At 47.8% G+C, this 105,903-nt stretch carries 97 protein-coding genes, 10 tRNA genes, 6 pseudogenes and 1 riboswitch; of the genes and pseudogenes, 21 read left to right on the top strand and 92 right to left on the bottom strand.

Annotated features, from left to right (window positions below; genetic code table 11):
• Positions 1–286: 286 nt before the first annotated feature.
• From EDM59_RS21545 to EDM59_RS21520, 6 genes are all read right to left on the bottom strand, one after another.
• Complete coding sequence (locus EDM59_RS21545) at positions 287–1,072, bottom strand: 3-hydroxybutyrate dehydrogenase (protein WP_122925504.1); 786 nt, start codon at positions 1,070–1,072, stop codon at positions 287–289.
• Between the two features lie 46 nt (positions 1,073–1,118).
• Positions 1,119–2,504, bottom strand: coding sequence for a GntP family permease (locus EDM59_RS21540; protein WP_122925503.1), 1,386 nt, complete (start codon positions 2,502–2,504; stop codon positions 1,119–1,121).
• On the bottom strand, positions 2,494–2,700 hold the full coding sequence (locus EDM59_RS21535) for a hypothetical protein (RefSeq protein WP_122925502.1): 207 nt from the start codon (positions 2,698–2,700) through the stop codon (positions 2,494–2,496). The genes EDM59_RS21540 and EDM59_RS21535 overlap by 11 nt, the downstream gene beginning before the upstream one ends.
• A 344-nt stretch (positions 2,701–3,044) precedes the next feature.
• Positions 3,045–4,412, bottom strand: a complete 1,368-nt coding sequence (locus EDM59_RS21530) for a sigma-54 interaction domain-containing protein (protein ID WP_122925501.1) — start codon at positions 4,410–4,412, stop codon at positions 3,045–3,047.
• Positions 4,413–4,498: 86 nt separating this feature from the next.
• Positions 4,499–4,879, bottom strand: coding sequence for an MmcQ/YjbR family DNA-binding protein (locus tag EDM59_RS21525; protein ID WP_122925500.1), 381 nt, complete (start codon positions 4,877–4,879; stop codon positions 4,499–4,501).
• A 35-nt stretch (positions 4,880–4,914) separates the two neighbouring features.
• The gene (locus EDM59_RS21520) at positions 4,915–6,138 is read right to left on the bottom strand and encodes an MFS transporter (RefSeq protein ID WP_122925499.1); all 1,224 of its coding nucleotides are present in this window, start codon (positions 6,136–6,138) and stop codon (positions 4,915–4,917) included.
• A gap of 314 nt (positions 6,139–6,452) precedes the next feature.
• On the opposite strand from EDM59_RS21520, the gene EDM59_RS21515 reads away from it, so the two are divergent.
• The 4 genes from EDM59_RS21515 (at position 6,453) to EDM59_RS21500 (ending at position 10,755) form a co-directional block, all read left to right on the top strand.
• The gene (locus tag EDM59_RS21515) at positions 6,453–7,142 is read left to right on the top strand and encodes a response regulator transcription factor (RefSeq protein ID WP_122925498.1); all 690 of its coding nucleotides are present in this window, start codon (positions 6,453–6,455) and stop codon (positions 7,140–7,142) included.
• Positions 7,139–8,557 (top strand): sensor histidine kinase, encoded by a 1,419-nt coding sequence (locus EDM59_RS21510; protein ID WP_122925497.1) that lies wholly within the window; start codon positions 7,139–7,141, stop codon positions 8,555–8,557. Before EDM59_RS21515 ends, EDM59_RS21510 begins: the two co-directional genes overlap by 4 nt.
• A gap of 76 nt (positions 8,558–8,633) precedes the next feature.
• On the top strand, positions 8,634–9,716 hold the full coding sequence (locus EDM59_RS21505) for a TolB family protein (RefSeq protein ID WP_122925496.1): 1,083 nt from the start codon (positions 8,634–8,636) through the stop codon (positions 9,714–9,716).
• 19 nt (positions 9,717–9,735) lie between these two features.
• Entirely contained in the window at positions 9,736–10,755 is a 1,020-nt protein-coding gene (locus EDM59_RS21500) for an ATP-binding protein (protein WP_122925495.1), read from the top strand.
• Positions 10,756–10,805: 50 nt separating this feature from the next.
• Here EDM59_RS21500 and EDM59_RS21495 read toward each other — a convergent pair whose 3' ends face one another.
• The 4 genes from EDM59_RS21495 to EDM59_RS21480 form a co-directional block, all read right to left on the bottom strand.
• Positions 10,806–11,312: a DinB family protein gene (locus EDM59_RS21495; RefSeq protein WP_122925513.1), complete on the bottom strand. Its 507-nt coding sequence runs from the start codon at positions 11,310–11,312 to the stop codon at positions 10,806–10,808.
• Between the two features lie 77 nt (positions 11,313–11,389).
• Positions 11,390–12,355: a helix-turn-helix transcriptional regulator gene (locus tag EDM59_RS21490; protein ID WP_122925494.1), complete on the bottom strand. Its 966-nt coding sequence runs from the start codon at positions 12,353–12,355 to the stop codon at positions 11,390–11,392.
• Positions 12,356–12,480: 125 nt separating this feature from the next.
• A complete protein-coding gene (locus EDM59_RS21485; protein ID WP_122925493.1) occupies positions 12,481–14,742 on the bottom strand; it encodes a heavy metal translocating P-type ATPase in 2,262 nt (753 codons plus the stop codon).
• 197 nt (positions 14,743–14,939) lie between these two features.
• Entirely contained in the window at positions 14,940–15,245 is a 306-nt protein-coding gene (locus EDM59_RS21480; RefSeq protein ID WP_122925512.1) for a hypothetical protein, read from the bottom strand.
• Between the two features lie 169 nt (positions 15,246–15,414).
• Between EDM59_RS21480 and EDM59_RS21475 the strand changes: the two genes are divergently transcribed.
• Positions 15,415–15,804 (top strand): ArsR/SmtB family transcription factor, encoded by a 390-nt coding sequence (locus tag EDM59_RS21475; RefSeq protein ID WP_122925492.1) that lies wholly within the window; start codon positions 15,415–15,417, stop codon positions 15,802–15,804.
• Between the two features lie 346 nt (positions 15,805–16,150).
• Here EDM59_RS21475 and EDM59_RS21470 read toward each other — a convergent pair whose 3' ends face one another.
• From EDM59_RS21470 to EDM59_RS21455, 4 genes are read right to left on the bottom strand one after another with little or no spacing between them, the layout of a single operon-like run.
• Positions 16,151–18,508: a xanthine dehydrogenase family protein molybdopterin-binding subunit gene (locus EDM59_RS21470; protein WP_122925491.1), complete on the bottom strand. Its 2,358-nt coding sequence runs from the start codon at positions 18,506–18,508 to the stop codon at positions 16,151–16,153.
• 4 nt (positions 18,509–18,512) lie between these two features.
• Entirely contained in the window at positions 18,513–18,998 is a 486-nt protein-coding gene (locus EDM59_RS21465) for a (2Fe-2S)-binding protein (protein ID WP_122925490.1), read from the bottom strand.
• Entirely contained in the window at positions 18,995–19,873 is an 879-nt protein-coding gene (locus EDM59_RS21460) for an FAD binding domain-containing protein (protein ID WP_122925489.1), read from the bottom strand. The genes EDM59_RS21465 and EDM59_RS21460 overlap by 4 nt, the downstream gene beginning before the upstream one ends.
• Before the next feature lie 8 nt (positions 19,874–19,881).
• Positions 19,882–20,319: an SRPBCC family protein gene (locus EDM59_RS21455; protein ID WP_122925488.1), complete on the bottom strand. Its 438-nt coding sequence runs from the start codon at positions 20,317–20,319 to the stop codon at positions 19,882–19,884.
• Between the two features lie 124 nt (positions 20,320–20,443).
• Here EDM59_RS21455 and EDM59_RS21450 point away from each other — a divergent pair, with 124 nt between their 5' ends.
• Complete coding sequence (locus EDM59_RS21450) at positions 20,444–21,370, top strand: LysR family transcriptional regulator (protein ID WP_122925487.1); 927 nt, start codon at positions 20,444–20,446, stop codon at positions 21,368–21,370.
• 124 nt (positions 21,371–21,494) lie between these two features.
• Here the strand turns inward: EDM59_RS21450 and EDM59_RS21445 are convergent, their stop codons facing one another.
• The 9 genes and pseudogenes from EDM59_RS21445 to EDM59_RS21405 all read right to left on the bottom strand — a co-directional run bounded on the left by EDM59_RS21445 (position 21,495) and on the right by EDM59_RS21405 (position 29,821).
• A complete protein-coding gene (locus EDM59_RS21445) occupies positions 21,495–22,115 on the bottom strand; it encodes a nucleotidyltransferase family protein (protein ID WP_183192997.1) in 621 nt (206 codons plus the stop codon).
• Positions 22,108–23,157 carry an XdhC family protein gene (locus EDM59_RS21440; RefSeq protein ID WP_122925485.1) on the bottom strand — a complete coding sequence of 350 codons (1,050 nt, stop codon included), beginning with the start codon at positions 23,155–23,157 and terminating at the stop codon, positions 22,108–22,110. Before EDM59_RS21440 ends, EDM59_RS21445 begins: the two co-directional genes overlap by 8 nt.
• A gap of 46 nt (positions 23,158–23,203) precedes the next feature.
• Entirely contained in the window at positions 23,204–24,478 is a 1,275-nt protein-coding gene (locus EDM59_RS21435) for an MFS transporter (RefSeq protein ID WP_122925484.1), read from the bottom strand.
• A 359-nt stretch (positions 24,479–24,837) separates the two neighbouring features.
• A complete protein-coding gene (locus tag EDM59_RS21430) occupies positions 24,838–26,301 on the bottom strand; it encodes a hypothetical protein (protein ID WP_122925483.1) in 1,464 nt (487 codons plus the stop codon).
• Positions 26,302–26,790: 489 nt separating this feature from the next.
• Positions 26,791–27,210, bottom strand: a complete 420-nt coding sequence (locus EDM59_RS21425; protein WP_122925482.1) for a MarR family winged helix-turn-helix transcriptional regulator — start codon at positions 27,208–27,210, stop codon at positions 26,791–26,793.
• A gap of 229 nt (positions 27,211–27,439) precedes the next feature.
• A complete protein-coding gene (locus EDM59_RS21420) occupies positions 27,440–28,054 on the bottom strand; it encodes an alpha/beta hydrolase (RefSeq protein WP_122925481.1) in 615 nt (204 codons plus the stop codon).
• The gene (locus EDM59_RS21415) at positions 28,055–29,002 is read right to left on the bottom strand and encodes a ring-cleaving dioxygenase (protein WP_122925480.1); all 948 of its coding nucleotides are present in this window, start codon (positions 29,000–29,002) and stop codon (positions 28,055–28,057) included.
• 119 nt (positions 29,003–29,121) lie between these two features.
• Positions 29,122–29,211, bottom strand: a pseudogene (locus EDM59_RS21410) (NAD(P)H:quinone oxidoreductase, type IV); the annotation flags it as partial.
• Between the two features lie 154 nt (positions 29,212–29,365).
• Positions 29,366–29,821, bottom strand: coding sequence for a MarR family winged helix-turn-helix transcriptional regulator (locus EDM59_RS21405; RefSeq protein ID WP_246011170.1), 456 nt, complete (start codon positions 29,819–29,821; stop codon positions 29,366–29,368).
• Between the two features lie 251 nt (positions 29,822–30,072).
• Here EDM59_RS21405 and EDM59_RS21400 point away from each other — a divergent pair, with 251 nt between their 5' ends.
• Positions 30,073–30,504 carry a VOC family protein gene (locus EDM59_RS21400; protein ID WP_122925479.1) on the top strand — a complete coding sequence of 144 codons (432 nt, stop codon included), beginning with the start codon at positions 30,073–30,075 and terminating at the stop codon, positions 30,502–30,504.
• A gap of 83 nt (positions 30,505–30,587) precedes the next feature.
• Here the strand turns inward: EDM59_RS21400 and EDM59_RS31175 are convergent, their stop codons facing one another.
• From EDM59_RS31175 to EDM59_RS21385, 4 genes and pseudogenes are all read right to left on the bottom strand, one after another.
• Complete coding sequence (locus EDM59_RS31175; RefSeq protein WP_183192996.1) at positions 30,588–30,734, bottom strand: hypothetical protein; 147 nt, start codon at positions 30,732–30,734, stop codon at positions 30,588–30,590.
• Entirely contained in the window at positions 30,734–31,216 is a 483-nt protein-coding gene (locus EDM59_RS21395) for an acyl-CoA thioesterase (RefSeq protein ID WP_122925478.1), read from the bottom strand. Before EDM59_RS21395 ends, EDM59_RS31175 begins: the two co-directional genes overlap by 1 nt.
• A 36-nt stretch (positions 31,217–31,252) precedes the next feature.
• Positions 31,253–31,369, bottom strand: a pseudogene (locus tag EDM59_RS31795) (hypothetical protein); the annotation flags it as partial.
• A gap of 276 nt (positions 31,370–31,645) precedes the next feature.
• Positions 31,646–31,852: riboswitch (cobalamin riboswitch) on the bottom strand.
• Between the two features lie 82 nt (positions 31,853–31,934).
• Positions 31,935–34,118, bottom strand: a complete 2,184-nt coding sequence (locus tag EDM59_RS21385) for a heavy metal translocating P-type ATPase (protein WP_122925477.1) — start codon at positions 34,116–34,118, stop codon at positions 31,935–31,937.
• A gap of 165 nt (positions 34,119–34,283) precedes the next feature.
• On the opposite strand from EDM59_RS21385, the gene EDM59_RS21380 reads away from it, so the two are divergent.
• Positions 34,284–34,739, top strand: a complete 456-nt coding sequence (locus EDM59_RS21380) for a FixH family protein (protein WP_122925476.1) — start codon at positions 34,284–34,286, stop codon at positions 34,737–34,739.
• 10 nt (positions 34,740–34,749) lie between these two features.
• On the opposite strand, the gene EDM59_RS21375 is transcribed toward EDM59_RS21380, so the two are convergent.
• The 7 genes from EDM59_RS21375 to EDM59_RS21345 all read right to left on the bottom strand — a co-directional run bounded on the left by EDM59_RS21375 (position 34,750) and on the right by EDM59_RS21345 (position 40,809).
• On the bottom strand, positions 34,750–35,469 hold the full coding sequence (locus EDM59_RS21375; RefSeq protein ID WP_246011168.1) for a sulfite exporter TauE/SafE family protein: 720 nt from the start codon (positions 35,467–35,469) through the stop codon (positions 34,750–34,752).
• 120 nt (positions 35,470–35,589) lie between these two features.
• Complete coding sequence (locus EDM59_RS21370; RefSeq protein WP_122925474.1) at positions 35,590–36,066, bottom strand: GNAT family N-acetyltransferase; 477 nt, start codon at positions 36,064–36,066, stop codon at positions 35,590–35,592.
• Positions 36,067–36,189: 123 nt separating this feature from the next.
• Positions 36,190–37,122 carry a phosphotransferase gene (locus tag EDM59_RS21365; RefSeq protein WP_122925473.1) on the bottom strand — a complete coding sequence of 311 codons (933 nt, stop codon included), beginning with the start codon at positions 37,120–37,122 and terminating at the stop codon, positions 36,190–36,192.
• A gap of 48 nt (positions 37,123–37,170) precedes the next feature.
• Complete coding sequence (locus EDM59_RS21360; protein WP_122925472.1) at positions 37,171–37,809, bottom strand: O-methyltransferase; 639 nt, start codon at positions 37,807–37,809, stop codon at positions 37,171–37,173.
• A 283-nt stretch (positions 37,810–38,092) separates the two neighbouring features.
• Positions 38,093–38,716 carry an arylformamidase gene (gene kynB, locus EDM59_RS21355; RefSeq protein ID WP_122925471.1) on the bottom strand — a complete coding sequence of 208 codons (624 nt, stop codon included), beginning with the start codon at positions 38,714–38,716 and terminating at the stop codon, positions 38,093–38,095.
• Positions 38,717–38,730: 14 nt separating this feature from the next.
• The gene (gene kynA, locus EDM59_RS21350) at positions 38,731–39,591 is read right to left on the bottom strand and encodes a tryptophan 2,3-dioxygenase (RefSeq protein ID WP_122925470.1); all 861 of its coding nucleotides are present in this window, start codon (positions 39,589–39,591) and stop codon (positions 38,731–38,733) included.
• A 21-nt stretch (positions 39,592–39,612) separates the two neighbouring features.
• On the bottom strand, positions 39,613–40,809 hold the full coding sequence (locus EDM59_RS21345) for an aminotransferase-like domain-containing protein (RefSeq protein ID WP_122925469.1): 1,197 nt from the start codon (positions 40,807–40,809) through the stop codon (positions 39,613–39,615).
• A gap of 225 nt (positions 40,810–41,034) precedes the next feature.
• On the opposite strand from EDM59_RS21345, the gene EDM59_RS21340 reads away from it, so the two are divergent.
• On the top strand, positions 41,035–41,643 hold the full coding sequence (locus tag EDM59_RS21340; RefSeq protein ID WP_122925510.1) for a TetR/AcrR family transcriptional regulator: 609 nt from the start codon (positions 41,035–41,037) through the stop codon (positions 41,641–41,643).
• Between the two features lie 77 nt (positions 41,644–41,720).
• On the opposite strand, the gene EDM59_RS21335 is transcribed toward EDM59_RS21340, so the two are convergent.
• From EDM59_RS21335 to EDM59_RS21300, 8 genes are all read right to left on the bottom strand, one after another.
• Entirely contained in the window at positions 41,721–42,305 is a 585-nt protein-coding gene (locus EDM59_RS21335) for an SGNH/GDSL hydrolase family protein (protein WP_122925468.1), read from the bottom strand.
• A 36-nt stretch (positions 42,306–42,341) separates the two neighbouring features.
• Complete coding sequence (locus EDM59_RS21330; RefSeq protein WP_246011166.1) at positions 42,342–43,481, bottom strand: C45 family autoproteolytic acyltransferase/hydrolase; 1,140 nt, start codon at positions 43,479–43,481, stop codon at positions 42,342–42,344.
• 31 nt (positions 43,482–43,512) lie between these two features.
• The gene (locus EDM59_RS21325; RefSeq protein WP_122925466.1) at positions 43,513–44,499 is read right to left on the bottom strand and encodes an ABC transporter ATP-binding protein; all 987 of its coding nucleotides are present in this window, start codon (positions 44,497–44,499) and stop codon (positions 43,513–43,515) included.
• A 14-nt stretch (positions 44,500–44,513) separates the two neighbouring features.
• The gene (locus EDM59_RS21320; protein ID WP_122925465.1) at positions 44,514–45,476 is read right to left on the bottom strand and encodes an ABC transporter ATP-binding protein; all 963 of its coding nucleotides are present in this window, start codon (positions 45,474–45,476) and stop codon (positions 44,514–44,516) included.
• Positions 45,477–45,491: 15 nt separating this feature from the next.
• The gene (locus EDM59_RS21315) at positions 45,492–46,421 is read right to left on the bottom strand and encodes an ABC transporter permease (RefSeq protein ID WP_122925464.1); all 930 of its coding nucleotides are present in this window, start codon (positions 46,419–46,421) and stop codon (positions 45,492–45,494) included.
• A 12-nt stretch (positions 46,422–46,433) separates the two neighbouring features.
• Positions 46,434–47,393: an ABC transporter permease gene (locus EDM59_RS21310; RefSeq protein ID WP_425456013.1), complete on the bottom strand. Its 960-nt coding sequence runs from the start codon at positions 47,391–47,393 to the stop codon at positions 46,434–46,436.
• 30 nt (positions 47,394–47,423) lie between these two features.
• Positions 47,424–49,004 (bottom strand): ABC transporter substrate-binding protein, encoded by a 1,581-nt coding sequence (locus tag EDM59_RS21305; protein ID WP_122925463.1) that lies wholly within the window; start codon positions 49,002–49,004, stop codon positions 47,424–47,426.
• Between the two features lie 62 nt (positions 49,005–49,066).
• Positions 49,067–50,413: a M20/M25/M40 family metallo-hydrolase gene (locus EDM59_RS21300; RefSeq protein WP_122925462.1), complete on the bottom strand. Its 1,347-nt coding sequence runs from the start codon at positions 50,411–50,413 to the stop codon at positions 49,067–49,069.
• 214 nt (positions 50,414–50,627) lie between these two features.
• Between EDM59_RS21300 and EDM59_RS21295 the strand changes: the two genes are divergently transcribed.
• The 3 genes from EDM59_RS21295 (at position 50,628) to acnA (ending at position 55,306) form a co-directional block, all read left to right on the top strand.
• Positions 50,628–51,536: a LysR family transcriptional regulator gene (locus EDM59_RS21295; RefSeq protein ID WP_122925461.1), complete on the top strand. Its 909-nt coding sequence runs from the start codon at positions 50,628–50,630 to the stop codon at positions 51,534–51,536.
• A gap of 63 nt (positions 51,537–51,599) precedes the next feature.
• Complete coding sequence (locus tag EDM59_RS21290) at positions 51,600–52,487, top strand: LysR family transcriptional regulator (protein WP_122925460.1); 888 nt, start codon at positions 51,600–51,602, stop codon at positions 52,485–52,487.
• Positions 52,488–52,594: 107 nt separating this feature from the next.
• Positions 52,595–55,306: an aconitate hydratase AcnA gene (gene acnA / locus EDM59_RS21285; protein ID WP_122925509.1), complete on the top strand. Its 2,712-nt coding sequence runs from the start codon at positions 52,595–52,597 to the stop codon at positions 55,304–55,306.
• Positions 55,307–55,375: 69 nt separating this feature from the next.
• Here acnA and EDM59_RS21280 read toward each other — a convergent pair whose 3' ends face one another.
• Genes EDM59_RS21280 through EDM59_RS21270 form a run of 3 tightly spaced genes read right to left on the bottom strand, consistent with a single transcriptional unit; the run spans position 55,376 to position 57,003 of the window.
• Positions 55,376–55,714: a DUF3147 family protein gene (locus EDM59_RS21280; protein WP_122925459.1), complete on the bottom strand. Its 339-nt coding sequence runs from the start codon at positions 55,712–55,714 to the stop codon at positions 55,376–55,378.
• The gene (locus tag EDM59_RS21275) at positions 55,698–56,084 is read right to left on the bottom strand and encodes a MarR family winged helix-turn-helix transcriptional regulator (protein ID WP_425456014.1); all 387 of its coding nucleotides are present in this window, start codon (positions 56,082–56,084) and stop codon (positions 55,698–55,700) included. The genes EDM59_RS21280 and EDM59_RS21275 overlap by 17 nt, the downstream gene beginning before the upstream one ends.
• Positions 56,053–57,003: a helix-turn-helix transcriptional regulator gene (locus EDM59_RS21270; protein ID WP_122925457.1), complete on the bottom strand. Its 951-nt coding sequence runs from the start codon at positions 57,001–57,003 to the stop codon at positions 56,053–56,055. The genes EDM59_RS21275 and EDM59_RS21270 overlap by 32 nt, the downstream gene beginning before the upstream one ends.
• Positions 57,004–57,110: 107 nt before the next feature.
• Here EDM59_RS21270 and EDM59_RS21265 point away from each other — a divergent pair, with 107 nt between their 5' ends.
• Positions 57,111–58,304 carry an MFS transporter gene (locus EDM59_RS21265; RefSeq protein WP_122925456.1) on the top strand — a complete coding sequence of 398 codons (1,194 nt, stop codon included), beginning with the start codon at positions 57,111–57,113 and terminating at the stop codon, positions 58,302–58,304.
• Positions 58,305–58,399: 95 nt separating this feature from the next.
• Here the strand turns inward: EDM59_RS21265 and EDM59_RS21260 are convergent, their stop codons facing one another.
• The gene (locus EDM59_RS21260; protein WP_183192995.1) at positions 58,400–59,071 is read right to left on the bottom strand and encodes an aspartate/glutamate racemase family protein; all 672 of its coding nucleotides are present in this window, start codon (positions 59,069–59,071) and stop codon (positions 58,400–58,402) included.
• A gap of 27 nt (positions 59,072–59,098) precedes the next feature.
• Positions 59,099–60,163 (bottom strand): isocitrate/isopropylmalate dehydrogenase family protein, encoded by a 1,065-nt coding sequence (locus EDM59_RS21255; RefSeq protein ID WP_122925454.1) that lies wholly within the window; start codon positions 60,161–60,163, stop codon positions 59,099–59,101.
• Positions 60,164–60,401: 238 nt separating this feature from the next.
• Between EDM59_RS21255 and EDM59_RS21250 the strand changes: the two genes are divergently transcribed.
• Positions 60,402–61,028, top strand: coding sequence for an RraA family protein (locus EDM59_RS21250; RefSeq protein ID WP_122925453.1), 627 nt, complete (start codon positions 60,402–60,404; stop codon positions 61,026–61,028).
• Between the two features lie 152 nt (positions 61,029–61,180).
• Here EDM59_RS21250 and EDM59_RS21245 read toward each other — a convergent pair whose 3' ends face one another.
• The 3 genes from EDM59_RS21245 to EDM59_RS21235 all read right to left on the bottom strand — a co-directional run bounded on the left by EDM59_RS21245 (position 61,181) and on the right by EDM59_RS21235 (position 63,367).
• Positions 61,181–61,576: a (R)-mandelonitrile lyase gene (locus tag EDM59_RS21245; protein WP_122925452.1), complete on the bottom strand. Its 396-nt coding sequence runs from the start codon at positions 61,574–61,576 to the stop codon at positions 61,181–61,183.
• Between the two features lie 41 nt (positions 61,577–61,617).
• Positions 61,618–62,229 carry an SDR family NAD(P)-dependent oxidoreductase gene (locus EDM59_RS21240; protein ID WP_122925451.1) on the bottom strand — a complete coding sequence of 204 codons (612 nt, stop codon included), beginning with the start codon at positions 62,227–62,229 and terminating at the stop codon, positions 61,618–61,620.
• Positions 62,230–62,317: 88 nt separating this feature from the next.
• Positions 62,318–63,367, bottom strand: coding sequence for an NAD(P)-dependent alcohol dehydrogenase (locus EDM59_RS21235; protein WP_122925450.1), 1,050 nt, complete (start codon positions 63,365–63,367; stop codon positions 62,318–62,320).
• 223 nt (positions 63,368–63,590) lie between these two features.
• Between EDM59_RS21235 and EDM59_RS21230 the strand changes: the two genes are divergently transcribed.
• A complete protein-coding gene (locus EDM59_RS21230; RefSeq protein WP_122925449.1) occupies positions 63,591–64,148 on the top strand; it encodes a TetR/AcrR family transcriptional regulator in 558 nt (185 codons plus the stop codon).
• A 66-nt stretch (positions 64,149–64,214) separates the two neighbouring features.
• Here EDM59_RS21230 and EDM59_RS21225 read toward each other — a convergent pair whose 3' ends face one another.
• The 3 genes from EDM59_RS21225 to EDM59_RS21215 all read right to left on the bottom strand — a co-directional run bounded on the left by EDM59_RS21225 (position 64,215) and on the right by EDM59_RS21215 (position 66,891).
• Positions 64,215–65,462 carry a multidrug effflux MFS transporter gene (locus EDM59_RS21225; RefSeq protein WP_183192994.1) on the bottom strand — a complete coding sequence of 416 codons (1,248 nt, stop codon included), beginning with the start codon at positions 65,460–65,462 and terminating at the stop codon, positions 64,215–64,217.
• Between the two features lie 378 nt (positions 65,463–65,840).
• Positions 65,841–66,305 (bottom strand): SRPBCC family protein, encoded by a 465-nt coding sequence (locus EDM59_RS21220; RefSeq protein ID WP_122925448.1) that lies wholly within the window; start codon positions 66,303–66,305, stop codon positions 65,841–65,843.
• A complete protein-coding gene (locus EDM59_RS21215) occupies positions 66,295–66,891 on the bottom strand; it encodes a TetR/AcrR family transcriptional regulator (RefSeq protein ID WP_246011164.1) in 597 nt (198 codons plus the stop codon). The genes EDM59_RS21220 and EDM59_RS21215 overlap by 11 nt, the downstream gene beginning before the upstream one ends.
• Positions 66,892–67,125: 234 nt before the next feature.
• Between EDM59_RS21215 and EDM59_RS21210 the strand changes: the two genes are divergently transcribed.
• The gene (locus tag EDM59_RS21210) at positions 67,126–68,313 is read left to right on the top strand and encodes a cation:proton antiporter (protein WP_122925447.1); all 1,188 of its coding nucleotides are present in this window, start codon (positions 67,126–67,128) and stop codon (positions 68,311–68,313) included.
• Positions 68,314–68,624: 311 nt separating this feature from the next.
• On the opposite strand, the gene EDM59_RS21205 is transcribed toward EDM59_RS21210, so the two are convergent.
• The 5 genes and pseudogenes from EDM59_RS21205 to EDM59_RS31465 form a co-directional block, all read right to left on the bottom strand.
• Positions 68,625–69,626 (bottom strand): NADP-dependent oxidoreductase, encoded by a 1,002-nt coding sequence (locus tag EDM59_RS21205; protein ID WP_122925446.1) that lies wholly within the window; start codon positions 69,624–69,626, stop codon positions 68,625–68,627.
• A gap of 98 nt (positions 69,627–69,724) precedes the next feature.
• The gene (locus EDM59_RS21200; RefSeq protein ID WP_122925445.1) at positions 69,725–70,048 is read right to left on the bottom strand and encodes an ArsR/SmtB family transcription factor; all 324 of its coding nucleotides are present in this window, start codon (positions 70,046–70,048) and stop codon (positions 69,725–69,727) included.
• 102 nt (positions 70,049–70,150) lie between these two features.
• Positions 70,151–70,540, bottom strand: a complete 390-nt coding sequence (locus EDM59_RS21195; RefSeq protein ID WP_122925444.1) for a VOC family protein — start codon at positions 70,538–70,540, stop codon at positions 70,151–70,153.
• A gap of 94 nt (positions 70,541–70,634) precedes the next feature.
• Entirely contained in the window at positions 70,635–70,832 is a 198-nt protein-coding gene (locus EDM59_RS21190; protein WP_122925443.1) for an SDR family NAD(P)-dependent oxidoreductase, read from the bottom strand.
• 23 nt (positions 70,833–70,855) lie between these two features.
• Positions 70,856–71,115: pseudogene (locus tag EDM59_RS31465) on the bottom strand (MFS transporter); the annotation flags it as partial.
• Positions 71,116–71,122: 7 nt separating this feature from the next.
• Here EDM59_RS31465 and EDM59_RS21180 point away from each other — a divergent pair.
• A pseudogene (locus EDM59_RS21180) lies at positions 71,123–71,344 on the top strand (TetR-like C-terminal domain-containing protein); the annotation flags it as partial.
• 651 nt (positions 71,345–71,995) lie between these two features.
• On the opposite strand, the gene EDM59_RS21170 reads toward EDM59_RS21180, so the two are convergent.
• Positions 71,996–73,348: an MATE family efflux transporter gene (locus tag EDM59_RS21170; RefSeq protein WP_122925441.1), complete on the bottom strand. Its 1,353-nt coding sequence runs from the start codon at positions 73,346–73,348 to the stop codon at positions 71,996–71,998.
• A gap of 136 nt (positions 73,349–73,484) precedes the next feature.
• On the opposite strand from EDM59_RS21170, the gene EDM59_RS21165 reads away from it, so the two are divergent.
• Positions 73,485–74,165, top strand: a complete 681-nt coding sequence (locus EDM59_RS21165) for a TetR/AcrR family transcriptional regulator (protein ID WP_122925440.1) — start codon at positions 73,485–73,487, stop codon at positions 74,163–74,165.
• A 273-nt stretch (positions 74,166–74,438) separates the two neighbouring features.
• Here EDM59_RS21165 and EDM59_RS21160 read toward each other — a convergent pair whose 3' ends face one another.
• The 9 genes from EDM59_RS21160 to EDM59_RS21110 all read right to left on the bottom strand — a co-directional run bounded on the left by EDM59_RS21160 (position 74,439) and on the right by EDM59_RS21110 (position 87,279).
• A complete protein-coding gene (locus EDM59_RS21160) occupies positions 74,439–76,334 on the bottom strand; it encodes a TnsD family Tn7-like transposition protein (protein WP_183192992.1) in 1,896 nt (631 codons plus the stop codon).
• A gap of 1 nt (position 76,335) precedes the next feature.
• Positions 76,336–78,249 carry a TnsD family Tn7-like transposition protein gene (locus EDM59_RS21155; RefSeq protein ID WP_122925438.1) on the bottom strand — a complete coding sequence of 638 codons (1,914 nt, stop codon included), beginning with the start codon at positions 78,247–78,249 and terminating at the stop codon, positions 76,336–76,338.
• 1 nt (position 78,250) lies between these two features.
• Positions 78,251–79,978: an ATP-binding protein gene (locus EDM59_RS21150; protein ID WP_221176063.1), complete on the bottom strand. Its 1,728-nt coding sequence runs from the start codon at positions 79,976–79,978 to the stop codon at positions 78,251–78,253.
• A gap of 6 nt (positions 79,979–79,984) precedes the next feature.
• Positions 79,985–82,198 (bottom strand): Mu transposase C-terminal domain-containing protein, encoded by a 2,214-nt coding sequence (locus tag EDM59_RS21145; RefSeq protein ID WP_122925437.1) that lies wholly within the window; start codon positions 82,196–82,198, stop codon positions 79,985–79,987.
• Entirely contained in the window at positions 82,198–83,037 is an 840-nt protein-coding gene (locus EDM59_RS21140; RefSeq protein ID WP_183192991.1) for a TnsA endonuclease N-terminal domain-containing protein, read from the bottom strand. Before EDM59_RS21140 ends, EDM59_RS21145 begins: the two co-directional genes overlap by 1 nt.
• 522 nt (positions 83,038–83,559) lie before the next feature.
• Positions 83,560–84,051 carry a hypothetical protein gene (locus EDM59_RS21135; protein ID WP_148040849.1) on the bottom strand — a complete coding sequence of 164 codons (492 nt, stop codon included), beginning with the start codon at positions 84,049–84,051 and terminating at the stop codon, positions 83,560–83,562.
• 44 nt (positions 84,052–84,095) lie between these two features.
• Positions 84,096–84,437: a YolD-like family protein gene (locus EDM59_RS21130; protein ID WP_122925434.1), complete on the bottom strand. Its 342-nt coding sequence runs from the start codon at positions 84,435–84,437 to the stop codon at positions 84,096–84,098.
• 713 nt (positions 84,438–85,150) lie between these two features.
• The gene (locus EDM59_RS21115) at positions 85,151–85,372 is read right to left on the bottom strand and encodes a hypothetical protein (RefSeq protein ID WP_122925432.1); all 222 of its coding nucleotides are present in this window, start codon (positions 85,370–85,372) and stop codon (positions 85,151–85,153) included.
• Between the two features lie 362 nt (positions 85,373–85,734).
• Complete coding sequence (locus EDM59_RS21110; RefSeq protein ID WP_122925431.1) at positions 85,735–87,279, bottom strand: serine/threonine-protein kinase; 1,545 nt, start codon at positions 87,277–87,279, stop codon at positions 85,735–85,737.
• A gap of 798 nt (positions 87,280–88,077) precedes the next feature.
• Here EDM59_RS21110 and EDM59_RS21100 point away from each other — a divergent pair.
• A complete protein-coding gene (locus EDM59_RS21100) occupies positions 88,078–88,824 on the top strand; it encodes a hypothetical protein (protein ID WP_122925429.1) in 747 nt (248 codons plus the stop codon).
• An 83-nt stretch (positions 88,825–88,907) separates the two neighbouring features.
• Here the strand turns inward: EDM59_RS21100 and EDM59_RS31170 are convergent, their stop codons facing one another.
• Positions 88,908–89,336, bottom strand: a complete 429-nt coding sequence (locus tag EDM59_RS31170; protein ID WP_183192989.1) for a protein-tyrosine phosphatase family protein — start codon at positions 89,334–89,336, stop codon at positions 88,908–88,910.
• Positions 89,337–89,611 (bottom strand): annotated as a pseudogene (locus EDM59_RS31165) (FAD-dependent oxidoreductase); the annotation flags it as partial.
• 132 nt (positions 89,612–89,743) lie between these two features.
• Between EDM59_RS31165 and EDM59_RS31455 the strand changes: the two are divergent.
• Positions 89,744–89,839: pseudogene (locus tag EDM59_RS31455) on the top strand (undecaprenyl-diphosphatase); the annotation flags it as partial.
• 44 nt (positions 89,840–89,883) lie between these two features.
• On the opposite strand, the gene EDM59_RS21085 reads toward EDM59_RS31455, so the two are convergent.
• The 11 genes from EDM59_RS21085 to sigW all read right to left on the bottom strand — a co-directional run bounded on the left by EDM59_RS21085 (position 89,884) and on the right by sigW (position 103,187).
• Complete coding sequence (locus tag EDM59_RS21085) at positions 89,884–91,032, bottom strand: SAVED domain-containing protein (RefSeq protein ID WP_122925427.1); 1,149 nt, start codon at positions 91,030–91,032, stop codon at positions 89,884–89,886.
• The gene (locus tag EDM59_RS21080; RefSeq protein ID WP_246011162.1) at positions 91,013–91,522 is read right to left on the bottom strand and encodes a Mov34/MPN/PAD-1 family protein; all 510 of its coding nucleotides are present in this window, start codon (positions 91,520–91,522) and stop codon (positions 91,013–91,015) included. Before EDM59_RS21080 ends, EDM59_RS21085 begins: the two co-directional genes overlap by 20 nt.
• A gap of 7 nt (positions 91,523–91,529) precedes the next feature.
• Positions 91,530–93,359, bottom strand: coding sequence for a ThiF family adenylyltransferase (locus EDM59_RS21075; protein ID WP_122925426.1), 1,830 nt, complete (start codon positions 93,357–93,359; stop codon positions 91,530–91,532).
• A 17-nt stretch (positions 93,360–93,376) separates the two neighbouring features.
• The gene (locus EDM59_RS21070; protein WP_122925425.1) at positions 93,377–94,411 is read right to left on the bottom strand and encodes a nucleotidyltransferase domain-containing protein; all 1,035 of its coding nucleotides are present in this window, start codon (positions 94,409–94,411) and stop codon (positions 93,377–93,379) included.
• A gap of 612 nt (positions 94,412–95,023) precedes the next feature.
• Entirely contained in the window at positions 95,024–95,866 is an 843-nt protein-coding gene (locus EDM59_RS21065; RefSeq protein ID WP_122925424.1) for a hypothetical protein, read from the bottom strand.
• Between the two features lie 244 nt (positions 95,867–96,110).
• On the bottom strand, positions 96,111–97,943 hold the full coding sequence (glmS, locus tag EDM59_RS21060) for a glutamine--fructose-6-phosphate transaminase (isomerizing) (protein ID WP_122925423.1): 1,833 nt from the start codon (positions 97,941–97,943) through the stop codon (positions 96,111–96,113).
• Between the two features lie 486 nt (positions 97,944–98,429).
• Positions 98,430–99,776, bottom strand: a complete 1,347-nt coding sequence (gene glmM, locus EDM59_RS21050) for a phosphoglucosamine mutase (RefSeq protein WP_122925421.1) — start codon at positions 99,774–99,776, stop codon at positions 98,430–98,432.
• A gap of 43 nt (positions 99,777–99,819) precedes the next feature.
• Entirely contained in the window at positions 99,820–101,064 is a 1,245-nt protein-coding gene (locus EDM59_RS21045; RefSeq protein WP_092277488.1) for a CdaR family protein, read from the bottom strand.
• Complete coding sequence (cdaA, locus tag EDM59_RS21040) at positions 101,057–101,875, bottom strand: diadenylate cyclase CdaA (RefSeq protein WP_122925420.1); 819 nt, start codon at positions 101,873–101,875, stop codon at positions 101,057–101,059. The genes EDM59_RS21045 and cdaA overlap by 8 nt, the downstream gene beginning before the upstream one ends.
• Positions 101,876–101,982: 107 nt before the next feature.
• Entirely contained in the window at positions 101,983–102,606 is a 624-nt protein-coding gene (locus EDM59_RS21035; protein WP_092277482.1) for a zf-HC2 domain-containing protein, read from the bottom strand.
• A gap of 17 nt (positions 102,607–102,623) precedes the next feature.
• The gene (sigW, locus tag EDM59_RS21030; protein WP_092277479.1) at positions 102,624–103,187 is read right to left on the bottom strand and encodes an RNA polymerase sigma factor SigW; all 564 of its coding nucleotides are present in this window, start codon (positions 103,185–103,187) and stop codon (positions 102,624–102,626) included.
• A 178-nt stretch (positions 103,188–103,365) separates the two neighbouring features.
• On the opposite strand from sigW, the gene EDM59_RS21025 reads away from it, so the two are divergent.
• On the top strand, positions 103,366–103,518 hold the full coding sequence (locus EDM59_RS21025) for an aspartyl-phosphate phosphatase Spo0E family protein (RefSeq protein ID WP_122925419.1): 153 nt from the start codon (positions 103,366–103,368) through the stop codon (positions 103,516–103,518).
• A gap of 108 nt (positions 103,519–103,626) precedes the next feature.
• Here the strand turns inward: EDM59_RS21025 and rocF are convergent, their stop codons facing one another.
• From rocF to EDM59_RS20970, 11 genes are all read right to left on the bottom strand, one after another.
• Positions 103,627–104,523: an arginase gene (rocF, locus tag EDM59_RS21020; RefSeq protein WP_092277472.1), complete on the bottom strand. Its 897-nt coding sequence runs from the start codon at positions 104,521–104,523 to the stop codon at positions 103,627–103,629.
• A gap of 178 nt (positions 104,524–104,701) precedes the next feature.
• Positions 104,702–104,775 (bottom strand) — tRNA-Gly (locus tag EDM59_RS21015).
• A 9-nt stretch (positions 104,776–104,784) separates the two neighbouring features.
• Positions 104,785–104,861: transfer RNA gene (locus EDM59_RS21010), tRNA-Pro, on the bottom strand.
• A 47-nt stretch (positions 104,862–104,908) separates the two neighbouring features.
• Positions 104,909–104,982 (bottom strand) — tRNA-Arg (locus EDM59_RS21005).
• A gap of 20 nt (positions 104,983–105,002) precedes the next feature.
• A tRNA-Lys gene (locus EDM59_RS21000) sits at positions 105,003–105,078 on the bottom strand.
• A 7-nt stretch (positions 105,079–105,085) separates the two neighbouring features.
• Positions 105,086–105,160: transfer RNA gene (locus EDM59_RS20995), tRNA-Gln, on the bottom strand.
• Between the two features lie 20 nt (positions 105,161–105,180).
• Positions 105,181–105,265 (bottom strand) — tRNA-Tyr (locus EDM59_RS20990).
• A 171-nt stretch (positions 105,266–105,436) separates the two neighbouring features.
• Positions 105,437–105,512 (bottom strand) — tRNA-Val (locus EDM59_RS20985).
• A gap of 84 nt (positions 105,513–105,596) precedes the next feature.
• Positions 105,597–105,670: transfer RNA gene (locus tag EDM59_RS20980), tRNA-Glu, on the bottom strand.
• Between the two features lie 24 nt (positions 105,671–105,694).
• A tRNA-Thr gene (locus tag EDM59_RS20975) sits at positions 105,695–105,770 on the bottom strand.
• A gap of 4 nt (positions 105,771–105,774) precedes the next feature.
• Positions 105,775–105,850 (bottom strand) — tRNA-Asn (locus EDM59_RS20970).
• Positions 105,851–105,903: the final 53 nt, after the last annotated feature.

Raw genomic sequence — 105,903 nt, 5'->3', positions numbered from 1 at the left:
AAGAGCATTTTTTGTCGAACGCTTTATAACTTATCACGTTCGTTATTTACGAGTCAAGAAGTTTTTTATCGAAACCTGTTAGCTTTTCTCGTATTTTGTCATCGCTCATTGGCGACAAGGAATAATCTATCACATCCTAAAATCAATTACAATACCTTTTTCAAATGTTTTTTAAAAAGGATCCATATGATTATGAAAAGGCCCTCCCCCTCCCAATCGGAATATCGTTGTAAAAACAAGAAAAAGCCTCTAACCGAGGCTTTTTCGATTCAATCTCTTATCGCTCTTATTGCGCCGTATACCCGCCATCGATGACAACAGCCTGACCGGTCACGCCTTGCGCTTTTTTGCTTGCCAAAAACACTGCGTAGTCCGCCACTTCCTGCACGCTCAGCAAACGCTTCTGCGGTACCAATGGATAAATGACTTCTTCCATTACTTTTTCCAACGGCACATTTCGAGTCGTCGCCAGATCCGCCAATTGATTTTGCACCAGCGGGGTGTCCACATAGCCAGGGCAAATCGCATTAACCGTAATGCCATCTGCCGCACCTTCCAGCGCCGCTACCTTGGTTAGGCCGATCACGCCGTGCTTGGCGCTGTTATAGGCTGCTTTTCCCGCGAAGCCGATCAATCCGTTGATCGAAGCCATATTGAGGATGCGGCCATAGCCTTGCTGCTTCATAATCGGGAATACGTGCTTAATGGCTACGAACGGAGCTGTTAGCATAATGCTGATCATACGTTCAAATCTTGCCGTCGGGAAATCTTCGATCGGTGATACGAACTGCAGTCCAGCATTATTGACGAGAATGTCCAGTCTGCCGAAAGCTTCTACTGTCTTTTGAATGCTTTCGCGCACCTGATCTTCATTGGTGACGTCACATGCCAGACTAAGCACCTCGTGTCCTTCCCCCTGCAAACGGGTGGCAGCTGCTTCTGCTGCTTCCTGATTCAGGTCCAAAATCATCACTTTTGCGCCTTCTTCCGCAAAAGTACGAGCGATCTCCAGTCCAATCCCACTCGCTGCACCTGTAACCAATGCCACTTGTTGTTGTAATAGTTTCTCCATCTCTCTATCTCCTCTCCTGTTTCGTCTGGCTGCATTTCGTGCTGTGTTATCCGAAGATGGAAATGGCAAACGCCAGGATAAACACGGTAGCTGTCTTCAGTACGGTAATGGCAAAAATGTCTTTGTACGACTGGCGATGAGTCAAGCCTGTGATCGCCAAGAGAGTGATAACAGCACCGTTGTGCGGCAAGGTATCCATACCGCCGGAAGCCATCGATGCAATGCGGTGCAACAGCTCAGGGCTGATTCCCGCTGCATTCGCCAACTCCAGATACTGCTTGCCCGCAACCTCCAGTGCAATGGACATACCGCCGGAGGCAGAGCCCGTAACACCAGCCAAGACGTTCACGGCAACCGCTTCGGAAACGAGCGGGTAGCTGCTCGCTCCTGTAATCCAGCCTTGGATCAATTTGAAGCCAGGCAGCGTTTTGACAACGTTTCCAAATCCAACCTCAGAAGCCGTGTTGAAGATTGCCAGCAAAGAACCCATCGCAGCAGCAGTCAAACCGCTCGCCAATTTGGTTTTTACTTGGTTTACGTTGATCAACAGAGCAGCAATGATCCCCAAGCTCAAGGAAATGATCAGCGCCCAGGAAGACACCACGTTTTTCACTTTATCGATTTTAAAGGACTCTTTCAGCATGCCAGCATCGTACCAGGTCTCTACATTCCAGAAACCGCGGCTGAACAGGTAGTTTCCGATCAGCACGATCGCCAGTGGCAAGATAGCCAGCCAAATGTTCATGTACGTTTGATTCTTTTGCAATTCCGGTTCGTTGATATGACCGTCACCGTAGCCTTCGCCTGCTGCTGCCGCCTGCTTGCGTCTACGCTCCAGCCAGTACATACCACCTACAAATACCATGATGGCTCCAATGATACCCACGAGAGGAGCTGCATATGCATCTGTACCGAAATACGTGGTTGGGATAATGTTTTGAATCTGTGGAGTACCAGGCAAAGCATCCATGGTGTAAGTAAAAGCACCAAGAGCGATCGTACCTGGAATCAGGCGTTTCGGGATGTTTGCTTCACGGAAAATAGCTGCTGCAAATGGATACACCGCAAAAGCTACGACGAACAGCGAAACGCCGCCATACGTCAGGATGGAACATGCAAGCACGACGGCGAGCATGGCGCGGTTGGAGCCCAATGCTTTTACGATCGAGTGGGCAATCGAGGAAGCTGCTCCACTCAACTCCATCATCTTTCCGAAAATCGCGCCAAGCAGGAATATAGGGAAAAATGATTTCACATAGTTGGCCGCGTTCGTCATAAAGGTCTCGGTATAGCTAGGCAATAGCGCGATTCCGGACAATACGACCGCGAGCAACGTAAAAATAGGAGCAAAAACGATAACTGGGTAGCCGCGGTACGCAAAAAACATTAAGAGACCGAGCGCTAAAACAATAGATAATACTTCAATGATCATACGATTCTCCTTTCAAGTACGCCTTCTTGCTAGGTCCAGGCGTCTTTGTTTCCATATCGATAAGCCCCAGCCATTCCGTTGTCATTTCCAAGAATGGACTGGCCGGGAGTTGAAACAAAGGGTCGATGCAGCATGCCTCTTCATACCCTTTACCAACTTGCCCCGAATCATCCTGCTCGCCAGATTCACCAACCAATGATCCACTGCCCCCCTCTCTTGAGCAATGTTCCCTCGCGCACTGACGGCTGAAAGAAACCGCTTACAACTTGCAATTAGCTATATTGCACAGAACGTGCCAACCTTGGATAAAATTCAAAAAACACTGTCGCATCAAGACTTCAAGCCTTTCCCCTTGATCCCACAGCGCTCTGGACCAGCTGGTTTTTCCGGAAATTCGGAAAAATACTTCCGCCATTTCGGAACGCCTTGAAAGCGCTTTAAGGAAAGGGGGATGATCCATTCCGGAAATTCGGAATACATACAAAAAAACCTGTCCAAGCGGCAGTCGGCCACTTCCCAGGTTCATCTGTGAACGTTCTCTTATTGTTTCTCCAATCTGTACTTCTCCCACTTTTCGTAGAACGTCGACTTGCTGATACGCAATAGCTTCGCGGCTTCTTGCTTGTTACCTCCCGCTTCCTTCATCGCGTGCAGCAAAGCTTCCCGCTCCGCCTGCTCCAGCGTTTCCTTCAATGGGCGAACCACAGCAGGATTGGAAAGCTCCTCGGAAGGCGCTGGAAGCCAAATGTGCTCCTTTTTCAGCACATCATCCTCCATCAAATGAAGAGCGCGCTCCAGCACGTTTCGCAGCTCCCGCACATTCCCAGGCCAAGAATAGCTGCGCATGACAGCCCAAACATCATCATCGATCGACCGGACCGTCACTCCCGTAGACTCTACCAGCTGAGCGAGCAGGTTGGAGACAAGCTCGGGCAAATCCTCCAGCCTCTCGCGCAACGGCGGAATGGACAGGGACACGACATTCAGACGATAGTAGAGATCCGCACGAAACTTCCCTTCCTTGATACTGGCGAGCATGTCCTGGTTGGTAGAGGCGATCACCCGCACGTCGATTGGCGTCGTTCGCACGGAACCGACTTTCTCCACTTCCTTTTCCTGCAATACCCGCAGCAGCTTCGCCTGCAGAGGCAGCGGCATGTCGCCAATCTCATCAAGCAGGATCGTACCGTGGTTGGCCAGCTCGAATTTCCCTTTTTTGCCTCGCCGCACCGCTCCCGTAAATGCCCCTTCTTCATAACCAAACAATTCCGATTCCAGGAGGGTATCCGGGATCGCCGCACAGTTTACCCGAATAAACGGCCCCATCTTCCGTTTGCTCTCCGCGTGAATCGCATGGGCAAACAACTCCTTGCCGGTTCCGCTCTCTCCGGTAATAAGTACCGTCGAATCGCTTTTCGCTACCTTTTGCGAGAATTGCTTGAGCTCTTGCATCTTTTGGCTGTAACCGACGATCTGATCCACATGGTAGGTCGCTCCCATTCTCCGGCGCAGCTCTTTTTTATAGTAGGTCAACTCGTCTTTGAGCTGGTCGACCATCGCTGCCAGCGACGCCAGCTCCTTCACGTCCTGAAACAGCACCGTACCGAGGACAGCAAGCACCTTCCCCTCGTCCATGATCGGGATGCGGTGGGCGATCATGCTTTGCCCTTTAATATGCTGGATGTCTGCAATCTCAGCCACACCCTCTTGGCCGACGATGTGCATCCGCGTATTCTCGATGACATCTGTGACCGGCTTGCCGATGACATCCTGTACATTCAAGAACTCGCGATAACTCCTGTTCAAGAGGAGGATTTTGCCGTCCTTATCTGTGACGATCATAGGTTCGTGAGCGTTTTCAAAAACGACTTCCAAGAGCTTGCTCATCTGCTGGAGATTCCATTCCATAACGGCTCCTCCTTTCCAGGCAGTAATTCTCTCTCTTGAATTATAGCAGGCGCATCAAAGAGAAGAACGCTTTTTGACTGCTTTCATCAGGTAGCTTGTACAAGCTTGGCCAAACGCTTTGGTGCAGAACGCAGGTATCCCTCAATCAGATAACTCTCGATCGCGTTCCAATCGGTGACGTTCTCCCCGACAATCGAGACCCAGCCATGCTGTCCAATGTAGGGTGTTTTGTAAAAATGCTCCTGCGCAAGCAAATACTCCTGCGTCGTGGGAAGCGTCTTGATGGAGAGGGTAGGGCCATCGTCCCTGCCCTCCCCCATCATCACAAACGGCTTGTCGTTGACGCGAAAAGATATGTGTCCAAACGCGTCAACCTGTTCCGCAACCTCCGGCAGACGCATCGCCAGCTTACGCACTTTTTCAACGAGAGCCAGGCCTTCCTTTGACGTAATTTGCTGGTGTCCCATCCTTTGCACTCCTCCTGTTTGATTGGTTTGTCCTCTTACCCAATCTGTTCCTTGCTTTCTCCCTGCTTTCCTTCTTGCATGCGCGTCAGCGGCATAATAAACAGCGTGCCCACGATAAAGAGCAAGGAAGCCAGTACAAAGATCGACACCAGCGAGAAATGCTCTTTTGCCATTCCTGCCACACTCATCGTCACCACCATCGAGCCAGTGTACATCGGAATCAAAATACCGTTTACCCTCCCGATGAACGCACTCTCGGTATGCTTCAGGAGCAGGGTGTTGATCCCGATCTGAATACAGGGCAGAAGCAGCCCGCTAAACAGCTGCGCAGCTAAAGTCAGCCACAGGTGAGTAGAGAGTCCGGCTACGGCGAGTGCGATCGCATTTCCCAGCATCCCGATGATGAGCAGCTTTTGCGGGGCGACTGTTTTCGCAAAGCTCATAGTCAAGCCTCCCCCTGCAATCATCCCAATCCCTTGCAGCATGAGGAGCCATTGCAGACTTTCTTTTGGCAATCCCAAACGTTCCGTCACTAGAAAAATACTGAGCGGCTGCACGAGGCCAATCGCGAGTCCAGATGCCAGAAAGCACAACCCGATCAGCGTCAGCACGCGATTTTCCCGTACATAGCGCATCCCGCTTGCCATGTCAGCCCACAGGGTGGAAGGCTGCTTCGCTTTCTCTTCTACTGGGTCGGCCGGCAAAAAGAACAGGACCAGGGCCGAAAGCATGAACGCCAATGAGGTAACGACCATCGACATGACCATCCCAAAGGACTGGAAGACAAACGTGCCGAGGATCGGCCCCAGAACCATGAAGATCGCAAACAGCGTCTGGTACATCGACATCCCTGCTTGCAGCTGCTCGGCTGGCACATGCAGCTTGAACAGCTTCATCCCCGCCGGCTGGGAAAACTGTGACAAAATCGCAGAAATCAACGTCACGAAGAAGACCGCTTTCCATGTTCCATACATAAACGTCAGGAGCACCGCGATCACGGATATCGCGCTGATCAGATCACACCAGACCATGGTGCGTTTCGGTCTCCAACGGTCAACAAAGGTTCCGGCGAGAAACGAAAACAGAAAGATCGGCGCATACTCGGCAACCGAGATCATGGAAATCGCCAGAGGATCTCCCCCTGTATGATCCATGACGTAGAGCAAAATCGCGAAATTGCGTACCCATACCCCAATTTGCAAGAACAGGCCTGAAAGCAAGATGGCCCGCACGTAACGATTTTGAAAGAGTCCAGACATCAAAAAACCTCCTTATCCATTTTTTCTGGACAGGAGGCATCGCATACCATCACAAAAAGACATAGAAACCCGTTCAACGACACACGGGAGCTACCATCCATTTGCCAATATGCACATACTAATCCTATCCAGAAAAGCGCATCGTTTTTGATTTCGAATGCTTTTTTTGGAAATAGGAATTAGTACTTCATTGGCTTGATGGTCACCCTTTCGTGTTAGAATGCTCAAAGCATAACATACATAAAAACCCTGATCAAGAAATAATCACCAGAGCCTGTCTGTTTCTTTTTGGTAAAGATCGAGGAGGAAAACGCATGGAATTCAAGATTCTCGTCGCAGATGACGAGCAGTCCATCGCACAAGCCATCGCCTATGCCCTGCGGCGGGAAGGATTTATGGTAGAAACGGCGGCAGATGGAGAGGAAGCTTTAGAAAAAACCGAGACCTTTCAACCGCAGGTGCTCGTACTGGACGTCATGATGCCGAAGCTGACGGGATTCGACGTGTGTCGCAAACTGGGGAATCGCAGCGATTTGGGGGTCATCCTGCTGACGGTAAAAAACGACATCGTCGACAAGCTCATCGGCCTTGAGCTGGGAGCAGATGATTATATGACCAAGCCTTTCGACATGAGAGAAGTCGTGGCCCGCGTGAAAGCCTTGTGCCGCAGACTGGAAAAGAATGCAGCCCCTCCAGTGCCAGCAGCCATTTCCGTCGGTAGGCTCACGCTCCAGCTGGAACAGCGGACCGCCGTTCTGGATGGTCAAGCTCTCACTCTCACGCCGAAGGAATTTGATTTGCTGGCCTTGCTGCTCTCCCATCTAAAAAGAGTCTATACGCGAGAAGAGCTGCTCGATCAAGTATGGGGACTAGACTACGACGGCGGCACCCGAACGGTGGACATCCATATCCAGCGGCTGCGCGCCAAGCTAGGGAGTCATCACCAGCATTTGCTGCAAACCGTCTACGGAATCGGATACAAGGCTGTCGGTGAACCCGAATGAGAGTCAGTCTGAAATGGAAATTCACCTGGTTCCTCGCTGCTCTCTTGTTGTTTACCATCGCGATTCTCAGCAGCTTGGTCTTAAATGGAGTCGCCCACTATCAGCAGAAGCAGATGGAAGCGATGCTCGCCCGGCAGGTCCAGACCGCCCAAACGCAAGTCACGCAGCAATACGCAAGTGGAACTCAGGTATCTCCCCGCACGTTTCTGCATGTCGAAGGCCAGAAGCTGGCAGTAGAAGCAGGTGCGACGAGCGGCATGCGGGTAATCCTATACGACGCAGACGGTACGCTCGTAGGAGACTCGCTGCCCATGACCGGGCGAGCAGAGGTGCAGGATGCCCTGCAAGCTGCCCTGGACAACAAGATCGCTTATATAACGGAAGGAGACTCGCTGCAATACCTCGCTCCCGTTTTCGGGCCAGAAGGTCAGTTGGGTGTCATTCAGCTTCAAACCTCCTTGACTGCCCAGCACGCTTTTTATCAGCAGCTTCTTTGGCTCTTTCTATCCGTCGGGGCTGCTGTTCTGCTGATCAGTTTCCTTTTCGGCCTGTTTTACATGAATCGGCAAGCCCGCGCGATTGCTCAGTTAAAAACCGAAACGGACCGGATTCGCACAGGGAAGTATAGCAGCACTCCTGCTCTCGCTCGGCAGGATGAGCTGGGAGAGCTTGGCCAAGGCATATTTGAGATGAGTCAGGCTATCGAGTCGATCCTCCGCTCTCAAAAGCAGTTCATCAACAACATCAGTCACGAATTCAAAACACCACTGACTTCGATCAAAGCCTATGCCGATCTGCTGCACATGTACGGGGACGATCCCGCCATGATTCGAGAGTCCAGCGAAGCGATCCAAAAGGAGTCGTCCCGCTTATACGAGCTGGTAGAAACGGCTTTGCGGCTTGCGGCTTTGGAATCATACGAGTTTGCTCATCAACCGGAAAGGGTCGATGTCCATACGCTGCTCGAGGACCTGTGTGCTCGCTTGAACGGAAAGGCAAACCAGCAAGGCATCACCTTCCACACCCAGCTTCAGCCTGCATCCATCTGGGCAGACCGCGCGAGCATGGTACATATTTTGCTCAATCTGCTGGATAATGCTATCAAGTACAACACGCAGCACGGAACCGTGACTGCCATAACTCGGAGACATGGAAGCCAGGTAGAGGTCATCATCCGCGATACAGGAATCGGCATACCAGAGGAAGCGAAGCAGCGGATTTTCGAGCCATTCTACACCGTTCATGCAGATCGGGCACGTCAATCGGGTGGGACAGGTCTTGTGCTAGCACTGGTACATCAGCTGGTTGAAAAGCAGGACGGACAAATCCGAATCGAGGACGGACCGGATGGACGCGGGACGAGTGTCATGCTCCGATTCGACGCGTACTTTTCTGATGGATTGTTACAAGTTTGAAACATGTTGAAATCTTAGCGAGATCATCTGGGGTTACACTCAAGATAAGCACAAAAGGAAGGAGGCTATCGCTCTCATGGTGGCGCAAAAGCTTCCGACCCCATTGCACAGAGCTGTCCTAGCGGCTGCGACCTTTTTGGTATGCTCTTCGCTCGTATTGCTGACAGGCTGCGGTCCGCAGGGCGACAGGAAGCTGACGGTTTTGGACCCTCCTGTCCGCGATGAATCGGAAGCACTCTCTTTAGAACGAGTCGACCGAATCGATGGTCTGCTCACCTTTGACTGGATCTCCGAAGATGAGGTGCTGTCCAAAGCTGCGGAAGCTCCCCAGGGCTCCTTTGTGATTCGCCATTTGCAATCAGGCATAGCTCAGCCGACGAATCTGCAGGCCAAAGCAACGGCAGATGTCTCGTACGACCAAAAGCATCTATTTTTGCTCGATGATCTATCGGCCAGCATGGTGACGCTGGAAACAGACCAGATTCTCCCCCTAGCGATCGGAGATGACCACGTTTCCTGGATCATACGTGAAGCACACGGAGCTTGGGTGGACAACCAGACCTACCTGCTGCCGATTGTCAGAGGAAAAAATGAATATGGCGTAGCTTTTGTGAAAACAGACGGTACGGTGACCCCGCTTTCCCTTCTAAATGCGGAACAGCCGATCCTCAAGGCGTTTGCGAAGCAAGATCACCTGTATCTCCTCGATGCTGAGCAGAAACTGTGGATCGTGGAGAAAACGAATTTGGCTGCCCGCGTCCTGCGCGAACAAGTGGCTGATTTCGCCCTCTCCCCCGACGGTGACACGCTTGCTATCGCGGCTCGTACGGCCGCTGACGAAATCAGCTTGTTTTTCTCGTCACCGTTGGGAGAGGAGACGGGCACGCTTGTCGCAAAAGGACGGGTGCTTCAGCAGCTCTCGTGGTCGCCAGACAGACAGAGACTCGCCTTTACTGCATTCAGTCTCGGCCAAGGCATGAGCGGACTTTTCGTGATTGACGCCAAGACCGGCAGCACGCTGCCCCTCTCCACGCACTCCAATCTAGAAAGTCCGATTATCTGGAGCCCTACAGGACGTCAACTGTTCGTGAGTGAGAGCGATCGCTACTCCGAAGACGGAAGCGCCCATACTACGATCTTTCGTCTTACGTCCCAATAAAAATGGAGTGATGGATAGAATGAAACGCTACAAATGTACCCTAATTCCGCTCCTCGCCGCCTTTGCCCTTTTGACGGGCTGCGGGAGCCAAGACAAACAGCTGACGGTTCAACCTCCGCCTGCTTCATCAGGCAATGCCGCCACCCCTGCGAGCCCGGATCAGAATGGTTCCAAGGCGGATATCGAAGTCCTCCAGCAGCTGCAGGTGACCGTCAACCAAGCCAAGGAAGCGCGGGAGGTGACCGCTTTTCTCGATGAACATCTGAAGCAGGTAGATGCCAAAACGGCAGACCAGATGTTTTTGGCTCTGGAGTCTTTTTACGCGAGCCATGTTTCCGTTGTAAATGACAATTTTCGCAATCTGTTGCAGCAGCCGGGCGTGACGGATCAGCTGTACGCACTCGACTATCCGTACGACTTCAACAAAATCCAAAACGACGACAAGCTCAAGCAGTGGCTGCAAACCCAAACGGCAGGCAAGCTTACGCTCATGGCAACCTCCGACATGTCGTTGTACTGGCAAGTCGACTACCCTGCCCTGCAAGCAGCCTACGGGAATTTTTTATCGAACGACCTGAAAGAATACCTCGCGATTCAAGTGACAGAAGGAAACAAAGCATACACAGGCGACGGCGGGCTGCAGATTTCCCGTGAGGATTTGGGCAAGCGTTTGATGACAGCGGAAAACTATCTGACTGTATATCCTGCCGGGCTCAAGAAGTCCCAGATCCAGACACTCTACACCGATTATTTGAAAGCCTACTTGTCGGATTACCGATACGATGCCATCGACGAAAGCACGATGAAGCTTCTCCCGGCCGTAAAGAAAAACTATCAGAGCTTTGTGAAGACACGCCCGGACAGCAAAACGGCCGACATCGTGACAGCCTACGTCTCGCTTTTGCAGGAAAACCAGGATGTGATCTACGAGTTTGGCCAAAAAGGCGTCAGTATCATCGGGGACCCCAAGCCGAACATCGCCCAGTTTTGGGACAGTCTGCCTGAGCGAGTCAATCAAGCGTTCCAAGCAAAGAAGTAAGCCAGCAAAAAGCTCTGCCGCATTCAGGCAGAGCTTTTATCGTGTTCTCTCTAGAGATTTTGTTCAAATAGGAAGTAAATGTAGTCGTGAGAAGCTCCTGCATGACCCAGCTGGCGGAGCATGGCGGAAATGTTCCCCCGATGATAGGTTCCGTGGTTGACGACGTGCTGGACAATCTCACTGTAGGGAACATGAATGGTTCCCATGGCCGGGTGTGTGTAAGGAGCTTTTGCATCCAGATCGGTTTGCGCAAAAAAGTCTTTGAACTTCTCCCCGATCTCCATAAAGCCTTCGCGCAGTTCCTCTGGCCCTTTGCCCTCCAGCTGCTGCGACAGTGCACCGACGATCTTCCCGACGTTTTCGTAGCTTTCCCCTTTCATCGCAAGCAGCCACACATGATCCGTCCGAAGCATGTGCTGCAGTGTCTTTGTGATCGTCGGAAACACGCTAGGAATTTCCTGTTCACAGAGCTCTTGTGGCACTTCCCTCAAGCGTTGAAAGACCCTTTCATTCGCCCACAAATGGTAATCATAAAAACGGACAGCATCCTGTTTCATGCAAGCTTCCTCCATTCATTCTCCTTGGGATAGCTCAATCATATACTGGCTTCCCTGACAGCTTCAGTCAGTGAATATTAAGTGGATTGATAGTAATGCAATAAATCAGCTGCGATGGCAGCCAAACGGTCCTTTAAGAAGGACGGCTCCTGTACCCGAATCGCTTTCCCGAATGGCAACAGAATATGAGGGACATGCGTGTGGACGAGCTGTTCATCCAGTTGGAAATGAGCTTCCTCATTTGTCCGCTCCACCAGCGTCCTCCCGAGAAACCAGTGCCCGCACAAATCGTTCAGGGCTTGCTTTCTCCCGATAATTTTGATGGAAATCGGTTTTTCCTGTCGATCCGCGTCAGATAAAAGGCTAGATAGAAAATAGTGCCGCGCGGAGAACATCGCAGGTCGTTGAAATGTCGAATCCGTGCGCGTCATGTTTCCAATCCGATCGACACGAAAGCTGCGAATGTCACCGCGCAAATGACAAAAGGCGACGACGTACCAGGTGGCTTTCCAGTGAACGAGGCCGTATGGATCGATCTGCCTTGTCTGATATTCGGTCTGGAAGTTTTTCTGATAATCCACGATGAGGGTGTGCTCGTTGGCGACGGAGATCTCCAGCTCTTGCAGCATCGACGCCAGCAACGGATTGGCCGGTGGTAATATGACATCAAAGCCTCTGCTGTGGCGTTCGATGGCGCCTCGCTGTTCTTCGTTGGTGTACCTTTTCAGCTTGGTGATCGCCCGATCCAAATCTTCCCCAAACGGATACCCCGCTTCTTGGGCGAACACTGCGGCGTGAATCAGCGACTTTTGTTCATTCAAATCAAAGAGCAGAGGAGCATCCGTAAAGGGCTGGAGCAAGCTGTACCCGCCGTTATGGCCCGAGTCTGCGACGATGGGGACGCCGCTCGCACACAGAGCGTCAATGTAGCGGTAAACCGTTCGAATATTCATTTCCAATGCTTCTGCCAACTGCTTGGCAGTCAAACGTTTTCCAGTCTGCAGCAACCACAGAATAGACAGCATATTATCCGCTTTGGACATATTGTTCCCCTTTTTCCTATTGCTCGTATTATTTCCCTATTTTAACAATTCCAAGCCTTGGAAACCAACAAAAAACCCTCCCGCTCATTGCTGTGCGGAAGGGCCTCCCTTTGGTTCCTTTTCCTTTAGGATTTCATCCTGAGCAACCTCATGCTGTTCAAAATGACGATCAGCGCAGCTCCCGTATCGCTCAGCACTGCCAGCCACAAGGTCAGCCACCCTGGGAAAATTAAAACGAGTGCCAAGAGCTTGATGACGATCGAGAACCAAATGTTTTGTTGAATGATCTGCAATGCTTTGCGGCTGATGTTCACCGTATGGGGCAGCTTTTCCAGGTTATCTGCCATCAGCACAACATCAGCTGTTTCCATGGCAGCATCTGTACCCGCTCCGCCCATGGCAATACCCAAATCGGCGGTTGCAAGAGCAGGTGCATCATTGATCCCGTCTCCCACCATCGCAACTGTCTTGCCTTCCTGCTGCAGCTTTTGAATCGCCGCGACTTTATCCTCCGGCAAGAGCTCCGCAAAGTAACGACTGACGCCCGCTTGGCTCGCCACCTTTGCCGCCGTGCCTGCATTGTCTCCAGTCAGCATGATACTCTCTTGAATACCAGCAGCCTTCAGCTTGCTGATCGCCCCTACGGAGATATCGCGAATGGTATCTGATACGGCAATCAGCCCGAGAATGGACTGGCTGGTCCCGACCATCACGATGGTATTGCCTTCGTTTTGCAGGGACGCGATCTGCTCGCTCCACGCTGCCAGCGAGATGCCCATTTCTTCAAACAAGGCGGGTTTTCCTGCGTAATACGACTCCCCGCCAATCTTGGCTTCCGCCCCTTTTCCCACGATGACACCGAAGTCCTCCCCTGCTAACGGAGCGATCTTCCTTTCGCCTGCATACGTCAAGATCGCCTGTGCAATCGGATGTCGCGAGTGTTCCTCAATCGTACGGGCGATGGCTAACACTTCGTCCTCTTTGCCGGGAGCCGCGAGCATTTGTGAGACCTGCGGCTTGCCCTGTGTCAGTGTACCGGTCTTGTCAAAAGCAATCGCGTTGATCGCCCCGGCCTTTTCCAAAAAGGCACCGCCCTTGATCAAAACCCCGTTCCGCGCGGCATTCCCAATGGCGGACACGATCGCTACCGGCGTCGAGATGACCAGGGCACATGGGCACGCTACGACCAACAGCTCCAACCCTTTATAGAACCATTCGCCCCACGTTCCCCAACCGAACAACGGGGGAAACACGATCACCAAGAGTGCCAGCACCAGGACAATCGGGGTGTACCAAGCCGCAAATTTATCGACGAACGCTTGCGTCGGCGCTTTTTTCTCCTGCGCCTCCTCGACTAAGTGAATGATTTTTGCAATGGCGGTATCTTCAACCAGCCTCGTCACTTTGACTTCCAGCGAGCCGCTCTCGTTGACACTGCCCGCAAAGACGGTGTCACCTGGCTGTTTGTCGACTGGAATGGACTCCCCCGTAATCGGCGCCTGGTTGATACTGGATGTACCGAAAAGAATTTCACCGTCCAACGGCACTTTCTCACCTGGCTTAACGACGATGATGTCACCGACACCCACATCCTCCACAGGCAGCCTGACCATCGACTCTCCCTTTTTCACCCAAGCCTCTGCGGGCGCCAGATCCATCAAGGTGCGAATCGAATCACGCGTCTTCTCGATGGAGTTCGTTTGCAGCCAATTCCCGATGGCGAAAAGCCAGACGACCGTCGCTCCCTCCAGCCATTCTCCGATCAGAGCTGCCCCGATCGCTGCCACCGTCATGAGCACATTCATGTCCAACGAACCGCTTTTGATCGCGTAAAAGGCACTGCGAGCAGGTCGATAGCCACCGATGATCATGGACAAGGCATAACAAACAGTCAAAAGCAGCTCAGGCAAGCTCGTAAAGGAACCCAGGAAGCCTAGTGCGAGCAGCACGCCAGAAATGGCCGCAAGCCGCGTCCCCATGCTGTCCTTCGCTTCTGCCTTACTCGATTTGCCCCGAGCAAGGGGGCTGGCAGCATATCCCGCCTTGGACACCTCGCTTACAATCGCTTCATCAGATAGTCCCTCTTGCACAATCTGCATCTTGCCGGTAGAAAAATTGACAACGACATTCTGAACCGCTGCGAGTGATTTCATATGTTTTTCTAAGGATTTGGCACATGAACTGCAATCCATGCCTACAATACGGTATACAGCTGCCCGTGATAAATCCGCAACAGCCACAGCTTCCTCTGCCCCCATGACAGGCAGCAGCTTCATCTCGTGCGAATGGTGGCTGTCTGACCTATGTTCATGGCCAGCCGCGCTGTTCCCGGCGCTACAATGATGATGATCGTTGCAGCAGGCACCTTTATTTTTGTCCGCTGACATCTGCTCTCACCTATTTTCCAATCCCGTATTTTACTCGGATCCACTTATCATTCAAACGAATATTTAATTATTATACTATCCGAACCATTCCCGTGATTCAAGGATAGAATTTGATTTTTCCGCCTATTTCCCTCATGCATGCGAGCGTCCCGAAAAAAAACAAAGAGGCTTCCCTTTTAAAGAAGCCTCTGAACGGTTTATCGAGCTGTGTTTTCAGTTGGGTTCGGCAGGGTTTGCCAGCGCTCGCCACAATCCAGGCAAAGGCATTTGATCACTTTTCGCTTCTCCAGCGACAAACGAATGGCAAAGAGCACAAACGCACCCATCAACCCGAGAAACAGGAAAATGACTGGCGTCCCTTTCATAACAATCCCGATCCAGCCCAAGACCACCAGCACAAGAGCGTACAGAATCGTATAGAGCCGTCGATTGATGGACTCAGTAAAGTCGATTTTTTTAGAACCGCATTTCGGGCATTTCGGGCATTTCTGAGGTACGTTCATGATTTTTCCCAATTCCTTTCCCCGTCAAACGTGACAAGTAAACACGTCCATTTTACACCAAAAAATAAGGAGGAACTACCACGCCACCAAAATGTCGTTTTTCCTTCCCAGTTTTCATACGAATGACTATAATAGGAAGACATTGTAATGAGGCAAGAGGTGAAGTCGGGTGTCTCCAAAAGAACAGGACGATATTTGTGAGGTTCAATGCTTTGATGACGAAAAGGTGAATCGTTTAAAGCCGTTCGCAGCCGAATCATTGGGAGTTGCGAAGATTTTCAAGGCGCTGGCTGATGATACACGCGCGAAAATCATTCACATTTTGTCATTGGAAGACGAGCTCTGCGTCTGTGATATCGCCGCGATTATTGGCAGTTCGATCGCCAATACGTCTCACCATTTACGGCTGCTGCGTAATATGGGACTTGCCAAGTATCGGAAAGAAGGAAAGCTCGTTTTCTATTCCCTCGATGATGACCACGTGCGTCATCTCATCTCGGCAGGCGTCGAGCACGCCAAGGAGCAGCGGGTTCCCGTGCATTCCGAAAGCAACGGATAAGAAAACAACAGAACGTCTCATGAGAAAACTTGGTAAGAAAACCTCTATCGTGGCCAACTCAAGGAGGAGCGACCGCGTTTTAGCGAAAAGTTTTACCGAAGTGATGCCAGAAGCGGACGCTGAGGCACTTCGTCATGCGCTCCGGAATTCATAAGCATGACGCTTATAAATTCCTACACGTTAAAAAAAGCCATCGCTGCACAAACGGGAGTCAGTCCCCGCTGTGTGTCGATGGCTTCTTTATTGGGGTTTGATCATGGAAGCTGACGAGGCAAAAAAAGAGGCGCTCACTGGATTGATGCGCCCCTTTTTGTATCGTTGGTTTTGGCTTTATCGGATGTAGCGTTTACGCGTTTTGGCCATCCTGCAGCAGGCTGAACACACGGTTCGGGCTGATTGGCAGGCGGTCGATTTTGATGTTGAACGGAGACAGTGCGTCTACTACCGCATTCGCAATAGCTGCCGGCGAAGAAATCGCGCCGCTCTCCCCTACTCCTTTGACACCGAGCGGGTTGCGCGTGGAGTAGTATTCCTGCTCGCCTTGAATCGCTTTCGGCACTTCCATCGCGGTCGGCATCAGGTAGTCCATGTACGTACCTGTCAGCAGCTGACCGTTGTCATTGTAGACGATTTCCTCGTACAGAGCCGTGCCCAAACCTTGTGCGAAGCCGCCTTGCACCTGGCCTTCCACGATCATTGGATTGATGACGCGGCCGCTGTCGTGCACGATGTAGTAATTGTTGATTTTGACGAAGCAGGTCTCGATATCCACTTCCACCTCTGCGACGTGGAAGGAGGACGAGTACGTAACTGTCGGCGGCACAAAGTAATGGGTAGCTTCCAAGCCCGGCTCCATGCCTGGTGGTACCTTGCAGCGAGGACCTGGTGCTGCTGCCTCGTATACTTGCGCAAACGTCATTTTTTGCTCGGGATCCTTTTCCGAGTAAACGACGCCATCCTTCATCGTCAGTTCCTCTGCCGGGATGCCCATTACGTGTCCTGCCACCGCCAGCACTTTCGTACGCAGTTTTTCTGCAGCGAAGTGGGTAGCAGAACCTGCGTTTACCGCGCTGCGGCTCGCATACGTACCGGCACCGAAGCCCAGTAGTGCCGTATCTCCGCATTTGACGGTTACTTTGTCCAATCCGACATTCAGGACATCTCCTGCGACTTGCCCGAAGACAGTCTCATGGCTTTGTCCTTGCGGGGAAGAGCCTGTGTGAATCATCAGCTGTCCGAAAGCATCGATCGCCGCCTTAGCGCCCTCGAACGGTCCCACACCGGTTCCTTCTACGTTGGAGGAAATCCCGATCCCCACGTATCTGCCTTCTTTTCTCCACGCTTCCTGCTTCGCGCGGATATCTTTGTAGCCGGACATTTCCAGCGCCATTTGCATCGCTTCCGGATAGTCGCCGCTATCGTAGATCAGCTCGCCGCCATCTTTATAGTACATCCCTTGGCTATACGGCATTTCCTCGGCCGGAATGATATTTTTCATCATGACTTCTGCCGGATCCATATTCAGATGACGAGCAATCATGTCCACCATCCGGTCCATTGCCAAAACAACTTCCGGTCTTCCCGCACCGCGGTATGGCACGTTCGGGGTTTTGTGCGTCAACGCAATCTTGCATGTCAGGTCGAATACCGGGATTTTGTAAGCGCCACGGAAATGCGCCGCACTGTTGTACGCGCAGGTGAAAGCGAAGTAGTTGATCGCACCGACGTCCAGCACGAAATGATCGCGCAGGCCGAGAATGGTACCGTCGTTCATGAAGGCCACTTCAATATCGTGAATTTGGTCACGGGAATGGCGAGCCGCACTCATGCTTTCGATGCGGTCCTCGATCCAGCGAACAGGGCGTTTCAGCTCTCTCGCCAGGAAAGCCAGCATGACTTCCTCGGCATAGAGCCCCCCTTTTGGTCCAAAGCCACCGCCTACGTCAGGAGCCGTTACGCGGATATTTTGTTCCACGAGTCCCAGGATCTTCGCGACATAGTGACGTACCTCAAAAGGCATTTGGGTAGAGGACCAAATATGCAGCTGGTCGCCGCGGCTTTCGTAATCAGCCACGACACCACGCGTCTCGATCGGATTGGAGGAAACCCGTGGAGAAGTAAAGCGGCCGCTCAGTACGTGATCAGCCTTTTTCAATACGTCCTCAAAGTCTCCTACTGGCAAATGGAAGTACGCTTGCAGGTTGTTCTCCATGCTCTCCTGTACGAGCGGAGCTCCCTCTTCCAGTGCTTTGAACGGATCCACGACAGACGGGAGTGGTTCGTAATCGACTTTGATCAGGGCTGCCGCATCCTCTGCGACATAACGGTTTTTCGCTACCACACATGCAACGCTTTGTCCCACGTACATGACTTTTCCCTGCGCGAGAACCGGCTCTTCATTATTGAACATGAACGGTTTGATCTGGTCCTCGATATGCTTCGGCAGGCGACAGTGGGAGTCAATCTGGGTAAGCGGCTTTACTCTTCCTACCAGATCCGCCCCTGTGTAGACTGCGTACACACCTTCCAACGCCTTTGCCGCTTCTACGTCGATATTTTTGATCTTCGCATGCGCATGTGTGCTGCGCACGAAGGTCGCTTCCACCATTCCCGGCTTTTTGATATCGGCGACGAACATTCCTGTACCCGTGACCATGCGATAATCTTCTTTACGTCTCAAGCTTTGTCCAACTAGAGTTGCCATCGGTTCACTCTCCTTGTTTGGCAAGCGCTTGGGAAGCCTGCTCTACTGCTTTGACTATGTTTGCGTAGCCTGTGCAGCGGCACAGGTTACCGGAAATAGCTTCGCGAATCTCGTGCTCGTTCGGGTTCGGGTTTTCGTTTAGGAAATCGACGAGTGTCATCATGAAGCCTGGCGTGCAGAAACCGCATTGCAGAGCATGGTTGTCGGAGAATGCCTGTTGCAGCGGATGCAGGGTCCCATCTTCTTTTACCAAAAACTCAACAGTCTCGATACTGCTGCCATCTGCTTGAACCGCGAGCATCAGACAGGAGCGCGCAGCCTTTCCGTCTACCAATACCGTACATGCCCCACAGACACCGTGCTCACAGCCCAAATGCGTACCTGTCAGATTCAGATGATCGCGAATGAAGTCAGCCAAAAGCATGCGTGTCTCTACGGTTTCCGTCAGCTGCTTTCCGTTTACGGTAACGGTAATTTCTCTTGTGTTCATCCCTTTGTCCCTCCCGCCCGTTTCAAAGCTGTTTGCAGCGCACGCTTGGTCAATGCTTTTACCAAAGAGCGTCTGTACTCCACAGAACCGTGCAAATCGCTGTCCGGCTCTACTTGTTCACTTGCCAGCACACTGGCCTCTTCCAGAACCTCGTCTGTAGGCTCTTTGCCTATCAAGAATTCTTCTGCATCCTCCAATACGCAAGGTACCGGGTTTGCTCCACCAGCCGCGAGTCTGGCCAAGGTAATTTCGTTGTTTTCATCCAGGTCAATGACTGCCGCGATTTCAACCAAGGCAAAGTCACCGTGACGTCTTGATACTTCTGTAAATTCATAGCCCGCTGTTTCCGGAAGAATCGGGAAGCGCAGCTCTTTGATCATTTGGTCTGGCTGCAGGGAAGTCAGCAAATACGTGAGGAAAAACTCATCAGGTGTAACCGTTTCTTCACCGTCCGCATGGGCGATGACAATCTCTCCACGCAGTGCGGCAATCACACAGGGAAGCTCTGCAGACGGGTCCGCATGGGCGATACTTCCGCCAATCGTTCCTCTGTGGCGAATCTGGGGATGCCCGATCCAGCGAACCGCCTCAACCAAGAGGGGACACAGCTTTCGAACCAACTGCGAAAACTCCACGTCGCGATGCTTCGTAAGCGCACCGATCACGAGGTAGCCATCTTCTTCGCGAATATAGGAAAGATCCTCAACGCGACCGATATCAATCAAATACTTCGGTGTGGAAAGCCGCATGTTCAAAACCGGAATCAGGCTCTGGCCACCGGACATAATTTTTGCATCCTCGCCCAGATCAGCAAGGTATTGAAGCGCTTCCTCCAAACTCGACGGACGCAGGTATTCAAACGCGGCTGGTTTCATTTACGGTCCTACCTCCCCAGTTGTTTTTCGATTGCTTTGAAAAACTGCCCTGCCATAAACTTCGCGATTCCGCCGAGTACACGACCACCTACGCTGGCGATCATTCCGCCTACTTCTGCGTCACAATCCCAAGTCAGGGTACAGCCTTTATCGGTTTCTACCAGCTTGCAGTCCATTCTGGCTTTCACGTGCCCCGGTGAACCGCTTCCTTCTGCCAAGAGAACATAGTGGGAGCCTTCGACGATATCTTCGAGCTTTACTTGACCGATGTATTCACCTTTTACAGCAGCAACACCCAGCTTCAAAACGACATCGTACTCTCCGTTCTCCTTGAGCACCAAGCGCTCACAGCCAGGAATCGCCCCTTTTAAAATTTCTGGATTATGCAAAGCATCCCAAATATTCTGACTCGACTCTTTAAACTTCGTCTCGCCCGCTAAATTCATATCTTTCACTCCCCGCTGGCATCTTGTTGCCGTTTCCTACAGTTTATCCTTGATTTTATATAATTAAAAATACATAATCATTTATAAATCGATAGACAAATCGACATATGAAAGTGGGATGCGTATGGATCTGCTACAACTAAAATACTTTCAAGTCGTCGCTCGTCTGGAACATATGACGCGAGCCTCCGAGGAGCTTCATATTTCCCAGCCGTCCCTAAGTAAAATGATCAGCCGACTGGAGAAGCATCTCGGGGTCCCCCTGTTTGACCGCCATGGCAAGCAAATCCGTCTCAATCGCTTTGGGCAAGCCTTTCTCAAACGCGTCGAGCGTGTCTTCTCCGAGCTGGAGGAAGGGCAACAGGAGTTGGCTGACCTGACTGGATTGGAACGTGGACAAGTTTTTCTGGCAGCTGCTACGGGCCGCTTGCTTCCGGAGCTGCTCAGTGCTTTTCTCAAGCGTCATCCTCACGTCAATGTCAAGCTGTTGCAAGGCTCCACGCAAGAATGTCAAAATCTTTTGGAACGCGGAGAGGTCGACCTGGCGATTACTCATCCGCTCATTCAGGAAGAACGCATCCAAAGCGTTTCCTTGTTGACAGAAAATATGTTTCTTGCGGTTCCGCCTGACCACCGCCTCGCCAACGCAGACAAGGTATCCCTGAGCGAAGCCGCCACAGAAACCTTCATCGGTCTCACCAAGACGTACGAATTGACAGAAACGACAACCAACATGTGTCTGCAAGCCGGATTTACTCCGAATTTTGCCTTTGAGTGCAACGATGCAGAGGTCATCCTGCGCATGGTTAACAACGGACTGGGCGTCGCCCTCATTCCAGAGCATTGGTGGACCTACAACCAGCACTGGTGGACACAATCCCCGGAAAAACGGGAAGCCCAAGCACCTGTTTACTTGCCCATCGTCGATCACTACTCCAAGCGGGTCGTGGGGCTATCCTGGGTAAAAGCCCGTTATCTCACCATGGCTGCCCGCGAGCTGCGCGATTTTACCATCAGCTACTTTGAAGAGATGAACCAAGATTCCATGTAAATTTTTTCCTGAATACTCTTAATTTTTTTAATTCAAAAAGTTCGAAAGCGCTTTCCTTTGTAGAAACGGAAATAGGATTTACCCATGGGTATCAGCCTTTGGATAAATCCTATTTCTTTTCTATCTATTTCTGATGCAGCCGCGGGTCTATTTCCTGAATCCGTCGATAGTCATCGGGAGTATCTACATCGAGATTCCAGCTTGCACAATCAAAGCTGACCGTTTTCATGTGAGCCTTGTATTTGACGATCACATCTTTGCCGCCCTGATCCCCCGTCACCAAGCGAAGCTCCTCCATCAAAGTACCGTCAAAAAGCACGGGATGACCAGCGATGCCCGCGTAGAAGGCTCGCACGATCTTGGTTCCTTCTGCCCGACTGTCTTCGTAGGTACGGATCAAAGCTTGTACCACTTCGTCCGGCACATACGGCTGGTCTGCCAAAAATACGAGGACTGCATCAACGCGCCCACTAGCAGCAGCAATCCCTACTCGCAGAGAAGATGCCATTCCCGTCGCATACTCACGGTTGTCCAGCACCTCTACCTCTGGCAAATCACTTGTCAGCCGGCGCAATTCTTCCGTTTGTTCTCCGCCCACCAACAGAACCGGACTCAGATCATTCGCGATTGCCCTCTCAACACTGTGACGAAACAACGGTTTCCCCTGCAGAGGCAAAAACTGCTTGGCCTCCCCCATGCGCCGCGACAGTCCTGCCGCCAGTACAATCGCACCGATTTTAGGCATGGATCTTGCTCTTTCCATGCAGCGGAAGGGCTTGTCTGCTATTTCTTTCTGCCATCAGCTGTGACACGATACTCATCGCCACCTCATCCATCGTTTCTGCTCCCAGGTCGAGACCGATCGGGGCATGGATCGGACCGCTTGAAAGCTTGCGATCAATCTGTACCAGCATTTCTTCTGTCCGTGTCAGAGGACCCAGCACTCCGATAAATTTCGGATCACTGCGCAAAGCCAGATCCAGGGAAGCTTGATCACGCTCCAAATGATGATTCATGATCACCCACCAGCTGTCTGAAAGCGCCGCTGGGTCTACCTCTGTTGCTGACTGGACAATCTGACGTGCAGCAGGGAAAGCTTCCGGTGTATTAAAGCCGCTTCGCGGGTCCAAAACGGTGACCGAAAAGCCCATACGCGCCGCCATTTCAACAACAGGTCGTGCATCAAGCCCCGCACCCGCTACAACTAATCGCTCGCTCGGTTTTACCACATCGATATAAAAACGTCTGCCTTCGAAGACAAAGACTTCTGCACGTGTCTGGCGAGCAAAGCGCTGTCTGGCATGGCGAAAGACTTCTTCCGGCAGCAAGTCGCCTTCTCGCGCGACCATTTCGTTCTCTGTCAGCAGCGCACGTGACCCGTTGATAATTTCAATAATCAAGGAAACACTTTGCTCTCGCTGAAGCGCTTCGTCTACCTGCAACCAAAAGCGGTCTTGCGGATCCACAGGCAGGATGCCGATCTCCAGCGAGCCCTTACAGCCAATCCCCAGGCTCCACACTTCACTTTCGCTCAGGTCGTATCGCTGCAGACGAGGTTCTCCTGACTGCATGGCTTTTTCAGCCCAGCCGAACAGATCGCTTTCCAGACAGCCCCCACTTATCGTCCCAAAGATACGTCCATCCTCTGCCATCATTACCTTCGTACCTGGCAAGCGGTAAGCCGACCCTTGTACATTCATGAGCATAAGCAGTGCAGCCTTGTGACCTTCCTGCCAAGCCATCCTGATCTGATTCATCACTTCCCGAAACTCCTGTAAACGTGACATTTCGGCACCCTCCTTGTGAAATCCTCTTGTTGTACTTTCGAGTTGATTAGTAGCCTTTGCGCATCAGTACCAAGCACAGTACCAGTGAAATGACGATAAAGCTCATCAGCGCCAGGAAGCCCCCTGTATAGGAACCAGAAGCTTGGCTTACAGCACCAACTACGATTGGCCCGACAGCCGCCAGGGCATAGGAAACGCTACCAAAAATACCGCCAATACGTCCCATTACTCGCGGCGATGCCACTTTATGCAGCATCGTCATGGTCAGAGCAGCCGGCATCAGCAAAACGCTGATCAACAGAATGCTCAATAGCTGTGCGCCCATGACACTGCTGGTAAACATCGACAGCAACAAGAAAATAATAATCAGTGCACTTGCTCCGCCAACAAATACAGCGCGCTTCATGATTTTGTCAGACAAGAAACCCGAACCCATTTGAACGAGAATCGCCAAGCCATAGCCGGCAGCATTGACAAAAGCAGATTGTACGAAAGGAACTTGTTTGACTTCCGTCAGATAGCTGGGAAGGAATGTGGAAATTCCGAAGAATCCGATGGAAACACAGCCGTAAACCGCAACCAGCATCCAGAAGATAGGGTTTTTCAAAACCGCTTTTACTTCACTCGTGTCCGCAATCTCTTTCTTTACCGTGCTTGCGCCTTTTTCGATGTACTCTTTCTCAGCCGCATTGACGGCACGGTGTTCGCCCGGGCTGTTGCGGACCATCAGCCAGAACATGACCAGACAGAGAAGGGACACGGCACCAAGCGCATGATAGCTCTCTCTCCACCCATAATTTTGCGCGACGATCGCGATAATCGGCAAACCGATCACCGGACCCAAGGAGTTACCATTGAACCAAAGTGCCTGTGCTTTTGCTTGCTCGTTCGCAGGGAACCATTTGGCCGTCAACGTCAATGCGATGGGATACAGGACACCTTCACTCAAGCCAAGAATAGAACGGGACCAGAACAGAGCCGATACGGACTCAGCCATTCCCCCCAGAACCATTGCAACTACCCAGAAGAAAATACCGATGAGACCACTCTTACATGCACCAATACGGTCAACAACAAAACCCCAACCGAATTGCCCAATAGCGTAGGTAATCAAGAAAATACTGCTCAATGTACCTTTGATCGCGCCATCCTTAATGCCCAAATCCTGCAGGAAAGGCTTGTTCGCCAGCAAAATGTTGATGTTGGACTTGTCAATCATCGACACGGTGAACAAAATAAGTAGCGGCAAACCGATCTGAATCCATCTTGCTCTTGTCATTTTTCCAGTTGCTGCTTGCGCTGTAGTCCCCAGTTGGCTCAAATGAATACCCCCTATTGTTTTTCTTGCTACCCCCCCATTGTACGTTCGATTTTTTATTATTTTAAATATAAAAAGAATTATTAAATCATTCTTAAAAACTCATAAGCCAATAATGATGACCATCCGCGCCCGACTTTTTGCAAAAAAACCTTTTCAAAATCAGAGCTTTGGCAAAACACCCGCTCTTCTCCTTTGTCTGGCCTATCATAGTTTCTATGGAATATGAAAACGACTCTTTGGCACTCCATCAAGAGGAAGATGCTATAGCAACTAATTTGGGTAAAAAATGTATCTTTTCCTATATATAGGGTAAAGTTGCTATAGCAACTACGAATGCCTCCTCTCAAAAGTGAGGCTAACTACCAAATCACGAGTGCAACGATTGTGGAGAGAATCAAGCCCACCACGACGGGTAAAAAGTTTTTCCGCGCCAAGTCAAAGGCAGATACTCCGCAAAATCCGGATACAGCCACCAGCGAAGACCAAGCTACCAGTGTTCCGCCCCCTGTAAAGATCGTTCCTACCTGACCGATCGCCGCCAGAGTCGAAGCGTCCACTCCCGATCCTTGTGCCAATGCGCCAGAAAGTGATCCCGCTAAAGTCAGACCTGCAAATCCTGAGCCATCCAGCCCGGTAAGCATTCCTACAAACAAAATGCCGAATGCCGTTAAGAACGAGCTTTGTGGAACATAAGCTTGCGCACTCTGCACGAGGTCAAACAAAAATGCCGGTTTCGCAGCATCCTCTGCCAGCGACAAGATGCTTCCAGTGAAATCGCTGCTGCCCATGAAGAAAAATCCAGCAATCGGAATGACGGCCCCCATCACCCGAAATGCAACGACAAAGCCTTCTGTCAGATGGTCGCCGATTTTATCAAACGCTTTCATTCCTTTTGCCGCCAAAGTCGCCAGGATCAAAAGCATAACGGCTGTCCCGCAAATGAGAGCAGCTCCGTCCCCGCCAATCAAACCACCTTCGCGACCTTCGATAACCTTTGTGCTGATCATATAGCCTACGACGACGAGCATGGTCAGCGGAACGATGATAGCGAATGCCTTTCCCCACTTGGTTGCCACGCTTTTCGGAATCGCATCTTCCGCTGTTGCAGACATCTCACTGGCGGCCTGCCCTTGGGCACCTACGCCTTGCAAAATAGCGAGTTCCTGCTCTACTTCGACGCTGTTTGGTTTGCGGATCTGCTTGCGCATCACGACATATGCGATGGCAATGGACGTCAGCCCGGTGATCAGCGACAATACCAAGGATTTGTCTGCCACGAGAGCCGTATCAATCCCTGCCGCTGTAGCAGTCACCATAGGGACGACCTGCATGACATAGTCAGAGGCCAGTGCCATCCCCTGCCCTGCCAGCGCTACCGCCACCGCTGCCCCCATCACGGGCAATCCGGCACGAACCGCTGCCGGGACCAGCAAGGCACAGATCAATGGGACCGCTGGCGTCGGCCAGAAGAACAGCGAAATCACATACGTAATACCGACCAGAACAAAAAAGGCAACGTGACCGTTTACCATATACTTTTGAATCGGGGCAATCATCTGTTTGTCTGCGCCCAGATCCTTCAATGAGTTAAGCAAGGCAACCATAAAGGTCATGATCAGAAAAATATTGAACAGTTCTTTAGCCGCTACTAGATTCGCGTTAAAAACGGCGGTGAGTCCACCAACCATGCTCCCCTTATACATCCAGGCTACGAGCAGCGTACCGATTAAGGTGGGGATGACAACTCCTCGGCGGAAAATAATGGCCGCAATAATGACCAAGGTAACAAAGGCGAACATCCAATGTGCTGCAGTCAATGCCATAACTTGAACACCTTCTTTCACAGGATATTAACTCCGTCATCCGCAAATTTGCGATAACGGCTGAAAATTAGTTGCCATAGCAACCACTGCGCCTGGCTTGTGACTATCACGAAAGCTTACTACAACCGCTTACAGGCCACGCCTACTCCTCCCCCTTTTCATCTCGAATGTCATCTGAAAATAGCGATGCGTTTCTTTTGCCAGCTCAAAAGAACGTAGCTGCGCCCCCTTACTAACTGTGCTGCTATCTCGTTACACCTTCATTGTACTTTTGTTTTTTTATAATTTTAAATATAAAAACAATTATTACATCATGCTTATAGCCTCATAAGGCAATCCTGATGGGGTTGTCAGGGCGTTTTTTCTCACCAAAAGCCTTTTTGTAGCGCGATTTGGGACAAGTCGTACGTTCCGCCCTTTATTTGGGGTTTCATAGTTTCAGGGGAATATAAAAAATGATCCTCTTTCCGAAAGGATCATCCAGCAGGCTTACGTCGCGTTTTTATAAATCTTATGCAGGATCTTGCTCAGTGTCTCTTTCTCTTCTTCCGTCATGCCCTGTTGCAGCTGCTTGTTCACTTCCGCCAAATGTGGACGGACCCTCTCACACAATATTCTGCCTTTTTGCGAGATATGAACGCTCACATAACGACGGTCACTCGGACTCGTGACCCGAATGATAAATCCCTTTTTTTCCAGGCTGGAAACCATTCGGGCTACATTCGTTTTGTCTTTTTCGAGCTGCTGCGCAATCTCATTTTGTGTCAGTCCGTCCCGCTCGAGGAGCAATCGCAAAATCAGATGCTGCTCGGGGGCTATTTGATACGGCTCCATTTTCGTTCGCATGAGATTGGTTATTTTTACATCCAGGCGGCGAATAAACAATGCCATTGTCTCGTCAATTTTCATGAAATCACCCACGTCAGAAATTTGTTACAAGTGTAGATGCATTTCGGATAGCCGTCAATGCCAGCTCCAGTCGCTTACCTGCCTTTTTACACAAATGTTTAATCCAAAAAAGGAATGCGGCTCTATACCCCTTTTCCTCCCTGTTACCCGGCAAAACCTCACAAAAAACCAGCAGACCGGACGCCTGCTGGTTTTCTTCATGGGCATGTTTTCATTTTTATTTTCCTGTTTACCCGAGATCAAATACATCGCGGAACCACTCGGCCGAGGCGTTCACTTCCGCAGCAGTGAGCTGATGGCCGTAGTTTGTCCATTGCAGCGCGACCGGGGCACCCGCTCCCTTTAGCAAATGAGACAGCTCCTCCGTTTCCTGTGGGGAACAAATCGGGTCATTCGTACCTGCACCGATAAAGATCGGGACACCAGTCAGATCAGGCAAAGGGATTCCACGCCGCGGAACCATCGGGTGATAAAGAATCGCTCCCTTTAACGCATCTGCGTAATGGAAGAGAAGACTTCCTGCGATATTCGCTCCGTTGGAATAGCCGACAGCCACTAGATTGTCGCGGTCAAACTGGTATTCGAGCGCCGCTTGATCAAGAAAATCATTGAGCTCCTTGGTGCGAAAAATGAGATCCTCTTCGTCAAACACCCCTTCTGCAAGCCGTCGAAAGAAACGCGGCATGCCATTTTCCAGTACATTTCCCCGAACACTGAGCACAGAAGCTTCAGGAGCGATACGCTGCCCCAGCGGAAGCAAGTCGTTTTCGTCTCCGCCCGTGCCATGCAGGAGCAAAAGTGTAGGAGCATCGAGGTTGGTCCCTTGTTTAAACACATGTTTCATTTACTTGTCTCCCTCCAGCACACGTACGGTAATAGGCGTTAACCCCTGCTCGATCTGCGCACGGTAAGGCTCATACCATTCGGGCAGCATCAGTTTCTCCCCTAACTGTTCGAACGCTTCATCTCTTCCAAAGCCTGGAGGATCCGTAGCAATTTCAAAGAGAATCTCGCCGTATTCCCGGAAATAGAGTGCGTTAAAATATTGTCTGTCCACGATGTCTGTTGGATGCAGTCCATACGCTTCCACCTTTTCCCTCCAGCTGCGATGATCGGCATCGTCTTTTGCCCGCCAAGCGATGTGGTGAACCGTCCCCGCTCCGCCTGCTCCTCTTGGCACAGGCTGTGCATTTACATCAATGATGTTGCCCAGATCGCCTACCGAACGGAAACGGACGAGTCCGCCTTCCTCACCGACCTTTTCAAGCCCCAGCAGATTTTGCAGCACTTCCATCGTTTTTTCTGGCTGTACGCTATACAGGATCGCTCCCCCGAAGCCTTTGATCGCTTTCTCGGCAGGAATATTGCCAAACGACCACTTGCTTGGCGCACCTCCTTCGCGCTCAACCAGCTCGAGCTGCAGACCATCCTGATCGGCGAATTGCAGATATGTCTCTCCGAATCGCGTTACCTTGTTATAGGCTACTTCAAATTTGTTCAAACGAACCTCCCAGAAGTCCAGCGTTCCGACCGGAATCAAAAAGGTGGTATAGCCCACCTGTCCTCCCCCAATGCGGCCCTTGCGCGAGGCGGCATAAGGAAAGAAGGTAATAGCGGTTCCCGGACTCCCTGCCTCGTTTCCGAAATAGAGATGATATACTTCAGGCGCATCAAAGTTAATGGTTTTCTTCACCAGTCTCAGTCCGAGCAAACCTGCGTAGAAATCGACGTTCTCCTGTGCATGTCTTACAAAAGCCGTAATGTGGTGGATACCTGCTGTTTGCTGTTTCATTCTTGTTTCCTCCTCTGATTGCCGTTTGATCGGCTTTTATCCTTTGTTCATTTATCTTTAATTAGAGATTTCAAGGAAATGGAGAGCTATTATCCCCACATCCGAAGCTGTCAGCGGATCTATGGCTGTCCCGCCTTTACCCATTTGGCTGTGGTCACGGTTCGCTTTGCCTGATGTTTGACTGCGCCACTGACTGCCTCTGCCATTTTGACTGCCGGCTTTACGTTTGCCATCTTTATCCGCTCCTTATTCCCCTTTTTTCCTTGGCTATGACTTCGTTATCCTTCCCAATCGGGTACGAGATCACCGCACAAATATCCTTTATTCATATATCTTTAATTAGAGATATATCCTCAAAAAAATTTACTTCTTCAAATTGGCTGCTTTCAGACCCGTTTCTTTTAGCAGTTGGATCATTGTATCTTTTTGTTCGGCTGTCAGCCCTTTAAACAGCTTTTCAATAGCTGCACGGTGCTGAGGAAAAATTTCATCCATCAGCTGTTTTCCTGCTTTCGTGATGGAGGCGTAGATGACGCGGCGATCCTCCTGGCTGCTTTTCCGTTCCAGCAATTGTTTAGACTCCAGCTTATCAATCACATAGGTCATGCTACCACTTGCCAACAACACTTTTTTGCCAATATGCTGGATCGGCTGCTCGCCTTTATGATACAACAGCTCGAGCACCATGAATTCCGATGGATTCAGACCGTAGCGCTTCATATCGTCTGTCACGAAGTCGCTGATCGACCGATACGCTCTCGATAAGATCACGAACAGCTTCAGTGACAATTCGTCCGGGTGGCCGTCATCTTTTTTCACAGAACCAAATCCTTTTATAAAATATCTTTAATTCGAGATAATTGTATGATGAATATTTCCCTTTGTCAACCTAGTCGATTGAAAAACATTGTAAATGGCGATTCAAATCAACGCGTAAACGATCATAAATGGAATTTACCTATTCTCCAGTTGCAAACATACGTTCTGTTCGTTATAATCATATTGTGGCAGAAAATGGATGACCATCTCCTGTCCGCAACGAAAAAAACTCGCCGAGGAGCTGAATGTTCATGACCATGCGCTTGACTCCCTATTTGATGATGGATGGCAACGCCAAAGAAGCGATCGAGTTTTACCAGAAAGCACTCGAAGCACAAGTTCTTTTCCTGCAAACCTTTGGGGAAATGCCTGCAAATCCCGAGTATCCTCTGCCAGAAGCTGCACGGGATCGCGTTGGACATGCTACGATTAAAATCGGAGAATCCGAGCTGATGTTTTCGGATACATTCCCAGGACAGCCTGTTCAAATCGGCAACCAAGTCACCATTTGTCTCTCCACCGACTCAGCCGATAAGTCCAGGCAGCTGTTTGAAGCCCTGCAAGAAGGCGGCTCTGTCGTTATGCCTCTGCAAGAAACCCACTTCAGCCCTGGTTATGGCATCGTAACGGACAAGTTCGGCGTAAGCTTCCAAATCTACACGGAAGGTCAGCATCATATGTAATAGCAACGAAACCGAGTCTCCTAGATGGCAGACTCGGTTTTTCTGATTGCTTTCCTTCGTGCTATAGCCATACGCAAGAACGCTCAGACATGGCTGTCGATATCCGTCATCCCGCAGCACGAGCATGCTTGTCCCGTAACGATGTGTTCATCTTCTACGCTCCGTACGTCTTCTACATAGCCGCACCACTGACATGCGAAACGCTCGATCATCCTGTCATTTCGCTCCATCAATGTACCTTCTCTGCCCGGCGCTTTTTTCTTATATGATAGCGTTCTTCCGCATGCTCGTACTGGCTTTTTTCCTCATCGGTCTGGGGAATCACCTGTGGGACTGTCGTCGGTTTCCCTTCGTCATCCAAGGCGATAAAGGTTAAATAAGCTCTCGCTGTCAATCTGCGCTCAGCTGTCAGCAAATTCTCCGACTCTACCTTTACGAAGACTTCCATCGAGGTTTTGTGTACCCACGTCACGTAGGCTTCCAGATTGATCGCTTCACCGGTTTTGATCGGAGCCAAGAAGTCAAAGCTATCGCTTGATACGGTCACTACGGCTCGGCGGCAATGGCGCATGGCTGCTATGCAAGCAATCTTGTCTACGTGCGCCATCACTTTTCCCCCGAAAATCGTATGGAGATGATTCGTATCAGGCGGAAAGACCAGATCGGTCATGACGGTTCTGGATTCACTGACAGTTTTGGATGGATGGTCCATGCTGCTCCCCCTTACGTCTCGTTCTACTCTGCTGCTCTATTTCACTGCCGCCAGCTGGTTGCGCACCAGTTGAGTAGCCTCTACCATGTTTTTGAGCGAAGCGATGGTTTCTTCTTCGCCGCGTGTTTTTAATCCGCAGTCAGGATTGATCCATTACGGCCATCCACAAGTCCTACACCATGAGTCTTATCTTTCAGGAATCCATATATACCGGCAAACCGATCACTTCCGCGTAGTGTTTTACGGAGTCAAAAAAGTTGCTGCTCTTCATTCTGCTCACTCCATATCCCTCCAGCTTATTGATTTTGGACGAAATAGAAAAGGCATTCCCAACCCCTGATAGAAGGTTAGAAATGCCTAAATAAGCAGTGAAAATAAACGTAAGTCTGCCATAGCGATCCTAACACCTCCCTATCTCCCGTAGGTCATCTGGTGCCGTCGAAACAGGCAGGTCTCCTGACTCAAGGCTCATCGTCAGCAACCTGCCTTCCCAATCCATTTGGATCAGTGGCTATTTCGGAGTGCTGACTCCCCTCTTACAGTGGCGGGACCGTGTCGGATTTGCACCGAGCTTCCCTTTTCATCCTTGGCTACATGCGTGTTTGTATCCAAGGAACCTGTTTCCACTTATTCAGTTTTTCAAAATTCATAGCATACATGTCGGAAATCATGTATGGTTATTATCCTAATCGATTTTCTCTGAATACTCCAGTTGTTTTTACAATTTGCTCCGTCTCAGTCGCAGCGAGTTCAATACGACGGAGAGCGAGCTGAATGCCATCGCGATCCCCGCTACCCACGGAGCCAAAAAGCCAATCATCGTCGCTGGAATGGCGACCGTATTGTAAAAGAGCGCCCAAAACAGATTTTGGCGAATGTTTTTCATCGTCTGCTGGCTGAGAAGGAAGGAATGCACAATGCCCGTCAGTTCCCCGTGCATGATGAGCACGTCAGCTGAGTCCTTCGAGATATCCGCTCCTGTACCGAGCGCGATCCCAATGTGGGAAGCCATTAGCGCAGGAGCGTCATTGATCCCATCTCCGACCATTGCCACCGTCTTGCCCCTCTTTTGCAGCTCCTGAATAATCTGGACCTTTTCCCCTGGCAGCTTGCTGGCATAGACGCGACGTATCCCTGCTTGTCTGGCGATACTCCAAGCCGTATGCTCGTTGTCTCCCGTGATGATCATCACGTCTTTTCCAAGCTTTTTCAGCCGTTGCACGGCATGTACAGCATCCTCCTTCAGCGGATCGGACAGGGCAATATAGCCAGCTAGCCGATGGTCGATGGCCACCAGCATCACGATTTTCCCCTCTGTCGCGTGTCCATCCATTCGCTGTTGTACGGGGGTCACGTCAATGTTATGACTGTTCATGAGCTTGGCAGAGCCCACGATGACGGAATGCCCGTTTACACTCGCAATAATTCCGTATCCGGGCAAAGGTGTGAACGAGGTAGGAGCAGGTATGGACACGCCGCGATTTTTCATATACGTGACAATCGCCGCTGCGAGAGGATGCTCGGACGCCGTTTCTGCAGCTGCTACCAAGCGCATAAGCTCTTCCTTTGACCAGCCTAACGTATACATGTCGATCACTTCATGCTTTCCTTTTGTCAGCGTGCCTGTTTTGTCCAAAACGACCGTATCCACCCGCTGCAGTGTCTCCAAATACTTGCCTTGCTTGAATAAAATACCGAGCTGTGCCGCCCGCCCAGATGCTACCAGGATGGACATCGGCGTCGCCAAACCCAAGGCACACGGACAAGCGATGATGAGCACCGCGATGGCCTTCTCGAGCGACTCGCCAAATGCGTGCGACGTGAACACGTAGTACCAGGCCAAAAACGAGATCACGGCTATGCTGATGATGAGCGGCACAAAGATGTCCGTCATTTCGTCTGCCATGCGTTGGATGGGTGCTTTGGACATCTGGGCTTCCTCTACCGTCTTGATGACCTGCGTTAATGCGGTTTCGCTGCCTACCTTTGTCGTTTTCACTTTCAGCCAGCCGTTCTGGTTCAGCGTCGCCCCGATCACCGTTTGACCGCTCCATTTCTCCACCGGCAGGCTCTCTCCCGTAAAAATGGATTGGTCGACCGTGGATTGGCCTTCGATGACGAGGCCGTCCGTAGGAATACGTTCCCCTGGCTTGACGATGAAAATATCGCCGACAACGAGCTCGCTTATGGGCACAGTGGTAACACCTGTCGGGCGTAGCACATTCGCGACCTTCGGCTGTAAATGATGCAGCTGCCGAATGGCGTTTCTGCTACGATCCTTGGCCATGGCCTCCAAGTATTTGCCAAGCAGCAGAAAAGTAAAGATAACCGCACAGGTCTCGTAGTAAAGCGTGAGCTGATGGGTGGACGCTGGCGAGGCCGTAAACGTGAGGTAATGACTGTAAAAAAAGGCGGCCGACGTACTGAGGACGACCAGGACATCCATATTGGCGCTACGGTTCCGGATCGCACTCCAAGCGCCCGCGTAAAAGGGATAGCCGATCCATAGCTGAATGGGAAGCGCCAAGGCGAACTGAAAATAGGGATGTAAAAAGAGGGCAGGTACCCAAATAAACGAGGAAAACGAAAAATGAGACGCCATCCCCCACAAAAAAGGCACGGTGAGGACACTGGAAAACAGGAAGCGGCGAAACAGGTCGTCCTTTTCCGAGTGCGCCTCTCCCTCTTGCTCGGGCTGTGCCTGATAGCCCAGCTTTTCAATCCTCGCGATGATCGCATCGTTGTCAATTTGCTGATCATCATAGGAAACCCGCGCTTTGTTGGTCGCCAGGCTGACCTCTACCTCTATCACACCGTTCGTTTTCGTCAGTATTTTTTCGATCCGAGTCGCACAGGCAGCACAAGTCATTCCTGTGACCTGATAGATTTGCTTCGTGGTCATTCCTTGAACACCCCTTTGTTACGACCGCATGTCCCACTGTAATACGTATGCGTCGTCCAAGGGATTTAGAAATGAAACCAGGCAGATAAACTGCATGGAAGTGCCTTCTTTTGAATACGATTATGGTGCTTGCTGCTTGCAATACAGTGAGAAAGCGGTGATCGTTTGAAACGAGCTTCTGTCCTGTCCATGCTGTTCTTTTCTGCCCTGTTGCTCCTGTCGGCATGCTCTTCACATGCGGGTCACTTGGCTCAGGATACGCCATCATCCCCGCCATCCAGCTCCACTGCGTCATCGGATAGGCTGACCTTTGCGGAATTTTCTCTTTCCATCCAAGTCGCACTGGAGCCTGAAACGCCTAAAATCCTCAAGGAAAATGAACTGCGCATCGTACTTGCTGAAGCGGAGGCTGACCAGTGGAAAACCGCCAAAGTCTCGGTCACCTTGTCGATGCCGAGCATGGATCACGGAGAAGTACAGGTAGCGGCCGAATACATAGAGCCAGGGGCATTCGTTGCAAAGATCATCCCAACGATGATCGGAGAATGGAAAGCGGATATCACGCTGGAGGCAGACGGCAAGTCTTCCACAGTGTCTTACTTGTTTTCCGCCGAGCCTTGATCTCCCCCATCTACCATAGCCAAGGATTTACATGAGGCACCCAGCCGTTGATTACCAGACCGCGCATGATAGACACCACGCCGATATAGACTGCGAGCAGATTGGCGACGACCAAAATCCGGTTGCGCAGCGCTCTGGAAAGAACGACGGAGAACAGGCCGATCAGAAAAAGAGCCGGCAGTGTTCCGAGTCCAAAAAAGGCCAACGTAAGCGCACCTTCTCCCATGCTTCCTGAGGCAGCGGCTTTCATGTGCATCGTATAGGTCAGGCCGCAGGGTAAAAAGCCGAGCAGCAACCCGCTGAAAAAAATCGGGAGGACACCAGGGCGGGATTTTTGTTTGTCCAGCCACTTTTGTACGGGGGACAGCTGCAGGATGGACCATTGGCTAAGCGGCAGCGACACCTTTTTGATGACCCACAGCAGGATCAACAGTCCACCCAGCACGTTGGCGATCCCTTGGAGTCCTACTATCGTTCCCGCTGCATCTACAAACGAGCCGATCAATCCCATGAATGCGCCGACTCCCATATAGGTCAGGACCCGCCCGAGGTTGTACGCCATAACGGTATGCAGCATGGAGGAACGGGACTGCAGGGTCCATGCCGACATAATTCCTCCGCACATACCGATGCAATGAGGGGCGCTAAAGACTCCTGTCAGCGTCAAGAGCAGATAATCATGCAGGCCGAGGTGCATGTGGCGATCCCTACCTTTGCTCGATTGTGTCATCCTCTCTTTTAGTTACTTCAGTTGCTGCGCGATTATGACTAGGGGAACGATTCGAGTGCAGCTGTATAAAAAAAACGAACTGCCAGGGCACACCTGGCAGTTTATGATTTATGCAGAGCTTTATGATGGATACGAGCAAGGCAACGTTTTTCCCATACAAATGCTGTCTTCATTGTCCACGTACGGTTCATATCGATCGATCACTTCATAACCCAGCTTGCCGTACAACGAGACTGCTTCAGGCTGATTGGTGCCTGTCTCCAGAATCGCTCTTCCCTTCCCTTCCTCGACTGCCCATGCCTCGAGAGCCTGGAGTACCTTTTTGGCGACACCCTGCCCCCGTGCTTCCTCTTTCACGTACATTCTTTTGATTTCCACGATCCCTGGTTGGCCTGTATCACGAAAGCAGCCGCATCCCACTGGCTCGCCATCTACATAGGCGACAACGACCTTTGCATCCAATTTGATCACGTTAAACGGCAGATACGATTCTTGAGTATGGGGGTATCGTTGCCAAAGGTCCTGATCAAGCAATTCGATCAACAAGCGAAAATCAGGGTGGTCGGAAGAAGTTCTGGTCAAGCGAACCATGGCCATTCACAGCTCCTTGTCATGGAATCATGACTATCGATTTGCCGTCATTTCATTCGGCTCCTCACCATAGTAGCACGGAAAATTCCCACCGTTCAACCAGTTATGTCAGGGAACCTCACATTACATTTACCTGTCATGGGATTCCTCATCGGCAAGCGCCCGCGCGATCGTAGCCTTGGCCTCCTGGGCAAGCCGCTTATCTCCGTCATCTATGGCTTGCAGCCAAACCAGCATGGGTATGTAAATCGCCATCATACGCGCTAGTCGCTTCGTATCTTCGTCCACTTCCCCGTACTCCGCGAAGAACGTATGGCGTGCTTGCGGCGGCAGAAAGCTGTATCCGATACTCAAGTCCCCGGCAGCGTGACCCACGCTCATATCTCCCCAATCGATAATCCCTGACACATCCCCCTGCTCGTCTACCAGTACGTTTTTAAAATGCAGATCGCCATGTGAAAAAACATGACGCTCCCGAACCGGATCGGTAGACAGCCCATTGAAATAGTCCGCCAGAGCAGCTCGCTCTTTTTCCTCCATCTGGCTGCTCAGACGAGAGAGGCAGACTTGCATCTTTTCCTTTCGCGCAGGGATGTCCATCAGCTTCCGATGGTCTTCGGGGGCACCGTTTTCACGGGCGATCTGGACTGGAAAGGAGTGCAGCCTTCGCAAAAACTGCCCCAGCTTCTTAGCCGATTTCGCCCGCTGCTCATCCGCAAGCTTCTGGGGGAAGCTGCCTTTGACATACGAATACCCTAAAAAAGGCGGAGGATACTCGCTGGTTCCTTTTCCGTAGAAAAGCGGCTTCGGATACGGCAGGGTAAGTAAACCGTCCAGCTTTGGCAAAAGCTTTCCTTCCAAATGAATCAAATCCACTGCAAGCTCCCTTCGCGGAAATCGAAAGACGTACTTGCCGCCAACGAGAAAGACCGTATTGTCCCAGCCATGTCCCAGCCGTTGCAGAGCATAAGCGGATAGCTGGGGAAATTGGCTGTAGATGAGCTGCTGTGCGCTCTCTTCTGAAATATCCCAATCCGGGTCCCATGCATTCTTGTTTGCCACGTATATGCTCCTCCCTTTTCACCGCTACGACCTGATCGGGCAAGAGTCTTACTCCTTTACCTTTGAGACAGTCAAGCCATCGCCAATCGGAATCAACTGGGACTCCAGCTGAGGATGATTCGCCACTGTTTCATTGAACTTCCTCATGATTTCTGTATACCGCGTCGGCATCGCATTGTCAGCTGCTACACTGCCACCGGCAAGCACGTTATCCGCAACGATCAGAGCGCCCGGCTTTGCCAATCGAATGCACGCATGCAGGTAGTTTTCATAATTGTCTTTGTCCGCATCAATAAAGAAAAAATCAAATTGCCGCTTCTCGCTGACGAGCTGCTCCAGGCTTTGCAGTGCGGGTCCAGTCATATAGGTTACCTGCTGCCCAAAGCCAGCCTTTGACAGATTGCGGTTTGCCAGCTCTGCGTATTTTTCCTCCAGCTCCAACGACGTGAGTGTTCCCTCCCCGCCAAAGCCTCTGGCCAGGCATATCCCGCTATAGCCGCCGAGAGCTCCGATTTCCAGCACGTCTTTCGCCCCGGAAATGGAGATCAGCAACGTGAGAAGCTTTCCTGAAGAGGGAGACACCGAGATAGAAGGCATGCCGTTTTCTTTAATGGATGCAACGACTTCCTCCAAAAGAATATCTTGCTTGGAAAACACGGAGTCGATATAGCGATTCACTTGATCCATCCTGTTCCATCCCCTTCTCTCCATGATGGTAAGTCTCATACCCAATTTTATACATAACGCCCTTTTGGGGAAAACTCCCTTTTTGGACTCTCCCTAACAAAACGCCTGATTTTCCGCCGTTTGTAAGAAAATCAGGCGTTTCTTCTATCCATTTATGATTGTTTCGGCTTTTTGATGAACAGCAGCAAGGCAGAGCCAGCAGCTACAGCTTGTGTGGGCCTCGCCTTCGCCTGGACGAAAAAAGCACCGTGCCCAACGCACGATGCTTTTTCTCTCTATTCGCTTACAGCTCCCGCAGCACAGCTCGTACCGGGCTTCCATCCGCCTCGACGAGCGGCAGAGGCAGTGCGATTAATTCATAGTCTCCTGGCTGTACGTCTTCCAGAACGATGCCCTCCAAAATGTGAATGCCATGACGAGTAAGCTCATGGTGAGCAGGCAGCTCCTTGCTGTCGAGTACATCAACAGAAGGAAGATCCAGCCCGATCAGTCGGACGCCATACTGTGCGAGATAGGCAGCCAAGTCTGGCTCCAAATGGGGAATGGTTTGAGGAAACGCCTGTCGGTCTACCCATGCTCCAGTACGGATCAACAGGCGGGTTACCCCTTCCAACTCGACATCTTTCAAATCATCGATCCCAATCGATTGGCTGACAGAAACGTGAACGACACGCGCTGGCCCTACGTACAGCTCCGGGTCCAGGTCAATGACACGCTTTCCCTCATCATCGAAATGATAAGGAGCATCGATATGCGTTCCCGTATGAATGCTCATGACGATTTTGCCCACATTTACAGAACCACTGTCAGCTTTGGTCCATGCCAGCGAATACGAGAACGGCGTATCCCCTGGCCAACCCGCTACGTGGTTATCCAGTCTTTGCGAAATATCGATCAGTCGCTTCAAGGAAAGCCCCTCCCTTACAGTTGCGTGCGCAGACTCCACAGCTCAGGGAAGAAGCGATGATCCAACGCTCTCCTGAGATAGCCTACCCCCGAAGATCCACCTGTGCCAGGCTTTTGCCCGATGATGCGCTCTACGGTATTCATGTGATTAAAACGCCATTGCTGCTGCTGGCTCGCGATGTCCACCAGTTTTTCCGCCAGCTCATACAGGTCCCAGTACTTATTCACATCCCGATAAACGGCCAGCCATGCTTGCTCTACACTTTCGTTCGGCTGATACGCTTCCGCCCAATTGCGGTTCAGGGCAGCTTCATCCACCGGCAATCCCCGGTTTGCCATAGCGGCGATCGCAGCGTCGTAAATGCTTGGCGCATCCAAAAGCTGCTTCATCTTGCTGGACAGCTCCGCTTCGTGCTGATAGACAGAGAGGACGTGTTCATTTTTATGTCCGAGCATAAACTCGATCATGCGGTTTTGATAGGATTGAAAGCCGGAGGAGTATCCCAGCTTGTGACGGAACTGCATGTACTCCGCTGGTGTCAACGTAGAGAGCACATCCCATGACTTGATCAGCTGCTGCTGAATACGGGAAACGCGAGACAGCATTTTGAAAGCCGGTTCCAGCTGATCCTCCTGGATGCTCGCCATCGCAGCTGACAGCTCGTGAAGAATCTGCTTCATCCATAGCTCACTCACCTGATGGATGACGATAAACAGCATTTCATCATGATGATCGGACAGCCTTTTTTGACTTGTCAGCACACGATCCAGCTGCAAGTAATCCCCGTAAGTCATGTCCTTGCCGAAATCGGTATGAATGGTTTTCTCCAGCTCACTGCTGTTTTTCATTTGATTTTCCCCCGATTGTTTGGTCATCCGTACAGGTCTCTCCTTTTTCTAGCCCAATTTAACCGATTGTTTAAACGCTGCTGTCAAGCGCTCCATCCCGATCTTGATCTTTTCCGGATTCGGGTGCGTAAAGTTCAAACGAAGCGTATTCTCTTGAGGATTTTCTACAAAGAAAGGACCACCAGGAATGAACGCAACGCCGTGCTCCAGGACCTGCTTCAGCAGTTCTGTCGCATTGATGCTCTCGTGCACCTTCGCCCAGATAAACATCCCGCCCTTGGGCTCCACCCAGGAAACCAGATTCTCGTCCAAGGTATTTAAATAATCTCGCATAATGCTCATATGCTGATAGTAATTTTTGCTGAGCATCCGAATGTGCGCATCCAGGTCCATGTCACGCAGCAGATAGTACAGCGCTTGCTGGTCCAGAGGGCTCGACATGAGGTCTGCCGCTTCCTTGATCTGAGACATGTATTTGATGACAGCCTCAGGACCCGTCACCCACCCGATGCGCAGGGAGGGTACAACCGTCTTGGAAAAAGAGCTTGTATACACCACTTGTGTTTTCCGTTCGTCCATGGCAGCGATCGGCGTGTACTTTTCCTCCTCATGAAACTGGATGTCCCCGTACGGATCGTCTTCGAGAATCAGTGTATCGTACTTGTACGCCAGCTCCAGCAAAGCAGCTCTCCTCTCTTCGCTCCAGACTTTTCCGTCCGGATTGGAGAAGGTTGGGACAACATAGACGAATTTCGGCTGATGCTGCTTGAGTTTCTGCTCGAGGTCTTCCGGGTACATCCCGTCTTTGTCCCCTTCGACGGCAACCAATTTGGCCTCGTAGGATTCAAATGCCTGTGTCGCAGCCAGGAAGGTTGGGTTCTCCGTCAGCACGACATCGCCCGGTGACAGCATGACGCGGCTCAAGAGATCAATCGACTGCTGCGAACCAGTCGTCAGCAGGATATCCTCTGGCTTGGCCTGAATGCCCTTGGACTTGACTCGCTCACTGATCGCTCCACGCAGCGGCATGTAGCCTGTCGTCATTCCGTACTGCAGGCTTGCGTTGCCGGATGCGAATACTTTTTCGAAGGCCTGCTGGATTTGGGCGGTAGGGAAATAAGGCTCATGCGGGTTTCCTCCCGCAAAGGAGATAACATCGCTCCCCTTTCTTTGGATGATGCCTCCAATCTCGCGGATCGCCGAGGTTTTAAACATTTTGGTCCGGTCAGCAAAACGGTAGCTCATGAGTAGAATCCCCCTTCTATTATGTAAAAGTGTAAATAGTAAGAATATTGGTTTGAGTAGAAAAGTTGGAAATATGATGTGATGTCACTAATATAAAATATATGTGACATGGCGTCAAGTAATGTTGTCAAACGCCCTTGTTCGTCTTTGATTTCCGATCGTAATTAGGTAATATCAGTAATAGATGAGGAAAAATGATCGAAAAGAGGAAGGTACGTGACGAAGATCTCGGAACATATAGACGGTAGAAATCTACGCTCGATCAATACCCGCAAACGATTATTAGCCGCTGGATACGATATATTCATTGAATTCGGATTTCAAAAGGCAACGATCTCCCAAATCATCAAAAAGGCAAAAACCGGCTACGGCACAGCCTACATTCATTTCAGCGGCAAGGACGACCTATTGATCGTGCTGATGGATGATGTCATGAATCGCTTTTACGAGATTGCCAAAATGAGCTTCGAGCCGACATCCAAACAGGAAGCCATCGATATGATCACGATGCAAACCCGCTTATTTCTGGAGAACGCGATCCAGGAGCAGGCCATCATGCAGGTATTTATGGAGGCCATTCGCCATTCGGATAAAGTCCAGGAAAAGTGGATCGAAATCCGGGAAAGCTTCGTCGAGCAGATCGCCAAAGACGTCGCCTACGCTCAGAAGACTGGACTGGCTCGGACCGATCTGGATAACTATTTGGTCGCGAGGAATTGGTTTTCGCTTAACGAATCGCATTTATGGGATATCGTGAATCAGACAAACAAGCATTCTGTAGCTGAGATTACCCATAATATTACGGCGCTTTATACGGGTGGTCTCTATTATTAGAATGGTGAGGGGCGTATCCCCAGTCACACAAAAAAACAAAGAGCAGGCGCTGTAGCTGCCTGCTCTTATCATCCATTCTATGGAGCTTCCTTCCATGGCTGCATAATCCTTTTTATCTGTTGGCTGATCTCTTCCGCCAAGACCTCATACCCTAGCTCCCCAAAATGGAGTCCATCGTTTCTTTTCCCTCGCAATACCTCATGAAGATTCGGCAGTTCCATCATTCTCGTGAACAGATCGAGGTAATGGCTCCCTACCGCTTCGCTCACTTCCCGGACGGCATCGGCGTATTGCTGCATGACTTCATTTGTCCGATACTCCTGTAAACGCTCGTCGATTGGCGCAGGGCTGATCAGGATGACTCTGTTTGGCCCAATACGCGTGACCACTTCCGTGAGATTGGTTCTGAAGTCTGACAGCGGGACCTGCTTGTGAAAGGCCGCATCGTTCGCACCGAAAAACACCGTGACCAGATCGGGATCATGGCGCAAAACGTCACTCTCTACCCGCTCCCGTGCCTGAAACGTATTGTTGCCTGGCACGCCAGCATTTACAACTTCCCATTCCGCACCCAATTTTTGTTCCAGCAGGATCGACAACAAGGGACGGTCATGGCCTTCTGTCCTCGCCGTTAAACTGTCTCCAAAGCAGACGACTTTCATGGATAATGGGTCCCCTTTCCGCAGCCAGCAAAATGTCTAGTTTCGAGCAGAGAACGAATACTTTTTGTACTCGTACTGGTCAGGCGGCCCGATCGCGATCCACAAATGCCCTTTGGCAGGCTCCGCAATCACGGAGGCAAAGGTAATGATATCCGTCGCCCTCTCTCCTGGTGCCTGCATGCCCTCGTCTCCCTCGATTTGGCAAAGGCAATGCGGATAGCTTCCACGGTCACGCAAAATATCCTGCATCACTTCGGCATTCAGCTTGCCGCGGTTCGCTTCCAGCAGCTCCGTCATTCGGGAAATGCGGACGCGGGAATTCTCCAGCTCAATGCCTGTTAAGCGTTCCTCGTCCAGCAGCTGGGGACTAATGAAATGATTGGAGTGAGCCAGGATGCCATTTTTTGCCTCGATGCGGGAGATTCTGGACGGGATTGTTTCCACATCGACGATTCCGCCTTGTTTGTCCAGCATGATGAGGTTGCGCGAAGAGGCGCGATAGAGACTATCTACGAGCTCCACCGCTTCTGCTGCCGTGCTGCGTGTCAATGCCAGTTTCGTAAAGAAGTACCGGGGGAATCCTACTCGCCACCCCTCACACGTCAAGAAGTTGCCGAATGCCCCCACTCCTGCATCGTTAATCCCAATAAAGGAGATTTGACCCGCAGGTGTCAGCATGAGGGTCGCAGGCCCTTCATCGGGGATCGACTCGATCACGACACTCAGCTCACCGTAAAAAGCAGGCAGATCGGCATTTTGACCGATGAGCGGCGAGCCGTCTGCTGTCGCTTCTGCGGCTACCGCGAACGTCGTGCACTCAGTCTGATTGGTTTGAAAAATTTTATTCAGCTCGGCCCGAACCTGCAAAAGGTAAGCTTCTCCCAGAGAGATCCCTGCTCCTTCTGCCAAACCCTGAATTTCTTCGTCGAATTGCGGCGCATATTTGATCACATAGCTCCGATACTGCAGGGCAGCCTCTGTCACTTCTTCCCGTGTGGAAACATTGTATTTTCTACGTAGACGTTCGGTAGCCAGCTCCAGATTTTTCAGGACCAGCTCTCTGCACGCTTCTCCGTGCTGCCGGCCGATTTGACGATAGGTTCCCTGAAAACGATAGAACGGAAAGCTTTGAGTAGAACGGGTAGATAGGTTCCGAGACTTTGATTCGCTCATCATGGTTCTCTCCTTTGTTGATGAATGAAGACTATCATTCAGCTTCTATTGGGAAATGGCAGGCCGCTACCTGCCCCCCTCCGTATGCCATAAGCTCGGGTGACTTCGTCTCGCAGACAGGCTGGGCGTAGGGACAGCGCGTATGAAAGTGACAGCCAGACGGTGGAGCCGCCGGATTCGGTAAATCTCCCTGTAAAATGATCCGTTCCTTTCGCAGCAACGGGTCTGGAATCGGTACAGCAGATAGCAAAGCTTTGGTGTACGGATGCTTGGGGCTGGCAAACAGCGTGTCTCGATCCGCCAGCTCCACGATTCTCCCCAGGTACATCACGGCGATCCGATCACTGATATGCTTGACCGCCGGCAATCCATGGGCGATAAAAATGTACGTCAGGCCCAGCTCGTTTTGCAGCTTTCGGAGCAGATTCAATATTTGCGATTGAATCGATACATCCAATGCCGATACGGCTTCATCACAGACAATGATCTTTGGATTTAGAGCCAGGGCACGGGCAATTCCGATGCGTTGCCGCTGACCGCCACTGAACTCATGCGGATGCCGGGAGAGATGGTGCGTATCCAGCCCGACGAGCCGCAGCAGCTCCACTACCTTTTCTCTGCGCTCTTTTTTGCTGTACCGTTCAAAGATTTTCAAAGGTTCTCCCACAATATCCTCGACTCGCATGCGAGGATTCAAGGAGGAGTATGGGTCCTGAAAGATCATTTGCAAATTTCGCCGCGCCTGCTTCAGCTCGGACTTCCCCAGGGTCGAGACGTCCTTGCCCTGAAACCAGATCTCTCCTTCGGTTGGCTCCAAGAGCTGCAGGATCAGCTGTCCAACAGTCGATTTTCCGCAGCCCGACTCCCCCACGATTCCTAGCGTCTCGCCTTGTTGTACGGTAAAATCCAGACCGTCTACTGCTCGTACATAGCCGACTTCTGAGGAAAGCATCCCTTTTTTAAAGGGATAGTATTTTTTCAATCCTTTGACTTCCAATAACGGAGCCGTATCTAGCGCCATTGCCGATCACCTCCCTATGTATGCAAGCAGCGAACCAGATGATTGGCACGATACTCTTCCAGCTGCGGCTTGATCTGTGTGCATTCGACCGTCGCCTTCGGGCAGCGTGGGTGGAAAGCACAGCCCTTTGGCATCTCGAGTGGATTCGGAACAGAGCCGGTAATCGAGTCCAATTCCTCGAGCTGCTCATCCATTTTCGGCAGCGATTTCATGAGTCCCGTCGTGTACGGATGCTGTGGATTCGCGAATAAATCAAAAACCGAAGCATCCTCCACCACTTCTCCGGCGTACATCACGACGACCCGATCAGCCATCTCCGCCACCACTCCCAGGTCATGCGTGATGAGGATGACCCCTGTTTGATACACTTTGTTCAGCGATTTCATTAATTCCAAAATTTGTGCCTGTATCGTTACGTCCAGCGCTGTCGTCGGCTCGTCTGCGATGAGCAGAGCCGGGTTACACGCCAGTGCCATCGCGATCATGACCCGCTGCCGCATACCGCCAGACAGCTGATGCGGAAAATAGCCTACGACCCGCTCCGGATTGGGTATGCCCACTCTCTCCAGCATCGCGATGCTTTTTTGCCTCGCTTGCTTCTTATCCAGCCTTTCATGGATGCGAAATACTTCACCCAGTTGATTTTCGATGGTAAATACGGGGTTCAACGACGACATCGGCTCCTGAAAAATCATCGAGATCTTGTTCCCGCGCAGTTTCCTCATCTCTTTTTTGCCCAGCTTCAACAGATCCTGGCCTTCAAACAGAATCTCTCCGCCGACTACCTCTCCGGGAGACGCGACCAGCCTCATAATAGACAGCGAGGTCACGCTTTTTCCACAGCCGGATTCCCCTACGATCGCGAGCGTCTCCCCTCTGGATACGGAAAACGACACGCCATTCACAGACGGTACGACGCCATCTTCTGTTTTAAAATGTGTCTGCAGGTTGGTGACTTCCAACAATTTGTGCTGCACTCGTTTCCCCCCTCCCTATTTCGAGCCTTTTGCCTTCATTTTTGGATCGAGTACATCGCGGATCCAGTCTCCCAAAAAGATGATTCCCAGCACCGTAACGGTAATGGCTATGCCAGGAAAGGTAGCGACCCACCAGCTCGTCGCCAGATACTGCCTGCCATCACTGAGCATGCCTCCCCAGGAAACAGTCGGGGGCTGGACGCCTAGACCCAGAAAGCTGAGTGAGGCTTCCGAGATGATCGCTGCCGCGACGCTAATCGTAGAGACGACGATAAAGGACGAGGTCACATTCGGCAGGATATGCGTGAAAATAATGCGGGCATCACTAGCCCCGACTGTGCGGGAGGCTTTTACGAAGTCGCGCTCCTTCATACTGAGCACTTCTCCGCGGATGATGCGGGCGTACTTGACCCAGTTGGTGATCCCTAGTGTAAAGATCAGTGTTCCGAGGCTTGGCCCCATGACAAACAGGATGATCAGCATGAGCAGCATACTCGGTATGGCAAGAAAGGCATCGACGGTTCGCATGATGATGGCGTCGATCCATCCGCCGTAATAGCCGGAGACCAGCCCCAGCACGCCGCCGATCGCTCCTGCCAGCATGACCGCGAAAATACCTACGATCAGGGAAACCTGTGAACCGTATATAATGCGGCTTAAAACGTCGCGCCCCAAATTGTCCGTGCCCAGCGGATAGTCCGGGCTCCCCTTTTCCAGCCACATCGGCGGGAGCAGGCGCTTGGAAACATTCGTTTTCACAGGGTCATGCGGGGCGATCGCTCCTGCAAAAACAGCCACGAAGACAATCGCTGCCATGATCAGCAGGCCGATTGTTCCCACCTTGCTTTTCCACAGCAGGCGAAAAAAGCGCGCTAGACTTCCCGATTTTTTTCTCTCACGAACGGTCACGATTTGTGCAGTCTCAGTTTGAATTGGTGTCGTCACAGTTACACCCCTTTACTTGTACTTGATGCGAGGATCCAGGAGTCGGTACAAAATATCAGCGATCAGGTTGCCCAAGATCACGATGAACGCGACGACAAAGATGGATGCCTGCACGATCGCCATATCACGGCCATTTACCGCTTGGACAATCAGCAGCCCCATCCCCGGCCAGGCAAAGATCGTTTCAGAGATCAAGGCTCCCCCAATCAGGGCAGAGGATTGCAGGGCCATAATCGTCACAACGGGGATCAAGGAGTTGCGAAAGGCATGCTTGCACACGACCAGGGTTTCAATCAAGCCTTTGCTGCGCGCGGTCCGAATGTAATCCTGACCCAAAATATCGAGCATGCTGGAGCGAATCAGCCTCGTCGTTTCCGCTGCGATCCCGACACCCAAGGTCAAGGCCGGCAAAATCAAATGCTCAAACGTTCCTCTGCCGGATACGGGCGCGATTTTCATCCGAACGGCAAACAGCAGGATCAGCATGATGCCCAGCCAGAAATGCGGAATGGCTTTTCCCAATGCAGACGCACCCGTGATGAAGATATCCAGATACGAATTGCGCTTCACAGCGGATAATATCCCCAGCGGAACGGAAATCAGCGTCGCGATGATCATCGAAGCGATCGCAAGCTCGAAGCTCGCGGGCAGCCGCTCCAAAATGATCGGCAGCGCCGGGAGGTTGTAGCGATACGAGGTTCCGAAGTCTCCCTGCAGCAGGTCCCCCATGAATTTGATGTATTGGACGTAGATTGGCTGGTCCAGTCCGAGCGCTCTCGTGAGAACCATTCGATCCTCATCGGATGCTGTTTCTGGCAGCATGAGCGCGACCGGATCGCCTGTCACACGCACCAGAATGAAAACGATCAAAGAGATTAAGAGCAGCACGGGAATGATCTGGAGCACAGATTTGATTAGATAATTTCTCACGACTTCACCTCCGCGATGATGTAATAGGGAAAAGGAGCTCATGAAAGCCTCCTTTTCCCCGAAACCTTCCTCTTATTTCAGCGTTATTTCATCGACATACAGCATTTCGTCTACGCGAGGCTTATAGGCGATGCGATCGTTCACTCCGTAGGTAGAGTCCATTTGCAGCAGGTAAATTTGCGGAAGCTCTTTCGCAACAATCTCCTGGATTTTCTCGAATTGCTTCAATCTTTCTGTCGGATTCATATTTTGGCTCGCTGCTTTGTACAGTGCCTCGACCTCAGGATTCGTGTAATCCGTACGATCCTTCGTTCTGGCAAGCGTTACGCGATCCAGCGCCAGCGCTGCGTCAAACATGGAGTTTCCATAGGCGACCATGAACAGCTCGTCCATTTTGCGCGCCGACAGTCTTTCGTTGAAGGCGCTCCATTCCATCAGCTCGAGCTTCACGCGAAAGCCTACCTCTGTCAGCATCGCGGTAACCAGCTCAGCTGTTTCTTTATCCTTCAGGTAGCGTCCGCTCGGAGCTGTGAAGGTCACGTCCACGCCGTTTGCATATCCGGCTTCTGCCAACAGCTGTTTGGCGCGTTCTGGATCGTAGTTGTATTTGTTGTACAGCCCGATATGCGCGCCGAAGTTTCCTGGTGTCACGCGGGTTTGTGTCGGTGTTCCTTTACCTGCGTACAGATTGTCGATAATCGCTTTCTCATCGATCGCCAGGTCAATCGCTTCACGAACACGCGGATCCGCCGTCACTCTGCCTGGGGTTACTCGCACTTCCATCGTCATGACGCGCTGACTCGGTCCTGTAATCACGCTTGTCCCTTCATTGCTCTCGATGCGCTCTTCGTCACTTGGGGGAATGTTCAGGGCGACATCGATTCCACCGGTCATCAGTTCCGCTACCCGCGTAGAATCTTCTTGGATTACGCGGAAAATGACTTTGTCCCATTTCGGCATGTCTCCGAAGTACCCATCGTTTTTCGTCAGGACGAGGCGATCATCGCGCTTCCACTCCTGGAACTTGTACGGTCCGGTTCCTACCGGATTTTTCAGGAACTCTTCCCAGCCCTTTTCAGCGATGTATTTGGAAGGAAGCATGCTGGAACCACTGCGGGACAGTCTATTGAGAAGAATCGGGTCGGCATTTTTGGTAATGACATCTACGGTGTGATCGTCGACGACCTTCACTTCTTGGATTTCATCGTAATTGGAGTGCTCAGAGAGCTTCTCGTCTTTTGCCACACGCTCCAGCGTGAACTTGACGTCGGCAGCTGTGAACGGATCGCCGTTTTGGAACTTCACGCCTTGACGGAGCTTGAATCGCCATGTGGTTGGATTGACGTTTTCCCAGGATTCCGCCAGATCGGGAACAAACTTGCCTTCCGCGTCGTGCTTGAGCAGGTAGTTGAAGATATTCACATGGATGGCTTCTGTCGAGGCACTGCTGTGGTCATGAATGTCGAAGCTCAGCATGTCACTGCCGTTCGCGATGGTTAATACTTTTTCCGCCGTAGCGTTATTCGTGGTGGACGCTGCAGGTGCTGCATTTTGTCCCGGTGCAGGAGTGGAGGTTTGCGAGCCACAGCCCGTCAAAACCAGGGTGAAAGCAAACGTGGAAGCCAACAAGAAACGCGACATTTGATTTTTCATACTTGCCCCCTCTTTTTATAAAAGACCGAATATTCAGCTAATAAATCAGACTTGATCGGCTGCTAGGCCCACTCATGTATCACGGTTGCCGCCATCTTGATTCCATCCAGATAATCTTTGATCAAAATATTTTCGTTCGGCGCATGCTTACGAGAATCCGGATTGCCTACCCCGAAGCCGATTGCTGGGATCCCCAGCTGCTGACAGAGCGCGTACATCGGTCCCGAGCCTGGATTCATCAAGATGACTCGCGGCGGAATTCCTTTCATTTTTGAAGCCGCTTGCATGACCTTTTTTACGAGAGGATGATCGGGATCTGTCTTGGCAGCTTGCGTTCCTTCGTTGGCGATAATCTCGATATCCTGGAAGCCGTGGCGATCCAAATGGTTGCGTAGATGCTGCAAAATTTCCTTTGGCACCTGATTGGGTACGAGGCGGAAATCGATCTTCACCCACGCTTCTGAAGGGAGTACCGTCTTGGAGCCTTTCCCTGTATAGCCGGATTCAATCCCGCAGATATTGCAGGTCGGTTGAAAAACCAGCTTTTCTCTCAGCTCATTCCCTCGCAGATCGCGTATGAAGCGATCCAGACCCAAACGCGCCAGCATCTCCTCGTCTTCGAGATCCATCTGCTCGAGAATCTCTTTTTCTCCCTCTGTCGGTTTGGCGACTTTGTCATAGAAATGCTCGATCAGAACCTCATCGCGGTCGTTTTTCAGCGTATTCAGCGCCCAAACCAGCCGCCAAGCCGGATTTTCGATGATGCTCGCCTGGGAGGAATGCAGGTCCGTGTTGGCTCCCTTTGCTACCAGCTTCACGAAGAGGAGACCCTTGTTGCCCAGCTTAACCTCAAAGCTGCCATCGTTATTGACGAAGCCATTTTCCCAAATACACAGATCGGCCTGCAGAAGCTCGGGCTGTGTAGCTGCAAGATGCTTGATGTGCCGACTGCCGCCTGATTCCTCCTCCCCTTCTATCAGGAATTTGATGTTCACAGGCAGCCTTCCATACACTTTTTGATAGGCATGAACGGCGCAGATCCGGGCCATCAAGGCACCCTTGTTGTCAGCTGAGCCCCTCGCAATCAATTTGCCCTCGCGAATTTCCGCTGCGAATGGCGGGCTCTCCCACAGCTCGATCGGGTCCTCCGGCTGCACGTCGTAGTGATTGTAAAAGGAAATCGTGCTCTCCTTATCACGAGAGGTTTGACCGTACACCACCGGCTGTTGACCGGGCATATCCAAGATCTCTGCAGGCACCCCTGCTTCAGATAAGTATTGTTTAACCACCTCCGCGGTTTCTTTCATCGATTGGTCACACGTGGAGACACTGGGGAGCTTGCATAAATCCTGCAGCCACTGTACGTACATCTCTTTGTTTTCATCAATATAGCGATAGACTTGCTCCATTTCTGCCTCCAGCTTCGTGGATATAATTTTGTAAATTCTGATTACTGAAGATTATATGATGCCACTCATGATAGGTAAAATTAATAAATTCGCGAGTTGTTCCAAAAAAACTCTTATCAATTGTGGTAGAGTGAGAATTGACTGAATTGCTTAATTGTTTCATAGCGCATAAAATTTAGAGAAAAAATCCTCCCCTTAGAAGAGAGGTGCCCTCGTGGAAGAAAAGGATTTTACCATTCTTCGGTACATTGCCGAGGAGATGCATTTGACGAAAGCAGCGGAGCGGCTCTTCATGACGCAGCCGGCTCTCACCTATCGGATCCAGCAGCTAGAAAAAGAACTAGATACGCAGATTCTGATCAAAAATGGAAAGCGCATTAAATTTACCGCGCAGGGAGAGTATCTCGTTTCCTTTGCCAATAAAATGCTTGCGGAATACCGTGTAGCGAAAGACTCTCTCGCCAATATGTCCTCGGATGTACAGGGGACGCTGCGCATTGGAGCCGCCAGTATTTTCGCCAGGTATTATCTCCCTTCCCTCATGAAGAGCTTTGTCACGCTATACCCCAAGGTGATTTACAACGTGTATACAGGCCCTTCCCCCAAAATCATGGAGCTTTTGGATACGGAAAGCGTCGATGTCGCCTTCATTCGGGGCGAATACAAATGGACAGATCCCAAGTATCCGATTACGGAAGAGAATCTGTGCCTGATCTCCAAGCATGAAATTGACCTTGATGAATTGCCCAATCTGCAGAGAATCGAGTACAGCTACAACATTAAACAGCCGGTTCCCGGCAAGTTCAGACCCCAAACCTCTGTCAAAGACAACATGCGCAGCTGGTGGGCCGAGAGATACAGTGTCCCACCGCTTACGACGGTCATGGTAGACAGCTACGACATCTGCAAGGAAATGGTGATCAATGATCTGGGCTATGCGTTTATTCCCGAAACGTTCATCAACGAAGGCGACGATCTGCAAAAGATCAGGCTGTTACGCCAAAACGGGGAAACCATCAAGCGGACAACCTGGCTTCAATACAAGGAATCCTCCATGCAGCTGAACATCGTCGATAAGTTCGTCTCCTTCGTCCGCTCCCAGAGCTTTCCCCCATCCCCGTAAGCACCTCTCGCCCAAAGAAATGACTGAAGAGAGCTAATATTCACTAGAGAGGAGCCGCTTTTCATGGATGATCGCGATTGGCAGATACTACATCTCCTCCATAGTCAAAAAAACATTACCAAGACCGCGCAGCTCCTGTTTTTGACCCAGCCTGCCCTGACGAAGCGGCTGATGCAGATCGAAGCCGAATTTGGCGTAAAGATCGTGAATAGAGGAATCAAAGGCGTTCACTTTACTCCAGAGGGCGAGCTGCTGGCCAAACGGGCAGGACAGCTCCTCACTACGATTCGCGAAATTAAGGAGGAAGTGTCCAATCTCCAGCAAAGTGTGGCCGGGACTTTGCGGCTGGGGGTCTCGAACTTCTTTGCCAAGTATAAACTCCCGACTCTTTTAAAGTTTTTCAATGAGCAATACCCACGGGTTGATTTTCAAGTGGAGACGGGTCTTAGCAAGGATGTGCTGCATAAGGTCTACAACCGCGATGTGCATATCGGCTTCGTCCGCGGAGATTACAGCTGGCCGGATCAAAAGAGGCTGCTGTTTGTGGAAAAGGTTTTGCTCGTATCCAAAACCGAGATTGACCTCGCGCAATTGCCTGATCTGCCGAGAGTCGATTATGAGACGGACCAGATGTTCAAAGCCTTGGTCGACAACTGGTGGGCCGAGAACTACACCAAGTCGCCTCTCATTTCAATGAAGGTAGACCGTGGCGATACTTGCAAAGAAATGGTGCGGAGTGGCTTGGGATATGCTATTTTGCCTTCCATGTTTGTCAGCGATACACCGAATCTCTATAAAAGAGAGCTTCTCACCTCGGAAAATACACCTGTTTTGCGCAATACATGGATGTTCTATCACGAAGAGTCACTGGAGAAAAACGTCGTGAAAGCATTCGTTCAGTTTATGGAGGGCATCGACTTCGAGGATTCAGAAGAAATAAGCGGATCATGAAAAATTCTTATGCCTGTTCATGCGGTTTTCTTATTTTTCACGTTTTCTTCCTCACGCTATACTACAGGTGCTTCGCTACACATCTGATGAGGTGAACTCGTATGAAAATGCTAGAACAGGCTATTCGGGCGGCAGCGACTGCCTTTCCTGGCCACGGCCAAGATTATAGATACTATCGAATCCAGGCACTTGAGGAAGCAGGAATGGGCAAGATCTCGTCACTTCCCTACTGCATGAAGATCCTTTTGGAAGCAGCGGTTCGCGAGTTTGACGGGGTGACTGTTACAGCAGAGCATGTTCGCAAGCTCGCCAACAGTGCGATCGAGCGCGATCCGAACGAAGAGGTCCCTTTTAAGCCTACTCGCGTCCTGCTGCATGACACGACAGGTCTGCCCGCATTGGTCGATCTTGCAGCCATGCGTGAAACCGTGCAAACCATCGGTGGAGACCCCTCTCGCGTCAATCCACTGATCCCGGTCGATCTCGTCGTCGATCATTCCGTCATGGTCGACTATTTTGGCACTTCGGATGCACTAGCCTTGAACCAGCAAAAAGAATTCGAGCGCAATTTCGAACGCTTCCGCTTTTTCCGCTGGGTGCAGAACGCTTTTCAAAATGTACGGATCATTCCGCCCGCATCCGGGATCATGCACCAAATCAATATGGAGTACCTCTCGACAGTGGTCGCTTCCAAAGAGGTCGACGGCGTCACGGTTCTCTATCCCGATTCTCTCGTCGGTACGGATTCTCATACCACGATGATCAACGGCCTTGGTATCGTCGCCTGGGGGGTCGGCGGGATTGAGGCAGAAGCGGCCATTCTTGGGCAGCCCTTGTATTTCGTCGCTCCGGAAGTAGTCGGTTTTCGACTCACGGGTTCTTTGCCAGAAGGGGCAACGGCTACCGATCTCGCTCTGACCGTCACTCATCTCCTCCGAAAAAAAGGTGTCGTAGGTAAATTCGTCGAGTTCATCGGACCTGGCGTCAGCACCATGAGCCTCGCCGATCGAGCCACCATCGCAAACATGGCACCCGAATACGGAGCGACCATGGGCTATTTTCCCGTCGATGCAGAGACCTTGAACTACCTGCGAATGATCGGGCATACCGAGGAGCACGTAGCCCTGATTGAAGCCTATTACCGGGCACAAGGCATGTTTGTATCGGAAAACGGCGAGGAACCGGTATATACAGACGTCATCGAGCTCGACCTGTCCACGGTGGTTCCCAGTCTGGCCGGCCCCAAACGACCACAGGACCAGGTACCGCTTTCCATTATGAAACAAGCTTTTGAGGAAATCGTCCGGGCACCTATCGATCAAGGCGGGTACGGCCTGTCCGAGTCTGATCTGATCAAGTCGTCTCACCTGACACATCCGTCGGGGGAAAAAACGGCCCTTCGCCATGGCGCTGTCGTGCTTGCTGCCATTACGAGCTGCACCAATACGTCCAACCCGAGCGTTTTGATTTGTGCGGGGCTCCTCGCCAAAAAAGCTGTGGAAAAGGGACTGAAGAAACCTGCCTACGTCAAAACATCACTGACTCCCGGTTCTCGGGTCGTTACCGATTATTTGAACGAGTCAGGTCTTTCCAAAAGCTTGGAGGCCCTCGGCTTTCATGTCGCTGGATATGGATGCGCGACCTGTATCGGCAACTCAGGCCCGCTGCCGGCAGAGGTCAGTCAGGCGATTGTCGAGCATGATCTGGTCACGGCAGCCGTTTTATCGGGCAACCGCAACTTTGAAGGGCGCATCCACCCGCAGGTCAAAGCCAACTATTTAGCCTCTCCCCCGCTCGTCGTCGCCTATGCTTTGGCAGGTACCGTAACCATTGATTTTGCTACTGAGCCCATCGGTTACGATCAGGAGGGACAGCCGGTTTTCTTAAAGGACCTGTGGCCCTCTGCTGCTGAGATTCGGGAGGGGATGGCCCATGCAGTCCGCCCAGAGCTTTTCCGCAAAAGCTACCAGAACGTCCTTTCTGCCAATGAGCAGTGGAATGCCATCGCACCTCCCCTAGGACAGCTCTATGAATGGGATGCAGACTCTACTTATATCCAGCAGCCCCCGTTTCTGTCCGATTTGGCTAGCGAAGTATCCGATATTCAGGAAATTACGTCCGCACGTGTTCTCGCCTATCTGGGAGATTCCGTCACCACGGACCACGCTTCTCCTTCCGGCAGCATTCTTCCGAAAAGCCCGGCAGGCCGTTATTTGCAGTCCTTGGGTGTAGGCGTGGAAGACTTCAACTCGTATCCTTCCCGCCGAGGCAACCATCTTGTCATGGTGCGCGGTGCTTTTGCCAACCCACGTATTCGCAATAAGCTGGCACCAGGCTCCGAGGGCGGTGTCACTACCTACTTCCCGCGCGAGGAAGTCATGACCATCTACGATGCCTCGGTTCGCTATCAAGCAGAAGACGTCCCCTTGGCAATCATCGCAGGCAAGGAGTACGGTACAGGAAGCTCTCGTGACTGGGCTGCCAAAGGACCTTATCTGCTCGGTGTGAAGTTCATCATCGCAGAGAGCTTTGAACGGATTCATCGCAGCAACCTCGTGGGAATGGGCATTCTCCCTCTGCAGTTTGTATCGGGGACAAGCGCTGCCTCTCTCGGAATCACAGGCCATGAGAGCCTTGAAACCATCGGCTTGCAAAATGATCTCAAACCGGGGCAGACCATCCAAGTAAAAGCCACTCGCCCAGACAAAAGCTCGTTTCTCTTTGACGTCATCGTGCGCTTGGATAATGTCGTGGACATTGCGTACTATCGCAACGGCGGGATCATGCAGACGGTAGTCAGAAGACTGGTTCTCGATTGAGCGCATACCGGATAGAAAAAAGAGCTCGTGCGGGTGCATGAGCTCTTTGCTTTTGCTTGCTTCGTTTCCTCATATCAAATGCTTTACGACCATATCCTGCAGCAGGAAAAACACAAACCAGCCCCCCATGCCCAATGCCAGTGAAGCAAACAGATGGAGCGAATGCTGCAGCGCAAATCCTACAATCAACAGCATGACAACCGTAGAAGGAATCGCTCCCGCTACACCATACGCAAATTTACTCAAAGACGCCGTCTGCTCGCCCTGTGCATACAGCCAGACGATGCTCAAAATGCTGATGATCGGCATAGCCGCGATGACTCCGCCCTGAGCAGGAAAGCGGCGGGACACCTCTGTGATCATCCAAATAATAATGGCAGATACCACTATTTTAATGACCGTAAACATCCTGCGCCCTCTCTTTCAGTAAAGCAAATGCGGCCAGAATGGATTGCCGTTCTGCTTCCGTCATTTTTTCGAACAGGAGCTGCTCCAGCTTTTCTTCATCCAGACTGGAATGTCGATGCAAGACTTCTGCCCCCCTATCAGTCAGCTTAAGAATGACTTTCCGTTCATCCTCCTTGCTGCGTGTTTTAAAGACGTACTCCTTTTCCAGCAAACGTTTGACGTGCTCCGAGGCGGTATTATGCGAAAGCTCCATTTTTTCCGCAATATCCTTGATTCCGGCCTCGATTTCCTTTTCGATGATCTGCATGATGTGCCTTCTGATTAGTGACGACTTCCGTTTAGATTCCTTTGTATCGCTCCAGCATCTCAGCAAGCTTCCTGCGTATGGCCTCCCTCAATTCCTCTGGCTCCAGCAAGATCGCCTCTTCTCCCAGCCCGATGAAAAAATCCGTATAAAAGGGGATATCCCCCTGGGACACATCCCGATCGATCGTACCACTACCGTCTGCGTGAACCTGCAGCATGGGGGCCAGCCACAGCTCGGCTTCACAGCGCTGGACTCCGATTCGGCTCAGCTGTGCCCGCAGTCGAATCGGATCACGAGGCTCCGCAGCATCCCGTCTGCTAAAGCGAATATCTCCCAGCTGAAGCGGTTCTGCTCCTGATGTGTCGTATGCCGCTTCACGAATGCGGTCGCACCGGAACACACGATATCCCTGGCGCAGGAAACAATAGGCCGTACAGTACCAGAAGCCATTGTGCGCATAGATGCACACAGGCTGAATCTGGCGGCACTTTGCCTCTTCCTCCTTCGACTCGTATTCCACGACGAGCACCTTCTGATGGACGGCCGCATCCAGAAGTATGGCCAAGCACGGCGCATCCCCCCTTCTTGTCGGCGTAAGGAAGTCGACCCGATTTTTCATGCTGTCGATTCGATCCCGCACGTCACCAGGCATATGCAGGTAAAATTTGCTCAGTGCCGACGCAGATTCTGCTTCAAAAGGCAAGGAAGAGTAATGGCGCAGTGCGTGCACCGCAAAGAACATCGATACCGCTTCTTCCTCTGTAAACGCGATTGGGGGCAGTACTCTCTCCCGAAGCACTTGATAGCCGCCATGTGGACCTACTTCCGAATAAAGCGGCACCCCCAGCTCGCTCAGCTCCTGCAAGTCCCGTAAAATCGTCCGCTTGGAGACGCCAAATTCATCGGCAAGCTCCTGCACCTTGAACCGCCGCTTCCTGTTAACGGTCATCATCAGCTCCATCAGCCTCTTGGATTTGGGCATCCTCACCGCCCCCTTTCACAAATCGCTGAGTCCATGACAGATTCTGTCACCATTATGACGTACGATGAACTCAGCAAGCAACCTTACCTTAAGAGGAGTGATCGACCATGCGCAAATATACCGCTCTTTTCTTTCTCATCATGTTCATGATTGGCACCGATACATTTCTGGTTTCCCCCATGCTTCCAACCTTGCAAGCGCAATTCGGCGTATCGACGGGAATTGCCGGATGGATGATCGGCGGCTACACGCTAGGCTCCGCGATTTTTGCTTTGTTCGCCGGACCGCTGTCAGACGGCTGGAACCGCAGAACCGTCCTGCTCAGCGGCCTGCTCGCCTTCTCTATCTCCACGATTCTGTGCGGCTTTGCCGACAGCTTCTGGACGATGTGTCTGTTCCGCTTCTTGGCTGGTGTCAGTGCTGCGTTTACGGCTCCCCAGGTTTGGGCATCCATCCCCATGGTCTTGCCCGCATCCAGCATCCCGAAAACAATGGGTATTGCCTTTGGCGGACTCGCCGCTGCCCAAGCGCTCGGCGTACCCATCGGAAGTTGGCTTGCAGCTGCTCACTGGTCCGTTCCGTTCTGGACGATCGGTGCCCTATCCTTGCTTTTGGCAGCTATCGCATTCTCTTTGCTTCCCGACATGAAGCCCTCCGTGCCCATGGGGAGCAGCCGTGCATCCATTCTCAGCCGGTATGTTCCGCTGATCACAAGCAGCAGGGCTAGAAGTGGCTTCTTCGCCTACCTGCTTCTCCATCTGGGAAGCGGTACCGCCTTCGCTTTCGTGGGGAAATGGATGGCAGACCGCTTCGAGCTTCCCATCGCGCAGATCGGAACGGTGATGATGTGCTTTGGCTGCGGAACGCTGCTGGGAAGTATGGTAAGCGGCTTTGTGACTCGTAAACTGGGACCGATGAGAGCGATCACGGCAAGCATGTCTTTGCTCGTCCTCTTGTACGTTCTATTGCCTCAGCTGACGAGTCTATCTGTCGTTGCCATCCTCTACCTGATCATTTTTGCGACGCTCGGGATCATTTTTCCGCTTGTCATGGGGGCTCTTACTGAGCTGAACACCTCCATCCGCGGGACGATTTCCAGCCTCGCCAACTCCACGATGAATGCAGCAAACACGCTCGGTGCGTGGTTAGCTGGCCTGCTCTATGTCCAACTCGGCGGCTATGCGTCGATCGGAATATTCGCAGCTATTTGTCTGGCACTTTCCCTTGCCATGTTTTTGTACGGGGGCGTTTTTCGAAAAAACGAGGAGCGAACAGGGAAAGAAGCGACCTCGGTTTCCTGATCTAGACGAAGAAACGGAGCAGTTCCTCGGCGGTCTGTCTGCCAAAGAACTGCTCCCTTTGCTTTCGATGCCCTTCCTAAACCGCTTGGTCCAGCTCATTCGAGCCCTTTTCTCGCCCGGATCTGCTCCATGATAGAGCTGGTGCTGGTCAACGGACTTGTCAGGACCGGGATGCCGATCTCTTTCAATTGCGCAGCCGCTCGGGCCATGGAAATTTGCGCCAAAACGAGGACGTCTGCGTTTTCAGCAAGCTTTTTTGCCCGCTCCTGAATCAAGCGGTTATGCTGCTCTAGATCGCCCTTTTTTAGCGCTTCGAAAGCTTTTGGCACAATCTCCACATCGACCTGGACGGCCTTTCCACTCGCCTGGGCAAACTGTTCCAGCAGCCCTTTTGTGGTGGGACCAGCCGTTACCACCGTCGCGACAACCCCAATACGCTCCCCTAAAAGAACCGCACGCGCAAGCATCGCCTCGTCGACACTCAAAATCGGTATCGCATACTTCTTTTGGATATCAGGAACATACGGAGAAAAAACGGAGCATGAGAGCAGCACTCCGTCCGTGCCGGAATCGACCGCCTTTTGGACGAGGTCTTCAAAACGCTGCAGGATTTCAGGAGTGATGCCTCCTTGCTCATTCACCGCCAGCAGCAAGCCTTCATCCATCAGATTGACCAGCTCCGCTTCGGGATAATGGGTGTGAAAGGCTTCTAGCATAGGCGAAACCGAATTCATCGTCGCATGGACCAAACCGATCCTTGTTTTCATAGAACCCATCCCCCGCTTCCCCCGAATTTATAGCCGTTCCACAATCGCTTTGGTAAATTCCGTTGTCGATGCCTCTCCGCCCAAATCACGCGTGCGGATACCGTCGTACATCGTCTTCATGATGGCGTTTTCCACTTTCCTTGCCAGCTGATGCAGACCGTGATCCTCATGACGGCTCGCCAGCCAATCTACCAGCATGACCGCAGACAGCAGCTCTCCCACCGGATTGGCTATGTTTTTCCCTGCAATGTCTGGAGCAGAGCCATGTGCAGCCTGAGCCATCGCCTGATGGTCGTTGGTGTTAATCGAAGGTGCCAGTCCCAGGCTTCCTACCAGCTCACCCGCCAGGTCGGAGAGAATGTCTCCAAACATATTGGTCGTCACAATCACGTCAAAGTCCTTCGCCCGCCGAACCATGTGCGCAGCCATTGCGTCGATGTGGTAATCCTCTACCTGCACCTCGGGATACAGCTTGCCTACCTCTCTGCACGTATTCAGGAACAATCCGTAGCCCAGCCTGATCACATTCGCCTTATGAACAATCGTGACTTTCTTTCGGCGCTGCATCGCCATGCGGAAGGCGGCGTGCGCGATTCTCTCGGCAGCTTTTTTCGTAAACACTCCCGTTACGATGGCAGTCTCCGGATTTACCATGTATTCTCCGCTGCCTGCGTGCATATTACGATCGGGGTAGAAGCCCTCCGTATTTTCACGGAAGATCACCATATCGGCTTCTCCCACCAGGCTTTTGACGCCAGCGATCGTCTTGCTCGGTCTTACATTGGCATACAAATCAAAATGATGGCGAAGCTCTCCGCTCGGATTTCTCTTCGCTTGGTGCTCTGGTGGGTATGCCGAAGAGTCATGCGGCCCCATGATCCATCCGTGACAGGTAACCAGCGAGTCTTTGGTAATCGCAGGGATAGGTTCTCCGTGTTCTTGAATACCTGTCCATCCCATAGGCAGCTCGACAAAATCGAATGAGGTTCCTTCTACATGCTCCGTTGCTGCCTGCAGCACCTCTACTGTGGACTGCACGATCTCCGGTCCAATCCCATCTCCGTACAACACTCCCAATTGATAAGTTGCCATATTCCATCAAGTCCTTTCTACAGACGTTTATTTGCGAGGCAAGTACGAGTCATCTGTAAAAAATGTAATCCAGATCAGGAGCGAAATAAAATACGGATTTCGAATCGGGTCCCATAGCTTTTGGTTATTATCTCGTTTGGTTATGGCTCGTGATAAACACAAGCTATTTTTCAGCCAGTCATGACGTAACGTATAATGCATGTACCTTGATCACTCATGCCCCTAAGGAGGAGAAGCAATGTCGGATATCGTCGCGAAATACCAGAGTGTTCCTACCACCTGCATTTCTGATACGATGCAAGGACTTCATAACATGGATAGCTCCATCAAGCCTTTAAAAGAGGAATACCATCTGGCCGGGAGAGCCTTTACCGTCAAAATGCCTGTCGGAGACAATCTGGCTGTTCTGAAAGCCATTCGCGAGGCACAGCCCGGGGACGTTCTCGTCATCGATGCAAAAGGAGACACCTATCGCGCCATCGCCGGCGATTTCATTGTGGGTCTCGCCAAAACCTTGGGCATACAGGGAATCGTCGTAGACGGTGTCATCCGGGATATCGTCGGCATCAAGCAGCTGGACTTTCCTGTCTTTTGCAAAGGAACAACGGTGGCTGCCAGTGGCAAAGCCGGCTGGGGCGAACTGAATGTGCCCATCTCCTGCGGCGGAGCCAGCGTCCAGCCAGGAGACATCATCGTCGGGGATGCAGACGGCGTAGTCGTGATCCCGCAAGCGCAGGAAGAAGAGATCCTGCAGCAGGCTCTGGATAAACTGGCGAAAGACCAGGAGCGAGAGGCGAGTGTTTCCGGGAATCCGGAGTCGGTTCGGGCTTATTTGGACAAATTTATTGGAGCGGCAAAAGCTTAAAAGGGGATACCATGCACGTATAGCGGGGAACAGAGGTTATGAAAAGGACAATCGAGGCTGCTGAAATACCAAGAGATGAAGGCGAGGCAGCCCGTTAGCGAGCGCAAGAGATTGTCAAAAAAGTCTTCTTACGCTCGTTTTGTCCCATCCAATCAGGCTTGGTATTGATCGTCACTTACTTTCTCCAACCAATCGACCGCCTTACCGTCCAGTCGTTCTTGAATGGCAATATGAGTCATCGCTGCCGTAGGAGAAGCCCCATGCCAATGCTTCTCGCCCGGCGGGAACCAGACCACGTCACCTGGGCGAATTTCCTCTATCGGACCTCCCCAACGCTGTACCCGTCCGCTGCCCGCAGTTACAATCAGAGTTTGGCCTAGCGGATGAGTATGCCATGCCGTCCTTGCCCCCGGCTCGAACGTCACGCTCGTTCCAGCTACGCGTGCAGGTTCGGGTGCCTCAAACAGGGGATCAATACGAACCGTGCCGGTAAAATAATCAGACGGTCCCTTGCCGGAAGATTGCGAGCCTACTCTTTTGATTTCCATTCCTCAAATACCTCCATTGAAAGTTTATAGGTCGAGAACTACTATTTTCTAATAAAATCGGTACCTCCCATATCTGAGCTTACCCATCCGGGATCGACCGCATTGATTTTAATATCGCCCTTGATTTCCGTAGCCGCCAATCGTGTCAATCCATTTAGGGCCAGTTTAGACAACTTGTAAGCGCCAGCGCCTTGATAGGACATTTCACTGATCGCACCGTATTCAGAAGAAACATTTATGATTCTCCCATATCCATGCCTTTCCATCAGGGGAATAAAGGAACGGATCACATGGTAAACACCGAAGAAATTCGTTGCCATCGTTCGCTTTAAAAGGGAAGGGTCCATTGACAATAACGTTTCATTCTCATCCAAATAAACACCGGCATTATTAATCAGCACGTCTAACCTTCCATCGAGCTCATCTACCATTGTTGCTGCTTGACGAATGTTTTCCTCTCGCTCTACATCCAGCAGCAAGAATGAAACGTCCAATGTTGACTCCTGCAATTTTTGCGCAGCTTCATAACCTTTTTGGGGATCACGACTTGCCAAAAAGACCTTATACCCAGTCAAAGCCAACTGTTTGACCAGCTCATATCCAATTTCCCGATTCCCACCGGTAACCAGTGCGACTTTTTTCTCCTTAGACATTTGCACCCCTCCCATTTCTCAGCTATTTCTAAGATTGGATGCAGAATTCCTCCTCGAGATGATCTCCCCTTTTTCACCAGATATTCGGTTATTCATTCATCATTGTGCTGATATCGATCACAAAACGATACCGGACATCCGAAGCAAGGACGCGCTCCCAGGCCTCATCGATCAGTTTAGCGGAAATGACCTCGATTTCAGGAGTAATGTTATGTTCGGCGCAAAAGTCCAGCATCTCCTGTGTTTCGCGAATTCCACCGATGGACGAACCGGCAAACGAGCGACGCTGAGGAATCAATGAGAACACCTGAACCGGCAGCGGCTCCGATGGTGCACCGACGTTTACCAAAGTACCATCCACCGCCAGCAACGAAAGATAGGCATTCATGTCAATCTTCGCACTCACCGTATTCAAAATGAGGTCGAACGAACCGGCCAGCTTCTTGAACGTCTCCGGATCACTCGTAGCATAATAATGATCTGCACCAAGCTGCAAGCCATCCTCTTTCTTCTTCAAGGTTTGCGACAAAATCGTAACCTCTGCTCCCATGGCGTGCGCGATCTTTACAGCCATATGTCCAAGCCCGCCAAGTCCCACAACAGCGATCTTCTTGCCAGGAGCAGCTCCCCAATGTCGCAACGGCGAATATGTGGTAATGCCGGCACACAAGAGCGGTGCGGCGACGTCCAGCTCCAGACCGTCAGGAATTTTCACCACGAAGTCTTCTGTGACGACGATGCAGGTGGAATAACCTCCTTGCGTATACTGCCCGTACCGGTCGACAGACCCATAGGTGCCCGTCATTCCATTCAGGCAATACTGCTCTTCTCCCCTATGGCAATGCACACACTCCCCACAGGAGTCGACCATGCAGCCTACTCCTACTCGGTCGCCGACGGCATACTTGGTGACTTCTGAACCGACCCGGGTGACAATTCCGGCGATCTCGTGGCCTGGGACAAAAGGATATTGGACCGGTCCCCATTCTCCGCGAGCCGAATGAATGTCAGAGTGGCATATACCGGCGTATTTAATCTCTATGAGAACATCATGCGGCTGAAGATCCCTACGTTCGATCTCGGTCAGTTTGAACGGACCTTCTGAATGGAAGACAGCACGTGCATTAGCAGAAATCATATAAATCCTCCTCTATGTGTAAATGATATTGTATGGTTTACTTCCCGACACTAATAAAGGCGGCTCCAAGTTGATAAACGAATTAAGTTGTTTATTCAACTTATGTCTACTATTATATAATGAAGAGGATTACGTTCAATGGTTAATAATCCGCGAACTGTTGAGATATCAACACAGCAAGCCAAAATGTTCATTATCTTAGAAAGTTTGGTGGTTATCTACAATGACGAAAGTGGATCGGAGAATTCTTAAAACCCAGGAAGCCTTGAAAAAGGCTGTCATCGAGCTAATGACTGAAAAAAACTTCGATGACATTACCATTCAGGATATTGCCGACCGAGCAAACATTAACCGAGGAACCATCTACCTTCACTATCAGGATAAGTATGATTTATTGGATAAACTCATAGAAACTCACTTAAATGAATTGGGTGAGATGGAGAAATGGGCATGCCAGATGGATTGGAGCGATGCTCTCGTACCTTTTTTTGAGTATTTTGAGCAGAATTATTTATTCTTTTCAACCATGTTAGCAAGCAAAGATGCGAAAGGAGCCCCCTCATCTTTCAGAACGCGGCTTCTTGCTTCTTTTTTGGAGGGCTTCAAGGGTGAAATCGACAGAGAGAGCGGCAGGAATACGGAGTTAAACGAAGATATTATGTTGCAGTATGCTGGAACAGCTTATGTAGGTGTAATTGAATGGTGGATAAGGAATGGAATGCCCTTCCCGCCACAAGTAATGGCCAAACAAGTTGGGACTTTGTTAGAGAGAAGTCTGTGAGCCATCATGAATGGGGGCCCCTTCTCAAGTGAAGGAGCCCCATTTGTTGTTTCCTTAACAGATCCATTACATTGAGTCACTATTTGTACGAATTCGTTTGCCTTTATTGTCGCTAGTGATTTTTTTATCTCTTTGAACGAGCACGATATAGGAAATGATGGATAACAGGCTGGTCACAAAAATAATGATCCCGAAAGGCATGGCCGAATTCTCACCCGCGATTCCCACAAGCGGGGACGCAACGGCGCCTAGAGCAAATTGAAGAGTACCCAGAACTGCGGAAGCACTCCCTGCCATGTGCCCCTGCGATTCCATAGCGAGTGTAAAAGAAATAGGTCCTATGATCCCAATGGAAACGGCGAATAAGAAGATCGATATAAACATGCCGGATAAAGGGCCATGGGTAAGCACTGTCAATAAGATTGCAGCAGTAGCTATAAACGCTACTGATAGTCCGATTAAAAAAATACGACGTTCAGTCACTCGACCTGCAAGCAGCTTGACGCATTGAGATCCCAAAATGATGGCTAGGCCGTTTAACGCAAAAAGAATCGAGAACATTTGCGGCGACACACCGTAAATGTTTTGATAAATGAATGGAGTCCCTGCAACATAGGCAAATACGCCTGCAAACAATAGGCCATTGACGAGGGCATATCCCATGAACGACCGATTTCGGAACAATCCGTTATAATTTCCTATTAACGTGCTGAGGTTGCTTGGCACACGTTGCTGCACTGGCAAGCTTTCCTTTACCCCCCAGAATGTCATCCCAGTTAATAATAGGCCCAGCAGGCTTAAAAAGATAAACACACCTACCCACGAACTGTAGTAATCGACCATACTCCCGGCGGTAGGAGAAATTAATGGAGCTACATTGCTTATCATCGTCAGCAGTGATATAAACTTTGTCATTTCGACACCGCTATACCGATCACGAACAATCGCGCGCGAAATGACAAGCCCGGCGGAAGCGGCAGCTCCCTGGATAAATCTTAATGCAATAAACCATTCTATACTCGGAGCATAGGCGCATCCATACGAGGTCAAGATGTACAAAATCATGGAGATTAGCAAAGGCAATCGTCTTCCGTATATATCGCTTAAAGGTCCCATTATCATCTGCCCTAAGCCTAATCCTAACAAGCTGGCGGTTAAACTTGCCTGAATCATGGAAGCAGTTGTTCCAAAAAAATCCATAACCTTCGGAAGTGACGAGAGATACATGTCCACCGTGAACGGCCCCAACGCAGAAAATGCAGCTAACAACAGAGCAAATCGGAGGGAGTAATTTTTCATTTTATTTTCCGTCATTGCTTGCTCCCCTCATTTTCATTTATTCTGCAAATCCATTGAACGAAATGATTCGTTTATTCAACTTACGTCTACTATTATATAAACGAAAGGCTCGTGTTCAATGGTTAAAAGAACGCAACTTGTTGATATATCAACACAATCGCTAAAAGTGTTCATTATATAAGATAACTTGGCGGATATTTCGATCGTATTTGGAGGTCACATCTTTCGAGCATTCTCCACGCAAAAAAGTCCCGACTGTAGCATCGGGACTTTTTGTTGTTTCCGTGATTGCAAAATAAACTGGGCTCGGGAGCTCTCCTCCGCAGCCAATACCCTTCCGTTCGTACTGTGGATAGTTCGCGTAAATCCCAGTTCAGGCAGAAGCTTTCCTGTTCATCTTGATTCCTCTACTTCACCATGCTTGGTGTGGGTCGTTTGTTCCCGAATGGCCGCCAATACGCCTTCCCAGTGCAGCTTCATCTGCTCCCGCGTAAGCGAGTTGTCCAGTCCTTCCTGGTGGAAACTGATCGTCGTTTTGTCTGGTTGATTGGACAGCAGCCGAATTTGCAGAGTGGACGACTCCCCCCACTCCGGCTTCTCCCATCGCAAGCGGAGCTGCCGATGCGGTTTGACGACCCGGAATTGGCCGGAAATACCCTCGCTGGAATGAAAGGTCTCCCCCTCATGAAAGGACAGGGGCGATACGGTCCCGATCCACAGCTTCAACCCTTCTGCAGAGGTCAGATACTCCCATGCCTGCTCCGGCGAGATTGGCAACGTTCTACGAACCCCGATCTGAAAGCCCGTTGAAGCCGTTAGACCGACAACTTTGTTCGATGTTGACGATTTAGTGCTCATCTATACGCAACCCCCTCACGAATAGCTCGATACTCGACTCTATAAATACGGGCAAGGTTACTTTCGTAATTGTCGACGCCCCGAAGAGCTGTGTCATAAAGGCACCGTAATTCATCCACATAAACGTAATCGCCTGTGTTTCCGCATCAGTCTGGATCATTCGACTCCGGCTCTGCATTTCGGTAAAATAATTCGTCAGCAGCTCCAGCAATTTACGCGGATGCTTTTGTGCCCTCTCGCGGATTTCGATCAGTTCGTCGTCCCGTAAGACGATGAGGAATAATTTGCGGTTACGGTCCATGATTTCATGGTACATTCGGCTAAACATAAGCAGGTCCGTCCGCAGATCCCATGTGACTTTCTCGTTAAAGATCTGGGTCATTTCAATTGAGTAATGATATCGATCAATCGCTTTCTCCAGCAAATTGAACTTGCTGCCAAAGTTGCGGAACAACGTCATTTCGCTGACGCCCGCTTCTGCAGCGATTTCCTTGGTCGATACTCCCTTGTAGCCTTTTTCGGCCATTAAGTCGATGGCAGCCAGCATCAACCTGCTTTTACTGTCCAATGTCCGCTTGTCTTCCAAATCCTCATCCTTCCCGGCACTGGTCGGGAGAAAATACGTTAGTTAGTGCCCACTATCATTTAATGAGTTTATCATAATCCTCTTTGTTTCCGATGTCAATATCTTCCACGGGTTAGGGGTACACCTTGCAGCCATTCTTTTTGGAACAGGTACGCATACGTGAAGAAAATGATTCATTGTTATAATGGAGAATCGGACTAGCATACCTTATAAGGAATGGGGTGACTTCTTATTATGGGAAATGGTCCTTTACTCTCTCTTTTTTGGATATTTCTTTTTATATTCGGAGCGCAAATTCTGCTTAGTAAAACAAAAGCTTTCCGAATTCCATCTGTTTTGACCTATTTGATCTTAGGAATGGTTATTTCCTACTACGGGAAAGAGCTGTTTCGTCAAGAGGATATAAAATGGCTGGACGGATTAAGTGAATTTGGACTTTACTATTTAATGTTCTTGTCAGGAATGGAAGTCGATTTAACCTGTCTTCGTTTTCAAAAGCGGACAAAGCTACGGCAAAATACTTTAATCATTGGGTTATTCGTATTTATGGGGAGTGCGATATTGGCCCTGCTGATCGGGATGCGAATACACCAGATTGACCCGTCTACACAGTCCTGGATGATGATGCTCATTCTTTTGACAACCTCTCTTGGAATTGTAATGCCCGTTCTCAAGGAAACGGGAATCATCCATACCCAGTACGGCCAGTTGCTTCTAACGTCTGCCATTCTCGCAGATCTCATAACCATGATCGTACTCTCCACGATTGGAGGATCTTACTATACTGGTTTGACTTGGCGTCAAGCTTCCGTAGGTTTACTTCTGCCTTTATCAGTCATTTTCTATCAGACCATACTCAGGTTAAGGGAAAGCTTGTATTGGAAAATGGAGATCCGCAAAAATTTTACTGTCCAATTGCAAGGACTACTCGCTATTCTAGGCCTATACGGCATCTTTACCGACATGACAGGTTCAGAGCCTATTTTAGGTAGTTTCTTGGCCGGTTTTCTTTTATCGAGTTTACAGCTCCAAGATCATCACCCGTTTAAGGAGAAGCTCGAGGGAATTGGATACGGCTTTATCATACCGATCTTCTTCGTTATGGTCGGCTTTCATTTTCATATAGAGGAATTTGTAAAATCTCCCGTTGCAATCAGTTGGGTTCCCCTTCTCCTTTCCACAGCCTACATCGTTAAAGTACTCCCAATGATGTGTCTCGCACCAATTCTAGACATGCGAAGAGCTCTTGCTGGAGGCTTTCTCCTCTCATCAAGAATGACGCTAATCGTTGTGGCGACATCGATCGGTTTAAGGCTGGGGGTAATTAACAGGGGAATACAAGATGCAGCCATTGTGGTCGCTATCATTACTTCTGTGTTATCGCCAATGATCTTCTCCCTTAGTATTAAGAAGCATTCTTAGGTCCTGTATGCGGTATGACTCTGATAGTTTCGTTCTTTTGGTAAGTCACGTCTAGAATCCATTTGAATATTCGCAACGAAGATCCCCAAGCACAATCATGATGCAAACCAGCTCAGTTCTCTTCTGCATTGCGTTTTTTCAAATCGCCTTCCGTCAGACTCTCCCTATAATTAAGCTTTAGACTGACCTAGAAATTGGAACAGCGACAGCTGAGGACGAGAAAAGATTGTCCTAGACTGTCGCTGTTCCATTGAAAGAACGCTCGCCGTTTCGTTCCCTGATCTATGGATTAGTTTGAATTTCCTCTAATATTACTTTATTCGAATGACTACCTTTCCTTTTGCCCTTCCGCTTTCCAGGTACTGAAATGCTTCCCCTACCTCTTTCAAAGGAAACACCTTATCGATAACAGGCTTAATGAGACCTTCTTCCATAAATTCCTTTATCACCTTCAATTGCGATCCACTCGGTTTCATGAAGAGGAAATGGTATCGCGTATGGTATTTCTTCTCTAGTGCTTTGATTTTACGTCCCACGATAGACAAAATGGCTGTTTTCACCCAACCCAATTTTGCCTCTTTTCCAAACCTGGCGTTTGGCATGCCGGAGATGGATACGATTTGTCCGCCTGGTTTCAGTACCCGGAATGATTTTTCCAGGGCTTCCCCGCCTAAAGTGTCGAAAACAGCGTCATATCCGGTAAGCTTTTCTTCAAAATTCTCTTGTTTATAATTAATAATGAGATCTGCCCCCAACGATTTAACCAATTCATAGCCTTTATCGCTTGCTGTTGTGGCGACAAAAGCGCCCATCTGCTTGGCCAATTGGATAGCAAAGGTTCCTACTCCTCCCGAACCTGCATGAATCAATATCTTTTGTCCTTTTTGGAGCTTTAAAATATCCACAAAAGCTTGATAGGTTGTAAGCCCAATCAGCGGGATCGATGCCGCTTCTTCAAAGGTCAGGTTTTGCGGCTTCAGCCAAATATCATCCTCATGAACAGCAATAAATTCCGCTAATGTTCCGATACGGTTTTTGCGGGGTCTCCCGTAAACCTCATCTCCGGGCTTCCAGGTATTCACCCGGCTACCAACTTTGACTACAACTCCGGAGAAATCATTTCCTAAGATGAGAGGAAACTTGTAATTCAAAAGGAATTTCATTTTCCCTTCCTTAATTTTAAAGTCGATAGGATTTAAGCTGGCCGCATGAATTTCCACTAGCACATCATGTTCTCCGACAGTAGGCATTGGTTGTTCAGCAATTGCGAATGGAACCTGTTTCCCGTATTTCTCAATGATCATCGCTTTCATAAAATTATCACTCCATTTACGATTATTCGTTTAAACAAATGAACCAATTGGGCGAAATAAGTCTTTTCTCCTGTAGTCCTTTTTACGTTTTTTGAAAATTACTGATGCCCATCGCACTCGGCTTCAACTGCAGTAATTAATGATTTGAGTTGTTCAAGCGGTTTGCGGACAGTCAATACGTAATAATTTTCTACGCCCTTTTTTTCGGATTTAATAAAACCAGACTGTTTCAGCACCTTTAAATGATGGGAGACAGCGGGCCTGGACAAATTGATATGGCCTGAAATTGTATTCACATTAAGACCCGATTTGTTCTGTGCCAGCAGCATAATAATCGCTTGGCGGTTTTCATCGGTCAGCACTTCCAATAGAGGGATACAATCTTTAAATTGTTGTAGAATATGCTCGGTTTGCTGGCTCATACGATTCGCCCCTATCGTTCATTCGTTTAATCTTTTAAACGTAATTATAATCATTTTCTTAATAATATCAAGCTAAAGGTTGCGGATTTCAAAATGAAGAAGCTATGATTCATCAATAGCCATGGATGTCATACGCAAATAATATCCATCGGGATCCATGATTCTAAAATCCACCAATCCCCATGGCCGTTTTGTCAGTTTCGTTTCCAATGGATACTCTTTTGCCACTACTTTATGATAGAGCTCGTTTACATCGTCAACCTCGATTACAATTTCTACGCCTAACCCTTTTTTCTGTGAATCATTAGAGACTCTAAGGGGATGGCTCACAGGGAGTCTTTTCATTTCCCCCAAGCCTAATGTAATATTCCCCTTCCTTACCGAGATATAAGTATTTGTAATCTCTTTTGGTGCATGAAATTCTAGAATGTCTCTATAAAAGGCAACTGATGTTTCTATACATTCAACAAATAATTCAAGACGTAGATTCATTTGGTCCTACTCCTTTCGGTACTTCCTCGCATGGCTATCCTCTTGAACACCAGTCTATACAATACTATATGAACTTCTGACACAATCTCTCCTGTTACTTGTCGACATCCATCTCCAAAAACGAAACGTCCAAATTAGACTCCTTCAATCTTTGCACCGATACTTGACCTTTCCCTGGATCCCGACTCGCGAGCAAGACCTTACAACCATTCATGGCCAATTGTTTGACCAGCTCATAGCCCATTCCTCGATTCCCGCCAGTGACAAGGGCAACGTGTACATCCTTTGACATGAAAATCCTCCTTTTATGCTTATCTAGACTGCTGCTTTGCAGGACTGTTCATAAGAGTTTCTCATTAAAATAAATACCAAACTCAATAGCAACGATAAAAATCTCACGAAGACGACGTATTGCGTGCCTAATTCAGAAATTCCCCTACAGCTGTACCCATTGTCGTTCCTAGGTTGACAGATGATAAAAACAAACCATTCGCGAAGTCAGGAGCTTCAGGAGCTGCAGACGTAATCCAATATTGATTATTGTTAGCCCCTATTCCAGCCATAACTCCCCACATAGGGGCTTCCTCTTTTCGAACACGGCTGTTTGATTTGATCATCGATGGGTGTAAAGGTGAGATTGACACAGAAAGCAGGAAAAATCCTGATTTTAGTGAAGACGTTATTTTGCAATATGCTGGGACCGCTTATGTCGGTGTAATCGAATGGTGGATAAAGAATGGGATGCCTTACCCTCCCCAGGTTATGGCTAAAAAAGTGGAAGCTTTGTTAGAGAGAACTCTATAATTCGGAGCGTCCTATTTCCCCTGTTTCAACCCGTCCAAAATCTCCAGTCTCAGAAAACAAGCTTGAGAATGTCCCCCATTTAAAAAAACAGCGGTGCCGATAGACCGGAAAATATGGTCTTACGTCACCACTGTTTTTTTACACTTTTCTATAGCTTCTAGCGAAGACGCCGACAAGCTGGCGGGTGAATCGAAGGAACTCTATATTGTTCCAGGCGCAGGGCATGTGGCTCTGTACGCCAAAATGGATACATCCCGTTCGACAAGCTCGGCTGTTAATTAGAAGAAGAGTATCGGGGAACCACTATAACAACGGCAGCCGAGATTGGACTGCCGTTTCTGTGTGCTGTATTGGTTTTCTGGCGTCTGATAAATGCAACGTGTACAAACCAACTATTTCGTTGCCCCATAGGAGACACCTCGCCTTCATCAGAAATTGACCGGAGCAAAGGCTCGCCTTCACAGAGGAGACTGATAAGCTTTTTAAGCGTGCTTCTTCGTTTTCTTGCTCAAATTGCTCGAACCAATCGCGAACCCGCTCGGCGCTGTTATCGCCAAAGAAGCGCTTTAAGCTACCATTCGCTTCCGCATGAAATGCCTCAAGCAGTCCTGCTTCCAGAATAGCCTCTTGGTACGATTTCTCGTGATTTTATTACTTAGATAAGCTTTCCAAATCCGGCTGCAATTTGTTCCGCAGAACATACAGCATGAAGGCACCAACAAGGAAGGCAACGGCATCCGCAATGACGAGCGACCAGACCACACCATGGAAGCCGTTCATGTGATTGGCGATAAACAATACCGGAATCAAAGTAACCCCTTGAATAATGGACATTATGAACGCTGCGGTTCCTTGCGCTGTTGCTTGGAAGATCCCCGTAAACAATGTGGTCATTCCTGTGATGAACAGAGATAAGAACGTTACATGCAGAATATAACTGCCCATTTCGATTAATTGCGGATCATTCGTAAATAAACCAATTAAGTTGTTGGAAATCAAATAAACGATGCTGCCAAACACGACTGCCAACGCCACAATCGTTTTGATCGTAAAGCTAATGGTATTTTTCATGCGCAATTTATTCGCTGTAAAAGTGAAGGCAATGAGCGGCACGACTCCTTCACATAATCCCATCAGAATAAACTCAGGAAATTGTAACAGACGCGATGAAATGCCGTAAGCCGCTACAGCTTGGTCCCCATATTCGACAAGGAAATGGTTCAAGATGAGCGACATAGCTCCCAGAAAGACACTCATAATAAAAACGGGAACTCCGATTTTGAATACATTACTCAAAATGTCCTTGGTAGCCTTGAACCATTTGATAGAGATGGTTAAGAATTGACTCTTAGCTCCTATATGGAAGGCAAATAATCCACTCGCTACCAAGTTAGAAATAACGGTAGCAGACGCAACACCGATCACGCCCCAATGGAACACAAAGATAACTAGCGCATCGAGAACAATATTGACGATAACACTAAGAATCATACCGATCATCGAGGTGACTGCTGCACCCTCTGAGCGAACAATGTTTTCCAATGTAAAAAATAGCACAACAATTGGTGAGCCCATAAGCATAACCGTGACATAGTCCTTTGTGTATCCGAAGGAGTCAGATGTTGCCCCCAGACCAAGAACGATTTGATCAATCAATGGGAGGCCGACAGCCATCACGATAATCCCGAGCACGAAACTACTGTAAAAGGCGAATGAAGACACATGTTTGACATCATCATATTTTTTCTCTCCCATTAAACGGGAGATGAATGTACCGCTGCCCATACCAATCAAGTTTCCTAACGCCATAATGATCGCAAATAGCGGCAAGGTTAATGCGAGTGCTGTTAACATGGAAGTATTGTGGAGCGTGCCAAGGAAATAAGCATTCAAAATGGAATAAATGACACTCATTGAGGTGCCGAGGATCATCGGTACAGCGAAGTGAGCTACGGCTTTTGCGACCGGTGCTTTTTCAAAGTAATGAAGGCTTTCTCCATCCATGCGGATCACTTCTTTCTATGAATAATAGTCCGTAATCTAACACCGTTAGGTTGTCCCTTACAGTATTAGATGATATCATGAGCCTTAGTACCTGTAAAGCACAAACTTACACTGTTAGATAAAGGGATAGATGCCGATGAAAAAACAGCAACCTCAGATTTCGGAAGGGAGAATTTTAGAAACCTCGTGGGAGCTTCTGGGTGAGGAGGGCATCGAGAAATTCAGTATGAGGCGATTGGCCGACCGGCTGGGGATTCAGGCTCCCTCTTTGTATTGGTATTTTAAGAGCAAGCAGAAGCTATACCAACGGCTGGCCAACCAGGTATCGGGAATGATATTGGAGGAGTTCCACTCTGAGGGGGACTGGAAGGAGCAGCTGAAAGTGCTTGCGGAAACGGTGCGGAGTGTGCTCAGCCGGCACCCCTGCTCCCCGCAGCTCATGATGATGACGCTGCCCCACGAACCGGACATCATCCGGTTCACCAACCGTATGCTACTCTGCGTGGAATCGACGCCGCTTGAGCAAGCGGAAAAGATGCAAGTGGTTACTACGCTTCTGAACTATGTCATTTACTTCGTTCTGGACGACTATCAGCATGAGCGCAATGTCTCCGCCATGCTTAAGGAGCAGGAGACGAATCCGGGTGATGAGATGATTCGGCTTCTAAACTCCATGAGCGAGGCGGATGCGGGACTGTTCCGCGGTATGTTCACGAACGGGCTGTTCGAGCTCATGGGAACCGACGTGGCGTTTGAATTCGGCGTGAAGCTGATTCTGCTTGGAATTGAGCAGGTCATAAAGGAGCAGGAAAAGTAAAAGCGAAAAACGCTCATCCTTTTAGTCGGATGGGCGTTTTTAACGGCAAAAAAAGAAACAACCCGATTCCAACTAGAATCGGGCTGTTCGCATGCAATTTATATCTATTGTCATTGAACAGAAGCAACAACAATTGTTTGAGAAAAATAAAGTTTGTAACTGAAATCGCTGTCAAATCAAAGATATCTAATAACCTTTTTCTCAATCGAAATATTTAAAGTTTGCAACCAAGATTGATTCATATATTAGCATTACGAATAATAATGTTTGTAACTAGAAAACCTCCAGTATCAGTTGTTCCGTATCAAACAAGCTTTTTTGCACTTCGTATTTGACTATTCTTTGTATCCTTTCTGTCAAATGTTTCTTATTTTTAATGGTTTTAGATATTAATTTTGATGCCGTCACTTTTTCTTCTCTCTCCCTCATATTTTGAGCTATCCCAGATATTTTTCTAACGTGATAATCTTCAATTGTCTCTAAAGATAACTCTACGACGGCTTTTGTTTTAGGTAATTTATCTAGTTGCACTGTAATGTAGTGAATCTTATTTATCTTTCTACCGATTGCTTCTTTTGTTACACGAACAAAATTGAAATTGTCATTTAATATTTCATTCACAACTGCAGGAATCTCGGTAACAAGTTGTTGATCAATTTCCTCCCATTTGTATTCCCTTCTTATCTTTTCATTTCGAATATACCTTTGGGCTGGAGCCGAATTGTTTTCTAACCAATGCTGATCATATTTCCGCAGCCAGGAGTATTCATAGTGTAAAACAGCTCGCATTTGATTAATTGTTTCTTCATTGGCGTTAGTCAATTTGCTTAACCACTTACTTCTTATTTCATCTCTTTTAATTAGGAAATTTTCACTTCTATTTACTGGCCGATCCTTCACCATCCCTAATCGCCTGTATACTGTGCTTTCCGATGTACTCAATAGATCACAAATTTCTTTAATGGTATGTCCATTCCTCCTTAGTTCCAACAGTTTGTCTTCCCAGAGGGTACCGTAAGTGTGTACATAATCAAATTCACTCTTCTCGCGATTTCCGTTTGAATATTTAGCATAAACAAATCCACAACTTTGGCATGCAAATATGCCTGTCTTAATTTTTCTGTTACCACTGTCTATCGAGTTGTAAGAATCAATCAATTCTTCTCCATAATGAGGAGAAGCGATATTTAAACAAGGATAAGGAGGACTTCCATAAGGTAGATAGTCATGATCTTTTTTTGAAAAGAATTGTGATAACCAATATCCTAAAAATCGAATTAATAATACATGACGGATGGGGATTACAAAGCGATTCATATGCTTTTTGATCATTGAGTCAAGCCAGGTATACTTTCTAGAATGTTGCAAATTACAGCTATAACGATTTAGAAACTCCTCACTATAAGTCTCTTTGAATTGGTAAAATAGCTCTTTTCTAGTCACTGTACCCTTACTGTTTGCTAATCCTAAAGCTTTTAATTCTTCAACATATCTATAATACAAATCATTTATGTTCAATTGATGATTATAATTTTGTAATAGCCAACTAATGTCTACACTGATTTGATATTCGATTGCATTATCGCTGGTTTCAATTGCAGAAATATAAGGATGTTGTTGTAAGTAGTTCTGGAGGGTTAACAATTTCTTTCCATTAATTTTAGAAGATGCATGAACATTACTTTCCACTAGTATGGTCTTGTCTCTTGGACAGACCCTTATAGGGTAGATCTGATGTTCTCGATGCCAGTAAGCTTCCCCATATTGATGTTCATCTTTTTGCACGCAAGTCGGGCAATATCTTAAATAAGGGCAAATCTTAATGGCTGTTAATCCAAACACAGCTAGAATGTTTGCTGATTTTGAAGACATCATTAATTGGTGAACTTTTTCTGACCTCTCTTTAGATAAGAATGGTCGATAGACAGGAAAGATGGTATGCTCATTAATTAATTTTTCTGGAGTAAGTAAAGTATCCGTGCTTAATCTCTTGCAAAAGTCATTAAGCCTATTAGGGAAGTGAACTGTTGGGGTTGCTCTATTGCCGAATAGATCGAAGTATGTGTGCATTTCCTCAGGATTTTGACTCCATTCATGATATCGAGCAAACATACTGTAAAGTAACTCATCAGGATATGGAGTTGGAAAAAAGGGGAGCAACTCAATCACCTCAATATTCACCAAATTGTTCTGATGAAGGATAGGCTTCATTCATCATTACCAACTCTTCAACTAATTCAACAACCTGTTTAGAGTATCCAGGTTTCAATCCTGATAATCGTTCTAATTTCCATTTTGCCACCTTAATACCAGTTCGGAGCATGTTTTCATGGGCATATTTCACTCTATTCATTTGAAACGTATCCCTGCTCTCTACAACATCGTTTAATACGCGCCTAGTTTTGGGCAATTTATCAAAATTCTTTTGTAACCTTGATAATTGGCCAATCTTCTTTGCAACAAAGCTTACGGTTATGCGAATCGGTTTTTGCGACGAGTTTCTCATTCCTTCGATGGTTTCTAAGACTCTTTCTTGATAATAGTCATCGCGAAGTTCCCAATTCACCCTACATTCCCGTGGGGAAGACCCTGCCTCTTTGATTTGTGGGGAGTGTTGAGTTAACCAATCGTGATCATTTCTATAGAGCCAGGTAAATTCAGCTTGAGCCAATAAACGTAATTGCGTTTTCGTTTTTCCTGGGTTTGTATTCATAAGTTCTATCCAACTATCTCGATACAATTGTCGTCTTTGATCCAACGATTGCTGTTTTTCAACAGCCATCTTACTGATATCAACATCATTTTGATCTTCGAGACGTCGTAATTGATTTTTAATTGTCTGTGGATCAACCTTTAAATGCCTCGCCATGTGCCGCAAGCTGTATTTTTTCTTGGAAAGGTCTTTTAACTTAGCTTCCCAAACAGGCCCAAAGTTTTTTATTCTCCCAATCTTATAATGATCGGTTTCATTGTGATCCGGACCACGTCTAGAATAAGTGAATCCACAGCTACATGAAAAAGTACCCACTGGGACTTTCATTTTTGAATCTCGCGTCGTGATATTCGTGTTTATAGTCTTTTTACGATAATGAGATGCGGCTGCATTCAAGCATGGCCAAGGGCCATTACCAAAAGGTAAACCTATATTATTTACATCCTTCTTAAAAAACACTTGAGGTGTAATTCCAAGAAAAAGCATGAGTAATATATGTCGTATTGGATGTGTAGCTGATCTTGGGGATCGAACCAGTTTCATTAGCCAATTATCTTGGCAGGCAATAGAGACAGCACTGTTTACATCGTCAAGAAAACTTGGTCCATAAAGCTCGTTGAATTTCGATATAAAAAGTTTTTGCCGCACCCTACCCGTAACAGTCATTAAACCTGCTTGATTCAAATAACTAAGATAATGGTTACGCAATTCCACCAAACCAATACTAGGAGGTTCATTATTCAGTAACCAAAACGCTGCCTTCGCAATCGCAATTTGATGATCCAGTGAGGTCATGTAAATTTTTTCTGTATCTCTTTGTACAATCTGATCGGATAGTATTTGAAAAGAATGCTTATTTTGTCGTGATGTTACTAAAATCTCGGTATTGAATAGTGGAGCAAAATGTATTGGACATAAATTCACACCGAAAATTTGATGGCTCCGGTGCCAGTACGGCTCACCGTACTTCTCACTGTCACTTTCCATACATTTCGGGCAATAACGCAAATAAGGTAAACTTGGAATCGAGCTTGCCATAATGCCAATTGCATTATGGATATTTCCCGTTATAGAGGTTTTCATCCGTGTGTTAACCATTTCGCTCTTTTCATTACTCAAAAATGGACAGTATAAAGGGAACAAGGTATGTAATCGAATGAGTTTATCGGGAGTATTTGTTGTCCCCACGGGCAGTTGACTGAACAAATGATTTATGCGGTTTGGTAAATCGATGACCGCAGTCGCTGTCCTACTAGTGAATAGCTCAAACATAGTTTCCTTATAACTTACATTTCTACTCCACAAATGATATCTAGCACATACGCTATACATTAATTCATCAGGATAAGGAGTAGGAAAAAACGGTAGCATTTTAGGGAGTCCCCTTCACTTTTTTGGATATAAACTCGTCTGCCTGTTTAATAATGCCAGCCTCTGTCAAAGACTGAAATGCATTGATACCCTTCTCTGTGCCGTCGGCTACATATTTCCGAATATCCTCAGGAAAATATATGTTTTCAAGTTTCGTTCGTTTTTTCTTTTGACCCTGTTTCATCTCTACGCTTTTTTTGGGGGCTTGCAGTTCCCCACTCATAGCCAATGAAAATGCTGCTTTCATTGCGGTTTGCAAATCATAATTAGTCCCATAATGTTCTACAGATTTAACAGCACATTGTCTTGCTAATGTTGGTTCAACGCCCGCTGTTATTAACCACTTAGCAATTTGCAAGACTGGGTTATCTTCTTCATCACTGTTTCTGTTGGCTTTCCTTTGATTTCGAAGTGTATGTAAAGTACCTTCAACTCTAACGCGTTCTACAGCACTATGGAAAAATTTATCCAGCTCATCAGTCGGAGGATAGACATCACTAATCTGGCTTAGTTTTGTCATGTCTCTACTTCTAAGGGCATCTAATATAGGTTTGCATAATGATAAACTCTCATTTGCAATATGCCTAATTAATCTGGGAGTCAATCTTTCGTCAGCTTGTCCAATAACACTCCACTGAGCAAGCATGTACAGTTTTACTGCGATATCGGTTATACCTTGCGATTCATCATAAAGTACATCTTTCAAGTCTTGTGTAAGTTTTGTGGGTACATTTGTCCATTGGTATTCCCACAAACACTCGGTAAAGAAATCCCAAAATTCATCATTTGGCAAGTTAGACCATACCAGATCTCCTTGACCTGCACTACGCCTAGCTTGGGAAAATTCTTTAGTCATTAATTGCATTGCTTTAAATGTACCTATGAGTACTACAGGAACACCTATCGTATTTATGAGTTGAACAAAAAAATTCAACATTTTTTCTGCCCCGCCACTTTTGGCAAGGCTTAATCGTTGGATTTCATCTATAACCAAAACACCAATACCAAGCGCAGAAGCAAGCATTGCCATCGTAGGTAATAATTCATCGACAGTTCGCCGTGAGTGGCCAAACTTCCGGTAATAATTTGTTCCAAGGATAGTATCGATCGCTTGGAAAAAGTTTAAACACAAGCCCTTGATCGAGCCATCAGGAGTGCAATCCAACTTTAACCAAACTAATTGTTTACGATCGAAAGCATTGTTTTTGTATTCTGTATGAATGATTACTTGTGGATACATCGACAAAACGCTTTCGATAGCAGTGGTTTTTCCTATACCACTTGTACCAATGATGGTAAAACCGGCAGCTGTGGAACGAATTATTGGTACATAATCGTCATTCTTTTCGTCCCAGAAAATGTTTGGAAAACCGGATCTCAATTGTTTTACCCACTCTGCTGATAAAGGATTCCGTGCCATGTACCCATTTCGAATCATACGTGAGAATCGTTGTTCTAAGTCTAAATGTATAGGGAGGGGTTCTAAAAAATTTGCGATGGTTTGTACCGCCTGCAATCGACGGTGAGCAGCCCAATGGCGTTCATTGTCATGATATGCTGGTTGTCTGCGCATCATACGAGCTACCAATTCCTCGGATCGAATGGGAGGCAATGCTTCAATAAATGCATTGTGTTTATACATGGCTTCTTCTTCGGGGTTGTATTGAGCTTTTACAACGTTTCCTGTGAAGACTGGTTTTCCTTGGATAGTTTGACCAACATCCATCATGGAACACTAGCTCCCTTCCTTCCGTTGTGACTTTAACATTTCTAGCATTGTTCGATGCTTTGTTTTCCCACCAACTAATTCCTTTTCTATGTCGTTTTCCTGTGAAAGCATTGGAATTTCTATTACCGATTGCGTATTAGTAAGCATTTCACTATCATTGAGGGGCCGTAGATCCCATTTATCATCCTCTCGTCTCTTAGCCTTTTCCTTACGGTGGTTTTCCTTAATGTTTTTTACTCTTTCTTTATCACTGATTGTTTTAGGCGATGAATTTTTTTTCATTTCTAAAGCTTCAGCGATGATAGCTTCATTGAAAGATAGATAATCAACTTTCGCTTGCAGTTCTTTTGTTTCAAATACGGAAGCCTCAATCTTTTCTAGTTCGAGCAAATCACGTACCTCTTCCAACTGCTTCCCTTTATATCGACTTTCCCTTTCTAATAATTCGCAAGGCTCCACCAATAATTGGTCAGAGGATCGATAATAAATGACATCCACATTTCGAGGGTCATACGAGATTGGTACTTTCCAGTTACCACTTGCACGAGCACGTTCAAACCACTGTTCACGTAAAGCTCTTTCGCAACTGTAGTGCATGCCTTTAAATCGAAGGCCCCTCTCTGTGACAACCCCTTCATCACGCGGCATTAAATTCAACTTCAACTTATCAGGAGAAATTTCCCGCAAATGCCCTGATCTCTTATGGATTCCCCAATTCCATAGATGTGTGGGAACACGTTCAACCTGGTCTGCTATCATAAATTCATCACGTGAATACCATCTAATAAAATGCGAGTTATTATGGTAAAGTACAGTATTAATCATTACCTTTGTAAACTGATGTAAATCTAAGGTCGCATCTAATCTGTGATCTTTTTCGCCACGCTCTCTAAATCGTTCCGTAACTGCTCCAGGTAGCCATCGAATGGAACGTAAATTACTAAGCCGAAAACTTTGCTCGACTATGCCTTTAAAATCTGCTCGGTACGGAGGAGTATTTGTTATTGTGATATCAAGTGCGTTTGATAAATAATCAGCATGTGAGCTTATCATTTCGCCCCGGTCAGCCAGTATTCGCTCCGGTAAATAGTGGCAGGGCCATTCTTCTTCTGATATATCAATGCCATATTGTTCACAATACGCAACCTTATCACTAGCCGCATTTGCTAATGCCATCATCGCTCCTATCCAACTAGGGCCCTCTAATCCAACGTAAAGACCCACAATCATTCTACTGAAAACGTCAATTACCGTGTAAATGACCGGTCGACCAATGATGGGCATACTTTCGTATCTACTTACCAAATATACATCTGCAATCGTTGCATCTATTTGATAGATAGATCCAGGTCCGAACGACATGCTTGTAGAATCACCAAGAATTGCACGATGCCTTAAATTAAATCCCCGCTCACCCTCCCGTGCAATTAAACTCTTTTTTAAATCTCTTTCTTTTGCAAACCAATATTTAAATTGCCCCAAGGAAGGTAATTCGCTGATCGGTGGAATTGCTCCACTTACGACGCCGTTTACAATGCGTGACCCTTTTACAAAATGGTTCCGAATCATCTCTTCATAAGCTAGTGTAAGTGGTCTTTTTTTCTTTGAATCGTAGTATAGCTGGATAGAAACACGGAAGATTTGCTTTAAATCATCATCTATATTTATCCCTTTATGTTCATGGTTTATTTGTGTTGCCTTCCTTGGACGACCAAGTTTCTTTCCACTGGTCGTAATTTCTCGGTCTTTTCCTGGAGCTCCACACCGGTGATAATGAGGTAACAAAGCGTTTTTTACTTTTCCTCCCATCCAAAAACGACGCAGCCAAGTATATACATCACGTTTAGGTACTCCAAACTCTGTTGCTACTAAAGTAACAAGTCCCCTTTTTTCTTTAATATAAATGTCGGGTTCCGCTTTGACTAACTGCTCAATTACTTTCCATGCCTTATCACGTTTTTCGCGATCTCTTGATTTAATGTCCTCTTCGCGAATCGAATTAAGGAATGGGTCGATTGTGCGCTTAATAGCTTCCCCTTGACGTAGTGAATTTTCCAATTCGTCTATTGTTCGCCAAACCGGCAATGCACTTCTATCTGTTAAAGAAATGGTCACCGCATTTTCCCGACAGTTATCGATCCACAATACTCGTTCAAGCAAAGTCTTTTCACAGTCTTTGACTATCCATTCTATAACCGAGTTAACGACTATTGTTGCCACTAAGCATACCTCCTAAGAAATTCAGAAAGATTCTCTGATCTCTCAAAAGATATTGGTGTACATGTATCAAGTGGTACGTACATATCTATCTCCCATGCACGAATGGCAATTAAATGTTTTACAATCGTTAGGCAAGTTGAGGGTTTTAAGCCAATTTGATCGTCCGCTCGTAAACATAATTCGGCCAGTGAGAGTGCATCATTGGACTTTAGTAATTCGTATAAAAAAGGCTCAATCTGAAATACCAGCTTTGTGTTAATGTTAGGAAAGAGAAAGAGTTCTCGACATTTATGAATCATTGCTACATTTTTGGATAATGCTGAATCAATGTTTTTCTCAGTTATGATCCCCCACTCAATGCCTTGCTCTTGCCAGTACTGCCTTTCAATTTCTAGTTTTTCAAGAGTCCTTTTAGAATTTAATTGATCTGATTCTTTAACCGAACGGGCGAATAATTTGATGTTTCCATTTTCCTGTACATCCAAAAGAAAATCAGTGGTCATGATCGTTATCTCTTCAGAATTGGGAATGGTAGGGTGCTTGACTCCTAGACGTTTCGCAATTTCTAAAGTTCGCTCAAGTTTTAACGGAAACTGTTCACAAATATCCAGAATAATGTCAGACCAATCTAATACATAGAAATAAGACATCTCTAGATTCGATAAGAAGTGATGTTCTCTTCCTGTTATCCAGCCTTTTGGTCGATTTACATCTCCCCACGAAGGAACATCTCGTACCGTAAGCCAGGGGATATAATCTTTACCATGCCCTTGCCCCCAACCTTGCTTTTCTAACTTTTCAACCGTTGAAGCTGATATAATACGGCGTTTTCTAGCCAATAAAGACCCTCCCATCCTCGTAATGAATGTATAAGATAAATCCATTTTCATAAGACATTTTCATATACATAAGGAGATTATGCTTTTCAAAAGTGAAATCTCAACTTTTAACACCATAATCTAACAACAATAGGTTTTCCTCTACAAAATTTCTACGACAAATATTTTGAAATTTTTATATTTTCAACAAAAATAATGGTGTTTCATGTAGAACATTGTCACATTGCAGTCTTAGCAACGAAGCTAGCGAGTGTACACAATGTAGATACTTTGTCTCTATTTGGATCCTGGAGATTATTGAGCATAAAAATAGGAAAAGCCTTAATCCAGCTTTTCCCTTAGTATGCTTTTTTATTCACGTTGATGCATGTCTTACTTCCCTTTTACCAAGCCTGAATTAAAACTGCGAACTACTATTTTGAGTTTGCTCCAAATAGATGGACACGAAGAAGTGGTAGACACCAATTGATCAGTGAATCCCAGATAATTCACAGGGTATAGCATTCTTTTAAGTTCAAAATTTCATTTTGTTAGTTTTGCTATTTCAAACAAAAACACTAATGCTAGACCTATTAAAGATCCGATCATAATTGCGATAATTTTATCTTTAGATTCAAAACCTGAAAAATAAAGGGCCATAAATGATAAAGTATTTACCCCAATAAATACAACAAAAGCAAAGACAAAAGAGAATAAATCGTTTTGGAGCACCTTTCTCTTTGCACCTTGTGCCTCGCTATATTTGGTTTGATAAACAGCCACAATTATAGTTGGGAAGCTCACTCCAACGGCAATAATAATTGTTCCAAGGTTTTGGCCAAGCATCTTCATTGCTTCAACACTTTGATCAGTCAACGCCAAGAAGATTGAATAAATTGAAACAGTTAAAAAGATACTAGTAAATATAATTAACGAACCGATGTACTTAGTAAGTATTTTTTTTCCTTTTGCCTCGTGTTTTAATTTCCTTGAAGATAAATTCTCAATCATAAAATAGTTATCACGTCCATTCACTTTAATAACCTTTATTTTACTTTTCATCCTTTTGCAACACAATGTCACTTTGTCACACCCACGAGATCTTCAACGTTAATCCACTGTGCCTCCCAATCGCTTACCAGTTTGAACTGTTTTTTCTCTGGATTGATTTCACGAACGACGCCCCACGTTTTCTCCAACGTTCCTAGTTGCCCCTTCTGCGGAACAAAATACTTCACGGTGATTGCGTAGTCGTATTGAGTGCTGTCGTATATGCGAAAACACATTTCTCCGAACTCTTCTTCGTCGACGACCGGCCGCTCAATAAGTCCACGCTCCGCGTTGTGGTCCAGGATAGCAGCCTTCTGCTCGGGCAGTACCCATCGCATCGCACCGAGTAAATTATCGATTTTACTCGGCATATTATCGTCCCTTTCGCTCCCATGCTGCAATCACAGCCATCTTATCTGGCTCCGACCGTTGCCACTCGATATACTCTTCACTCGCGAGTTTATCCAATACCGTCATGATGCCGCCTCTACTGCGCCCAGTCTTGATAGACAATTCGTCTACAGTCGGAGTCCTTCGTCTCCCAGCTGAATAATTGGCGATGACCCGTAGAACTTTCCTTTCGATATCAGACAGCACGCTTGATCACAACCGGATGGATAGCGAGGATATTATCGATGACAAAAATTCTCGGAGCTCGTCGTGTGAAACAATACGCTTTCAAACGCAAATGGTCGCAAGGTGCGCTTCGTAGTCTTCCCCTTGCTTCCCAAGTAAATGATCTGGATGTGTTGTTGTTGATATATTGCGTGTTGCAAATCTTTTTCCACATTGTTCGCCTCCGAAACGAAACTTATGTTCGTATTATATGCGAACAACATACGAACATGCAAATAAAAAAAGCTCCACATTTCACTGTAGCAAAGTGGCCGACAATTCTACCTTAAATGGCTCGACACAGGCAGGGCAATTGAGTAACAGCAACCTCCGTGGAGTGCGTTGCTCAGTCGTTCAATTTCCCTGTCCGGAAAATGTACTTTTCCCGGATAAATTAATAAAAAGGCTACCTGATGGTAACCTTTCTGTTAGTGGATCCTTTATACTCTAAACAAATGTTATCCCTAGTTTAAGTATTTTTAACTTTGGGAGCAGCTAAAGTCAGCTCTTTATAGGCATTTATGAAGTATTGATGGGTTTGCTCACCATAAACACTCAAGTCGCCACAAAAGAGGCGTCCAACTGTTTTCACCTTCGCCTCATCTGCATTACAATGAAAAACTCGCATAACATACGTTAAGTAGGCGAGAAAGTACTCTTTGCTAAGTACACTTCCCCTGTTTACTTTCATTCCCCCCACCTCCTTAAAGAATTTTTTCCATAGCCATCACATCAACAAAGTTCGGCGACCACGGTGCATCACAGATTGTCGCACCCTTCTTGGGTAGCACGTATGGGAAATTAATCCTTTTTGGTTGTTGCACCTGTCTGCCTATTTGATGTTTTAAAGACGAGTCATTTTCTCGGTCGTTTATTCAACAATCAGTAGAGACACAGCCTTTTTTTAAAAACCCTTTGGCTGGGTCTATACCTTTTTATTTTCATGGGAGTTTAATGCTGCGAGCATCTCCTTAAAGAAAAATCCTAAACAGTCCTTTTGTAATATCATAATAACAAAAAGAACTGCCATTTCTGACAGTCCTTTCATTACAACTAAACATTCGAAACAATAAATTCATAGAATTCTTGAAGGTTCAACGCAATAACTTCAGTGTTATAAATATGGGTTGCTCTTATTAAAGGCAGTTCTTTTTCTAATTCATTAAATTCAAATGGGAATGGTTCTGGTCTATTTGTTCTCCCAAAGCCACTATTTGTATTTTTAAGGATAAACCATTCGCCATACGTACTATCTTCTGGGTTCTCGACCAGAAGGATGTTAAAACCTTTATTATTATGATCCTTTAAATAACCCCAAGCTTGCACCTTCTTATTGTTCAGAACAGGTCTTACGACTCTTTTAAAAGTTCTATTTTCCCCAGGAAACGAAAATTCCGCAGAAACATCTCTTATAAAATTCTCATCAAAAAGTGCATTTAAACTAATTGTTAATACATTTCCTGAAGTTAAATGAATCTTCGTTATTATCTTATCTGTCTCCATTGAACCCAAGCTTGATATTGTAATTTTTCCTTGTGTGTACCTTGAATTAAACTCATCAATAAATTCCTTTAGTGGGTTATAGATGTCGTTCGCGTATTGGTAATTAATTGTATTTAAGTATAAAGTTCTTTCTTCACGCTCTTTTTTCTCCTTTAATTGCTGTTCACTAATCGATCTATCTTTAGCTAGTCGTATATTTACCATGTTTTCAATAATTTCAGTGTTCTTTGTAACAGGTAAATCTTGAATCATTAAATCTCTTCTTATTTCATCCCAAGTTTTATAGCGTTTACTCACGCTCTTTTCCATCATTTTCAGGATAACTTGGGCAATGGTTATATTTACCGAATTATTAATTGTCTTCGGAGAAGGAGCAGTGTTGAACAGATGTGCTCTCTGCCATTGTTGCAAATCGGCATCCGGATTTAAATTGTAAGGATGCTGCAATGTGGCCAGTTCAAAGAAAGTGATTCCCATAGCATATATGTCCATTTGGATCGTATTCTTTTCATTTTTCCAACCTTCAGGCGCCATATACTTTAAAGCACCAAATCCTTTAAAAGTAAGTTGTCTTGTACTATCATGAACTACTTTGGATAATCCGAAATCCGATATCTTGATGACACCTTCATTCAAAAGTATATTGTCCGGTTTAATATCGCGGTGAACAAGCACTGTGTTTATTTGTTCCATTCCGTTGATGAGTTGGTTAAAATAATTTAGTAACTCTGAATTCGAAAAAAATTCACCTTTGTTCTTTGCTTTTTCGATTAGGTCAAACAAAGTGCCGCCGTTTGCGAACTCCATAATTATGTATGGGGGTAATTGTGGATATGTACTTCCATCATGAATATAAACATATTTTACAGTATTATCTCCATTTACATTTAAAGCCATTGAACTTTCATTAATAAATGCATGTAACTGCTCCTGACTTGGGAAATTAGAGGGGAGAGTTTTTAAAGCCCATATAGAATTATCAGATTGCTTTTGGATCTTATAAACGTAGCCAAACGCTCCGTTTCCTAATGGCTCAATAACTTTATACTCATGATTTTCTGAATCATAAACAAAAGAATTTGGCAGTATAATCATTTACCGCACCCCCATTTTAGGAATTAATACCCAACTAATTATATCTTGTAATCTATAGAATGTTAATAAAGTTCTCGTTCTACAAGATAATCATAGCAGGAGCATATTATCGGACTAGAGGCGGTATAAAAAGCCTCCCCCTGACATGAACGTAATCTGTCCGTTAGTCATTTGGGATCGACCAATCTGGTTTTGGAAAATGGCTGCTTCAGTCAAAACCCGAAGGTGTGCTTGATACGGGGAAATATCAGAAAGCCATTGAGTATCAAAAACCAAAATAAAAGGAGGTGTTTACCTATTTTACTAAAGAGGGCGTTGTTTGGTCAGACGATATGCAAGAACAAGTAGATACCGTTATCTTTGCCACCGGTTACCGTCCTAACGTCCATTACCTCTCCTCTCTTCATGCTTTGGACGAAAATGGGACTCCTCTTCATAAAAATGGTATGAGTACAGCTGTAGACGGTTTGTTTTATGTTGGTCTTCCTTGGCAACGATCTCTTGCATCGGCTACACTCCTCGGGGGCGGGAGAGATGCGAAGTATGTGATAAAGCATATGAAGAATAGATATGTTAAATAAGTGTGATTGTAGAAAGGGATACTGGAGTATTTTCCAGTATCCCTTTTGGGCAAAACAGGATTTAGCATCATTCAGATCAAAAATATCAAATATATATTCTTAGTAACCTGCCAATGTTATAATTCCTCTATAGATTATTTTGGAAATTGACAAGGAGTTCTAACATGTTCAAATCAGACAATACCTATTATTTAATACAATGTTATAGGGTGATAAAATGAGTGATTCAAAAAGTAATGTAAGCAAGTTTGAACTTCCTGATAATATTAAAAATTTACTAGGGACTAAAATTCCTGAAGATATTAAGGCGTCTCTAAAAAATATTAAATTAAATATTCCCAAAGTAGAATTTGATTATGAAGCTTTTTATAAGGCATCTGAAAACATAGGAAAATGGGGATGGACTGTTCCATTTTCATTTACTCTTTATCAAATCAGATTTTTCGAAAATGATAATCTTACTAAAGAAGATATTGATACGTTTTTTGAGATTTATTATTCAGAGGATGACAATTTTGACAGAATGATAAATGCAATTCTTAATATCAATGATATCCACCAGTGGCATGAAGCAATAAAACAGAGTGTTTATGCCCACAAAAATATGATGTTTATTTTATCAGTTAGCACACTAATACCAGTATTAGAAGGTATCTTGTCAACTTTTGAAAGTGATAAAACCAATATTAGAATGATGAAAGTTTGTAAGGAAATGCTTGATACAACAAATGACAATTCAATGATTGATAAAATAATGTGGACTTCTTGTTTTAATTTTATTTCGGCACTTTACCAAAAGTCTGATTTCTCAGGAAAAGAGCCTGAGTTAGTAAACAGGCATTGGATTTTACATGGAAGAACAGCTTTTAATAATTCAGAAATTGACTCATTAAGAATTTTCAATGCTATTGAGACTGTATCAAATATTGTCAAATATCATAATAAAAAACAAAACAAAAATTAAAAAAAGACAGCCTCTAGAGTCATAGCACAAGGAAATTACATTGCTCAGGAGACTTTCCTATTTTATTTACTTCATTCCCCCATTTAATTGGAAAACAGCTTATTCAAAACCTCTTTTTGTTCTGGCTTAATGTTGATTTCAGGTTTAATCTCTTTGACTTTTTCCTCTGCCTCTTGAAGTGTATTACTTAATCCAAGGGTCAGATGTGTTCCTGCTGCTACCGTGCCCGTTCTTCCGCGTCCGCCATTGTAATGGAAGGCCACCTTCTTACCAGTTTTATAAGCATTCACTACTTTGTCGATTGCTTGTAATAAAAAGAGGAACTTGATTCGCAATGGCATCATCCAGACCCACTGAACGTCAGGATATGAGAATGCAGGTTTTTCAGCTTCCCCACGCAGATCTATGGCAACCTCTACGCCTTTGTTTTGGATCATGGACTCCACATCTGTCGCGCCACCTAGGAAGATCTTATCTTCCACCAATGCTTGGTACTTTTTTGGTTCAGTCATGCTCCAATCATGTAGGGTGTAGTCTCAAGAAATCTTTCACAATCCAAAGCTACCATGCATCCTGTTCCAGCTGCTGTAATTGCTTGGCGATACTGATGATCTTGAACGTCACCACATGCAAATACACCTGGTATGCTGGTTTCTGTTGTACCCGGAGTCACAGGAATATATCCGGTTTCATCCGTTTTGATTTGCCCCTCAAGGAAAGCTGTATTTTGCGTATGTCCGATCGTTACAAAAATTCCTCCCGTTCCGATAACTTCTTCCACACCTGTATCACTATGTATTAAATTGCCCTCCTGGTTCATTCCCCTCAATTACTAACGGATTCATATTCGCACGTGCAAGATAAATGGCAGCAGTAAGTCCTGCAGGACCTGTTATGGGGGTTTGGTATGCTTTCACTTGCACTATTAACAGGATTTTCACGTATCTATGTAGGGCACCATTATCCAGGAGCTGTACTTGGTTCCATTATTGTTGCTCTTATTATTAGCGTGATACGCTGGTTGAAGGGGGGCGCACTCCCACGAACTAGCTCACAATGTTATATTGTAAAAGCATATTGATATACCGGATTATTTCTAACGTTATATTGGTAAAGGGAAACCTCTGGCCACATAGTAGGATGGATACTTCTACCGAGTTCAATCGCAAGTCCGGCAGGTCCAGCATAAAACAAGTGAATATGACGATACCTTTTCGCCGCTAAAAGCTCTTCTGTTTTATCTTTGAATAGCTTTTGTATCAGTTTGACGTGATCCTTGTATAAAACACGTTTCACACCTGGATTACTAATAGAGATCCCGAGATGATGATAAGGCATTTTTACATGTTCCTCGGCATCTTCTAAATGAACGGTTCCGCTAACTGAAATTGTAACGACGAGGACATTGCTTTCCCCTTCTTGGTTAACAGTGTGGACAAGCCCAAGGTCGTCGGTGGCGGTGTCTTCCTGATTATTATCAGTTACCCAGATTTCATTATCTCTATCATATTGGTAAATGGTTAGTGGAACTGTGTCAGTACTCAAGCGGCCTAGATGAATTAGTAGTGGGATCGGAGACAAAGGGAAAATTTCAGCAACATCAGCTTTATGTTGTTTTACACTTGCTTTAAATCTTTCAAATAGTTCCTCGTTACTTTGTTTTGTTTGCTGCCATCCTTCTTCAGTGAAGTCTGTGAATTCGTTCTGATCCTCGATGGCTTCGATTAGGATAGTCGGAGGTTGCTCATCCCTAAAATTAAGTGCTGTGAGTGGTGGTCCTAGCTTTTTAAAGATCAAAGCAATACTTTTTTTCTTGTTATTTTCTGTCCACGATTGAACCCAGTCTTCATGATCTTTTTTCATTCCAAACAGTAGATCTGGTGGATAGTCTTGTCTTGTATGTTTTTCGTCAATTAGTTTTGAGTGGTCGTAGCACATGTACATAAGGTTACTTACTTGTTCTAAATTATCTTTCGAATAACCATACTCTTCTGCAAACTCGTGACGTGCTGAGCCTGGTTTATGACCAATAATATGTGCTTTAATCCCGACATTTGATAGCTGCCCATTTTCAGCAGTTAAAATCAATCGCTTTTGGCATCCTCTGAAAGAACATATTCCTCCACCAACCATCCAAAGGTAATATTCTTCAGCTGTTAGCAATTTTCGTCTAGTGTTAGCTGCTGCTTCAGCTTTTTTCTTTGCCATCAGATATCTCCCCTTTTATATGGATTTGTTTGATCTCTTTGTTAATTGGGTTCCCAAACCACACGTTAATCTGTCTTTGGCCAATAATAATAAAAAATAGAGTTTCTACTTCATGCTCTAACGACATAATGCGTTTCCACCCAAGAATATCTACAGGAGACGGGTTTGGGACCGGTTCTGGGTGTGTATGCCACTCTCCTAGGTAGAAGCACCGGCCTTGGCTCTCCGCCCACTTTTGGTCAAAATACTCTTGGTGTCCATTCGGAGCTCTTTTGAACGTGATACGGGTTCTAATATCTTGTTTCATCGGTTCAGAGACATCATCAACAATGAAATTCCCGTTTTCAAGTAAGATCCGTCCGATTAATATTCCTCCTGCTTCTTTATCGTACCTGTTTAATTGTTTATACTGTAGCATCTTATCTAACGGGTCTCTTCGAATAACGAAACGCTTCTCATTAGGGAGTAAAAAAACCATTTCGTGTGTCACTCATCATCTACTCCCCTCTTTCCCGACAAATTGGGCAATCATCGTCGATATAGTGATATCTTAGTTCATGGAGTTTCTCTACTGAAAAAGAATAGCGCGATGATAGTTGGTAACCCAGCTGTTCAAATGCACTGCTATCCCCTTTCCACGACAGCAATGGACTCCCCTTCTCAATACCCAGTAACACCTTAATGCCTGCTTCTAAAGCTAAATTGGCAGTCTTGGAGGCATCTAAAAAGCTATAAGGAGTAAAAAAGGAGCCACAACCTGTTATTGATCTTGAAAAGTCCTGAAATGGTTGACTGAAGGAGGCCCTATTCGAGATCTGATCGGTTGAATCGGGCTTGAATAGACACTGGTAACAACCCCGTTTGTTATCATTTAGCGTTACTAATGCGTGACCACCAATCCCTAATGGTTCTACCCAGGTATATATAGTCGCAGGAGGGTTTGGTAGCCCATGTAACAACTGATTAATATGCATTTCGTCATTCGGTTTGCCTATCGCACATATTACTAAATCTACCGTCTTCCAGTCGATACTCCCTTGATCAAAGACACTTCTAAACTTTTCCGCATATATCTCCACTTTTGTGAATGGATACTTCGAGGTTTGATCTACTTGCATAGCAGCTACTTTTTCAGGGTTCCTTAAGCCTAATTGTTCACTTTCATAAAAGACAAACTTTCCCCCTAGATAATGCCGGTAGATGTTATCCAATGTGTACGTATCATCATCAATTAGAGTTAGCTTACCTACTCCCGATTTGGATAGACCATTTGCAATCTCGCTACCAATCGCCCCTACTCCAACTACCACGACATGCTTGGCCTTTAAAGATGATTGGCCACCAGTTCGATTCAACAGGTAGTCTTGATTCCATCTTTTTATGACAAGTGGGGTGGTTTTGTATTCAGGTGGAGCTTGAACAAAGGGGTGAAGTATGATGGAGGCAATCTTGCGGTTTTTCCGGTTGGTGTATAAACTTGCTCTTGGATTATATATCTCCATTCCAAATAAAGCCCAATTGTTGTTTGGAATTGGAAGGCCTCCTATTACGTAATCATACGTATTTGGTGACTTACGTTTAAGGGCTGCAATCTGATGGAACCGTTTTTTATTTAGCGGGTCGAGATTACTCAGAAGGCTTGCTTTCATATCCGCAAGGTCCCAATTACTAAAATACTTAGGCGGTGTTTTGTTCGTTCCTGATTTTAGTGGAAGATACATGCATCGATATTTCTCTGCTTCCTTCAGGGATACTCCGAAAAGCGCTTTAACAATTGTGGTTGCATCAGCATGAGTTTCAGTAGCAATTAATGCAAAAGATGATTTGACCGGTATTCTCCAAAGGTCTAGTTCACGTACTTGAGTGTTTTCTGTGTTTATCGAAGCGTAAGTAATTTTAGTCTGGGTTTGCCTAGACCAATAGGCCTCAAATTCAACCAGATATTCGTCGTTATTCGCTCCCGATAACCCTTTTTCAATCAGTTCAATAACCTTCTCCAGGCAACTGAGAAGAACAGCACCTGGATAGCGCTCGTCAATTAACATCGACTCAGTATTAGAGAAACATAAGAAACCATCTGGTTCCTTATGTGGTATTCGATTGAACTGATTGGACCTATCAAAGAACTTGGGGAGCTCTTTGGGGAAAAATTCCGGGAAACCCACAGCTAGGACTGTAGGTTTCCCGTTGATGGGTACCATAATTTCCATGACATTCTTGCATCGGCGATAGTTGAATCGGTTATCACTTGGTATAGGAGTCATGGAAAGAAGGATATTTTGGTCATACTCTTTTATTTCATCTTGAATAAGAGTCAGGATATCCAAATGCCTTCCCCTCTCTTTTAAGCCGATTCGTTGCTTGGAACTACTGCTTTTTTAAATGCTTTTTTACCGGTATCAGGTCTAGGGGGGACAGGGAAAGAGGAGCCGAATTGTTTTTGAAGCAGTTCGGCTGCATCTGTTGGATCTTCTTTACCACGAGCATCCTCCAAAGCTTTTTTTAATGTTTCTAGTTTTTCTTTGAATGTTACCATCTGTTTATTTGTCATTTTTACAAACAGATCGGGGTACGGGGAAACTGGTAGTAGAACAGATAAGCGTTCGTATAGAACTAACTCATTTCCCTCCCTTTCAACGACCGTTTTGAATCTATTTAGCAGACTGGAAAGCAAGTTAATAAATGCGTCCAAGTCACGATACTCAGTCTTACCTGTAAAAGAATCTACAACAACCTTCTGGTTAGTAAAATAGTGATAAGCGCAGGCTGTAAGGGCAATTCCTGTAGGCTTCCCATTTACTACACCTGAGAACTGGATATCCTTCCATCTCTTTAAATAGCGTACAATTCTTCGAAATTGTTTTCGATCATCTGCGTCAGTTAGATGATTACTGATTACTTCGATCAAGTCTTTGGGATTCGATTCATCCCACGTTTTATTCTCCTCATTGCTATTTGGTTTTCCTTTTGCTAGATAGACTTTCCCATCATTGTTTTCGGCTGCATATACTGTTACATCAACGTGATATCCAGCCGCGTATGTAGCTGTTACACAAGGTGTCTTCATCCGAACATCTTTTGTATGACCGTCAATTGAGTCGAAGACCCATTTTTTTGCATCTACTGGCTTCACATCATCTTTAGACATTTCAAAATACAATCCTACATCAATATCATAATCGTTATCGAGAGGTTGAATTCCAGTAAACATGGCATAGCTACCCTGAGTGAAGATTGTAAATGGCTTCGCAGCATCAGGGATATTCTCTTTAATTCGTTTAATGATTATATCTCTTTTGTTTCGCAGCTCTTCGTTGTCTTCCATTGTCAATTTAATATTGTCGTGGAACTGCAAGAACTGTTGCTGTAAATGAAGCACTTTCCATTCCTCCCTATGGTAAGTTTGGCTCTACCAAATCTAGGAATATTATACCATAACTTTTGTCTTGATAAGAGATGATTCAAGAACATATGTTTGATGAGTGGAGTAGTGTCCCAAAATAGTATGCATAATTCTGATAATTAAATTGTATAACAACAGTTGTTTAGTGATAATAAAGTATTAGACCGGCACTCCTTATCTATCAAGGAATCCCGATCATTTTAATCGCAAAGATAATAGTCTTAGACTAGTTGTCGTATTGTATTGTTGCTGTACGAGAAAAATAAAGGATTAGACTAGACTCGTTGATCTTACGCGATTTTAGGTATAGAGAATCGTCAGCTTTGAAGAAATAAGTGTCAGACTAACCCCCCGTAATAACCAAAGGCAGCCTGTAGACTTGAAAATAAAGTCGTAGACTGCCTCTTATTAATGAGCTATCGTACCCGTCCTTCGGTTTAGCTTAAACTTTCTATAACTTTCCCGTTTTCACGAACCCTCACCGACTTAAGCCCCGAAGAGGCCGCTGCGGTTTGTTTAGAGATATAAAACTCAAGTATGTTGCCACTTCAAAACCTTACGTATCCCTAATAACTAAAAAAAAATTCTTCAATCCAATGAATACAAATCTACAGTTGCCTCTATCGACATTCCTTCATGAAGATAAGTATTACTTACCGTAGCAATATCTTCTAAGGAACCAATTTCAATTGGTTTCCCCAAAATTTGTGTGATCCTTTCATTATCCGTATTTATGATTATTCTTCCTTCACTTTGATTTTCAAACCGAGTATGTTTAATTGTTAATTCCATAGGTGATTTTTGTCCAAAATCCCACCAACCATGTTCACCGTATTTATCAAAATCTATATAGGCAACGCGTGTAATGATTATTTCTTCTCTATTGAGTCCTAGTGCCATAAGGGCATTGATAATTCTTTGTTCAAATTCCTTGTAATCATTTATAACGATAACAGCGGGCTTATCTTTTTGATCTAATTTCTCTACTTCTTTAGGATCCAGATTGTCCATAAAATCTCTAAAATATGATGCTGGTACCGTTCCTGTTACTCTATGCACTCCCTCTTCGTTTGGACAATCAAACAAACTTTGCTTTACAAGATAAAAGCAAAAACACGGCAACTCCATATCCCGAGCTCGCTTCAAGTAAATTCGTTGGCCAATGCGGATACGCTCCAGATCGGAATATTTTCTATATTTCTGATTCAACTTAGTCAAATGCTCAATATCAAACGCATGAAATGTTGCCATTGTTCCCTCTAACTTGTCTCCACGCCCTTCCCCTTTTTCAAAAGCATATTTAACCCAAGAGCTTGGTGTACTAAATTTGATTTCACCTTTTTTTAAAAAAGTTTCAGCATATTTTTGAGTAGTGCAGCGAAATACGGAAAAAAAGTCTTCAGGTTCTGCCCATACACCTTTTTCTTCCATTACATGAATCCTCCTTATATTTGAAACAAAAACTCTTTATTATCAATAGCTCATAGAACGACAACGAACAGGATTGGGTTTTACACCCTTGCCGGTCTAATTGCACAATACTTAAACAAAAAAGCATTAGCTGATTAGGCTAATGCTTTTTTAGTTACCAACTTTATTTTCTAGTTACCAACTTTATTTTCTAGTTACCAACTTTATTTTGCAAGAACAACAATCCCTATACCCTATTCGTCCCCTACTCCACCGTCACACTCTTCGCCAGATTCCGTGGTTTATCCACGTCCAGGCCGCGAGCGACGGAAGCAAAGTAGGACAGCAATTGCAATGGAATGACGGTCAGAATTGGTGCGAGCATTGGCAGCGTGGTTGGCAGGTAGATGACCTCATCGACGCTCTTCGCCAGGTCTGTGTTGCCTTCCATGGCAAAGCCCAGTACGCGTGCGCCGCGGGCTTTGACTTCCACGATGTTGCTCACCATTTTTTCGTAGATATCTGGTTGTGTAGCCAGTGCAACGACTGGTACGTTATCTTCAATCAGCGCCAGGGTACCGTGCTTCAGTTCACCAGCCGGGTACGCCTCGGAGTGGATATAAGAGATCTCCTTGAGCTTCAAAGAGCCTTCCAGCGACACCGCATAGTCAAGGCTGCGTCCGATAAAGAACAGGCTGTTTACGCCTTTGGTGCTCTCAGCAAAGTGACGTACCTGCTCAGCGTCTTCCAGCAAGGAAGTGATTTTCGCAGGGATGTCTTGCAGGTGGTCTACCACTTCAGCGACCTCAGCCGCTTTCAGCGTGCCTTTTACCTGTGCCAGATACAAGCTGAACAGATACAAGGTAACGACCTGGGACGTATACGCCTTTGTGGACGCAACCGCTACTTCTGGTCCAGCCCATGTGAAAAGGACTTCATCTGCTTCACGAGCTACGGAGCTTCCTACTACGTTGGTGATGGCCATGACCTTGACGTTGGTCTTCTTCGCTTCACGCAGCGCAGCCAGTGTATCGGCCGTCTCACCGGATTGGCTGATGACGATCATCAAGGTGTTGTCTGTGTAGATCGGATCACGGTAACGGAACTCCGATGCGACAGCGACCTCTACAGGCACGCGGGTCCATTTTTCAATGACATCTTTTCCGACCAGCCCAGCATGCATAGAGGTACCACACGCGACGATGTAGATGCGATCGTACTTCGCCAGCTCAGCATCGCTCATTTTCAACTCAGGCAAAATCACGCGCTTTTGCTCCAGATCGATGCGAGCGCCCATGGTTTCACGAACGGCTTGTGGCTGCTCATGAATTTCCTTGAGCATAAACGAATCGTAGCCGCCTTTTTCCGCTTGCACCAGATCCCACTCGACATGGAACAACTCCCGCTCGATTTTCTCGCCGGTTTCTGCATCCATCAGCTCGACGCCGTCGCGGGTGAGCACAGCCATTTCGCCTTCGTTCAAAATGTACACGTCACGCGTATGCTCCAAAATCGCCGGGATGTCCGAACCGATGAAGCTTTCGCCGTCGCCCACACCCACAACCAGTGGGCTTGCCAGACGAACTGCCACCAGTTTATCTGGCTCATGCTCGGTCATGATTCCCAAAGCGTAGGCACCACGCATACGCTGTACCGCTTTGCGTGCAGTCGAAACGATATCGCCATCGTACAAGTCAGCCAGCAAATGAGCGATGACTTCGGTATCGGTCTCAGAAGTAAAGGTATAGCCTTTGCTCAGCAGCTCTTCTTTGATCGGCAGGAAGTTCTCGATGATTCCATTATGCACGACTGCAAAGGAATGCTTTGCATCGGTATGTGGGTGGGAGTTCTCGTCAGACGGTTTTCCATGTGTCGCCCAACGCGTATGCCCAATCCCCATGAAACCACCCAACGGATGGGATTCCAGACGCTCTTCCAGCACAGCCAGACGGCCCTGTGCTTTATCCAGCTCCAATCCCTTTTCGTTGATTACGGCAACCCCAGCCGAGTCGTATCCACGATACTCCAGCTTGCGAAGACCCCCGATGATAATATCCTGCGCTTGTTTATTTCCAATATATCCAACGATTCCGCACATAAGTGATGATCCCCTTCCAAATAAGGCGGGGACACAACCCAATGCCAATGGTACGGGGGTGTGCCCCCGCCATTCCATTTATTTTATATATTCACGTTTTGCATTCATCGTAAATCGTCCACTGACATTCTAAAACGTATCATGCACAGGATTTTGTCCATCGGATCTCTCCGATATTTTGTACCTGCGCTCCACGGTAGTGATACTGCTCCCGGGAGGTATCCGCCGAATCCTTCGATAAACCTCCACCTCGTCCACTGGGCACATCCGGTCTGCCGCAGTGCTGGCGCTTTCCAACAAGTTGATCATCGTATTCCGGATCTTCGTTCTTTTTCCGCCATTCGCCTCCCTTTCCCATACAGATTGTGCAACAAGCCAGACGCACATGAACACTGTACCACATCTCGCTGTTAGCGACAATCCTCTCTTTGTCATTTACTAGTATGCAAAAGGGAGTGGCCACGAACCACTCCCTCCACATATTTTTTACACCAATTCCTGTTTGACCACGTCGACGATCCGGTGAACCAAGCCCTCGAGCTGGGATGCATCTGGACCTTCTGCCATGACGCGAACGATTGGCTCTGTGCCAGAAGGACGAACGAGTACGCGACCGTTGCCAGCCAGCTCCTCCTCCACCTCGCGAATAGCCTGTTCGATAGCGACGTTGCCATTCAGCTTGGATTTATCCTCTACCCGCACATTGATCAAAAGCTGTGGATACTTCACCATGACCTTTTTGAGCTCGGACAAAGGTTTTCCCGATTCCTTGACGATATTGAGGAGCTGCAGGCCAGTCAAGAGGCCGTCTCCCGTCGTATTGTAATCCAGGAAAACGATATGTCCGGATTGCTCTCCGCCCAGGTTGTAGCCGCCACGCAGCATTTCTTCTACTACATAGCGGTCACCAACAGCCGTCTTGGTGGTATTGATGGAGCATTCCTCCATGCCTTTGAAAAAGCCCATGTTGGCCATGACAGTCGTCACGATTGTATTGTTGTTCAGCTTCCCTTTGGCTTTTAGCGCACGTGCGCAGATCGCCATGATGTAGTCACCGTCGATGATTTCACCAGTATCATCCACGGCGATACAACGGTCCGCATCGCCGTCAAAGGAAAGACCCAGATCGGCTTTATGTTTCAGCACTTCCTCCTGAACGCGCTCAGGATGAGTAGAGCCGCATTGATCGTTGATGTTGATTCCGTTCGGATTCGCGCCGATGGTAATCACCTCAGCATCGACATCGGCAAACAGACGCGCTGCCAGTGAGGAAACCGCCCCATTCGCGCAATCCAGCACGACTTTCAAGCCGTCAAACCGCTCCGATACCGTGCTTTTCAGGTGAGACAGGTATTTCTGTCCTCCCTCCAAAAACTCCAGTACCGTTCCGATATTTTCACCTGTCGGACGAGGCAGTGTGTCCTCTGTCGCATCCAGGTATTGTTCGATTTCTGCTTCTACTTCATCGGACAGTTTAAAGCCGTTGCTGCCGAAGAACTTAATGCCGTTATCCGGAAACGGATTGTGGGAGGCGGAAATCATGACACCCGCATCTGCTCCCAACGCTCGTGTGAGGTATGCCACACCCGAGGTAGAGATAACACCCAATCTGACCACTTCAGCTCCGACCGATAGCAGGCCCGCCAAAAGTGAGTTTTCCAGCATTTGACCGGAGATCCGCGTATCACGTCCAATCACTACTTTTGGCTTGCCTTCTTGTTTGTGTCTCGTGAGAACATAACCGCCAACGCGTCCGATTTTAAATGCCAGTTCGGGTGTTAGCTGTGCGTTTGCCACACCGCGTACACCGTCAGTTCCGAAATACTTCCCCATGTTTGTCCCTCATTTCCTTCCTTGTGCACACAACAGCTTATGTCTACCTTTGCTTGTTCGTGATTTCTACTGTGACCTTCTTGGGTGCGCTTTCTGATGGCCTGAGGTAATCAGATTGGAAGATGTAGTTCAACGCAATCTCATACACTCCAGCCGGCATACTGCTGACATCTGCTACGACCTGCAAGTCTTCCGGTCTCAACTGATTCAAAATCTGAGCCGCCCCTACGGCATCAAAATCAATTGTAGACATCTCCTGACCGTCAGTAGACAGCACTTTGGCCTGCAAGTTTTCTGATAGCCCGCTAATGCGGATCGGTACCTTTTCCAAACGCTTCGTTGTAGAAGGCACCACCTTCAACGACACTTTCAAATACTCCGGCTCTACTTTCACGATGTTATCCATTACCGGTATCTTTAGCTCTAACAGACGATCTGATGTAATGTTCGACAGATCAATCTCCGGACCTGAGTAGGTGCTCGACTTCATGGCGTCAATGACCTCTTTTGGTCCATATACAGTAACTTCTTCCACATTCATATCCACACTAGCCAAACTATAGCCATTTGGCATTTCATTCGTCAAGTTTAATTTGACCGGCACTTTGACGAACGGACTCGTGACAGGAATGTTCACTTCTACGGTAAGCGGCACGACGTCTGCTCCCTGAATCACATTTCCTGACTTGTCCACCACTTTGAGTGGGACAGTAGTCTTAATCGCCGATGTGGCCCCTTCTAGATCGACTGACGCCTTCACGGCAGCTACTTTGTCTACCTGACTTTCCGGCACGCGCACAAGCGCACGGAACGGCTTCACAATCGGTTCCCCAGCGGTATATCCCGGTGCGACCACCCCGAGCATTTCGACATCCACTTCCCGCTCCACCGTCTTTTTCTCCTCGAGGGTGATTTCCACGATATTCGGGATAATCCCCACCTTCACCTCATCCGGAAAGCCTTTGTACTGAACAGGGACTCTATGTGTTCCTTTGCCAAGCCCTGTCGCGTCTACATAGACCTCCCACGAATCGGCAGGAAAGAAGTTATGGCGATAAAACGGGTTGCTGCTCTCGAGCGCCACCTTGACCGTTCGCTGCTGCTTGACGACCTGGAAGCGATCTGTATCGTATTTGACATGCAGATTGACCCCATCAATAAAAACGGGCTGACTTGCTTCAGGAGTCGTCGTCTGCTCTGTCTCCAGATTGACGACCATCCACATCATGACAGCCAAAAGCAACGCGACCGCGCGAGCAAACCAATGACTATTTAACCATTTATCCATGTTTTCGCCTCCATTGCCAACGACTTCCCATGGATTTGCCCTTTGAGAGAGGCTGGAGCTGTTCTGTCAAAATCTCAGCCAGCTGTTCCTCTGTCAGATTGCGGTTCATTGCACCATGTGCGGCAAAGGACACTTGCCCGGTCTCTTCGGACACGATAATAGACATACCGTCAGAGACTTCACTCACGCCGATAGCGGCACGGTGACGCGTCCCCAATTCCTTGGAGATCGAATTGCTTTCCGACAACGGCAAATAACAGGCAGCTGCCAGAATCACGTCTTTGCGCATAATTACGGCTCCATCATGCAGAGGCGTATTCGGGATAAAAATGTTGATCAACAGCTCGGAGCTCACCCGTCCATTGATCGCAATACCTGTTTCGACGTAGTCATTCAACCCCGTCTCACGCTCGATGACGATCAGCGCACCAATGCGACGCTTGGCCATATACGTAACAGATTTGCACACTTCCTTCACCAAACGATTGACCATGTCGTCATCCTGAATGGTGCTGGAACGCGAAAAAAGCTTGCCTCGTCCCAATTGCTCGAGGGCACGGCGCAATTCAGGCTGGAAGATAATCACGACCGCCAATACCCCAAAGGTAAAGGCCTGCGACATCAACCAGTGCAAGGTGGTGAGCTGAAAATATTTGCTGAGGAGCCAGGTGATCACGATGACCATGATCCCCTTCAACAATTGTACTGCGCGCGTCCCGCGAATGAGCATAATTATTTTATAAATCACGTATGTAACGAGTAAAATGTCCGTTCCATACCGTAGCAAATCGCCATAATCCAACGATATCATAACGAAGCCCCCATATCTCGCTCCATCTCAATGAAGTCACGCTATCTCCTGTGGAAAAAGCACGGCTCCGCTGCCGTGCTGTAGATAGCTGTACTCTCTATTTTCTCTTATGGCAAGGCGGGAAGCAAGTCATTTCCAATATTTTTCACTTCATACCAGATCCAATCGACGATCGCTTCGATGGATTCCGTATTTCCAGCTACTTGGGCGGTAGAGGCGACGAATACCTTCCCTTCGATTGCCACTACATTCCCTTTTACTTGCCCTTGCACTTCAACATTTCCGTTTCGTACGACCAAATCACCGTCGATGCTGGTGCCAGCCGGTACGACAACCACATTTCGTTCACGATCTATTTTCAGTTTATCCATATTCGCAGAGGAAACCTGCAAGATATTATCCCGATCAAACCAGTTGGCGCACAGGCTGCCCGTCATCAAAAAGAGAAAGACAGCGGCCGCTGTAAGAAACGGGTGCCTCCGAAGCCAGCCCGAAAACAGGTTTTTCTTTGTCTCAGCAGGCAATTGTGCGAGGACACGGGCTGTAAAATCAGGAGAAACGTGAATATGTGAAGCACTCTGCACGAAAGCGATGGCCCGCTGCAACTCGTGCATATGCTGACGGCAGCTCACACAGGTTTTCATATGTGTTTGCAAATGCTGATTGCTCAGCTCATCAGTGTCCCCATCCAGATACTCGTGGATGAGAATAATCATTTCCCGGCATTCCATCTTGATTTTCTCCTTTCTCACATCAATCGCAGCTTGCTGCGCAGGGCTTCCCTACCACGGTGGATTCGCGTTTTGATCGTCGTTACAGGCAGCTTCACAATATCGCTGATCTCCTGCAGCGACAGATCTTCAATATATCGCAGGATCATGATAGAGCGGTATTTGGGCTGCAAATGGGACAACGCATCCTGAACCGTCTCCTGCAATTCCTGCGTGACTACTTTATCTTCCGGTGTTCGCTCGTTTGACGACAAACGCGAATACCAGTCCATGCCTTGTCCTGGCTCCGTTTCTTCATCCAATGAAAAATCGGGCCGCTTCTTACGCCCACGATCGATACACAAATTGGTCGCAATACGGTAGATCCAGGTCGAGAATTTGAAGCTGTCATCGTACGAATGCAAATTGGCATACACCCGCAAAAAGGTTTCCTGTGCGATGTCCTCTGCATCCTGGCGGTTCCCCACCATACGATAAGCAAGCTGGAATATCTTATCTTTATAAATCTCGATCAACTCGGCAAAGGCTTCGCGGTCACCATTCTTCGCTCGTTGAGTTAACCGCTTCTCTACAAAATCCATGCCATCCTCCCCACAATACCGTAATCCTATATACGGATGATGCTGCAAATGGTTTCGTAACTTTTTGATGTTTGTGCAGGTAATTTGTTGGGAAATACAGGAATAAGCGTAGCTTTACCCTCTATATAATAGTGATGGTAGCCCTTTTAACCTAACGCTGTAAAGGAGAGTGGGCCAAATGTCGAAAAAAAATGACGTTCTCCTCCAGATCGAAAAGCTCCGCAAAGAAATGAATGATCGGTACAAAGCACAGGAGACCATTACTCCTGAGCTGCTTCAGCTAAGTGTAGAGCTCGATCACCTGTTAAATGAACTGGATCTCCATCCTTAGAATGTACTGTTTTCTCCCAACGATGTAAAGATGCGGAAACGTAAAAGAGAGGGGCTATTAAGCCGCCTCTCTTTTGATTCTTATTTTGTATAGTGTCCTGATCGATGGTTACAGCAGCTTATCGCCAAACGCTGAGCTCATCAGCGCAACAGCGACGCGTGCCGTGAGGTTTTCACTATCCAGAATCGGATTTACTTCCACAAACTCAGCTGAACACAGAATGTCCGCATCTGCCAGCATCTCCAAAGATACGTGGCCTTCGCGGTATGAAATTCCGCCTATAACCGGAGTCCCAACTCCTGGTGCATCATGCGGATCCAGACCGTCCAGATCGAGGCTGAGATGCACCCCATCCGTATTCTTGGATACATGCGCGATCGCTTCATCCATCACACGCGCCATACCCAGCTTATCAATCTCATGCATGGTAAAGACTTTCATGCCAATGCGCTTGATGAGTTCACGCTCTCCCATGTCCAGATCACGTGCACCGATAATCACAACATTCTCCGGCTTCAGCTTTGGTGCAAATCCGCCGATATTCACCAGTCGTTGATGTCCAAAACCCAGACTAGCCGCCAGAGGCATCCCGTGGATGTTTCCAGATGGAGAGGTTTCTCCTGTGTTTAAGTCGCCATGTGCATCAAACCAAATGACGCCGAGATTCTTTACGTGCTTGGCTACGCCTGCTACGGTACCGAGGGCGATGCTGTGATCTCCCCCGAGTACCAGAGGAAAGCGCCCTTCCTGCATGATATCGCTTACAACCTCAGCCAGCTTGATATTCGCATCGACCACTTCATCGAGATATTTATGATTTTCTGTTTCCGAAAATTGATGAGGACGAGTTACTGCGATGTCTCCCCGATCTTGGATATTCATTCCCATTTTTTCCAAACGGGCAACGACTCCTGCATAGCGAATGGCGCTTGGGCCCATATCAACTCCGCGGCGGTCCGCACCTAGGTCCATCGGTACCCCAACAATGCTAATGTTTTTGTTCATAATTGTGCTCCCTTCCCTCAGCTCGCATCTAACTTCAACAGTTCTATTGTAGCCTCGAAAAGAGAATTGACTCAACTCGACAGGATTTTGCATAATTAACCCATTTAGGCCCATTGGTCTAAATGAAAAACAAAAAAACGAGTAGCCTTTTCAGGTACTCGTTCTTCTATCTTGCGTATGGAGCGGGTGATGGGAATCGAACCCACGCGACCAGCTTGGAAGGCTGGAGTTCTACCATTGAACTACACCCGCAAAAAAAAATGGTCGGGAAGACAGGATTCGAACCTGCGACCCCTTGGTCCCAAGCCAAGTACTCTACCAAGCTGAGCTACTTCCCGATTTATTTATCTTATCCTTGAACAGTAAAAGTTGCAAGGAAAAAATGCGTGCCCTGAGAGATTCGAACTCCCGACCTTTTGATTCGTAGTCAAACGCTCTATCCAGCTGAGCTAAGGGCACATATTTAATTGGGTAAAAACTGGTGAGCCATGAAGGACTCGAACCTTCGACCCTCTGATTAAAAGTCAGATGCTCTACCAACTGAGCTAATGGCTCGTGCAAATGGCTGGGGTACTAGGATTTGAACCTAGGAATGACGGAGTCAAAGTCCGTTGCCTTACCGCTTGGCTATACCCCAAAAACAAAAAAAGTAAAAACTGGTGGGGAGAGACGGATTCGAACCGCCGAACCCAGAGGGAGCAGATTTACAGTCTGCCGCGTTTAGCCACTTCGCTATCTCCCCATATTTAATTAAGTGGTGGAGGCTGACGGGATCGCTTCCTACTTGCGCTTCTACGTCGAATGTCCTACGTGGGCAAGCAAGATCAGATGTACCCGAGCTTAACTCCTTTGAAATTACTCCGAGGGTGAACCGGAACGGAGAGATCCCGAGCCGAAACCAAGACGAAGTAAATGGTGGAGGCTGACGGGATCGAACCGCCGACCCTCTGCTTGTAAGGCAGATGCTCTCCCAGCTGAGCTAAGCCTCCACGTTTCCCCACAAAGTGACGGTATGCTCTGGAGCATATTCCGAGTACTTTGCGGGGGCCCCAACAACTAGTGCGGGTGATAGGTGACCCGTAGGGGATTCGAACCCCTGTATGACAGCGTGAAAGGCTGCTGTGTTAAACCGCTTCACCAACGGGCCATAAGATTTTGGGATAAGTGTTCATGGTGCTCCCGACAGGAATCGAACCTGCGACCTCTTCCTTACCATGGAAACGCTCTACCGACTGAGCTACAGGAGCGAAATGGCTCCTCGGGACGGACTCGAACCGCCGACCGATCGGTTAACAGCCGATTGCTCTACCAACTGAGCTACCGAGGAACGTTTGAAGGATTCGTACCTTCAAAACTGGAACTGCATGTTTGCTAAGAGTG

This window comes from Brevibacillus nitrificans, assembly GCF_003710965.1.
Lineage (GTDB): Bacteria > Bacillota > Bacilli > Brevibacillales > Brevibacillaceae > Brevibacillus > Brevibacillus centrosporus.
This window is presented reverse-complemented; position numbering and strand designations above follow the sequence as displayed.

Bases quoted from the DNA above. Each gene is read 5' to 3' on its own strand.
- EDM59_RS21310 (WP_425456013.1), bottom strand. From the start codon at position 47,393: ATGAGCTCCTTTTCCCTATTACATCATCGCGGAGGTGAAGTCGTGAGA.
- EDM59_RS21190 (WP_122925443.1), bottom strand. From the start codon at position 70,832: ATGTCAAAGGATGTACACGTTGCCCTTGTCACTGGCGGGAATCGAGGA.
- EDM59_RS21250 (WP_122925453.1), top strand. From the start codon at position 60,402: ATGTCGGATATCGTCGCGAAATACCAGAGTGTTCCTACCACCTGCATT.
- EDM59_RS21370 (WP_122925474.1), bottom strand. From the start codon at position 36,066: ATGGCCATGGTTCGCTTGACCAGAACTTCTTCCGACCACCCTGATTTT.
- EDM59_RS21385 (WP_122925477.1), bottom strand. From the start codon at position 34,118: ATGACCACGAAGCAAATCTATCAGGTCACAGGAATGACTTGTGCTGCC.
- EDM59_RS21300 (WP_122925462.1), bottom strand. From the start codon at position 50,413: ATGGAGCAAGTCTATCGCTATATTGATGAAAACAAAGAGATGTACGTA.
- EDM59_RS21455 (WP_122925488.1), bottom strand. From the start codon at position 20,319: ATGAATTTAGCGGGCGAGACGAAGTTTAAAGAGTCGAGTCAGAATATT.
- EDM59_RS21290 (WP_122925460.1), top strand. From the start codon at position 51,600: ATGGATGATCGCGATTGGCAGATACTACATCTCCTCCATAGTCAAAAA.
- EDM59_RS21485 (WP_122925493.1), bottom strand. From the start codon at position 14,742: ATGTCAGCGGACAAAAATAAAGGTGCCTGCTGCAACGATCATCATCAT.
- rocF (WP_092277472.1), bottom strand. From the start codon at position 104,523: ATGAACAAAAACATTAGCATTGTTGGGGTACCGATGGACCTAGGTGCG.
- EDM59_RS21100 (WP_122925429.1), top strand. From the start codon at position 88,078: ATGAGTGATTCAAAAAGTAATGTAAGCAAGTTTGAACTTCCTGATAAT.
- EDM59_RS21220 (WP_122925448.1), bottom strand. From the start codon at position 66,305: ATGAGCACTAAATCGTCAACATCGAACAAAGTTGTCGGTCTAACGGCT.
- EDM59_RS21085 (WP_122925427.1), bottom strand. From the start codon at position 91,032: ATGGCAAAGAAAAAAGCTGAAGCAGCAGCTAACACTAGACGAAAATTG.
- EDM59_RS21150 (WP_221176063.1), bottom strand. From the start codon at position 79,978: ATGATGGATGTTGGTCAAACTATCCAAGGAAAACCAGTCTTCACAGGA.
- EDM59_RS21530 (WP_122925501.1), bottom strand. From the start codon at position 4,412: ATGGAATGGAATCTCCAGCAGATGAGCAAGCTCTTGGAAGTCGTTTTT.
- EDM59_RS21155 (WP_122925438.1), bottom strand. From the start codon at position 78,249: ATGCTACCGTTTTTTCCTACTCCTTATCCTGATGAATTAATGTATAGC.
- EDM59_RS21360 (WP_122925472.1), bottom strand. From the start codon at position 37,809: ATGGATCAAGTGAATCGCTATATCGACTCCGTGTTTTCCAAGCAAGAT.
- EDM59_RS21205 (WP_122925446.1), bottom strand. From the start codon at position 69,626: ATGAAAGCGATGATCATTGAGAAATACGGGAAACAGGTTCCATTCGCA.
- EDM59_RS21230 (WP_122925449.1), top strand. From the start codon at position 63,591: ATGACGAAAGTGGATCGGAGAATTCTTAAAACCCAGGAAGCCTTGAAA.
- EDM59_RS21235 (WP_122925450.1), bottom strand. From the start codon at position 63,367: ATGATTTCTGCTAATGCACGTGCTGTCTTCCATTCAGAAGGTCCGTTC.
- EDM59_RS21505 (WP_122925496.1), top strand. From the start codon at position 8,634: ATGGTGGCGCAAAAGCTTCCGACCCCATTGCACAGAGCTGTCCTAGCG.
- EDM59_RS21305 (WP_122925463.1), bottom strand. From the start codon at position 49,004: ATGAAAAATCAAATGTCGCGTTTCTTGTTGGCTTCCACGTTTGCTTTC.
- EDM59_RS21170 (WP_122925441.1), bottom strand. From the start codon at position 73,348: ATGGATGGAGAAAGCCTTCATTACTTTGAAAAAGCACCGGTCGCAAAA.
- cdaA (WP_122925420.1), bottom strand. From the start codon at position 101,875: ATGATATCGTTGGATTATGGCGATTTGCTACGGTATGGAACGGACATT.
- EDM59_RS31175 (WP_183192996.1), bottom strand. From the start codon at position 30,734: ATGGAGCGAAATGACAGGATGATCGAGCGTTTCGCATGTCAGTGGTGC.
- EDM59_RS21065 (WP_122925424.1), bottom strand. From the start codon at position 95,866: ATGGAAGAAAAAGGTGTATGGGCAGAACCTGAAGACTTTTTTTCCGTA.
- glmS (WP_122925423.1), bottom strand. From the start codon at position 97,943: ATGTGCGGAATCGTTGGATATATTGGAAATAAACAAGCGCAGGATATT.
- EDM59_RS21210 (WP_122925447.1), top strand. From the start codon at position 67,126: ATGGGAAATGGTCCTTTACTCTCTCTTTTTTGGATATTTCTTTTTATA.
- EDM59_RS21255 (WP_122925454.1), bottom strand. From the start codon at position 60,163: ATGGCAACTTATCAATTGGGAGTGTTGTACGGAGATGGGATTGGACCG.
- EDM59_RS21425 (WP_122925482.1), bottom strand. From the start codon at position 27,210: ATGAAAATTGACGAGACAATGGCATTGTTTATTCGCCGCCTGGATGTA.
- EDM59_RS21225 (WP_183192994.1), bottom strand. From the start codon at position 65,462: ATGACGGAAAATAAAATGAAAAATTACTCCCTCCGATTTGCTCTGTTG.
- kynA (WP_122925470.1), bottom strand. From the start codon at position 39,591: ATGACCAAACAATCGGGGGAAAATCAAATGAAAAACAGCAGTGAGCTG.
- EDM59_RS21395 (WP_122925478.1), bottom strand. From the start codon at position 31,216: ATGGACCATCCATCCAAAACTGTCAGTGAATCCAGAACCGTCATGACC.
- EDM59_RS21130 (WP_122925434.1), bottom strand. From the start codon at position 84,437: ATGCCGAGTAAAATCGATAATTTACTCGGTGCGATGCGATGGGTACTG.
- EDM59_RS21330 (WP_246011166.1), bottom strand. From the start codon at position 43,481: ATGATGAGCGAATCAAAGTCTCGGAACCTATCTACCCGTTCTACTCAA.
- EDM59_RS21490 (WP_122925494.1), bottom strand. From the start codon at position 12,355: ATGTCCAAAGCGGATAATATGCTGTCTATTCTGTGGTTGCTGCAGACT.
- EDM59_RS21465 (WP_122925490.1), bottom strand. From the start codon at position 18,998: ATGAACACAAGAGAAATTACCGTTACCGTAAACGGAAAGCAGCTGACG.
- EDM59_RS21325 (WP_122925466.1), bottom strand. From the start codon at position 44,499: ATGGCGCTAGATACGGCTCCGTTATTGGAAGTCAAAGGATTGAAAAAA.
- EDM59_RS21195 (WP_122925444.1), bottom strand. From the start codon at position 70,540: ATGAATCTACGTCTTGAATTATTTGTTGAATGTATAGAAACATCAGTT.
- EDM59_RS21335 (WP_122925468.1), bottom strand. From the start codon at position 42,305: ATGAAAGTCGTCTGCTTTGGAGACAGTTTAACGGCGAGGACAGAAGGC.
- EDM59_RS21500 (WP_122925495.1), top strand. From the start codon at position 9,736: ATGAAACGCTACAAATGTACCCTAATTCCGCTCCTCGCCGCCTTTGCC.
- EDM59_RS21375 (WP_246011168.1), bottom strand. From the start codon at position 35,469: ATGACACAATCGAGCAAAGGTAGGGATCGCCACATGCACCTCGGCCTG.
- EDM59_RS21245 (WP_122925452.1), bottom strand. From the start codon at position 61,576: ATGGAAATCAAAAGAGTAGGCTCGCAATCTTCCGGCAAGGGACCGTCT.
- EDM59_RS21430 (WP_122925483.1), bottom strand. From the start codon at position 26,301: ATGGCATTGACTGCAGCACATTGGATGTTCGCCTTTGTTACCTTGGTC.
- EDM59_RS21480 (WP_122925512.1), bottom strand. From the start codon at position 15,245: ATGAACGTACCTCAGAAATGCCCGAAATGCCCGAAATGCGGTTCTAAA.
- EDM59_RS21025 (WP_122925419.1), top strand. From the start codon at position 103,366: ATGTCGAAAAAAAATGACGTTCTCCTCCAGATCGAAAAGCTCCGCAAA.
- EDM59_RS21495 (WP_122925513.1), bottom strand. From the start codon at position 11,312: ATGAAACAGGATGCTGTCCGTTTTTATGATTACCATTTGTGGGCGAAT.
- EDM59_RS21115 (WP_122925432.1), bottom strand. From the start codon at position 85,372: ATGAAAGTAAACAGGGGAAGTGTACTTAGCAAAGAGTACTTTCTCGCC.
- EDM59_RS21200 (WP_122925445.1), bottom strand. From the start codon at position 70,048: ATGAGCCAGCAAACCGAGCATATTCTACAACAATTTAAAGATTGTATC.
- EDM59_RS21450 (WP_122925487.1), top strand. From the start codon at position 20,444: ATGGATCTGCTACAACTAAAATACTTTCAAGTCGTCGCTCGTCTGGAA.
- EDM59_RS21510 (WP_122925497.1), top strand. From the start codon at position 7,139: ATGAGAGTCAGTCTGAAATGGAAATTCACCTGGTTCCTCGCTGCTCTC.
- EDM59_RS21445 (WP_183192997.1), bottom strand. From the start codon at position 22,115: ATGCCTAAAATCGGTGCGATTGTACTGGCGGCAGGACTGTCGCGGCGC.
- EDM59_RS21280 (WP_122925459.1), bottom strand. From the start codon at position 55,714: ATGTTTACGGTCATTAAAATAGTGGTATCTGCCATTATTATTTGGATG.
- EDM59_RS31170 (WP_183192989.1), bottom strand. From the start codon at position 89,336: ATGACTGAACCAAAAAAGTACCAAGCATTGGTGGAAGATAAGATCTTC.
- EDM59_RS21345 (WP_122925469.1), bottom strand. From the start codon at position 40,809: ATGAGCTACCGTTTTGCTGACCGGACCAAAATGTTTAAAACCTCGGCG.
- EDM59_RS21240 (WP_122925451.1), bottom strand. From the start codon at position 62,229: ATGTCTAAGGAGAAAAAAGTCGCACTGGTTACCGGTGGGAATCGGGAA.
- EDM59_RS21400 (WP_122925479.1), top strand. From the start codon at position 30,073: ATGACCATGCGCTTGACTCCCTATTTGATGATGGATGGCAACGCCAAA.
- EDM59_RS21540 (WP_122925503.1), bottom strand. From the start codon at position 2,504: ATGATCATTGAAGTATTATCTATTGTTTTAGCGCTCGGTCTCTTAATG.
- EDM59_RS21035 (WP_092277482.1), bottom strand. From the start codon at position 102,606: ATGGAATGCCGGGAAATGATTATTCTCATCCACGAGTATCTGGATGGG.
- EDM59_RS21525 (WP_122925500.1), bottom strand. From the start codon at position 4,879: ATGGGACACCAGCAAATTACGTCAAAGGAAGGCCTGGCTCTCGTTGAA.
- EDM59_RS21165 (WP_122925440.1), top strand. From the start codon at position 73,485: ATGAAAAAACAGCAACCTCAGATTTCGGAAGGGAGAATTTTAGAAACC.
- glmM (WP_122925421.1), bottom strand. From the start codon at position 99,776: ATGGGGAAGTATTTCGGAACTGACGGTGTACGCGGTGTGGCAAACGCA.
- EDM59_RS21545 (WP_122925504.1), bottom strand. From the start codon at position 1,072: ATGGAGAAACTATTACAACAACAAGTGGCATTGGTTACAGGTGCAGCG.
- EDM59_RS21420 (WP_122925481.1), bottom strand. From the start codon at position 28,054: ATGAAACATGTGTTTAAACAAGGGACCAACCTCGATGCTCCTACACTT.
- EDM59_RS21045 (WP_092277488.1), bottom strand. From the start codon at position 101,064: ATGGATAAATGGTTAAATAGTCATTGGTTTGCTCGCGCGGTCGCGTTG.
- EDM59_RS21415 (WP_122925480.1), bottom strand. From the start codon at position 29,002: ATGAAACAGCAAACAGCAGGTATCCACCACATTACGGCTTTTGTAAGA.
- EDM59_RS21460 (WP_122925489.1), bottom strand. From the start codon at position 19,873: ATGAAACCAGCCGCGTTTGAATACCTGCGTCCGTCGAGTTTGGAGGAA.
- EDM59_RS21440 (WP_122925485.1), bottom strand. From the start codon at position 23,157: ATGTCACGTTTACAGGAGTTTCGGGAAGTGATGAATCAGATCAGGATG.
- EDM59_RS21520 (WP_122925499.1), bottom strand. From the start codon at position 6,138: ATGTCTGGACTCTTTCAAAATCGTTACGTGCGGGCCATCTTGCTTTCA.
- EDM59_RS21470 (WP_122925491.1), bottom strand. From the start codon at position 18,508: ATGGCAACTCTAGTTGGACAAAGCTTGAGACGTAAAGAAGATTATCGC.
- EDM59_RS21515 (WP_122925498.1), top strand. From the start codon at position 6,453: ATGGAATTCAAGATTCTCGTCGCAGATGACGAGCAGTCCATCGCACAA.
- EDM59_RS21260 (WP_183192995.1), bottom strand. From the start codon at position 59,071: ATGAAAACAAGGATCGGTTTGGTCCATGCGACGATGAATTCGGTTTCG.
- EDM59_RS21110 (WP_122925431.1), bottom strand. From the start codon at position 87,279: ATGATTATACTGCCAAATTCTTTTGTTTATGATTCAGAAAATCATGAG.
- EDM59_RS21265 (WP_122925456.1), top strand. From the start codon at position 57,111: ATGCGCAAATATACCGCTCTTTTCTTTCTCATCATGTTCATGATTGGC.
- EDM59_RS21270 (WP_122925457.1), bottom strand. From the start codon at position 57,003: ATGCCCAAATCCAAGAGGCTGATGGAGCTGATGATGACCGTTAACAGG.
- sigW (WP_092277479.1), bottom strand. From the start codon at position 103,187: ATGGATTTTGTAGAGAAGCGGTTAACTCAACGAGCGAAGAATGGTGAC.
- acnA (WP_122925509.1), top strand. From the start codon at position 52,595: ATGCTAGAACAGGCTATTCGGGCGGCAGCGACTGCCTTTCCTGGCCAC.